The following is a 115343-nucleotide window of genomic DNA, read 5'->3' on the forward strand; positions in this document are numbered from 1 at the left end:
CCATGGTCATGGTGCCTTTAATAGGGGCACTCATTGCGGGATTTGGGATCAATGACATTCAAACCTTCTTCGAGGAAGGGATTATCAAAGTATTGCCGGTGGCGACCATGTTTATCTTCGCCATTTTATTTTTTGGCATTTTGCAAGATACAGGGTTCTTTGAACCTGTAATTAAAACTTTAATCAAGCTGACAAAAGGAAATGTTGTCACAGTTGCAATGGGAACTGCTTTGATTGGGGTGATCGCACACTTAGACGGAGCAGGGGCTACGACCTTTTTATTAACTGTACCTGCACTGCTTCCGCTTTATAAAAAATTACATATGAGTCCTTATTTACTGCTGTTATTAATCGGGACGAGTGCTGGATTAACCAATATGATTCCATGGGCTGGACCGACTGGACGGGCAGCAAGTGTCCTGAATATGGACCCCTCTGAGCTCTGGGTTCCGCTCATTCCAATTCAGCTCATTGGCGTTGTGCTCGTGTTAGGGATGGCATTCATGTTAGGAAAGAGGGAAGAAAAGCGAATTCGGGTGAAAATTGCTGCAAATGAAATAGCTGCGGTTCAACTAGAAGGTGCAGATTGGGATCGTGCCATTCAGTCTATTAGTGAAACGGGAGACGCCTCTTTAAAGCGTTATCATCTCATTTGGGTGAACCTTGTTCTGTTTTTGTGTGTTGTGGTGCTTCTCGTGTTGAACGTGATTCCTGCTAGTTTTATGTTTATGATTGGTCTGTCTCTCGCACTATTAATTAACTTTCCGAATGTGAATCTGCAAATGGAAAGGATCAAGGCACACGCACCTAGTGCGCTGATGATGGCGGCTGTGATTTTTTCCGCAGGGTCATTTTTAGGAATTCTTGAAGGCACAGGGATGCTGAAAGCCATTGCTGTTGACAGTATTCACATTTTACCAGCCTTCTTGCTGCCATTTTTACATATCATTGTTGGGATGCTTGGAGTGCCACTCGATATGCTGACAAGTACAGATGCCTATTATTACGCCCTTCTGCCAATTGTTGAATCCATTACATCTGAAGTTGGCGTACCAGGTACTTCTGCGGCATATGCCATGATGATTGGGAACATCATTGGAACCTTTGTCAGCCCGCTTGCTCCCGCTGTTTGGCTCGCTGTAGGTCTTGCAGGGGTTGATATGGGGAAACACATCCGCTACTCCTTCTTTTGGATGTGGGGATTCAGTATTATCCTTCTGTTCGTGGCGATGCTGATTGGCATCATTTAAAAAGAAAGACATGCGCGGATATGCGCATGTCTTTTCTTTCATTATGAAGGATATTCACTTGTGTGAATGTCTGTATTCGGCTTTCTAATAAGAGACATTAATCCAATGATAAACAATAGAACCATTGGAGCGAATGCAAGGCCAACTGTTCCAATTAAAAGAGTCACAGCAGAAACCAAGAAAAGAATACCTGAAAGCACGGCACGACGGTCAGTTTTCAAGAAAATCACACCTACAATCGACAGCACAGCCGCAATTGCGGAAACGACCATAAACTGAGTACCAAATGCATTGACAGAAGCTTGAAGTGTTTCAATCGGCAATGTTTCCCCTTCCTCTTTCAACACTTCATTGATTTCATCATAAAAAGATGGACCCACAGAAAGGATTAATGCCCCAAACCCGACACCAATGGCATTGAGGACAATACTAATAATCCCCATAATTTTTTCACCTTTACGTTTAATCATGTGTAAACCTCCTAAAAAATTAAATTAACCTGTTTTCACTTCTCGCTTTTGGAAGACGATTAAGGCAATAGCTAAGAAAATAGCCCAATAGATGACTAGGACGATTAGTGAGAATCCTAGGGACATACCTTCGATAACTGTAACCTGTTCCATAAAGTATTGGGATGGATCGTTTGCAAATAACAGATATTTTGACCAATCAAAAAAGAGCATTAAAATACCTGTGACTGATCCACCCACAATATACGCTAACACACTAATGGCAATGGAGATAGCTTCACTTCTAAACACTGTAGAAATGGCGAACGAAAGGGTTCCCAAAACGACAAACATTGCACAATGAGCGAGATAATAATAGACCATATTGGCAAACTGTGAACGTTCAATCACTTCACCATTTTGATACACCAAATTCACATAATCAGTGTTAAGTCCAAAGAAAATAGCACCCAATATGAATGACAAAATAAATAGCACCCCAACAAGTAAAAGAGCATACAGCTGCACCGTAATATATTTAGATATTAGGATCTTTAGCCTTGATGGTGGGCGAATCAATAATAATTTAATTGTACCATGCTTGTATTCAGCCGACACAATGGTGGAAGCAATAATGATCACAAACACACCGACTAGCTGAAGTAAATTGGCGTTTGTTTTCACATAATCCCATACACTGTGGCTAAACTGATCAGCTGGCGGCAAATTATGCTTGATTCGATAATCATTAATAGCGATCTCTTTTTCAAGCTCTCTTTTAAAGAAACCATTCTCTGTCTCTTTAAGCTCCTTCTTGTTTTCCTTATTCATCATTTCTAGCTGAGTTTTCCAATCACCTGAAGCTTGATCTTTGTCATTTGTTTTCACTACAAAGATCAGCGTGGCAACCATACCTAACACAAGAAGCCCAACCATAATCCAAGTACCAACACGATAACTGATTTTCATCCACTCGTTTTGAATGAGGCGAATCATACGTCTGCCTCCTTTTTACCTGTTAAGCTTAAGAACTTATCTTCTAAGGTTTGTTTTTCGATTTTGATTTCGTACAAATGAATAGACGCGCTGCTCAAATGACGGATCAATTCCGGCATTTTTTGTTCTGGCATAGAGAAAAATAAGTACTGCTCCTCTTCTCTTACAGTGACGCCTTCCTCAAATGCACCAATGAGCTTCTGTGCTTCTTCAAGCTCCCCTGCTGCCACCTTCATTCGATAATTAACCAAATCATCCTGCTTCGTCTCAGCACGCTGATCCTCAATCGCAATCAGCTTTCCTGTTTGGATAATTGCAAAGCGATCACACATCAATTCCATCTCTGACATGAGGTGACTTGAAACAATTACAGCCAGCCCTTCTTCCTTCGCAAGCCTTCTCAAGTAATCTCGTATCATTCGAATTCCCTCAGGATCAAGTCCATTGGTCGGCTCATCTAAGATTAGCAGTTTCGGTCTATGTATGAGTGCCTGCGCAATGCCCAATCGCTGTTTCATCCCTAATGAAAATGTACGCACACGTTTATGTTTCACATGCTGTAAGCTGACTAGCTCTAACAGCTCATCAATTCGCGCTTCATCCACTTTCCCATTCATTCTGGCAAAGTGAACAAGATTTTGTCTTGCCGTTAAATGATTATACATTTCTGGATTTTCAATAATCGCACCGACATGTTGGATAGCATGCTGATAGGAGGTTTGAATACTATGACCATTAATCAGAATATCACCAGATGTAATGGGAGAAAGACCGACCATCATACGAATGGTTGTGGTTTTCCCTGCACCATTTGGTCCTAAGAAGCCAAAGACTTCGCCCGCTTGGACAGAAAAGCTCAAGTCTTGAACAATCTTTTTCCCGTGAATATGCCTAGATACATTATGCAGTTCTAAAACGTTCGTCACGTTACCTCTCCTTCTTTGTCTAAGTATCATCTATCATTCTATTTCCTGATAAACACCATGATCCGTCAAAAATAGAAGAACACTTCCATATGGTACAGCAATGCCCAAAAGTTGTGAAGGGGATTAGCCAAAATTTAGCGAATCATCTGCTTTTTTAAGGTAGAGTTAAGGTAATGATTTAAAATCCTCTAATTCTATATTACTTAAAGACTGTGGGATTCAACATGCGATCCGTCTTACTCTCGTAACATAAATATATAATAGAGGCATGCAATAAGATGTAAAGATAAGTCCCCCTGTTTTTTTTTCAATACTCACTGTTGCAGGAGGTATTATTTTATCGTATGTAATTTCAGCTATCGTCTGCTCTGAGCTTTCTAATCTTATACGATTATTGGCAAAACCCTTCTTTAGATAATATGTAGTATCATCTATTACTAATTTCATCATTGGATTTATTTTGATTTTAGTTCTATCTTCTAATATTAACTTTCCTTTATCTTTACATTCTATCACCCAGTTTGAACGAAACATGGATTGGAGGGATTTATTTTCAATAGCTGTTACAACCATATTAGAATTCGAATCCATTACCTCAACATTCACATAAAACTCATCAAATATGTAATCAATCAACTTTTCCACTTTATTTGTATAAAATCTTTTTATAAATCCAATGTTAACACCATCTTTATTAATAATTGGTATACATTTGGTCGTTTTTTTGATTACAGGCTTCTTAAAATACCCAAACTCCATTTTTATCTCCCATTTATTTTTTGGACTCAATTAATTTATGAAATGTTAAGCTTAAATTATTCCAATAATGTATACGGATATTCCTTTGAATAGTTCCTCATCATTTTAAAAACTGTATAAAAATATAAAACACCTAATTTATTAAGGGATATGTTTCCTTTAACAATTTAGGTGTTTTTTGTACAACTATAACATTCTTATACTTATTTCTTGCTCAGATTTAGCCTTCATCGGCAAGTTCTAATAGTATAGCTTTTTTTGTTTATATCTTTTTCACAAACTCTGATTTTAATTTCATTGCGCCGAAGCTAGGAATTTTACAATCAATGTTATGATCGCCTTCAACTAAACGAATGCCTTTGACCTTCGTTCCTATTTTCAAAACGGATGATGAACCTTTTACTTTTAGATCTTTAATGACAGAGACCGTGTCCCCATCACTTAACAGGTTCCCATTCGCATCTTTGACAACAAGCTGTTCCTCTGCCGCTTGTTCTTGTTCAAGTGACCATTCATGCGCACATTCAGGACAAATCAGCAAACTGCCGTCCTCGTATGTATAAGGTGAGCTGCACGAAGGACAATTCGGTAGATTAGACATTTTTGTTTCCTCCAACTTTCTACATCATTTATATCGATTTTACCACATTTCTTATAGAAGGAATGTGATAGAAAAGGAAACATTTTTCATCGTTTACTTCTTTCTTCCAATTTTTAACGCAGCCGCGATATTCCGAGCCGTTCTCTCTACATGAAGATTCGCATCTTGTATCGCCTCAGAAAGAGAGGTAATACCTGGAACGATACTAAACAGTGCATCAATTCCATGATCGTGTACGACTGCACTGTCATTTGCAAGAGAGCCTGCGATGCCAATCACAGGCAGATGATACTGCTTCGCTGCTTTTGCTACACCGATTGGCGTTTTTCCATAAATGGTCTGCCGGTCAATTCGGCCTTCTCCCGTAATGACAAGGTCTGCCTCCTTGATGACGTCATTAAAATGAACAGCCTTCAGCACAATATCGATTCCTCTTTGCAAATCGGCTTGTAAAAAGCCTAATAAACTCGCACCAAGCCCTCCTGCCGCTCCTGCCCCTGCTGCATCTCCAAAAGAGACATTGAACTGCTTTTCAGCTACTTGTGCAAAATGAGCCAGATTCTTGTCTAACACTTGAACCATTTCTTCATCTGCTCCTTTTTGAGGACCGAAAACAGCAGACGCTCCTCTCTCACCCGTTAAAGGATTATCCACATCACAAGCCGCCTCCAGACGGACGGATTGCAGTCTTGGATCGAGTCCAGATAAATCAATTGAAGCTAATTGATGAAGTGCCCCGCCGCCTGACGTCAGGGGATGTCCTGTTTTATCAAGGAAAGCTGCACCTAATCCTTGCATCATCCCAACACCGCCATCATTTGTTGCACTTCCGCCAAGCCCAATGATCACATGCTTCGCTCCTATATCCAGCGCTGCAAGTATTAATTCACCCGTTCCTCTCGATGTCGTCCATAACGGATTACGTTTTTCTCGCGGGACAAGGTGTAAACCAGAGGCTGCAGCCATCTCTATGACAGCAGTCTGACCGTCTCCTAACATGCCAAAAAAGGCATTCACTGGCTCACCAAGCGGGCCCGTGACCACTTGATGAACAATGTGTCCGCCCGTCGCATCAACCAACGATTGAACGGTCCCCTCTCCTCCATCTGCCATTGGCAGTTTGATATACTCTGCGTTTGGCAAAACAGAACGAAATCCTCGTTCAATGGCACATGCTGTCTCATAAGCAGACAAACTTTCTTTAAATGAATCTGGTGCGATCACAATTTTCATCCTAAAGCCCCTCTTTTCTTGTCATGTCCTCAGCCAAACAGCTGGAAAACGCCAAAAATAATGGTTGATACAACGGTTAACGTCAAACCGATTAACGATTCAAAAGGCATGAGCTTCAAACGCTCTTTGATATCCATTTGAACACTTCCTGCTGTTGCATGGAAAAAGCTCCCGTGCGGCATATGGTCAAGCACTGTTGCGCCAGCATGAATCATGGCTGCCCCTGAAAGAGCAGATACACCAAGCCCAATCAGCGTTCCGCTAAACACACCACTCGCGACCGCCGTTCCTGCTGTTGTCGAAGCGGTCGCGGCTGACATAAATATTCCTGAAGTTGGCGCAAGTAAATATGGAGGTAAACCCGAGGCATCCAGTGCCTGAATAAACACATCTTTTAAGGACGAATTCGATACGATTCCTGCTAGTGTACCTGTCCCTAATAACATGATCGCGACACCTGACATTTTATGGAGCCCCGACATCGCATAATCATTGAGAAATTTCCCTTTTTTCATGAAAAGAGCACCTACAATCCCTCCAATCGGTAAGGCGATCATTGGGTCTATATTGATTTGAAAAAGCGGTCTTAAAGCCAACAATAAAATGGTAACCAGCGGACCAGCCAGTGCTTGAAAAAAGGCAGGTATTTGAACTTTATTTTGCCCAGTTTCCTCTTCAAGAACGGGTGTCCCTTTGTTTGCAAGCTTTTTAGCTAATACATATGTAATCGCCAACCCGAACACAGCCGGAATGATTCCTGCAGCCATCATTGAAGTCAGAGATACACCAAAAGCGTCTGAAGCGGCAATAGCATTCGGATTCGGGGACATGATATTTCCTGCCTTCCCTCCTCCAATCATAGCAAGGAGAATTCCCGTTTTTGAGAGCTTTGCGCGTTTGGCAATAGCAAGTGCGATTGGCGCTACCGTAATAACCGCAACATCTACAAAAACGCCTACTGTTGTTAAAATCATTGTTGCAAGAGCGAGTGCTAATAGTGCCCTCGCCTCACCAAGCCTTCTCACAATGGCCTCAGCGATAGATAACGCTGCACCTGATTCAATGAGAACACCAGCCAGTACACCTGCGGCCATAATTCTAAGGACAGCCGGAATCATGTCCTTAGCACCTTCCATCATAACGTTGACGGTCTGAACAATGTCTACACCGCCAACCAATCCGCCTATAAATGCACCTGCCAGCATGCCATAAGCAGGTGATACTTTTTTTAGAATGAGAACAATCGCGATCACAAGCGCCGCCATGGCTCCCAGAGTACTTACCGTCACATCTCCACCCATTCTCAATCCCCCTAAAAATATCTTTCTCCAATTGTAAGCGTTTACCCAAAGGGATTGTGTTGTGAATCTGGATGAACTTTTTTAACTGACCACTCTACCGAATTGTGCATTTGCACAATCAAGATAGTTGAGTCATTAGCTGCGCCATATAAAGCTCGATTAACTGTTTTACATGACGAGGGTCTTTTCCGGTCAATCCTTGAATTTTGTCTAAACGATAACGCAATGTATTTCGATGAATAAATAAACGATCAACAATTCTTTGCAAATCACCGCCCTCTTCAATGTAAACCCTTAATGTATGGGCGAGCTCTGCTTCTTGTGTCAAAGGCTTGTAAAAGTCAGTCCATCGACTGTTCTTTTCAGCAATTCCCGCCATCATGAAGAAGCTTTCCAGTTGATAAGACTCAAAGAAATACATACTTTCCTCCGGATCAAGAGCCTTCCCTAACCTCAGGGCTTCTCTCGCATGCTGAAAAGAAATGGGCAGCTGGCTGATGTCTTCAGCGACAGTCCCTATCCCCACTAACACTTGGCTTCCTACTGCTCTTTGCATTGTTTTTTGCAGATGACCTGCCGCCTGCTTTACTCGATGGTCAGGTATGGGCTGACTTAAAAGAATCAATTCATGACAAAAGGTCATGCCAAGTAAATCATCTGCCTTCTTATCATATTGAATCGCATGCATCAATTTATGAACAGCATCCTCTGAGGAGGGAACTGGCTGAAAAACAATAGCCATTCGGCGCTTGTCTAAATCCATTCCCAGCCAAGCCGCTCGATTTTTCAGCTGATGATCCCCAGCATCAGAATATGAAATCAGCTGATTGACAATTTCACTTTCTATTCGATGACGCCATTGAACCCGTTCAAGAAGGAAAGATTGCTCTAACACCAGTTCTGCTGCCATCTTCACCAGCTCGGCATGATGCCGAATGTCCTCTGGTTCACCAGTAATTCCAATCACACCAACTACTTTTTCATGGAAGCAGATAGGCAAGTTAATCCCAGGTTTCACCCCTTCTAAGCGCAAAGAGGTCTCCTGGTCAATTTCCACACTGTTCCCGCTTGTCAGCACAAGCCGTGCACCGTCATGTTTCTGGCCAATCCTGTTTCGTTCACCAGAACCAATAATGACACCATCTGCATTCATCACATTGATGTTTTTATGTAAAATATGCATCGTACGTTCAACCATTTCTTGAGCCAATTCACTGGTCAAAAATTGCATTTGCCATCTCCCCTGAAGGTTTTTTCATTCAATGTATCATAGTGTCTTTGAACAATAAACGCAAAGTGTTTAAAAACCAGCCATTGACAAAGTCACCCTGAAAAGTGTTTAATCAAATCAAGAACCGACCGACAGTCTAGTTAAAAGAAAGGATGGCTTTATGAGAACCGTTAAACATCCTGAGGAACGTAAAAATGACATATTAAACGCAGCCGAAGCGCTTTTTTCAACCAAAGGCTATCAGAAAACAACGATTATTGACATATTAAAAGCCGTTGGCATTGCAAAAGGCACCTTTTACTACTACTTTGCATCCAAAGAAGAAGTAATGGATGCCATTATTGACAGAATCATCAAAGAAGATATCATCGTGGCAAAGCGTATTGCGGCTGAGCCAGACCTTCCAGTCGTTGACAAACTATTTCGTATCATCATGGCGCAATCACCTCAGCAAGGAAGCCATAAACAGGGTATGATCGATCAGTTCCATCAGCCTTCTAATGCAGAAATGCATCAAAAAAGCTTAATCAAAGCCATTAAAGAACTATCACCCGTGTTGGCAGATGTTATTCAGCAAGGTGTAGAGGAAGGGACATTCAAAACGAAGTATGCGCAAGAGACGGTTGAATTCCTTCTTGCTTCTGCACAGGTCATATTTGATGAAGGCCTTTTTCAATGGTCAGCCGAAGAAAGTATACAACGCGCTTTAGCTTTTATCGATATACTCGAATCCTCATTGCATGCAAAAAAGGGGAGCTTTTCATTCCTGCTGAAGCGATTATCTGGAGAGCTGGATGAAAATAATCAGTGATTGGTCACTTCAATACCAATCCTGCATACATCATAGACTGACGGTCGGTCTAAAAGGAGAGTGATATTTATGTCTTTGTTATCCAAAAGAGGCTCATCCCACTTTATCTACCTCGTTCTCGGACAGATTATTTCCGTTTTCGGATCTTCTCTCATTCGGTTTGTTCTATCTTTACACGTACTGGATATGACGCACCGAGTTAATTTATATGCCTTACTTTTCGCTTTATCCAATATCCCGCTCCTTCTCTCCCCGTTAGCTGGTGCAATCGCTGACCGGTTTAACAGAAGGAACTTAATGATTTTATTTGATGTCCTCACCGGCATGATGATTCTTGCCTTTTATTTTTGGTTATTTTCGGGAAATGATTCACTCTATATGATCGGAGCTGTCATGATACTGCTTGGCGTGATGAGTACGTTCTATGCTCCCGCTGTCATGTCCAGCATTCCACAGCTAGTGAAACAAGAGCAATTAGAACAAGCAAACGGCATCGTCAATGGCGTTCAGGCACTTTCAGGTGTTCTCGCACCTATTATCGGAGGAGTTCTATACGGAATGATTGGAAGCCAATCCATCATCGGTGCAAGTGCCATCGTATTTTTCCTATCAGCCTGCATGCTTTTAAGGTTAAACATTTCCTTCTTCCCTAGCCCGCTGACAGAGTCTATGGGCAAAGTGCTCATAAAAGATATGAAACAAGGATTTTCTTATATTGGCAGCCAGCCATTTTTAAAAAGAGCCATGCTGCTTGCTGCAATGTTAAATTTCATCCTTACACCATTTTTTATTGTTGGGGGACCAATCATTTTAAGGGTCACAATGAAGAGCAGTGACATCATGTATGGAATAGGCATGGGCTTGATTGAATTCGCTGTCATCGCAGGGGCTCTGCTAGTGGGACTTGTAGCGAAGCATTGGCGCATTCCTACTTTATATCGCTGGCTTCTTGTCATCGCAGTCATCTTGCTGCCTGTGGCGTTCTCAACATCCAAAACAGCTCTTCAATTTGGCACTTATCCAGCTTATTTTCTCTTTTTAGCAGGATGCCTTCCAATTGCTATGCTGCTGACTATGATCTCAATCGTTGTGATTTCACATGTTCAAAAGAAAACACCAAATCATCAGTTGGGAAAAGTGATGGCCAATCTGACAATGGTTTCTCAATGTGCTGCTCCGCTTGGCCAAATGATGTATGGATTCTTGTTCAATACGTTTTCAGCCACCGTGTATGTGACGGTGCTCATCGTCAGTACTTTCATGTTTGCACTAGCCTGCTTAACAAAAAATATGCTTCAGCATGAAGGAGAATCAGCCTCATGAGATTAGCGTTTATAAAGAAAGACTTAACCCGTCACCGCCTTATTGCAATCGGCTTAACCATTTGCATCATGATGACTTCATTTCTCGCAGCAAGTGCAGCTCAAATGATCGTACAGCTGAATGGTTCCATTTCTAACCTGCTCCATTCTGCCAAAGCGCCAGACTTTGTCCAAATGCATGACGGCGACCTAAATGAAAAAGACATTGAAGCATTTTCAAGCAAGCAGTCCATGGTAAAAGCCCATCAAATCGTCCCAATGATACCAATTGAACATGCAAACATCAGGTTCGGACATGAGCCTGCCAAAGCAGGTGTGATGGATCATTTATTTGTGAAGCAAAATCGCAACTTTGATTTTCTTTTAAATGAACAAAACGAAAAGCTCACTGTCAATAAAGGAGAAGTGGCTGTCCCAATTTATTTTCAACAAAAGTATCAGCTCAACATAGGTGAAACGTTACTGATTGAGAAAGGAGCTAATCAATTCACCTTTCGCATCAAAGCGTTCTTGCGAGATGCACAAATGAACCCCAGTCTTGTCAGTTCAAAAAGATTTCTTCTTCATAACGAGGATTGGTATGCAATAAATCAAGTGTTTCATCACAAAGAGTACTTAATCGAATTTTTACTACATGATGCCGCTCAGACAGATACCTTTCAAGCCATCTATCAATCATCACAACTGCCACAACAAGGTCCATCTGTCACATTACCTTTACTGCGTATGCTGAATGCATTGACAGATGGAATGGTCATTGCCATTCTCCTGCTTGTTTGCCTGCTGCTCATCAGTATAGCCCTTCTCTCACTCCATCTTGCTATGACGGCTTCAATAGAAGAGGATGAACGTGAAATTAGCATACTGAAGGTGCTTGGGATCCCTTTAACAAAAATCAAGCAATTATACGTTGGTAAGTATGCCGCGCTTGCTTGTGCAGGGTGTATAGCAGGATATGTGTTAACGCTTATATTTGGTGATATGTTTACAACCAATATCCACCGTTACATGGGGAATCAGCCTTCTTTTGCTCATTGGTTAATCCCGCTTTTTGTTTCTATTGCGACGGCAATGATCGTCATCTCTTTCAGCTATGCTGTCTTAAGAAAGTTTGGTCAAATATCAGCTGCTCAAGCACTTCAAGGCGTTATCAACCCACTGGGTCAAAAGAAAAGAATACCTATGCACCTCAAGAAAAGCAGGTTCATACCGATCAATATTTGGCTTGGTTTAAAAGATCTGATATCACGAAAGAAGCTGTACACAACGATTTCTTGTATTATTGCACTCTGTACATTTTTAATGCTCATGCCTATTCAGCTATGGCATACCTTACAATCACCGGATTTCATCACATACCTTGGCTCTGGTAAAAGTGACCTTCGAATGGATATACGCCAAGGAAATCATCTAGCGAAAAATACAAACGAAATAGAATCAATGATTCGTGAAGATCAGAGCATACAAACAGCAGCCATCTATAAAACTACTTCTCTTCAGGTGAAATCAAAGGAGAACACATTAGAAACGCTCTACTTAGAAACAGGTGAGCTCTCAGCATTTCCCCTCAACTATTTACAAGGACGGCAGCCTTTAAAGAATGAAGAAATTGCCTTATCCGTATTAAATGCAGATTCACTTCAGAAAAAGATAGGAGAAAGAATCACTCTCGTAACTAATGGGCATAAAATCCAAAGAACGGTAACAGGTATTTATCAGGACGTGACAAATGGAGGCAAAACAGCAAAAGCAATATCACAGCCATTTCCTCAAACAGCTCTTTGGCAAACCGTTCAAATCCAACTAAAACCAGGAGTAAATATCGCAGAGAAAAAGACAGTATTTGAAAAGAAGATATCTCCTGCAAAAGTGACAGATATGAAAGAATACGTTCATCAAACGATCGGCAGCACAGCAGCTATTGTAAAAGTCATTGCATTTTTTGCTGCATTAGCTGCCTTTGGAACCGCCAGCTTAATGCTATTCATGTTTCTGCACATGTTAAAGGCGAAAGATTCAAGCCGAAACCACATGCTAAGAACAATTGGACTTTCTATAACAGATATAACAGTACAATATATAACGAGTTTTATCGCTGTTCTCTCTTTTGGCGCCTTTATTGGAACAATCGCGGTCAATACCATTGGTCCTGCTTTGATGAGTATAGGAGGAGCAACATTAGGGGCGTCGAGCCTCCAGTGGCTGTCACCACAATGGGTGTCAGTTGTGTACCCGTTTACACTATTTATTGTCAATTTAGCTTTGACCACCTGGTTATTGAAGACGTTTTTTTCTAGTCAAACGACAAGGCAAACACTTTTATAAGGAGATGTTTCACATGGAACACTTGATTGAAACGAAGCGATTGTCTTTGCATATCAATTCATTAAAAGGACAAAAACAAACCATTCTTAAGGATATTCATTTATCGATAAAGCATGGGGAATTCGTGACCATTATGGGACCTTCTGGATGCGGGAAAACATCATTACTTTATCAGCTTAGCGGCATAGAAACAGCTTCAACAGGAGAGATCGAATATAAAGGCCGATCACTATCAGAAATGACAGACAAACAGTTAACTGCTCTGCGCTTAACAGAGATGGGGTTTGTCTTTCAGCACAGCCACTTATTAAAAAATCTTAATTTATTTGACAACATCATAGCTGCAGCTTATTTAGCAAAGAAAAAGCCAAGACAAGAATTGAATGAACGAGCTCAATATTTAATGAAAAAACTCGATATTGATCATTTGGCAAATAGATATTTGACAGAAGTATCGGGAGGACAGCTTCAAAGAGCCGCTATCTGCCGAGCGCTCATGAATGAACCAGACATACTTTTCGCTGATGAACCAACAGGTGCTCTTAATTCCAGTACAACGAAGGAAGTGATGAATATTTTTTCAAGTATCCACGCTGAAGGAGCAACACTGCTGCTTGTCACACATGACCCCAAGGTGGCTCTTCGTTCTGAAAGAATCATGTTTATGAATGACGGGGAAATTGTAGCCAGTTTACAACTAGGAAGATATGATCACTCAACTGCCGAGAATCGAGAAATGAGATTAAATCAATGGCTGCAAGATTTAGGTTTTTAATTTGAGAACAAACAGGCAGGAAACTGCCTGTTCTATTTTTTTTGGCACTCAAACGAGTAATCCATAGACAAACTATTTGTTTCTAAGATGATTTTGCCGCCAGCTTGTTGACAAGATTCTGTCAGTAGCTCAATTTCTTTGCTATAAAAGTATCTCTTTGACATATAGACAGTCACTAAAACAAGTAACAGAGTCGCGATAATGACTGTGATTTGTCTATTTAAACTTGGAAATCTTTTTTTCATTTCAACATCCTTTCTAAAGGTCTAAGTTTGTGTTTAATACTTACTTTTGGCTGCATCTATCAGTTTCTTATCTCATGATCTAGCAACATCCTACATGATTTTCTTTCCTAGATCGACCTTCCATTTTCCCTCTGAAATAGCTAAAACTTCTTTATTCCAAATATACGAGTGATATTTTCGTTCATTATCATAAAATCCATTGTATATATTCCTTTTTTAGACTTCCAAAAAGAGATTTTATTCATTTGTGCTAACAAGCAATTACCCTTACAATATCGTACATCACATGACCTTAGGTCCCTTTTATTACCTCTTGTCAATCACTTCACAGAAACGATTATATTTTTCCAAAAATTGTGATATCGTTTTTTATGAAACAGGTGAAAGGATCTTAAAGAGGTGAAATTTCCATGGCTATCATTTCTGCTGAACAGGTGGGGAATCGTTTAAATGATTGGAGAATTGCAATTCGCAAGCATGATGTACACAGTGCAAAAGCAATGTATACAGAATTAAAAGAATTACTTCAAAAAATGGAAGAGAATCAGGAGGTCTTGACCTATTACTCATTGCTAGAAGGCAAGTATAAGCTCATGTTATATGAACGAAGAGGTACAAAACTGAAGGAACAGACAGAACCAGATTGCCCCTCTAAAACAAACGACTTAATTGAATACTATTTTTACCTATACAAAGCCCTTTACGCGTCATATAAAAGAGACTATGCATCTGCCATTGGACTGTTTAAAATTGCCGAGAAAAAACTACAACACATTCCTGATGAAATAGAAGTAGCAGAATTCCATACGAAAATCGCCAACTTATATATGCTGCTTCGTCAAAGCCTGATTTCTCTACACTACATTCAGAATGCTATTGATATTTTCAAAAGTCATGAAGGATATGAGAGAAGACTAGCTGCAGCCTTTGTCATCGCCGCTGCTAATTATATGGACATTGGTGACTTTATAAGAGCAGAAGACTACTACAAAAAAGCATTACACATCGCAGACAGTCTCAACGATCATTTTCTAACATCACAGCTTTATCATAATATCAGCATTTTGTACGCCGAAGCTGGCGAATCAAAAAAATGTATCGATGCCCTAGAAAAGGCTCTTAGTGATGAAGACTATCTCTCTTCGTGTTACTTTCATCACTCCATGTACATGTTAATGAAAGAGCTGCTTTCTATCGATGAAAGGACACAAGCTCTCTATTACTTCGAATTGGTGAACCAAAAACATGAATCAGAGAAATGCCCCATCTATACAGCAAAAATGAATTTGCTTTACCATCTATATTTCACTGAAGATATGGCTCAAAAAGCTCAAGCCTGTTTCGATGAAATCAGCATTCTTAAAAAATTAAAGGATGCTGAAGGAGCCTGTGAATTAAGTGCATTAGCTGCAAAATACTTTGAAGAGCTGGGAGCAATTCATCAAGCCTATCTTTTCTTAAAGGAAGCTGATCGCATGAAACATCCTATCATTGACTGGGGGAATTCTAATGAAAAAAATGAGTTTATTGATTATCGCTTTAACCATCGTTGTTTTAGGACAAACAGGGGCTTTCAATTCATTAAATGATGAAAATCCTGGTACAACAGAACGACCTATCGGAACTTAATATAAACATTGGTCATACAAAGAACCACTCGCCTCATCAAGGCAAGTGGTTCCACATTTATTTTAGTTGCTGATAAGATATGAGGCGGTGTATATGTACCGCAAGATAAGTAAGCTCATCATTAGGAATGACGATACTATGCACCTGTTTAATATAGTCTTTGATCTTAAAAGCAACATCCATCGCTTGAGGATATAAGTGTGCAATTTGTTCAAACAACTCATTTTCTTGATCTGATAATAATTTATCAGCATAAAATCTTTCTACAAAGAATTTCACATGTGTAATGAACCGGCTGTAATGAATATTCTCTTGATCCATTTTCATATTCAATGTATAGCGCACAAGATTGACAATACTCCCGATCATCTTGGCATATTTCATACCATCTTTCGAATCGGATTTTTCACCTAATGCATTAATTAAGTGAAAGGCGATATTAGCAGCTTCTTCTTTTGGTAATTGTATGCCCAATGTGTCATTGACTAACTCAAGTGCGTAATTCCCTACTTCAAATTCTTCCGTATAGTAGTTTTTGATTTCCCAATACACGCGATTCGTAATATTAATATTCTTTTTATGACGTTCCACTGCAAAATTCAAATGATCCATTAAGGTAAAATAAACACCTGAATTTAAAGTTGAGTTTAAACGTTTTTCTGCATATTGGACGATGTGCTGAGTTAAATCGATAAACTCCTGAGGCATTGAATCTAACAGTTGAAGAAATTCTTTTGCTCTCATGTTATCAACTGACATAAAGACTTGGTCCGCTTTTTTCTCTTCTATCATTTGACCTGGTTTCTGTCCATAGCCAATTCCTCGGCCGAACAATACCATCTCCTGTTGGTTCTGATCTTCAGCCAGGACCACACTCGAGTTTAAAACTTTTTTGATTTTAAACATCGTCATCACCTGTTTTCATGATTGTGGTGTTCAATCAAGCGATTCACCATTTGTCTCAATGACTTTTTGGTACCAATAAAATGAATCTTTTCGAGATCGTTTTAATGTCCCGTTCCCGTCATCATCTTGATCGACGTGAATGAAGCCATAGCGTTTTGACATTTGTGATGTACCTGCACTAATAATATCAATCGAGCCCCAGCTCGTATATCCAAAGAGATCGACGCCTTCTTCAATCGCTTCTCTCATTTGACGGAAATGCTCTTTAAAATAGTTAATACGATAGTCGTCATGGATAGAGCCATCACTTTCAACTACATCCTTTGCACCCATGCCGTTCTCGACAATGATAAGAGGTTTTTGATAACGATCATACAATTCGATCAAAGAAATTTTCAGACCAACCGGATCAATTTGCCAGCCCCAGTCAGTTGAAGGAAGATAAGGGTTTTTAACCCCGCGAATTGTGTTCCCTTCTGTCTCTTCTAATCCTTCTTGGGCTGACTCCGTTAAAGACATATAGTAGCTGAATGAGATAAAATCTACTGTGTTTTCTTTTAAAATGGTAAGGTCATCTGCTTCCATTTGAATATGAATATCTTTTCTCTCAAGCATGCGCTTGATCAGTGGCGGATACTCGCCAAACACTTGAACATCTGCATAGAAATAGTTTTCTAAGTTTTGTTTCAAAGCTTGTTCCACATCATTCGGGTGGCACGTATGCGGATACGTTGTCAATTTTGTCAGCATACATCCTACCTGGCTGCCTGGGATGATGCGATGGCAATCTGCTGTTACGAGAGCAGATGCGACAAATTGATGATGAAGTGCTTGGTACACCGTTTCTTCCACTTTTCCTTCTGGGCAGCGATCAGGAATAATTCCTGCTGTAATGAAAGAGTGGCGGTGAATACTATCAATTTCATTAAAGGTGAGCCAATATTTCACATCATGTTTATATCGTTCAAAACATACATTGGCGAACTTCACAAAGAGATCAACGACTTTTCTTTCAACCCAGCCATTATATTTCACACTAAGCGCTAAAGGCATTTCATAATGAGAGAGAGTCACGATCGGTTCTATGTTGTGTTTTTTCATTTCTGCAAAGACACGATCATAAAATTGAAGCCCTTTTTCATTCGGTTCCGCTTCTTCTCCAGTAGGGAAGATACGACTCCATGCAATAGAAATCCGAAGTGTTTGAAATCCCATTTCTGCAAAGAGAGCCAAATCCTCTTTATAGTGATGATAGAAATCGACACCTCTGCGTTTTGGATATTTTTTATCGTCTGGATCTTTCATTGCACGATCTATATTTTCAGTGGTAACAGCAAGATGACCTTCATAATCTTCTACACTCAAGTTGGAACGGTACATTGCAATATCTGCAACAGACGGTCCCTTTCCATCTATATTCCAGGCGCCTTCTGCCTGGTTAGCCGCAATGGCGCCGCCCCATAAAAATCCTTTTGGAAAACCTTTGATTTTTGTCATATGATTAGCCTCCTAATTGTGTAACAACCATCAATGTATCTTGACGATTGACCTCTTGTAATGGCTGTACCTTAATATCATATTGATCTGTATTTGTGATTACAGCAAGTGTTATTGGATCATATCCTGCTTCCATGATTTTTTCTAAATCAAATTCAATCAATAAATCTCCTGCTTGAACACGATCTCCTGCCTGCACTTTTGGATGGAAATACTGTCCTTCCAACTGAACAGTGTCAATGCCGATGTGGAATAATACTTCAACCCCTTGGTCCGTTTTCATACCAAGCGCATGGTTTGTTTCGAACAGCAAGGTCACCTCACCATCTACTGGTGCATAAAGTGCTCCTTTTGAAGGTACAATGGCAATTCCGTCCCCCATGACCTTTGAAGAAAAAATATCATCTTTTACTTCAGATAGAGAGATCATTTGACCAATCACAGGGCTTTTGAAAGTTTCTCCTGCTCCAATTTGTTCAGCAAATGCAGCTTGGTCCTTTGTCTTTTCTTCTACTGTTCGATCTTTACCTAATACAAAAGCAGCGATAAATGCGACAATAAATGAAATGACTGCTCCAATGATAGCAAACATCAGATTTCGCGGAAGTTCATCTGATATAAACATCGACATGCTTGCTAATCCAGGGCCAACAAGCACAAAGGCTTGTATACCAACTAAACCAATGAAAATTCCGCCAACAAACGAACCAATCATAACACTTCCAAGGACTCGCTTATTTTGAAGTGTTACACCGTATAACGCCGGCTCTGTGATACCAAAAAAGGCTGAAATCCCTGCCGAAATGGCTGTTGATCTGAGTACCTTGTCTTTTGTTCGAAGTGCCACAGCAAAACACGCTCCACTTTCCGCAATATTATGCGCAAGTGATGCCGGTAAATAAAGTGCTTCTTTCCCAAGGGTTCCCATCGTTGTGACTGCATAAGGGACCATTGCTTTGTGCATGCCTGAAGCAACCATGAATGGGAGGACCGCTGCTAAAATTGCGACAGCTACCCAGCCTACTGTATTAAACATTGCAAGAATAATTGATGAAAAACCTTGTCCTGCTGTAAAACCAATCGGTCCTAATAGAAGCAACGTAACTGGTACAGTAATGACCAATGACATCATTGGAACGAAGAAAATTCGAATTGGTTTTGGTGAAAACCGCGTAAAGAATTTTTCCATTTGAGCGTAAAGCAATACAGAAAGGATTGCCGGAAACACTTGATACGCATAAGCTATATTTTTTACATCGAATGACAGTAATTGTGCACCTTCTGTAAGCATTGCTGTCATGTTCGGCAGAAGGAGCGCACCGACTGCTGATAATGCGACCAGTGGGTTTACTTTTAGTTTATTCGCCGTCGTTACAGCAACTAATAAAGGCAGAAAGTAAAGTGGTGCATCACCTACCATGTTCAGTATTTGATAGGTTTGTCCCTTTGCATCCATCCAGCCTAATAAAGAGAAAAGGAGAAGAAATGATTTTAAAATTCCTCCGCCTGCGATAGCTGGTACAAGAGGCTGGAAGACACCGACAATGAAATCTAACAGGACTGTGCCTGCTTTTCTCTTTTCTTTTGGCTGATTGGATGGCACGTCTTGGCTTGATGAGCTGCTGCCTATTAAACTTGTTACCTTTTGATACACTTCAATGACGTCATTCCCAATCACCACTTGGCATTGTCCTGACATTCTGACAGCTATGACACCTGGTGTTTTTTCTAGTGCTGGTACATCTGCTTTTTTCTGATCAATTAGCGTGAAGCGAAGTCTTGTTGAACAGTGCTCAAGGTGCGCAATGTTTTCTTTGCCGCCTATATGCTGTAAAACGTCTTTGGCAACTTGTGTGTAATCCATTTTTTCTCCCCCTTTTCTCATACATGAGACCTATATTTTGGCAATAAAAAAAGGACCTAAAACGACAAATAAAAGAAATTCATCGTTTTTAGATCCTGCCTGCATGACCAGTCACATGTCTAATTTATTCATATTGGATTTGTTTTTAGTATATATTGATTATATGAAAGCGTCAACATTTATTTTTCTAAAAATTATTAAGGTCTATATACCCAAATTCATTTTCCTTAATTAGTTGAAGCGTTTACCTTCCTCCTTTTTCCACAAATAACTATTTTCATTATAAAAAACCAGATAAATTTATTCATTCATCTGGTTATCAACATCTATTTTTTCTTTTCTTCTGCCTGCTTTTTAAATGCTTCAGATTGTTTTTGATATTCCTGCTTCGAGACTGGTTTAAATTCTACGATGCCGCCTGCTATTTTCAGAGGAAGTTTTATTGATTTTGCACCTCGATTCGTTGAGCCTACGATAATACCAGTTTTGTGCTCTTCGATTTGAGGATAGGTACTGATATCAAACATGATTCCATCAGAAACACCACCCGCTTTATGTTTCGTCTCTTTATAAGGTTCACCACCATCCCCTGGAACTGTTCTCATTAGAAAGGCCCCTGACCATTCAGACTCAATATGCATGTGCTTTACTTGTAGAAATAGTTGGTATGAACCATCCTCCGCAGTATACAGATAACCATAAGCACCTGTTACTTTCTTGATGTAGTCTCTTAAATAATCATAAAATCTAGTTTCTGAGTCATCAATTAACTCATCATATCGATCTTGAATGGCTTTTTGATACGCATTTAATTTTTTTTGATCAACTGCTTTGTATGTGATGCTTTTGTTTTCACCTTGTTTTTTCACAGAAAGATCTTTTCCAGCAACATGTACTTCATACATCACCGGATCTTTTCCTCGCTTCACTTCAAATTCATAACCGTTTTCTATTGCTTTTCCAGTTAATTGATATTTATGTTTAAATAAATTCGGATCAAAATGCATTTCCGGACTTTCTTCTAAAATGGTTTCATTCAAGTGACCGGTTACTTTCCCTTTTCTCTCCGTTACCTTAAACCAATTCACGCCCTCTTTTGTTTTCTGCGCAAAGGCGTAGGATTGATTTAATGCACTCTTTTTTCCGATTGCTTGATAGGCTGACCAGCTGACTGCACCAAGGACTAATACCGTCAGGACAGCCACAAACCAGATTTTCGATTTACTCATACGTACCCCTCCAATATATAATCTGATGAATGATCATCCATATATATGAGTGATTCACCTCTCTGATTAACAAAATCAGGTAAATATCCACTCCCTTTATCGAATTTATTTTCAACAACCCCTTGTATCTGCCACTTCACATTATTTATTATATATCTAAAAGATATATCTTTTAGATAGGTGTGCTGATATGAAAAAATACAATGATACGACGTATGCGATTTTAGGTATTTTAACGACTGATTGTAAGTCGGGGTACGAAGTGAAGCAATTAATTGATAGAAGCCTGCATCATTTTTGGAAAATCAGTTATGGACAAATTTATCCAGCTTTAAAGTTAATAGTCGAGGAAGGCCTTGCGGAAGTTTCACCTGCTGCTGCTTCTAGCCGCTCAGACAAGCGGGAATATCATTTGACTGAAAAAGGACTGGATACGTTAAGAGAGTGGCTGGCGCAGCCGCTCGACCAGTTACCAACAGAGCGTAATGAGGTGTTATTAAAGTTATTCTTCGGTCAATATCTTTCGTTTGAGAAAAAATTGGTGCTTTTACAGGATTATGAGAGGCAGCTCCGTATTCGTTATGAGACATATGTTGCGATTGAACAAAACATTCAAGAGCTTTATCCAGATGAAGCGGATGCGAAGTATTGGCTGTTTACTTTAGATTATGGAAAAAGAGTGGCTCAAGCAGGAATTGATTGGTGCGTGGACACATTCCATTCGATGAAGAAGGAAGGGTAAATGAATGAAAAAAGACATACGTGCGGGCAGATTTACAACGGACAATTCTGATTCGATTGTTGTGTTCATCATCGGAATGAGGATCAACAAACGCTGGGCCATTCATCAATGGCTGCCTGTGTTCATAGCGATGCCTGGCATGATCAAGGAACTGTATACCCATCAAGATGAGCTTGGCTTTCTTGGGACAGAGAATTACTTTGGATTACGCACGACAGCGATGATTCAATATTGGAAATCAACAGATGACCTCCTTGCCTATGCCAAGATGGAGAAGCATTTGGCTGCTTGGAAAGAATTTAACCAAAGAACACGAAATAATGATGCCGTCGGAATTTATCATGAAACGTACCAAATTCAAGCCGGCTCGTATGAATCCATCTACGTGAACATGCCTTCCTACGGACTGAGCCAAGCAAAATCCCCTATTTCAATAAGTAAAGGTCAACAAACAGCGAAGGACCGTCTGAATACAACAAATTCCTAGAGAGCGACTCTCTAGGAATTTCTTTTTGTAACGGTCACAAAATGCTTTAATATGCGGGCTGTTAATCCCCATATGGTGTAGTTTTCGTAATCATAAAACCATTCCTCAATCGAACGGCTTCCCCAGCTGTATTTTTCACCATTCATGATTTTTTCATAAGGGAAGTCCTCTCCTGGTGTTGGCTGAACGGATACATGATGTAAGTACGGCTCATATTGGCTGAGCCATGATAGAGGCACGGTAAAAGTCTCCTCTACTTCTTCTTGATTAAAGGAGTGTTTCACTTTTTGCTCATCAATGATACCGACATATGGGTATACCACAAAAGATGGAGAAGCGATATAAGGACTGAGCTGTCCAAGGATCTCGACCGATTCTGGCGGAATGCCCAGCTCTTCATGTGTTTCTCGCAGTGCAGCTTCCTGTGCAGTTTCGCTGCCGTCAAGCTTGCCCCCAGGAAAGCTAATATCCCCCGGCTGTTTTCTCATGGTCAACGATCGGACCTCAAATAATATATGCCAATCTCCATTTACTTGCACCAAAGGGATAAGGACTGCTGCTTTGAACGCTGTCTCTTCTCCAATGAACAACGGTTGTGATTGATGTAAGTCATTTTTTAATTGATCAATGAACACGGACATCACCTGTTTTCTGTTTCTCTTTTCTTTAGCGTATCATGGTTCACCTTTTCAATAAAGATGATCTTTCTGACAATTATTTTTATCATTTTGACAACTTTACTTGTCAAAATGAATATAATGCTTTACAATTAAGGAAAGATTTCAACCAAAATTGAGGTGACAGAATGAAAAATCGGTTAAAAGAGCTTCGTGCGCGAGATGGTTTAAACCAAACTGAGCTTGCAAAGCGTGCAAAGGTCTCTCGTCAAACCATTAGCTTAATGGAACGAGATGAGTTAATGCCGTCTCTATTGCTCGCTGTTAAACTTTCACGAATTTTTCAGGAACCCATTGAACGTATTTTTCTATTCGAGGAGGATGAACTCTCATGAAAACTGTATACAAAATGCTCTTAGGTGCTCTTCTTGGCTTTCTCGGCGCTTACTGTCTGCTGGCAGCCGAATTTGAAATGACACTTCTTGATGTTGCATTTGAAGCCACTCTTGTCATCAGTGGATTGACGATTTTATTGATTATTTATTGTTTTTCAGGGATTTCACGTATGAAAAAAAGAGTATCTCTTTCGGTTTCTGGAGATGAAGAGGATGAACTGGAGGCAAAACAATATCGGACCTTTACTGATTTGACTTTAGCCAATACGGTAAGTACCATTTTTTCCATTGTTGCCATCGGTATCGCGATCGTCACCGAGCAGCCACTCTGGTTGATTCTCGTCAATGCTGCTTTATTTATCGTCTCCATTATCAGTTCATATATAGCGATATCTGTTCTAAAGCTTGTCTACCCTAATCGCAACCTGCCAAGTCCATCTGACAAAGATTATAGTAAAAAGCTGCTCGCTATTTCAGACGAAGGCGAAAAGCATGTGATGCTTGGCGGACTGTTTCACACGTATCAAATGATGAATGTTCTATTGACCGGCGCCATGTTTATTTTGATTGTGTATTCCCTTGGAGCCAATCACTCTCAGCTGTTCTCAATCATGGTCATTGGGGTTGTTTTGATCATTTTGAATGCAAATTATGTGCTAAAGATTAGAAATCGTTAAATGAACAAAAGCACAGCCTCATGCAAAGGCTGTGCTTTTTCCGTTCATTATGACGCGCGGCGTTTCTTTCGTGCATAAATCAATAGTAAGAAACCAAACCAGACCGGCGTTAATAAGAGCGCGGGGCGTGTTGCATCTGCAAACAGCATGATCACTAGAATCGCAGCGAAGAGAACTAAAACACATATATTCACAAAAGGTGTGAAAGGTGCTTTAAAGGTAGATGCTTCATGCAATTCAGGCCGTGTTTTTTTATATTTCAAATGGCTAATTAAAATAATACTCCATACCCAAATGAAACAAATGGCACTGATCGTTGTCACAATACCAAAGGCTTGTTCGGGAATCAGCTTGCTTAAAAGAGCTCCAACCGATACCACAATCGTCGAAACAAACAGGGCATTGCTTGGGACAGCATGCTTGTTCAGACGTCCGAAGGAAGCTGGACCCTGCTTTTGATGACTGAGATTATACAGAATACGGCTCGTCGAGAACATGCCGCTATTACAAGCTGATGCCGCAGACGTCAACACAACAAAATTAATGAGCCCTGCTGCTACTGGTATCCCAATGAGTCCAAAGGTTTTCACAAAAGGACTTTCTGATGCGCTGAGTTCAGTCCATGGGTTGATACATAGTAAGACAAAAATCGCTCCCACATAGAAAAATAGAATTCTTAATGGAATCTTATTAATCGCAGAAGGGATGTTTTTTTGCGGATTGGCTGTTTCTGCTGCGGACACACCGACCAGTTCAACTCCCACATACGCAAAAATCACCATCTGGAATGACAATAAGAAACCTGTGACACCATTCGGGAATAACCCGCCATGAGACCATAAATTCGTTACTGTCACCGGTCCGGCATCTGTTTGAAAACCAATGATTAAAAGAACCATTCCAACCCCGATCAATAATAGAATCGTAATTACTTTAATGAGTGCAAACCAAAATTCCATTTCTCCGAAAAGCTTCACCGTTAATAGATTCAATCCTAGTAAAATCAATAAACAAATGATGGCAGGAATCCACTGCGGGATTTTAAACCAATACTGCACGTACACACCGACCGCAATGACATCCGCCATCGCTGTCATAATCCAGCAAAACCAATAGGTCCACCCTGTCACAAAGGAAGCCCACGGGCCGAGATAGTCCTCTGCAATATCGGTTAATGACTGATAGCCTGCCTTCGATAAAAGCAATTCTCCGAGTGCCCTCATGACAAAAAAGATGGCCATCCCGACAATTAAATAAGCAAAAATGATTGAAGGACCTGCCAATTGAATAGCTTTTCCGGATCCTAAAAACAGCCCGGTTCCAATGGTTCCGCCAATGGCAATCAATTGTACATGACGGTTTGATAAATCACGTTTTAATTCTTGTTGTGCCAATGCTAACACCCTCCTACGACACGATCTTATCCTGAAATAATGAACCCTTTAAAAAAGTCCATAAAAAAAGAGATTGGATGCGCTCCAATCTCACGGTCATAAAAGAATAGCAAAATAGAGAAAAGTCATACACGGCATCATCCATGCACCACAAATACAATATTTCGTACTCTTCTGTCCTTTTGCCTGAGATTGTGAACCCTTCGGCGCCGCACATACATGCGGTCTCTCCAGAAGCTGCTCCTGCTATAGTGTGACCCACAGCATTCATAGCCTTTGTTATTTAATTAAAATGTTGCTATTTCTGAATAATTTCATATTTTACGCCTCAATCTGAAAGCTGTCAATGGTAATCTTTTATGATTTACGGCGTTACTCATATGTCTTCACTTCATCAACCCCCCCTGATTCATGTATAATAAATCAAAAGATGTTCGGCTCGTCTGATAGAGAAATCCCTCTTGATGATGAACAAAGTTAGGCAATCCATTGAAGTTGGTGAAGATAAATGAAAAAAATGAACAAGCAGCGTGTTACATTACAGGAAGTCGCCAAGCATGCCGGTGTCTCGACTTCAACGGCATCACTCGTTGTTCGAAATAATCCTAGAATCTCTGAAGCCACTCGAAACAAAGTACTGCAATCCATGGAGGAATTAGGATACGTATACGACCGCGTTGCTGCCAACATGCGGTCAAAAAGCTCAAATATCGTGGGTGTGATTGTGACGGATATTTCTAACACCTTTATTTCGGAGTTTTTAATTGGCGTGCAAACCACGCTTGAGTCACTGGGCTATACTGTTTTACTTGGTACGACCTTTGACAGTGTCGATAAACAGGAGCGGCTCATTTCCACCATGGTAGAGCACCGAGTGGGCGGGATTATTTTAAACCCAGCTTCGAAAAGCTCTGCTCGAACGGTCAAACAATTAAATCAAATTCGCACCCCAAAAGTACTGGCAAATCGTGAATTATCAGATGTGCAATGTGACTATGTCGGTGTTGATTATGAACAAGGTACTTGGATGGCGGTTCATCATCTTCTTCAAAAAGGGCATCGCCGCATCGCTTTTTTAGGCGGCATCAAGACTTCTTCGACTTGGATTGAGCGGATGAAAGGTTTCAAAAGAGCTCATGACGAAGAAAATGTGACGATTGATGATTCTCTTATTATTGATATAGAACCTACTCGTGAAGGCGGGAAAGAAGCACTTGCCCAAGTGATGGATCAGCCTGAGCCCCCTACTGCTATTTTTTGTTTTAGTGACTTATTCGCTTTTGGGGTCATTCAAGCACTGTCAGCACGGGGCATCAAGCCTGGTGAAGATATCGATGTCGTTGGATTTGATAATGTTCCTGAAGCAGAAATGTATCATCCGCCGCTCACCACTGTTTCCTCCTTCCCACGATCCATCGGGGTAAAAGCAGCGAACCTTTTATATCATAAAATGAACGAACAGGATGAAGAGCTGCAGCGATTGATTTTAAAGCCTCAACTTCATATTAGAGAAACCTCTCCATCATGATGAAAAAGAGAATTGTGTGCAGCAATTCTCTTTTTTTATTGATCAAGTCAACTATTTCTTTGTTTCATTTTTCTTTTTTTAAATCACAAAGTCATAAACTTGACACATTTAAAATGCAGGAGTATATTTATCTCGTTGCTTCTTTTAGTATATCGTTATACCTATTTCGTCATATCATCATTTCTATCAAAAAACAGTTAAAAGTGGTTTTTTATGATTCTGATCAAATCATGAAGTTTCACTTCCTTATCAAGGCTGTTATTATTTTTTACATTTTAGTAGAACGATGTACTTGATTGAAGAACAGATGAATATTCATTATTTTTTCATCAATCACATAAGGGGTGTTGTGATGGGCTTCATATTATTCATTTTGAAGGAAACAATAACAAAGGGTATACAAAGAATTTGACCTTAAATGGGGTTTCAATATAGGAGTGGGAACATGAAAAATCCTTATATAAAATCGTCACTTGGCATGTATTTAAACTACTTCATGCTTGGCATGATCAATATTATTGTAGCTTCCAACATGGACAGCTTATCTGAACGCTACCATGTGGATATTCCGAAAATCAGCTTGCTTGTATCGGCGATCGGAATTGGTAAACTCATTGCGCTCTTTTTCTCAGGCCGGTTAGCCGACAGCTGGGGACGTAAGCCTGTCATTATTACAGGAAATTTTCTTTACTTATTATTCTTAATCGGTATTCCAACGACAACAAGTTATACACTGGCATTTATCTTTGCGATATCAGCAGGTATTGCCAACTCACTGCTTGATTCAGGAACCTATCCTGCTTTGTCAGAGTCATTTCCGAAAAAAGCAAGTTCGGCTTCTGTTTTAGTAAAAGCGTCTGTATCCATTGGGGCGACTGTTCTTCCATTTATCTTGGCGTTCCTAGTGGCACATGACATCTTCTGGGGCTGGGCGTTCTTTGGACTAGGGCTTCTTTATTTACTTGTAGGGATTTACTTACTCTTTATGCCATTCCCGAACCATAAGCAAGTTTCTTCACAAGACGCTCTTCCAGTACAGGACCAGCTGAAAGAAGAACCAAAAATGCTTGGCGAAGGTTTAGCTGTTGTACTGATGGGATTCACATCGACTGCATTGTTTGTCGTATGGCAGACATGGCTTCCGCAGCTCGGGTTAAAATTAATCGGACTTGGCACAGAACAAGCTACACAGCTTCTATCTTATTTTAGTATTGGTGCACTGGTATCTGTTCTATTGCTTTCGATCGTCTTAGATAAATTCATTTCACCGATTATGGTCGCGATCATTTATCCAATTGGGGCGTTCCTTGCGATGCTTGCACTATTCCAAGTTGAAACTTACAGCATTGTCATTGTCAGCACCTTCTTCTTAGGACTATTTACAGCGGGAATCTTCCAGCTGGCGATGAGTATTATGATGAAATTGTTCCCGACAAACAAAGCAACGGCTTCATCCTATGTCAACATTGCGGCAAGCTCAGCATTTATACTCGTGCCGCTCATTACAAGTGGATTGGTCAGCACGTACGATATTAAAATGACGTTATTTTTCGATATGATCATCGCAGTTATTAGCATATTACTAGCGGTCTTTGTTCTTGGACGCATGAAAAAATTATTTAGATAATTAAAGGAGATGTCAATCATGACAAACATACATGAACGTAATATTGATGGGAAAACAAAATTAGTTGGTCTTCTTGCTACACCAATCGGGCACAGCCTTTCACCACGTATGCATAACCTTGGCTATACACTAACAGGTCTCAACTATGCTTACCTTGCATTTGAAGTAGGGAATGATGAACTAGAAGCAGCCGTAAATGGTATGAAAGCAATGGGTGCAGCTGGATTTAACGTCTCTATGCCGAACAAAATGAAAGTATTGGATTACTTAGACGTACTAGATGATTCTGCAAGATATACACGTGCAAGTAACACTGTAGTGAACAAGGATGGTAAGCTCATCGGCTACAACACAGATGGTCTTGGATATGTAAGAAATTTGATTGAACATGGTGTTGAATTAGCTGGTAAGAAGGTCACTCTCGTTGGCTCTGGCGGTGCTGCGACTCCGATTGCGATTCAGCTTGCACAGTCCGGCATTCGTGAAATTAGTATTTTTGCTCGTAATGATCAATACTTTGTTCAAGCAGAAGAAAATGTAAATTATATCAACAACGAAATGAAATCATTCGGTGTCAAAGCAAACATTTTCCCACTTGAAGACAAAGACGCGTTCCGCCGTGAAGTAGCAGAAAGTGCAATTCTGGCAAATGGGACAAGCCTTGGCATGAAACCACTGGATCAACTCAGCATTATCGATGATACACTTGATGTACTTCGTGAAGATTTGATCGTGACAGATGTCGTATACAACCCGCAAAAAACAAAGCTTCTTGCGCAAGCACAGGAAGCTGGCGCCAAAACCATTAACGGTCTTGGAATGATGCTGTGGCAAGGTGCACTTGCTTACAAACTCTTTACTGGTGAAGATATGCCAGTTGATCAAGTAAAACAAATTCTTTTTGAAAATGACCGTTTCTAAAATAAAAAAGACAAAGGGCTAAAATGATGATCATTTTAGCCCTTTGTTTTCAGCTCTACACGCTGAGACGACTTCCTGCGGAGGTCGTCTTTTTTTTAATCATGTATCATGATTTGACGGTATCGATACAGGATATACAGTGCGCCGATAATGGCCGCAACAGCCACCACTGCATCGAACATAAAGATTTGTAAAATGGACGCGTGACTCTGAATTAAACCTGTTACGACCGGGATGACGATAGCCGACACGCCGCCCGCTGTAGAGATAATCCCTGTCATCGTCCCTTTGTTTTTCCAGAAGAATTCAGCCATCACAGTTAACGTCAGCTGAAAAACTCCTGCCGTTGAAAATCCCAATACAAAAGCATTGACGGTTCCTATAACTGGGGATTTCACGACCAAGAGCACACAAATGGAAACAAGTGTAATGATTGGGTAGATCAGCAGTACAGTTACCGGACGGACAAAGCGGCGCAAAAGAAACGCGAGCATCACGACAGACAGCAGCCCGCCCATGCTATAGTAACTGAGCAGTTTTACAGCACTGCCCGATGCCATCCCCAAGATGGCCTCACCGTACGTAGGAAGCCAAATTTGCGGCAGCGCATACAGTCCATTTGACGTAAAGCTGATCAAAATGAGTGCGATCCCTTCCCTCCAAAATGTAGGCTCTGTCGAGAAGCGCGGAAGTCCGTCATACTCCGTTACCTGGACTTGCTCCACCTTACGATGATTCGGAAATGGCAAGGTCCACAGCATCAAGACATTCACAAGATAGATCAGAGCAGGGACAAAAAATGAAATTCCATAAAACAAATCATGCTCTGCTAAAAAGAAAATCGCCAGTGGCAAAATGGTTGCCCCAATGGAGATAAAGGCCTTCACCATCACATTCGCAGATCCCGAGTTTTGCGGAAAAGCCTCCATTAACGCAGGATATGTTCCTGCATCCATTGCCGAATTCGCGACGCCTGCCAAAATCGCAAATGCAAACGCGATTTGATAATTCGGAGACAATGGGATTCCGATGAGGAACACCGCCATCAGCACACCAGAAACCAAAATGACCAGCTTACGCCCAAAACGATCTGACAGTACACCTGATAAACCATACGTGAGCACCCTGCCAATGCCAAGCGCCGAAATCATATAACTAATTCCCGCACTATTGGTATCTAATTGTTTGATTAAAAATGGCATATTTGAAGCCAAAATAATATTGACCATACCTAATAAAAAATAATTAATATACAGACTAGAAGCCGTTCTCACATACGGATTCCTCATCCTGACACACCCCTCAACACCATCGCAATGAAGTGACAAATAATGGTTACGCTTACAAGATCTCATATGTGAGGAAGAACAGCTTTGCAGCCTTCACGTTCATACATCTCATCATGTCATGCAGCTCACAGCTTACACGCCCTTCATGTATCAAGCATTTCTTCAATTTTTCACTGCTCTTATTTTATACGAATGCGAAAGGTAAAGATAGTGAATTGCTTAAATTTGAAGGGAATTCATCGATCAAGCGTATGACACCATCGATAGAAAAAAGGAGTGGTTCATTCCACTCCTTAAATGATGTCTCAATTCTGTTCATCGCAGCCCCCAAATACTTAGCTCATAAAAATATTCCGTTCTCTCGATGCATAATCCAAAACGGAAATATTCTGCCAAAAATAAAATCCCCACACCCACTTAAAAATTTTGTTTGTTCAAGAAGACGATTTAAAAGAATAAAAGCTTTTTTCACATTCAATTAAAGTGCTGCAATTTCATGCTCTCGATAGTGTTCTCTATGTATTTGGATTTTATGTTCTCTCGATTGAAGGAAAGCAAGCACCTTCTGACAAAACAATTGATTTTTCTTCAATATCTAAAAAGGGGTGTTCTGGAAGTGTCATATAGCTTAATTTGTTCATTAAATGCTGTCTTCTGCTTTTTCTTTTTAAGGTTTCGATTTTTGAATTTCTGTTGTTATTTATATTACCCAGTTCAACATCCACTTTCCATTTTGTACTTTATCATTACGATAAATACCTCATTAGGTCTTCATTCATAGATGCGAACAACTAAATACAGACTTAACGAGAACCTTCCATGAATTAAGAATTGTACACATGTGAAATTGTACCCTTATGGGGGACATCATCGCTTTCATCCACAAGTTAGAAGACGGTAAAGACCTGAATATCAAGATAAACATGAGAAATTAAAACCAGAAGGTTTCTTTCATCTCTACCACCTGACAAACACTACTCAGCGATTTTATAAAATCCATATACCACTATTCGAATTCTATAGAAATGAAACAACCAGTCATCGAAAGAGTTTCGACAACTGGCTGTTTCATACAGTGTTTTGATCCCAGTCTCTCAAAAACGGGGGATCAGTCCCGAATATAGTGATTGTTTAAAATATACGGGATCATTTTGAAGATACTATGAATGACTTTGTATTCGCTCCCGTATTTTCTGGGTATGATCTTGATTTAAAATCATTGCCAATTCGGCCTCATTTAGAACAGATCCCCATCTAAAGATAATTTCACTATTCAAACCATACTTCAAAAAAAGCGCTTGATAATCTACTTCATGACTATTCTTATCCAATCCTGAGTAAAACAAATCTTTTATAGATTCCTCTGAGAGCATAGAATCCCTTCTACTGGCAATCATGAAACTAGATTGATACTGATCCATTATTCGCAATGCTTTATCTAAATCATGTTGAGGAACCTTGGCCACACTGACATAAAAATGTTTTTCATGTTCATCTAAAAGTAATTCTGGCCCCTTTTCAAAACCTGAAGTATTTATGTCTGAATCAATAGATTTCCATACTTTTCGGAATCTCTCTATTCGCGAATGTGCATCACTTACTTTCTTACTCAGAAAGATATAAAAATGGTAATTAGTCAATTGATCGCTAAAAATTTCGATTAGTTCATTTTGACAGTAACTTTGAAAAGTCTTAATTCCACCATTATCTAAAAAGTAATATCCATTAATACTATATACACTTAACTGTTTAAGTTCATTTATTTTTTGATCTAACCACTTATAGTAGTTTGTCACTTCTTGTTCGAATTCAAGTTCTATTTTCATTAGGCATCTTTTAATCAGTAATTAAAATCGCTCTAATTGAACAACTGCTTTTTCTTTTTGTAAAAACTCCTCAAAAAGAGATACTAATCTGTTTATATTCTCTTCTTTTGAATACAGTAATGGATTATAACCATCTGAAGGAGGCATATAATGAATAAACGGTTCCATATCCTCAGGATAGCCAAAATCTGCGTATACTTCAGAAAGCTCATCCAACAACTCTTCAGGTGAATTCTTATTTTTTTCTTTTAAGTGAGACGTTATACCATATCTCCATTTCCTTTTTTCAACGTCCCATTGACTGGATTCTTCTTCTACCAAATCATTATATAATTCTACCAAAACCATTTGAAGTTTTCTATAATCCTCATCTGGGTCGCCATCTCCCCAAGCTAATTCTAGGATTAAAGAATTTTCACATTCAGTATGATTAGATAAATATTCCACAGCATACTTGCTTATTTCTTTGTATGAAATCAAATCTAGCCTAATTCCTACATATATAGTTTTCCAATCATAGTGAATATTATATGTTTTTAAGACCTCTATAGAACATTTCATTTTTCTTCATTCCTATCTCTTAGGATTTTGATTAGGTAATCCTGTAATTTCACCTTCTGGAATAAACCTTCTATGAGTAACGCCCTTATTTGGATCGACAATCCACTCAAAAATACCATTTTGATCTTTAACTGAAAACACTCTTTCAATTATTCGCAAATCTTTATTATAGACATCCTTGTAACTATAGTATTTCATTCCACCTTCTATTTGGTATAACTTAACCTTTGTTTTATCACCACCAACCAAATCAAACTCTTTAGCTAATGGTGTGTAATTGTCAATTATATCATTGAAACCATGTTGGCCATCTGGCTTTTTCAACGCACTTCCGACTCTTTTATTATCTAATACCGGATGTTCAATTTTTTTCCCTTTAATCCCCATCTTCCCATGAAACCCTTTTGCCCCGAACGGCAAAAGCATCCCCAGAGCCGCATTCATACTCGCTTCCTGCTGTTCATTTGAGACCTTGTTTCCAAACATGTCTCGACCTGTGATCGCTTCGCTGAAGCCGTTTGTGGCGGTGAGGCCATATAAACCTTTTTGGGATGTCTTTAGGGCGTCAAAGGATTTTTGTGATGTCTTGTAAATGTCGACTGCCCTGACTGCAGCTGATGTGACTTGGGTCGTTTTATAGACAGCCTTTCCGCCTTTGAAAATACGGCCTGCCCAGCCGACGATTGGGATGTAGCCTGCGGCTGCCATGCCGCCTGCCGCGACTCGCTGGCCTGCGGTGAGTTCCTCGCCTGTGATTGGATCAACGCCTGTTGCGGCACGTTTTGCATCGTTCACGCCAGTCAGTTCATTCACGATGTTTCCACCATAATCGAGGGCTTTTTCATACCAAGGGCGGTTGGCGAGGGCTTCTTGTTCCTTTGCGATCTTGCGGGCTTCTTCTTGTTCTTTTTTGATTTTCAGATATTCAGAAGTTTGCTTTTCAATATCGCTTTTTACCTTGTAGATTTCGCTATTTTGATCAAGCTGCAATGCTTTTCGATTGCTTTATTGTCTCTTTCGAAACAGAACACTGTTAGCTGAATAAACACCACCTTACGCTATTCGCTTAAATAGATTTTGAAATGATGACTACACTCCGAGAGGATGCCAATTACAGTCAATCATCAATTGAAATGAAAAACTGTCCTCGATACGGTTGCCGCAGACCAGTTGCTATTCAGGCTCAGAATGTCCCTCTCGTATAGCCATATTCCTCAACACTTTTGTTCCGTATCCAGATACACCATTGATAAGGGAGAGGCGCGTCTCCCAATAAAAAAAGGGGACACCAACCAAGGCACTTAGAGTGCTCAATACGTTCGTTTTGCTTGTCTCTATCATACGATGATCCACTCAGGAAAAAGATTCCTATTTTATCGGTTTTTTCTCGGTATGAAAGCCAATAAACACAAAAACCTTGAAAGGCATATAGCCAGTCAAGGTATGATAACAATAACATTATATTTAGAAGTATCAACTACTTCACCTACTGATTTATCTGAGAGAATATCATAATTGTTTTATATTTCTTTCTAATACAATAAGGCTATTTTAAAGTAACTCCACTCCAACTTGTTTATAAAATTTAACTTTTAGCCTCTCTTCTTCGCCCACGTTCATTACCATAGCATTGTCATCTTTTTTTATACTTGTTACATTATTAAAATCACCTGTAAATACTATAGAATCTTTAAATGTAATACTTAGACTACTCGTTTGCTTATATACGTCTAAAGTTAAAATCACCTTGAAATTTTGGTCATCTTTGTAAGTATAAATTAATTCTCCATCATCTATATTGCCTGTTATACTCACCGGCTCACTTTGAAAAAGTTCTAATAGATCATATTCATCATACTTGATAAACATTCGTATTCATCCTTTTATTAATTATTTCGGTATAACTGTGATAACATCGCCTGCTTCATTTATAATCACTTTGACATCCCGTGTTTCATGAACAAACGTTCCGCTTCTATTACCAGGTATCTTTTTCGTATTCATTATAGCGTCTTCAATAACTGAAGGTGGAATATTTCTTGGATCAACATATTTTTTGATGAAATCACTAAATTCTTTTGTTTGTGGTTTAAATCCTAATTCTTCAGCTTTTTTGATTGCTCTACTTGTTAAAGTAGCTTTTACTTCAGGAATATCAGGTGCCATTCTTTCCAAAGCATGCTGAGAATACTTTCTTCCATTTATTTCTCCTCCGCCTTTTGACATATTCCAACCAATTTCACCCGTACCCTTAATCCCCATTTTACCATGAAACCCTTTCGCTCCAAATGGCAAAAGCATCCCAAGCGCCGCATTCATACTGGCTTCCTGCTGTCCTTTCGAGACCTTATTTCCAAACATGTCTCGGCCTGTGATCGCTTCGCTGAAGCCGTTGGTGGCAGTGAGGCCATATAAGCCTTTTTGCGATGTTTTCAGGGCGTCAAAGGATTTTTGTGATGTCTTGTAAATGTCGACTGCCCTGACCGCGGCTAATGTGGTTTGGGTCGTTTTATAGACAGCTTTTCCGCCTTTGAAAATGCGGCCTGCCCAGCCAACGATAGGAATGTAGCCTGCTGCTGCCATGCCGCCTGCCGCGACTCGCTGGCCTGTGGTGAGTTCCTCGCCTGTGATTGGATCAACGCCTGTTGCGGCACGTTTTGCATCGTTCACGCCGGTCAGTTCATTCACGATGTTTCCACCATAATCGAGGGCTTTTTCATACCAAGGGCGGTTGGCGAGGGCTTCTTGTTCCTTCGCAATCTTTCGGGCTTCTTCTTGTTCTTTTTTGATTTTCAGATATTCAGAAGTTTGCTTCTCAATATCGCTTTTTGCCTTGTAGATGTCGCTATTTTGATACGCTTTCTTGTCAAAATTCATAGGCGAAATCGCTTTTCCGTCATTTGTCGCATTCATCATTTCAGCATACAATGCCATTGTAGCTTGCTGCTCCGTCTCTGACAAAGCATATTCATCTTTTAAATTTTGATCAAGCTCTATTAGATCTTTGACCGTCTTTTTTCGTTCATCTTCCGCATCTTCTATTTTTTCATCAAAGGTTTGGCTATCAAATACCTCTAGGGAAATGAGATCATCAATGTCTTGAAAAATCGTTTTGAGTGCCTTTTTTTGATCCTTCACAATGCTTTTAGCATTCTTGATGCCCATATGTACTGCGTTGTCTAAAAAGTGTTCTTCTACAAAGGTATCGCCGCCAAAGCTCGTATCATCCAGTGTCCCAGAAACACCTTCATGAAAGGCTTTTTGCTTATCAATGAAGCTGATAAACATGTCTACATTTCCAGACAGCTCTTTATAGAAACTTTTAATGTTATCGGCACCTTTCCCAGTGAAGTCATCTCCGAGGTTGGCAACACCTTGTAATGCCTTTTTTAAATCTACCATTTGTTCGCGGAGTTCCTGGTAGTGTTTTGCCCTTGTGTCCATGGCACTTGTTAGTGCTTTTGCATCAAGTATCTTGCCCAGAAGAAGTCACTCCCTCCATTATTGATCATAAAGTCTATTTTACCGTGCCCCTCAAAACGGAAAAATAGGCTAAATGACACAAAAAATGGAATAGACTCTCTATTTAAAGGTCAAATAAAATAAGCTAGACAATGCACTTTGCTTTGTCCAGCCATACATTCATTTTATTTATAATCATTGATCGGTCCTTTATCCATCAAAACATCAATTTCATTAGATGATTTCATTTTTAATTTAGGTCTGCGCTCGGAATTGGGTTTGCTGTAAAGCTCTAGTGGACGGATGATCACCCCATCATTTGTATTTTGAAGCATCCCCGGCACACAAGAATAAATTCTATCATTATCATTCGCATGTTTGGCATGAATTGTCACAGACGTTCCTTGGTGATTATCGATACTCATAGATACCTTATATCTATAAAAGGAACCTGTTCCGTTTGATTGAGCAGAATAAACAACCGGAACAATAGCAAGGATATCGCCATTTAACCGTAATTTAATGACTTCTGTTTTCAGCGAATCACGGTCTCTACCGACATCTCCCATATGCTCTACAGCTCCGTTACCGTAACTTTTGAGAGCTGGAACACCTTTTGCGCCAAACATGGCCACATCTATTTGTTTTCCTGCCTTCGTATAGACCAATGCATAAATATCATAATCCGTTCCAGACTCCCAGGATACTGTAGCTGTAATCTCAGGCGTTTTTTCAATGATGATCGGTTTATGACCTTTCTCTAGACTAATTTTACCTTGAACTTTCTCTAAACTAATAGGTGCAGCCACTTTCTCTTTAGCAGCTGTCTTCATTGGAGCAGGCTCACCAATTTGTTTTTCAGAAGCCATTTGAGGAGGTGAAGAAACATCTTGTTCATCAGGTTCAACCTCCACCCCATAAAGCTTGCATAGCCCTTCCAATCCAGAATTGAAGCCACGCCAGATGGATCGTGCTTTCGTTTCACTATTTCTGATATACAGCTCTACTACGACAATCCCTTTTTCATTTGTAAAGTTTACTGGTGTTAGGTATAGCACCTCATCACCTGTTCGAATTTCTGCTTGCAGATTCTTCACTTGAGAAAAGCCAATTCCTTGATCCTCTGTTAGTGTAATAGCCATCTTTGTGATTCCAACAGGCACTTTACTCATATCAAAATTCAATTGATGCCTTTTCAACTGATCTGATATCTCTGCTGGTAAAAGTGTCGCGACACCCGTAGCACTCTCCGGCTGATTGTAAAAAATAATGCCATTATCTCCTTGAACTAGATCTGAATCTGTTAAAAGAAACGCAGTTAAAGAAATATCAATTGCAGATGACACTTCATAACTGATGGATACTTGCCCCTTTGGAGAATTTAGTACGGTATTGGCACCCATTTGCAGAGTTTGATTCATTTCAACAACTCCTATTCCTCATCTACCATTTATCGTTTTTATAGATCAATTATACCAAATTGTGTAATAGAACCTATGAATATCTTTATCTCTTTTCAATTTCTGCAATGATATGAGAAAATGCCAACTAAAACAAACTACTCTCGAAAGGAGAATTAATATGTATAAAAAAATCATTCCTGCTGTTATTCGGCTTTTGGATTCTTCTTCAAATATACTTGAACATCAAGATCTTTCACAATCCAATGAACTATTTTGTCCCTATTACCCTCTTCTTCCTTTGTGTTCAGGCTCTATTAAAACATAAACGATGAAAAACCCGAACAAGCATATACCACGCTCATCCGGGCTTCTATTTTCCTTTATTACACTTCTTCACCGTTCGTTGCGATGACGTTTTGATACCAAGTAAACGAATCTTTTTTAAGGCGCTTCATCGAGCCGTTACCTTCGTTGTCGCGGTCAACGTAGATCATGCCGTAGCGTTTTTTCATTTCACCTGTTGTGAATGACACGATATCAATGATGCCCCAAGGTGTGTAGCCAATAAGGTCCACACCGTCGTATTCAATCGCTTTTTTCAGTGCTTCGATATGAGAAGCGAGATATTGAATTCTTTCTGGATCGTGAATAGAACCGTCTTCTTCCACTTGATCTATTGCACCAAATCCATTCTCTACGATGAACAGCGGGATTTGATAGCGATCGTAAAAACGATTCAATGTATATCTTAAGCCTGTCGGGTCAATGGACCAGCCCCAGTCACTTGATTTGATATAAGGGTTATCTACACCATGCGGCAGGGCTCCGTTGACAATGTCTCCGTTGTGATCAGACACAGTATCACTTTTAACCGTTGTCGACATGTAGTAGCTAAAGCCTAGATAATCCACTTTCCCTTTTCTTAAGCTTTCTTCATCGCCTTCTTCAAATGGAATATGATACCCTTCGCGTTCGAATTCTTTTAATGCATAGCTCGGATAGTAGCCGCGAACCTGTACATCTGGGAAGAAATAGCGCTGTCTCATATACTCCTCTGCAAGCATGACATCCTCTGGATTTGAGGAATACGGATAGATTGGCACGTGAGACACCATCGCTCCAATTTGGAAAGCAGGATTGATCTCTTTTCCTTTGGCTACTGCCCATGCACTTGCAAGTAATTCATGGTGTCCTGCTTGATACATGACTTCTTTGGCATTTTCGCCTTCTTTGACTGATACCCCTGAATTTGTCCAAAGGAATAGTGGGTTGTTGACATCCATTTTGTTATTGATTTCATTAAATGTCATCCAGTATGTGACCTTGTCCTTGTATCGATTGAAGCATACTTCTGCGAATTTCGCGAAATACTCAGCGACTTTTCGGCTGCGAAACCCGCCGTACTCTCTTGCCAAATGAAGCGGCATCTCAAAGTGAGACAGCGTAATCACAGGCTCGATGCCATGCTTGAGCAGTTCATCAAATACATCATCATAGAATTGTAAGCCTGCTTCATTCGGTTCCGCTTCATCTCCCTTAGGGAAAATCCGGCTCCAGCCGATCGATGTACGTAAGCATTTCAAACCCATTTCGGCAAACAACGCGATATCTTCCTTATAACGATGATAGAAATCGATCGCTTCATGATTCGGATAAAATTTATCTTCTTCTACCGTTTCAGTTATTTGTCTCGGTACTCCGTGAGCACCTGCTGTCATCACATCTACAACACTTGGTCCTTTTCCTGCTTCATTCCATCCACCTTCAAATTGATGTGCAGCTAATGCTCCGCCCCATAGAAATTCTTTTGGTAATGTCATTATTCATTCCTCCTATTTCACAATTGTGATCATGACGTCTGTTGACTGGCATGTCGATTGTTCTTCTATAATCACATCTTCGTACGCTTGTGTATTGGTGATGATGACAGGTGTGATTGTGTTTAATCCCTTGCTTTCAATGGCTTCTTGATCAAATGTCATCAACAAGTCACCCTTCTTCACCTTGCTGCCTTCTTTGATATGAAGAGTAAATGCTGAGCCATCTAGCGAAACCGTATCAATTCCTACATGAACAAGTAACTCCACACCAAATTCTGAACGCAGTCCAATTGCATGCTTTGTCGGCGCAAGCATGACGACACTGCCATCAAACGGTGCATACAGCTTGTTGTCTGTCGGTTCAATCGCAAATCCTTTGCCCATTGCCCCAGAGCTAAATACGGCATCCGGCACTTCAGATAACGGGAGTACTTTCCCTGCAAGCGGTGCAGGAATGGTTTCTTCATTGTTCATCGAAGCATTCATTTTTTCTCCAACTTGATCTTTATCAGACGTTGCACCGGCTGTCTGTTCCACTGTATCTTCCCCATAACCAAACATTTGAATGAGCACAACTGGTAAGATCAGCGCAATTGCGACACCAATCAATATGCCGATGATCGATGTTGGAAAGTCTGAACTAATTCCATTTACAATCGTCAGTGGACCAGGCAACCCTGCATACGCAAAGTAATAAGGCGTAAAGAAGCTGGCAGCAATGGCCCCGACCGCTCCAGATATACATCCGAAAATAAATGGTTTCTTGAAACGCAAGGTGACCCCATAAATCGCAGGCTCGGTAATTCCAAAGAGACCCGTGATTCCCGCTGACACCCCGACTTTTCGTGTTTCGCGGTTTCTTGCTTTTAAAATAACCCCTAACACTGCGCCGACCTGAGCGATAACAGCGATGGTTTGATATGCCTGGAAGGAGTCACGTCCATATTGTTCAAAGTTGGCGAGCACCATTGGTGTGATGCCCCAGTGAACACCGAAAATGACAAGCACTTGCCAGAAACCTCCGATAATGGCGCCTGCTAAAGCTGGGGCATTTTCTGCTAAGACATTGTATCCGTTTGCAATTCCATTTGCGCCTGCTGTCGAAAGTGGACCAATTAATAGAATGGTTAACGGAACCATGACAACCATACAGATAAATGGGACAAATAACGGTTTGACCACCTCGTGAATGCGTTTGTTTAAAAATCTCTCTACATATGAAAGGATCCATACCAAGAATAACGGCGGCAAAACAGATGACGTATAAACCGTTTCAGATAACGCTATGCCTAAAAAGGTAACGCCTTCCCCTGATGCCACGCGTCCAGCAATCTCCGTCCAAGCCGGACTGACAAGCGCTGCTGTACACGCTACTGCGATATACATATTCGTTTTAAAATGCTTGGCAGCTGTAATGGCAATAAAGATAGGCAAGAACGTAAACGGCGCCCAAGAAATAAAGCTAAAGACTTCATACGTTCCCGTTTTCGAGAAGCTTGGAAATAATAAATTAATGAGGATAAGTGCACCTTGTAAAATACCAGCTGCCGCCAAAATATACACAAATGGCGCAAACACAGCAGACATGGTCGCGATGACACGATTCAGCACCGTTCCCTTGTTTTCATTTACCTGGTCATCTTCAGACGGCTGCAGCTGAACAAGGCTGGAAAAATGCTCATAGACCTCACCAACATGCTGACCGATGACGACCTGAAATTGACCGCCGTTTTCCACCACGGTAATGACGCCAGGCATCGCATTGACTGCTTCCTTTGCCTTTGGATTCGAACGTTTCAAGACCAAACGCAGCCGCGTGGCGCATCTTGCGGCACTCACCACATTTTCTTCTCCGCCAACTGCCTCTAAGATGTCTTCTGCAAGCTTTTGATAATCCCTCACTTTTGACATATAAAACCCCCCTTTATCACTACTAGTATATGTACATTATAATTATACCGGTACAATATATCAATACATATATAATTTCAATTGGCATATCAAAGGAAATTTGGTATGTGCTATAATACAAGAACAATAAATCGTGAAAACAAAGAGGAATGGCCATGTTAAAGTATCAACAAATTGCGAGCGATATTGAAAAATATATTGTCACCCATGAGCTGCAGCAAGGGGATAAGCTCCCTGTACTCGAAACACTCATGAGCCAATTTGCTGTGAGCAAAAGTACCATTATCAAATCATTAGACTTACTCGAAAGAAAAGGAATTATCTATCAAGTGAGGGGCAGCGGCATCTTTGTTCGAAGACACCGCCGTAAGGGCTACATCAGCCTTTTATCCAACCAAGGGTTTAAAAAAGATTTAGAGGAATTTCAACTGACATCAGAAGTTTTAATGCTAGACACCATCAAGCCGTCCGAAGAAGCTGCACTTAATTTGAACATTGAACAAGATGAAGATGTCTTTTATCTAAAACGCATTCGTTACATCAATGGGCAAACGTTATGTTTAGAAGAATCCTATTACCGAAAAACGATCATTCCCTATCTCAACACAGAAATTGCTGCCGACTCTGTTTTTAAATTCATCAGTGAAGGGCTTGGACTCAAAGTCGGCTTCTCCGATATGTACTTACAAGTAGGCAAACTTAATGAAACCGAAGCAAAGCACCTCGGACTTAAGCAAGACGATCCCGCTCTCCGCGTCGAGACGGTCTTTCATCTCACAAACGGCCAGCCCTTCGACTTCTCGAAAATCACGTATAACTACATGCAATCCCAATTTTTTATTCAAGCGAATAATTATTATGGGTGATGGATGGAAAAAGCCCCCTGGTGTCAGGAGGCTTTCTTACTTTTATCTTTTAACCTTTAAACATTCCATCCTTCTTTCTTGAGAAGATAGGCCATCAATCCCAACATCACCATAATAAATGTCTATGTGATTTCCTTTGCCAATTAGTGCAACTGGAAAAGCATGCTGGTCTTGCAGACACTTTTCAAACTCATCTGGATGAATTTCGACTTCAATTTCATGTCCAATGAACGCATATTCAAACGTCATCGTATGATAAAGATCCACAAGACAGCGTATGATCTTCTGCTGAAGATGAATGACATCATGAGAAACAACCTCTGTCCAATTTAAACTGAGAACGAATCCTACGAAACCCGTTTCTTTTTGTATGTTGATTGTCCTTCCTTTTCGATCTGAACTTATGCCTGACAATTCAAACTCTGTATAATAACCAGAAAAATCATCGTCTTTGATGATGTTCTCTTTAACACTGTGTTCAATCCATGTTTCTCCGTCAGGGTCCAGACTAAACTTTACTTTCTTAATAGACATGTCTTTTTGAAGAAGATAATCAATCAATTGGCGAAAAGTATTTGGTATATGAATGTCTTCATAAAAAACGAGTCCGATATTGATATACCCACCTGTAGTTATGTCATATCCCTCGCTTCATTTTTTCTTTCATTATACTTTACTTAAACTATTATTCTATGAAAACTCCCTCTCTTACATGAACACTTGCGATTTAAACCATCAAAAAGATTCATTTTACGAATGCATCAAACAAACTTATGATTAACGTAACAAGAGTGTATAGGAGGGTTCGTCACATGGGAGACATTAGAGTGTATCATGTCGATGCGTTTACAACTGAGAAATTTGGAGGAAATGCCGCTGGGGTGGTGTTGGATGGTGAGTTTTTAACAGAAGATGATATGCAGAGCATCGCCAAGGAGTTGAATTTACCGGAATCCGTCTTCTTGCTTCCTGCCCATGATAAGAAAGCCGATTATCGCGTCAAATACTTCACACCGACGGAAGAGGTCAATTTTTGCGGGCATGCGACTGTTGGATTGACTTGGCTTCTAGCAACGGAGCTAGGGCTGGCTAAAGAGAGATCAGGGATCGTGTTAGAAACAAAGATCGGCAATGTGCCTGTTGAATGGCACGAAGAAAAAGGCAAGGTCGTTGATGTGGAAATGACGCAGGTGCCACCGAGGACGCGAGATTTTGTCATCGATTTAGAAGAGCTTAGTGACATGCTTGGTGTGAGCAGTGACCGCATCGATCCATCCTATCCTATCAAATTAGCAAACACCGGAAACTGGCATCTTCTTGTGCCGATGAAGCACCAACAGGACATTGATCAAGCGGCACCGAACTTAGCGGCTTTAGCTAAAATGAATAAAGAGCATGGCATCTCGACAACCCACCTTTATACGTTCCACACCTCAAAAGAATGCGATCTTTATACGAGGGATTTTGCACCTGGGATTGGTATACCAGAAGATCCTGTGACGGGGGCAGCAAACGGGGCGTTGGCTGGATATCTTTATTTGGAGGGTATCATTTCTCAGCAAGAAATCACTCACCTGAACATTGCCCAAGGGGATGCCATCGGCAGACCTGGCATGCTTCGTATCACAGTCATTCCGAATGAATCAAAGCCGGTGATTAAAGTGGCAGGCGCAGCTGTCATCACGATCCGCGGCGTGTTAACTTTATAAAACATCAGCTTGAATGGGGACTTCCTGTTCAAGCTGATTCTATTTAAAATGATTTTTGACCGTTTCGATCCATCTTTTGGCCGATGGGGAAGCTGCTTTGAATGATTTGAGCGCCAGGTTGACCTCACGAAAGACGCTCGTCTCCAGTGGAATGACTTTCGTATGAGGTATGTGCGGCGGCAAAACCAATTTTGGAATGATCGTGACCCCAAGTCCTTCTTGAACCATAGAAATAAGCGTATTGTTGTCTTCAATTTCAAACAAAACATGAGGCTTCACGCCGCCTCTTTCTTTTAACAGCTTCTTGACGAGTATGTCACAGCCCGCTTTCGGCATGATAAAGGCTTCATCATGTAACGAGTCAACTTCAATCACTTTCTTCGTATGAAAGCGATGATTCTCTTGTATGAGCACCACCAATTCATCCTGAAAAAGTGGAACGGTCTCAAATTCCCTCGATGACTGCGTTAAAAAACCAACATCAACCGTGCCAGAAGTGATCCATTCCTCAATCTCCTCATAACCGCCTTCATATAACTCCAGCTTGATATGCGGATAGATTTGCGTAAAACGATGAATAAGGCGTGGAAGGACATTTGAAGAAAAACTAGGGAATGTCCCTATCTTGATACTCCCCACTTCCATCCCTTGAATGAGCGCCGCCTCCTGCTCAAGCAATGCCGCATGATGCATGATTTGCCGGATATGCGGCATCACCCGCTCACCTGCGTCCGTTAACGAAAGCCCGTTTCGATTCCGCCGAAGCAGCACAATCCCGAGTTCCGACTCAAGCTTCGCAATATTATGACTCACCCCAGATTGCGTCAGCCCTAGCTTCTCCCCTGCTTTTGTAAAACTGCCGCATTCGACGACTGTTAGAAATACTTTGTATTGGAATGTGATCAGTGTGCTCACCTCACTTATTAATTCGTCGTTGCCGACGACGAAGACCTAGACGCTGCTTCATCAGCCTTCACACAATCAATCGCAACAACCAATGCAATCATCACAGGCTCCATCTCTTCTTTCAAAATATCAACCTTATAGCTGTCACCCCAAGTAAACCATTCCTTCTTCACCTGGCCGATCACATCACCATTCTGGAGCACCTGGAAATTCATATCCCACCAGTTACCTTGCACTTCTATACCCGCGGCATCAATTGAATATTTTGCTTTAAAGAACGTAAACTCTTTTTTGATCGTCAATACCTCTTGACCACCAACTTCTACTAAAAACTTCGGTAAAAAGCTAAACATTTTCTTCGTAATCACAGCGATTTCTTCTCGTTCTGTATTCAGAATGGTAAACGTCTTCGGTACCTTCAAAAAACTGCCTTCGACCAAATACACATCGTTCTCCTGCTGATCCTTTACTGTAAACCTGCCGCTCAGACTAAATACTTTCTGCTTCATGTAAAGCTGTTTCATATGGACCTCCGATTCAGTTCAAAAATTTATCCGTTCTTACATTACCTCTGATTATACCAAAAAATAGAATGTACAAAAAACCACCTGCTATCAGGTGGTTTTCGATTACTGATTCATTTTCAGAGATTCTTTTTCATATGTTTGAAAAGCATTTTCCATTCCCATGATGACCTCTTTAATTTTGACATAACCACTTGTGTAAGGAATAGAATCTCTAATCTCTTCCCACATAAAATGATAGAATTTCAGGTCATCCGTTTCACACATCACAAAATCTGTGTAATCTTTATCTGGAAGAGCTTCTGCATCAAAAAAACGCACCGTCACATGTTCTTTATATTTCTGCATCAACTCTTGCAGCGAAGCCGCATGGGTTCTTATTTTGGTTTTGAAAGTGTCGTATGGGTCAGTTATTTTGTCCATCTGTTTTTTACCTCCTAATAAGGAAAACTCAAGCCTACTTGGGGATTGTTTTTATGATCAATGCTAAAAATAAGTCTGTCACAATACGTGATGCAAAAAAAGTCTCGTTTGAGGGAAATCACCCAAATGAGACTTTTTTTAGTGTTTATTTAATACCCATTTACAAAGTAAGCAATGGTTTCTAATTCATCTTCTTTCAGTTCTCTGTTCACGTACTTTTGATACTCATTCGTGATTTTCTGTTTATCTCCACCACATTGATCAGTGAATTTCGCTATCATCCGAAGTTTGTCTGTTTCCTGACGAAACTCCTCTTTTGTCCATGGTCTTTGGTGTGAAGGAATATACGTTTCGGCATCAAAAGCATCTAACTCATCTAAAAGACGCAATATTTCTTTCACCGTGTAATGTACTTTTTCGGCATACATTTTCGGATAAAGACAATCACCAAGAAACAGGATTTTCTCTTCTTTCACATACACGATCACGGAATCAGCCGCATGATCGCCTCCAACATGCTGCACGATGCAAGTGACCCCGCCAAGATCAATCTCTATCCGACGGTCAAACGTGACATCCGGTAAAACCACCTGAATATCTCGATGACCCTGATATTCTTCCTTAATGGCCTTCGCGCAGAACTCAATCTCCGTTCCTTCCCTCACCCGCTCATCAATCGCCTCATCTGACCACGAAAACGGAACAAGCTCCTCCATTTCCTTTCTTGTCTGTGCAGAAGCAATTGAAACCGTATCAGGCAGCGCAGGCAGACCAAAAATATGATCCCAATGCCAATGCGTGAGGACAACCATATCAGGCTTGGCGTTCTCGTGCTTTAAAGTTCTTTGGATGAAATAGTTCGCATGATCTTCTGAGTTACCGGCATCGATCATTAATGTTTTGTTATTGCCTGCGACCATACCTAGGATGGGGCGGTCGGTGAGTGATATTGGTGTGATGTACCAAAATCTCTGACCTATTTTTTTAATTGAGTGCATTGGTGCTTCCTACTTTCTTTCATTATATTTAAATTGAAACACATTTTTCCCCATCGTTCTACTGTTTAAGTATATCGAATTTCATTACTCGAAGTAGCACGCGAAGCCAATATTGTTACAATGATCGCGATTGCAACGCCTAAAGCACCTGCCCAAGTAACGGAAGATAGAGAAACCCTCTCTACAAAGATACCTCCAATAGCTGCACCTGCGGCCATCGCCAATTGCATCATTGACTGATTGAGACCTAATAGTATACCTGATGACTCTGGCTCCATTGTAGCTAAGTGGTATTGTTGAGTCGGGCCAGAAGACCATGCAGCAAATGACCATAATATTAAAATGAGCAATACTCCAACATAAGAATGCGTAACTAGTGAGAGCAATATGAGCATGATGACATGTAATGTCATTCCACTAATCAGCGTAAAATTCACACCCCAGCGATCGGTACTAAATCCACCAAACTTTGACCCAACTAGACTAGCAATCCCGAATACGAGGAGAACTCCACTCAGCAATTTGCTGCTTACACCCGATATATTTAAAAGGTAAGGGGATAAATAGGTATAGGCAATTGAATAACCACCAAGCCAGAAAAAGGTGATGGCTAATCCCAACACTACTTTTGGTTTTTTAAAAAGAGCGAGTTGTTGAATTAAAGGTACAGGTTTATCCCCTTGGATTTTTGGAATCGTAAGAGAAATGATCACCATGGCTAATAATCCGAGTAAGGCTATTCCTCCAAATACAGCTTTCCAACCAAAGAAATCACTAGTCATTCTCCCCAGTGGGACTCCAATGATCAATGATGCTGTAAATCCCATTACTACTGTAGCAATAGCGGTACCTTGCTTACCTTTTGGTGCAATTTTTTCAGCAATTGTTAATGCAGTAACTACGACCATCCCCGCTCCAAGAGCCATAATAATTCTTGACACAATAAATAATTGATACCCAGGGAGGACGAATGCAAGAATATTACCTAGAATAAAAGCGCTAAGTGAATATAACATTAACTTGCGTTTATTCATTCCCGATGTTAAAGCCATTAATACTGGGGTGAAGATGGCATACACAAGAGAAAAAATCGTAATTAACTGGCCAGCTGCAGCTATCGTAATCCCTAATGATTCAGAAATATTATCCAAAATACCAGAGATGATATACTCTGATGTACCAACTAAAAAACTTACAATAGCTAAAATGTAAATCTTTACAGTGTTTGACAATGTAGATCACTCCTTATATATAATACATTTACATATCTAGAATTGTTAATATGTATGGACAAAAAAACATATTACGATAAGTCGATTTGTATTTAATAAATGAAACTGAATTCTGATGTATGAATTCAGTTCATTTATTAAATATTTTTTTCTAGAATCTCAGCAATTTTTTTTATGGCATTTTCATCTCTTTTATAATACGTGTATTTACCTATACGCTCTGTCGTAATTAATCCAGCTCGAAGTAAAATTGAAAGGTATTGAGATGCTGTTGATTGCGTCATTTTCAATTTATCTGTTATTTGACTAACACATACCCCTGTAGTATTCATATCAATCCCTTCATGGGGTGTAAAATGACGATCAGGTTCCTTTAGCCATTGTAAAATTTGCAATCTTGATTCATTGGATAAGGCTTTGAAAACTTCTATTGGCTCCATACAAACCATTATATCGATAAATAACGATATGTCAACGTGTGTTGTTTGAGATTCCTTAAAAGTTTCTATTTTCCTTCTTCCTCTGGTACGGTTCCGCCGTGATGTCTTTAAATGAGGTTATTAAAAAACCTTGGTGGAGTCCAACCTCTACCAAGGTTCTTAAAATATTATTTTATGTTAGAAGATCTCTAGAACTACATTTAAATTAGAAATTGCTTATCACTCTTCACAAAAACTAATGATTTCCTTCGGTACAGGTTCAAATATTAATACTTCTGGCTTTGGATAAGGCCTTTTCCTCAAATAATCTTTGAGTGGGATCATACTTTTCCAGTACTGCTCAATCCAATATGCAATCGTTTCTCCAGTGTCAAAATTTAAAGCTTCCTCATCAAACTCTTTCATATCTTCATAGAACGCTTGATCATAAATAGAAAGCGAAATATCATTATCAAATACAAATATCTTGTCCGTAAATATAGGAAAACAAAAAAATACTTCTGATGAAGCGAGGCATTCACGGGCTTTATATTTATGCAGATGAAAAATTGAGAAGGAAATTACAAGAGATAAAAGAGGGAGGTAATTATGACTGAGATCAAAGATGTAATACATTCAATTAACCAATTTAGAGATGATCGAAACTGGAGATAATATCATAACCCAAAAGACTTGGCCATCTCAATTTCGATAGAAGCAGCTGAACTGCTTAAAGACTTCCAATGGAAAAGTAATGAAGAAGCTCTTGAGGCGAACGAAGAAAACATCCGAGAGGAAATAGCCGATATCTTAATATATTTACTAATGCTTTGCTCAGACCTTCATTTAAATGTGAAAGAAATAATTGAAGAAAAATTAATAAAAAATGGAAAGAAGTACCCCATTGAAAAGTAAGGAAACATGATTCGTTCTACTTATTAATGAAGAAGAGTAAAGTACTACCACTCTTCTTCATTTCATTATACTTTAAGAGTCTAATTTGTCGTTGCCGATAACGAAGACCTAGACGCTGCTTCATCAGCTTTCACACAATCAATCGCAACAACGAGCGCAATTATCACAGGCTCCATCTCTTCTTTCAAAATATTAACCTTATAGCTGTCACCCCAAGTAAACTACTCCTTCTTCACCTGACGATCACTTCGCCATTCTGCAGCACTTATATGTTTTAATTTTAATGTGTTGAATCAATTGTTAATTATATTGCTCTTTAATATTTATTCATAATCAGATGGAATTTCAGAGGATATTTACTGTCTCTTGAAGTGATTATCCATAAACTGAAATTAGTTCATTTAATTTTTTATTATCATGAATATTTACTGCAGCTCCAAACCACTCTTTTTTTTCAAAATATAGAGTTTTTTTATTATTTAATATATACAATTCAGCTACAAAGGTACCTTCATTATCCATAACATAAGACTTCCACTCATTTTTAATAATACCCTTTCCTACTATATCCCATTGGTCGGACTCGTTAATAAGGCGAATACAAGTGTTTATTGCACCTATTATTCTATCTTTAAAAATTTCTTCCGTCATTATATCTCCTCCTAATATAATAATACCCCTCTCAATTTGTATTCAAATCGAGAATAATAAAGAAATATGCACTACACTAATAAATTATTAGTGTAGTGCATATTTTTTAGAGTATAATAATTTTAAAAAATGCTGTGAATATTATCTTTATGCGTTGAATAAACTTCCATTTTTAAGTACCTCAAAAATTGAAACATTGTTCAGATATAGTGTATAGGCAATTATTATAGAAGAAGGTTGACCAAAATTAAAAAAATTGATAATTGTCACAGTCCATTTTAACAAAAGGTAAGTTCAATGATCTTAATTGGACGTTTCCTGTAATTGATGTTCTTTTGTCCTTCTTTATAAAAACAAAACCTCTTTTTTATATCTGTAAAAAATTAAAATTCAATATAAGAATCACAACTAGTGTGTATTGAGAAAGATCGATTTCCCCCTAAGAATAACACTCAAAAGCCCCTATCTACCTTCTTCTACCGTTTAATTTTTTTAAAAACCAGTACATAAGAGAGTTGCTATAATCACATTTCCTCCATGTTGGAACAGCAATATGAGTATCTGTTACGTCTAGATATACTGTTTACTTAAGAAGACTTTTAATCACTTCAGATTTCAATATATTTTTAATATTTTCAAACTATTTATAAAATCATTCGTATCAATCTTTGCTTAAAAAGGAGCGATATATACTTAGTTGGCAAAAGTAAGACACATTCAAATAATTCTTTACACATTAGATTATATTCTTTAATTAAAGATGCTAATATTAAAAACTTGTTCTACACACAAAATCTAATATCTAACAATAAAAATTCACTCATGATAAGGCTAATCAAGCATATTTATATATATCAACAAGCTTAGTGCTTAAAATTAAATGATTTTTCTTAAATAATAAGGCTTACTGTTATCCTCTTAGAACTCTTCCTCTACTGTTCTTATGATGTTAGTATACTTTTTAATAATCGATTTATTGTTAGGATAATTTTCACACTAAGTCCAATCTACTTAAATAAGCAGAGTTAATTACTCATATTAAATATCTCTTGTATGTTTTGTTTTGTAATTTAAATGTAATTTCTAATAAAGAAAAATATAAAAGATCGAATCAACTAAAAATCTTTTAGTTGATTCGATCTTTTAATTTGAGTATAAAGCTTGTTTTACATTAATATTTCCAACACCTAATCCGTACTTAAGAAACTTATAACGAAGATAGAGCGAAATATCATCTTCATGAGTCGAAACAATTATTTGCCTGTCCTTAAAATCATTTCTGAGCAGCTCGACAAAAGAAGCCATGTTCATTTCATCCATCGTTTGCACTGGATCGTCTATCAAGAGTGTCATAATTCCGGAATTTCCGTATACCTTATTCAGAGCTAGCGTAAAGGCAATTACTGTCGAAGAGAGTTGCCCTGAACTGAAGGAATGAACAATGTCATGGTCTGTTTGAACAGGTGGTACAAAATTCAATGATTTTAATTGGACTTCGCCTGTAGCTTCTATCTCTTTTTCTTCCTTGATAAAAACGCCAATGCCCCTTTGATGGTTTTGTATTATTTTTCCACTATATATATAAAATGGTATTTCAATATCATTAATCATCTTTGCTCGGTGTCTGTTGATCTTATCGTTGTAAACCCCAATGAGTCTATTAATGGAGGAGAGTGCATCATCGATTTTCCTAAGTTTTCCTTTTAAAACATTTGCCTTTTGGAAGGTTAAACTTGATTGGAGAAAATACTGATACTCTATGTAATCCCTTTTCTCCTTGATGGTCTCAAGCGTAATCTGATTCAACAAATCATACTCTTCATTTAGGCGGTCTTTGAAAACTAGTTTTAACACATCCATATTGCCCCTGCAAAATTCATTTACAACTAACTTTTTGCTTTGTATCTCCTCTTGCAAGGATTGAACCCTTTGCCCAATATCATCGACAAACTTCATTTCATTATTGGCATGTTGGACAATGTCAATTTCCAATTCTCTAAACCATGCTTTTACTTTTTCCATATCAGGAACAGAATCCTTGAACTCAATCAATTGAGTAATAAAGGCCTTATCCAGTGTATTGTCATGCATCCATTTTTCTATCCGTTCTATGATTGCATTGATATGGTTGGTATAAAGGGTTTCCATTTCATCATCTAGGTACTTAGCACTTGCATCCAGAGAAGACTTTAAACTAGCCGTTTTTTCATTCATCTGTGAAATGAGGACTGCTAGGCTTTCTTTAGAGTCCCCACATAGAGGACATTCATTGGTCGATTCAGGGTTAATTTCAACATATGTTTTAAAGTCCCTTTCTAATCTCCCCCGCGTTTGGATCATCTGGGTAACAACTGTGGAAATGGTATTAGAATTATCATTATATGATTTCATCAGATTGACTCTTTGTACCACAACTTCCTTTTCAAAAGGAATGTTTACATTCTCAAAAATAAAACTCCAATCAATGCTTCTTTGTATAATTTCCTTATTCTTTAATTTAGACAGTATGAGCTTGAACTTTTCCTGATTTTGATATTGCTTTTCCAGTTTTTCAAGAGATACATAAAAATAACCAAGGATAATAATTGTCTTTAATTTATTCTCAGCCCTGATTACATTATCCAGCTTTTCATTACTCAATCCGATTTTAAAATCTTCTTTGTTTAAGATAAGATTTTTTATTAAATCAAGTTCTTCAAGGTACTCCTGCTTTAGTTTTTGGTCAAGCGGCTGAATATGTTCCTTATCCCAAGGAACATTTATAATTTTCCCCTTACTAATCAGAGGTTTGTAAGGAAAGTCCGTTATAGCTGCATTACTATCCTTAAGAAGTTCCACTTCAAATTTATCTAAATTCTTTGCTAGGAGGTGTTTATGATTGATGAGTTTGTTTCTTATTCTCTCTAGAAAATGTTTTTGATTCGATTCTTCTTCAATATTAAACAGTTTCGAAATTACAGCCATCCTGTCTTTGTCGGTCTTCTTAAAAAGATGGGTGCTTTCCTCTTGCTCAATGTAGTGGTACAAATTAAACCTGTCACTCATATCCTTCATACCAAAAATATCATTGAGTTGGCTATTAGTTAAGACCTCCTTGTTTTCCTCATCCTCAAAACTATTAAGCTTATACAGCTTATATTTGGAAAAATCCTGAGGCTTCTTCTGACTAACCGTTAAAATGGAAGGAGGCATAAGTATACGTTGCAAAACTAGTTTGTTTTCCGGAGAAATTTTATCTGTAAATTCGATAGTAATTGAGGTTGGGAGGTTTTGATCCTTACTAAACAAATGATCTTGGAACCCTTTGTTACCTGCAACAATCTTGTTAGATTCTATACGCCTTACGGAACCGGTCAGCAACAATTGGATGGCATCATAGATGGTAGTCTTTCCAAAACCGTTCGGACCGTCAAGAACATTCAAATTAACGCCTTCAAGTTCGACTTTTGCTTCGTCAATGGATTTAAAGTTTTTTAAAAAAATCCTTGAGATTATATAATTATTCACCAATTTCAACCCCCACTGCTTTAAATATTTCTTCAATAGAAGGGTCACTTCCGTTATATTCTCTCAATTCCATCAGTGCATCCCAGGTAACTCTGTCATCTTCGCCAAAACCCCCAAGGATGTCATTTAAAAGCAAATCCATCTCCTTATGTTGGTTTTTGAGGCTAAGATATGGAAGTTTGATAAACATTTTTGAAACCAGGTCATACACCAATGCGTTTTCATTTGTTTTTCGACTCTTAAAGGACGAAAATTTCTCTGTATTATAAAGGATCTTATATAAAAATGATGTAAAATCTTGTTCTGATTCTTTGAATAGAGAAATGAGCAAGGATTCCTGTTCATCCGTATATGTAAGAATATATTTCTTGAAAGTATATGGATCCTCTTCAATATCAAAGATTAAGGATTGGATGGCAGAAGAATGATTTAATGAATCCACTTTTAGCATAATAAGTAAGGAAAGATTCTTGTCCATCCCAACAATTGCACCTTTATCCTCAGACACTGCTGAATGGAATCGTTCTATATTCTCTGCTAATGTATCCTCTGATATTTGGTCTTGGTTCATAAAAGAAACTGTTAGAAAATCAAACCCGTTTCCATCTAGGCGATCAGCTTGGAAAGCTCTCTCATCCTTTAAGCAGTTTTCATCAATACTAAACCCATTCTCAAGTAAAATTCTTTTCATGAGTGTCATCATGATTTAAAAACCTCCAATGCAGTTTCTACCTTCATAAAATGCATCCTTTTATATTTTGTAATGGTGTCCTGTACCTCAAATCCAGGAATGACTTTTTCATAATCATGTCCTGCATCAACAATCTTACCTTCAAAGGGCCCTTCTAACTCATTTGTAATTACTTTGTGCACATCAAAGAGCATATACGTCAGTTGATTATCATTTTTTAATGCCTCAAATATCTTCTTTCCTTGATTTGCAGCCTCATTCTTCCCCCAAGTTTCTGCAATGGTAGTGATTAGGTGATGAATTCCCTCTTTATTCAAGACAAATATTTCTTTTATTCCTTCAATGTTAAGTGCGAAATGTCCCGCACTCATTACCAAAGGAAAAAGAGTTTTATGTGCCCCTGCTTTTACAACCAGTTCCCTCAAAATAAGCGCTTCCAATTTCTTTGTGTCCGCATTAACTGTGGGAGTTAATTTTTTGCATAACAACAAGAAGTCATGATTATTCAACCTACATATCCACTCCCAATTTTCTTTCCATTCCACACAGTCATCGGGTTCCAAGTCAAGTTTTTCGCAAAATTCAATAAAATAAGTGGTAAGAATGTTTTTCAACATACTCGCAGCGGTTTTTTCTGTAAAAGCAAACACATACTCATTGGTGAGAATATCTACAAATGTTGAAAAGGAGATGCTAATATCTTTTTCTTTATCTGCATGCCCTTTTGCAACCAGCTGGTTGATTTCATGAATGAAATTGAAATAAATAAAGTTAATATTTTCATCCGATTCAACAAGTTCGTATTTACATAATTCATTATTATTTTCTAAAAATATTCTAATTTGTCTTTTTATTTCAACCTCAATTTCCAGCCTACCTATGACACATCTATTTTCATTGCCTTCTGCTTGGTTCAATAATAATTTTTCTATTGTTTCGTCATACTTCCCCTCTTTAAATAGAAGGTTATTATAATCTACCAGTTGCTGCTTATTCGTCTCGGATTTTATACCTTCAAGATCAGTTTTAAATACCTCCTTTTCTGGGATTTCGATTTGATGGCACGTGTGGAGATAGCACAACTTAATAGCTGGGTACTTCGCACACTTCCCCAATAAATCAAAGATTGCTCTTTTATATTTTCCAAATGTCGCTTTTTCCTGATAAGCCTTTACTTGATGGTTTGTTAAAGGGTATCTTTTAAAATTAATACTGAAATCCTCCAATGATTCTATTTGCAAATCGTAATCTTTTAATTGAATACTAGATAAATTCATCTGATTCAATTGTTTCATCACCCAATAAATCGAAACCTGACCTTGATATTCAAATCCACTCCAAGTAGGGACTGCACTATGGGTATCTAATTTTTCAATTGTTATATCATCTACTGTGATATCCATCTTTTCACTCCATTCGGATTTAGAAGCATATTATAAGATTGTATAAATTGATAATACCAAAGAATTGGCATAATATCCCTAAATAATTACAATTGTTGTTTTTTATGGTTAATATAACAACTTTTTATTTAATTTAAACAGCGCATTCCACATTTAATAGAAACCTCACTCACTTATGATAAGGCTCCCCCCGCACAATCCGAAACGCCCGATAAATCTGCTCCACCAACACCAGCCTCATCAACTGATGCGGGAACGTCATTTTCGAAAACGACAGTTTCTCATTCGCACGCTGCATCACAGCGTCGCTTAAGCCAAGGGATCCACCTATGACGAAACATACTTTGCTTTTTCCGTATGTTGCCAGCTTATCTATTGTATCGGCTAATTCTTCGGAACTTTTCATTTTTCCTTCGATGGCGAGGGCGATGACGTGGGCGTCTGGGTTGATTTTGCTTAGGATGCGTTCGCCTTCTTTGTCTTTGATGATTTTCATGTCTTGATCGCTGAGATTCTCGGGTGCTTTTTCGTCCGCGAGCTCAATGATCTCGATTTTTGCGTAAGCCTGTAATCGTTTTGTGTATTCGGCTATGCCTTGCTTTAAATATTTCTCTTTTAATTTTCCTACTGTGATAATTGATATATTCACAGGTCATCCCCACCTTAAGAACAAGTTATTCATATAAGTTATCAACAATTGTGGATAAAATTTGTGTATTTTGTGTCCGATCATTCGTTCCCCACTATATATATTGCAGGTTCATCGCACAATTCACAGGTTGTGGATAAACTGTGTGTATGTTCGATTTTTCTGAATTCCGGCGGCGTTTCGTGATCATCTATGTACATGTCTAGTACGGTTTCTATATGTTCTGCACAAGCATAAAATGTTTTGTTCATAAGTTTATTCTTCCTCCAATAGGTTCTCTAGTTATTCACAAGTGTTTCGCTCATTGTCCAATATAACCGATTTATTCACATGTTAATAGTCTTTTACCATTTCCCACACCTTTTATCCACAAACCAAACAAAAAAAGCCTCCACTCCTGTGAAGGCTTCTTTCTATAAAAACGGATTATAAAATCTCGTTCCTCTAACAAATGTAATCACCAGCGACACGATCAGCACCACACCAACAAACAATAACGCCACATAATCTGCTTTCTGAAAGTCTTTCGCTGTAAACCATGTCCGCTTTTTATGCTTTCCAAACCCCCGCAGCTCCATCGCATTGCTGATCGTTTCAATCCTCTCCAAGCTGGAGAAAATCAGCGGCATGACAATCGACAGCGCATTTTTAATCCGTTTTCCCAGCTTTTCATTCTTCGATAAATCAATGCCTCTCGCTTGCTGAGAAATCGCAATCGTGCGAAAATCCCGCTGAATATCTGGAATATAGCGCAAGGCAATCGCTACAGCATACGAAATCCGGTAGCTGACCCCAATTCGGCTGAGGGATGAGGCGAATTCACTTGGATTTGTTGTCACAATAAATAAAAGCGCTGCTGGCATCACGGTCACATATTTTAGCGTAATGTTCAATTGATAGAAAAGCTGTTCAAGTGTGACATTATACCAGCCGGCAATATGAAATAGCTCGTGCTTCGCTCCGTAGATGGCGACACCTTGCTGGGGTGCAAAGATGTAAATGGCGATGTTATTGATCACTAGGAAAATCGCCAGGACGATTACCACGAAGGAAATATCACGAAATCGTACGTTCGACATCTGAAAGAATACGATACTGGCGGCTAACATAAAGACTAAAACGCCTGTATCATACGTGAGCATCGCTGCGGATGACCAGAGAATAAAGCAAATGAGTTTGGTTGCTCCTGTCAGCCGGTGAATCGGCGACGGGCGATCGATATAGGACAGCATGTCTACAGCCATGTCATTCGTTCCTTTCTGTCAACCTCAATGAAGCGATCTACGAGTTCATTTGGATTCGGCCAATCTGCTTTCAGCGCCAGTTCATACAGCGACGTTTCTTTTAAGCTCGCCTTTTGGACAAGCAGTTGATCTGTCAGCACTTTGGCTGGTGTATCATCTGCAATTTTTTCTCCATCTGAAATGACAATGGTTCTTGTTGTGTATTCGAGCATGAGATGCATATCATGGGTGATCATCAAAATCGTGACGCCCTGCTGATTTAATTGCTCTAAAAACGTCATCATCTCTGTGTAATGTTTAAAGTCCTGTCCTGCGGTTGGTTCGTCTAGAATGAGGATTTCTGGCTCTAGTACAAGTATAGATGCAATGGTGACGCGTTTTTTCTGTCCAAAGCTGAGGGCTGAGACCGGCCAGTTCCGAAATGGATACAGTCCGCATACTTTCAGGACCCGCTCCACCCGTTCCTTGATCTCGTCTTCCTTTACGCCTCTTAAAACGAGACCGAGTGCCACCTCATCAAAGATCATTTGTTTTGAAATCATTTGATTTGGGTTTTGCATGACCACGCCAATTCGTTCGGAGCGCTGTTTGATCGTGTCTCCTGTGATGTCATCGCCATTTAAAAGAATGGACCCTTTCGTTGGCTTTTCAAATGCACAGAGCACCTTGGACAATGTCGTCTTGCCTGCGCCATTGGCTCCAGCGATGCTGATCATTTCTCCTTTTTTGACGGTAAAAGAGATGTTGCTCAGCGTATTTGGTCTTGTTGGATAGTCAAAGCTCAGCTCGCGCACTTCTAGTAAATCCTGTGCTGCAATCTGCTCTACTGACGGCTCAGATGCTTCCATCCACTGCTCGATTTTCTCTTTTGCCTCATCGTCTAAGGTGAGACGCTGTAAATCAGCGATCTGATCTCCCGGTGCAACCGGAATGCCTGCATATTTCATAGCCTTTACATATAAAGGCTCACGTAAATACGCCGCTTCTAATACATTTGAGGCGAGCAATTCATCTGGGGTCATATCCGCTGCAATCGTGCCTTCATTGACAACGATGATGCGGTCCACATGACGGAAGAGGACGTCCTCTAATCGGTGCTCAACCATCACAATGGTTTTTTTCGTTTGTTTTTGCAGCCGGTCAATGAGGTCGATCACTTCTTTACCTGTTGCGGGGTCAAGACTTACAAGTGGTTCATCAAACAGTAAAATGTCGACATCGTTGACAAGTACGCCCGCAATGGCGACACGTTGTTTTTGTCCGCCTGACAGCTCATGCACGGACGATGCCAGCTTGCCGTCTACCTCTGTTAATCTTGCCGCTTTCTCCACACGTGTTTTCATTTCTTCGCGTATGACTTGATCATTTTCAAGCGTGAACGCGATATCCTCTCCAACGGTCAGCCCAATGAATTGTCCATCAGGGTCCTGAAGCACCGTTCCAACAAGCTGTGAGAGCGAGAAAATGTTTTCTTTCTCTGCATTTTTCCCGCCGATGTGAAGACTTCCTTCCATAGAACCTTTATAAGACGCAGGAACTAGCCCATTGATACAATGGGCTAGTGTGCTTTTTCCCGATCCAGACGGGCCTGCGATGAGAACTTTTTCTCCTTCATAGATCGTCAGGTTGATATCCTTTAATGTTGGTTCTGCCTGACTGCGATACTTGAATCCGAAATGTTCGAATTGAATCATCGGTTTCTTCATTTATGTGTTCCACCTTGCTTCATGATGTTTCTTTCGATAGGCTGCCGCTTTTGCTTCTCGTTTTCGCATAAGCTGCAATGATGATGGTCCCTAGGACACCAACTGTGATGATGTTTGAAATCCCTGCCACGATGCCTTGGACAAACACTTTGTTCGCAGGTTCTGCATAGATCACAATGTCGAGTACAGGAGCAATGATAAACCAGCCTAATGCCTGTGCGCCTGCTTGTACGGCGTTGAAGAGCGTGATTTTCTTCCAGCCGAAGTCTCCCTCTTCTACTTTTAAACGGTTAGAAATAAAGCCGATCAATAAACCAACGACACCCGATACAATAATCCAGCTCCACCAAGGGCCAAATGTGGTCGCATCTTTAATGAGATGGCCAATAAAACCAATCAGTGCGCCTGCAACAGGACCAAATAGCACGGCCATTAATGCAAGGAATGCGTATGAGGTTTCAATTTGTGTATTCGGAATTCCAGTTGGAATGGAGACGAAGCGTCCTAAAATCACAAAGACGGCTGCGCCAATTCCAATGGCAACGACAGTTTTCGTTGAAAGTTGTTTTCCTGCCATGATGTATCCTCCTCTTATTCGTATATAATGCGCGGAGCTTTGCGAATCGAAAGGCGCCATCCTGTGCCTGTACCGATGTTATAAGCCTTTGCAAATGACCCTTGATTGATCGCCACGCCTAAATGATCGAGTGAATTGACATATACGAGTGGTTCGCCTACCTTTAAGTCGGCAAAAGATCGTCCATAGGTCATGATATTTTTATACACATTTTTCGGCCCGTTGGCAATGGTAACTTCTATTGCATCCCCATAATTAATTGAAAGCTGTTCAAATAGCGTGTGATGAATGTTTGTCCATAGGTTTCCGAATCTCACATCTAAAATATCAATCGTCCCTGTGATCACATCTTCTTCCGCATAAGCCTGTACGACTGGAAGATGGATAATATCATCAATATTCGCCTTTGGCCCAACCTCTTCAAAAGAAATCACACCTGATGCAATTCTCGCCCCTGTATAAGCGTAAATGTCTCTCCCATGGAATGTATGTGATTTTCCCGACTTTGGCAGCCGGTTAATGGTTTCATCTAAGTAACGGGCTTCCACAATGCCAATATCCTGCGCGACGTGCGTGAGTGTCCCGTTATCTGGGGTAATGATATAGTGTGAACTTGTCGTTTTGACGACAAGACTTTTTCTCTCGGATCCAACGCCCGGGTCAACGACAGAAACGAATACCGTCTCTTCCGGCCAGTATGTGACGGTTTGAAGCAGGCGATAAGAGGCCTCCCAAATGTCATACTGCGGAATATTGTGTGTTAAATCAAAAATGCGGATGCTGCTGCTGACCGTATTTGCCACTCCGTACATTGCACTGACAGCTCCATCATCAATGCCGAAATCTGATTGTAAAACCAATGCATGTTCACTCATGTCAATCTCCCTTTCATTTGAAAAAATGGATGTGGTGTTTCACGTGGAACATTTGAACAATTGTATGAAAAAAAGTGGACAATAAAAAATACCCCATCCTTATCTTTGAATCATAAGGACGAGGTATTTGTCTCGTGGTACCACCTTTATTTACTGTTTGCTCGCGCTAAACAGCCTCTACAAGTACAAAGCTCCAATCTGGCTCATATACTGTGGTTTTGATAACGAGTACCAACTCTCGTCGTCACCTACTAATATCATAGATATGTTCAGCACGAGGCTCAGAGACCATTTTTCGAATCATTATTTTTGCTTCTTTTCAGCTGCCGAAGCTCTCTGTGGAAAAATTGATGATTGTACTTTCTCTCGTCATTGCCTGTATAGTTATCTTGAATTAAAGCTATCATACATGATGTTTTTTGATAAATCAAGATATTTTTCTGAACATTTTTAAAAATGAGTCAACTGGTGCTGGAAGAGTCTTCTTTTTATGAAATTTAAACAAATGTTAAAGAGCAAGATATGGTGTCTTTCTTTTCTAGGGGTATAATAAAGGTGAAGGGAGGTACAGCGTGTGTGGACCATCTGTATGAATGAGTTTAAGCAGCTCTTCAAAAGCACAAAATCTATTTTAACAATTGTTATTATTTTCATTTTATCTACTTTTGTTTCAAGTCTTCCGTTTATCGCTGCTCATCAGGAAAAATGGGAACTGGCAAAGGATCCTTATTCTATTGGGAATGAACTGGTGATGTCTTTATTTGGTTTCTTCCTTATTTTTTTGTTGTCTCATGATATTTTAAGCCGCGAAATTCATTTGAAAACCATTCGTTTTCTCGTCAGTAAAACAACCCGTTTGAACATTATCATCGGGAAATATCTTGGACTGATGCTGTTTTGGCTTAGCTGTATTATGACGACATATGTGCTGAATATGGTGATTTCACACCGTTTTCTGTTCTCAGATGCCTTAAAAATCTTAACCTTTATCAGTGTCGGTATCTCATGTGCTTTATTTTTGTCCATGCTCTTTCCAACACCGCAGAAATCAATGTTTGTCGGCATGTTATTTTCCTTTCTTTTCCCAATCGTCAGTTTGATTTCTGTTCTTTCTTCAGAACGAATGATTCATTGGTTCCAATATATGACGCCTTATTATTATGCGCGCTGGAGTGAACCGCTGACCTACGTCCTAATGAACACGGCATTGACCGTTATCTTACTCATTGGAACTGCACTGCTGTTTCAAAGGAGGGATGTGTAGATGCTTCATACAAAGGGGCTCACAAAAAAATACCGTACAAAAGTCGCAATAGATCATATTAATCTTGATGTCAATCAGGGCGATATCTTCGGCCTCATTGGACCAAAGGGATCTGGTAAGACGACGTTTTTCAATATTATTACCGGGATCTCCCGCCCTACCTCTGGTACGTTTACAGTGATGAATATGCCTTCGCTAAAAAAAGTGAGACAGCATATCGGTGTTCTGCCAGAATATACGGATTTATATGAAGGTCTTACGGCTCTTGAGCATATTGCCTATTTATCAAAAATCACCGGAACACGCCAGAGAACGAGTGATTATGAAGAACTGCTCGAATTTGTCGGTTTACATCATGATCATCAGGAGAAAGTCGGTGCCTTCACACCTGGTATGAAGAAACGGCTCGGAATGGCGCAGGCCATCGCCCATCAGCCGGAATTTATTTTACTCGACGAGCCTTTTGCCGATATTGATGCAGATTCGATCTTGCACATCCAGCGGGTCATTGAAACATTAAAGGATGAAGGAAAAACCGTCTTTTTAACAGCTGACCGTCCAAGGTTCACCAATAGTATTTGTACCAAAACGGCGTTCATTTCTGAAGGAAAATTAGTGTCCCCACATACTCATCCTCAAGAAAAAACCATCACATCCTCAAACATACGTGCAACCTTCAAGCATGCATGGATTGATGATGAGGTGAAACCTGTTCTCACGCAGTACCTGCAAACTGTCGGAACAGATCTTGTGATCAGTGATGACGAGACCTCATTGTTAATTCGTTCAGAAGCTCAAGTTCCAGCGATCATTCGTGCTTTCGTGAAGTGCAAAGTCGATTTATACAGAGTCACGGCTCAGGATGCCATGATGTCCTCATAAAAAAGTACCGTACGCTTTCTGCACGGTACTTCTTCTTTTTTTATAAAGGTTTACTCATATAGATACCGGTTTCTTCAAATCCCGTTTTCTCGTAAAGCGAACGAGCGATTTGATTGTGAGCAAAGACATGAAGAGAGAGTTTTTGCACACCTAATAACTTTGCCTGCTCCTCTAATGCAGCAATTGCCTGCTTTGCAAAGCCTTTTCCTCGATAAGCTTCAAACAAAATAAAGTTATAAATAAACCCTTCGTGCTGTGGGTGATTCGGGTCATAGCAAAGCCAAACCCAGCCTATCGCTTCATCTCCGTTTAAGAAATTCCACAGCTCATGATGCTCTGTCTGAAGACCTTCTGGAAGCAGCCTGTCAAATTGTTCTTCTGCGTTCGCAAGTGATTCTTCCTTTTCCCATGTCCCTGCGAGTACCTTTTCTTCCGCGTACCGCTGAATGGCTTTCTCCATCAATACATCGTAATCAGTTTGTGACATCCGTTGTAGTGTAACCAATCGTACCGCCCCCTTTCCTTCATCATATGTCAGTCATGCCAAAAAAACCAGTTCCTAGTTGGAACTGGTTAGCCGCCATATCGGTCGGTTTGAGAAAGTTTGATCTCTGCTGATTTTTTCTTTCCGCTTCGATAAAACTGCACCTTTACCTTGTCGCCGACCTTCTTTTGATATAAATACTTACGAAGATCTACGATATTCTGTACACTCTTGCCATCAAAGGAGGTCACGACATCCAGCTCTTTTAGTCCCGCTTTTCCTGCGGGAGACAACGGCTCAACACTCATGACAACGACCCCAGATGTAACCTTAGATGGCAGTTTCAACGTTTCCTGCCAGTGATAGCTCGCAATATCCGCTAATGATTTCATGCCGACGCCAAGATACGGACGCTTTACCTCTCCGTAGCGCTCTAAATCCTCTATGACAGGAATGACCAGATTCGCTGGAATAGACAGCCCGATTCCTTCTACCTCTGATTCAGCAATCTTCATTGAGTTGATGCCGATCACTTTTCCGTCCATATTGATCAAGGCACCACCGCTGTTTCCAGGATTGATGGCGGCGTCTGTTTGCAGTACTTCTGCATTCCAATCCGTCTGTCCGTCCCCATTTGAATCCACAGGGATCGCACGCTCCGTGCCTGAAATGACTCCTTGTGTGACAGAACCTGCGAATTCAAGCCCTAATGGATTTCCAATGGCGATGACTGGCTCACCCGGCTTCACATGATCTGAGTTACCGAAGGCTGCCGTTTTCTTGATTTTATCACTTTTGACAGTGAGAACTGCTAAATCCATGAGCTGATCGCTGCCGACAAGATTGGCACCAATTCTTGTCCCGTCATGGAGGCTCACTTCAAGCTGGTTGGCGCCTTTGATGACGTGATGGTTTGTGACAATATAAAACGTGTCACCCTTTTTTTTATAGATCACACCTGACCCGCTGCCTGCTTCTCCGCCTTCCTCCCAAAAGCTCGACTTTTGGATATTAATGACGCCGACCACCGTATCTGACATATTAGACACCACTTTCGTGACAGCATCATTGACGTTTACATTCACAGTTTTTAAAGGGCCCTGAGATGCTTGTCCATCACCGTTCTGCTGCCATCCAAAGGGACTGCCGCTCTGTCCAGATACATAGGGGAAAAAGAATCCCATTAAAAAAGCTCCTACCAATACACCGATCAAACCAGAAAGAAAATATCCTTTTCTGCTTCGTCTCGGCTTCCACTCTACATCGCGATAATCCACTATGTTTCCTTCCTTTCAGTGAATAGATGATGTATATAGTGTTGGTAAGAAGCTCTTATCTTAATCATACGATTGTAAAAATCATACGGCGCAAAGCGGGGTTGCTTTTTTCGGGTCCGTATCAAATAAATCAAAGCCGTCCCCCACAACAAAGCCCTTCATTTCAAGCGTCTGCTGGACCGCCATACGGGCTAAATCCTTCATGTTGTTATCTTGACTCAAGTGAGCCAAATAAATGCGTGAGGTGGCATCTCCAATGACATCTGTCATCGCGAGAGCAGCATCTTCATTTGATACATGTCCGACATCACTCAGAATTCTGCGCTTAATGCTCCATGGGTAGCGGCCCATTTGCAGCATCCCGACATCATGATTGCTCTCAAACACAAACGTATTGGCTGACTTAATAATGCCTTTCATGCGGTCACTCACATAGCCTGTATCCGTCATGAGGGCAAGTTTGCGCCCTCCATAATGGAACACGTAAAACATAGGCTCTGCGGCATCGTGTGAGACGCCAAATGACTCGACATCAAGGCCGCCAAAGGATTGAACGGTCTCCATATCAAAATGGAATTTCTGCTCTGTGTCAATCTTTCCGATATGAGACTCCATTGCCTTCCATGTTTTCGCATTTGCATAGACAGGAAGCTTGTACTTTCTTGCCATGACACCAAGCCCTTTAATATGATCGGAGTGCTCGTGTGTCACAAAAATGCCGTCCAAGTCCTCAGGCTTGCGGTCGATTTGGCTAAGCAGCTCGACCATCTGTTTGCCGCTTAAACCAGCATCCACCAAAAAGGCATGCTCGTCTGTTTCTAAATAAAAAGCGTTCCCCGTACTTCCGCTCGCTAGTACACTGAACTGCAAGCTCATGTTCTCTCACTCCATTGAAGATTTGTCATCTTTCTCTATATGATCAAGTGTTGAGCCATCAATGGCATTGATCAAATATTCTTCTTCTGTCTTTTTCTTTGAACCTGCTGATACGCCTTCAAGCTCCACCCGCCATACAGGTACCATGACTTGCGTGCTTGCCCCCGGGTATTGCGTATAGTAGCCAAGCTCTACCTTTTTCACGGTCGTGTTTTGGCTCAGCATATTTTGCGTATATAAGTCCTTCACTGTTTCAAGTGCCGGGACAAGGGTTTCTTTTCTCACTTCATTAATCGATGTCACCATTGATTGCTCATATGAGACGATTTCGTTTTGATCGTTGAGATTTAAGGTGATTTGCCCGATGGTTTCGGTGTCATCAAGGCCTTCTTGGAAGATGTATTTCCCTTTATACGTTTGGAAAAAGACGATTTTCCCTGTCTCTTCATCTATACTCCACAGCTTATAATTCTTCCCATCCAGCAAACGCTGGTTCACAAGGTTCGTCGCCGCTGTTTTGATATCCTTTTTCGGCAAGGCAACGGGTTTGTTGAAGGTCATTTCAAGCAGCGTGACAGGATCATCTTTTTCTGTTTTCGGGAATGTGCTTTTCGCCTTTTGATCAGCTAATCCGTCGACATCCTTTTTTGTATATTGCTTCTTTTCAGCTGTAATGCGGTATCCAATTTTCGCTTCATCTGATAGATTGCCATATTTGATCCCGTCTGCCTTCATTTCTTCCAGCGTATCCGTTTTTTCGATAATCGCAAAATGATCGGTTGACCGTTTTTCAAAGTATTGAAAACCTAGAAAGATATCGAGAACGAGAAAGGCTAGGATAAAGATCGTTTTGGTCTTATTCCACTCCATGATTCTCGCTCCCCTCTGTCAAAAGATCATTCGATAGAATCACGGTTTTGCCGTTATACTTCATACACCATACAGGCTCCAGCCAGACAAACATCGCTTGATCTTGATCTGATAGGGTTGAAGCAGCTTGATATGCAGGGAAAATCTGTTCAATTTTCTCCAGATCATCATATTTCGTCTGCTTGATGATCAAGTCCTTCAGCTCTGTCCCGTTCATCAGCTTGACCTGTTCACTTTGACTCGCTTTATTGCCAAGAATATAGTTTGGGCGCTTGTAATTCAAAATGTCATCATTCGCCCATTGTACTTCAAGGGAGGTCATCCCAAATGGATGCTTTGTACTGTTCACGATCGGCAGACCGTCCATAAACATATTAAAGGACAGCTGCTGGTTGCTGTTGATGCCAAAATATTGATAGTCATCAGTAAAGCTTCCCGTATCATTGAAATATTTCACACTTCGCTTAATCAAATCCCCCGTTTGGAAAACAGTGCTGGAATTGATATTGCGATGCTGATATTGAATGCGGTGGTCTTTTTGATTGGCTTCAAGGCGGCTTGTGCCATCTGTGTACACCGTCCGGTTTAAATTAGATTCCTCACCGACAAGGCTCGGGTCCGTAAACAAAGCATCTTTGAACTTGTTTGTCTTAATCGTTTCGATAAAGAACATCTTCGCTTCAAGCTGCTTTTGCTTTCTCGGAAGAAGGAAATCTCGTTTAGAATTCGTTGAGAATGTATAAAGATCATAGCGCGGCATCTCGTTTTGAGCGGCTGCGATACTGTTCATTAGATTACGGTAGTTGGCGGACTCAATTGTCAGCTCAAGCACCGTCTCCTTGCTGTATGAGACCAAATACACTTTTTTATTCGCCTTATCCTGCTGGGCGAACGGCACGATCATCCGATCAAACGAGTTGTATTCAATGGACTTGTTCGGCCATTTAAAGAGCGCTTGGAAAATATCAATCGGAATCGGATCATTGAAGACAAGATCCAATGTCTTCCCTTGTCCTTCGCGTCCATAGAAGAAATTCTTAAATTTCTGCTCGGAATATTGATCTGACACATCGTTAATCTCTTTGACATCCCAAAGGCTCACATCATTCCAAAAGTTTTGAAAGAGTTCCTTTTGATCCACTTTAAAATGCTCCCCATTTGAATGGATGAACATCTCGCGCGGCTTCACGACATCAATGAGACTTCTAGGCTCGTCGCTTGAAATCTTCTTCGTTTCCACGACCTGTGTGCCGGTATCTGCCTGATCCTGCATGACGGGCTGGAACATCCAGATATTCCACGTAAATACAAGACTGATCGCAATTAGGATTGTCAATATTATGGTTTTAAAGGTCTCACGCTTCATCCCAATCATCCTCTTGTTCTTCATTGTACGGAAGGGTAAAGGTCACCGTTGTCCCTTTTCCTTCAATGCTGTCAGCCCAAATATCTCCGCCATGAGCCTGAACCATTTCTTTTGCAATCGCAAGGCCGAGGCCGGTTCCGCCAAGCTTTCTTGTTCTTGCTTTATCTACCCGATAAAAACGTTCAAAGATTTTATCCATATCCTTCTTCGGAATACCGATTCCTTCATCTTTCACGCTGAATAACACAAGGCCTTTCTCCTCATCCAGATCGACGGTAAACGTGATGTGTCCACCCTCTGGTGAGTATTTCATGGCATTGGAAATGATATTATCGAGCACCTGAGTAATTTTATCTTGGTCGATTTCCACATATACTTCACGCTGCGGCAGGTTGCGGATAAAATCGACATGCTGCTCCTTCGTCATTTCAAAACGATCAATGACGAGCGAGATAAACCTGATAAAGTTCGTCCACTCACGGTTGAATTGATAATCCTTGCTGTCGAACTTAGACAGCTGCAGCAGGTCATTGACAAGCCGGATCATGCGCTCAGTTTCATTTTGCGTGACACTGAGAAATCTTGGTGCAAGCTCTTTATCACCAATTGCACCTTCAGCAAGCGCCTCAAGGTAGCTCCGCATCGTCGTCAGCGGTGTGCGCAGCTCATGCGATACGTTCGCGACGAATTCACGGCGTTCAGCATCAATTTTCTCCTGCTCTGTGACATCATAAATGACCGCAATTAAGCCATCAATTTTCCCATGCTCTTTCTGAATGACGGAGAAATTCACACGCAATACAGACAGCTGATCTTCGCGCTCAATTTCGATCAGCATGGAATCTTGATTTTCGACTAAATCTTCAAATGTATGAGTTTCCTCTAAACCAAGCAAAGACGTGATCGGCATCTCTAGTGCTGTTTCACGTGAAACATTTAACAGCTCTAATGCAGGGCTGTTTAATAGAATAATTGCACCGTTTTGATTCGTTGCGATGACACCGTCCGTCATATAGGCAATAACAGAAGAAAGCTTTTTCCGCTCCCCCTCCGTCATCAGCTGAGCTTCCTCCAGCTCTCTCGTCAGATGGTTAAAGGTTGTCGCAAGCTGGCCAATCTCGTCATGTCCATACTTCCGGACCTTTCTGGAGAAGTTCCCTTTGGCAAGCTCGATCGCCTGCTTTCTCATATCTGAAATAGGATGAGTGATCGTTCTGAAGATGAAGATACCAAGTAGAGCAGTCGTCCCAAGTGCAATCAGTGTCCCAGTTGCTAAAATGGTGTTAATGGTTCGCATTTGGTTAAAAACACTTTCCATTGAAGACACAACATAAATCACACCAACGGTCTCTTGGTTCTCATTTTTTACGGCTGTCGCAGAAATACGCACCCTTTTATTTGACTCAGGGTCATAGAATTTTTTCTCATAGTCTTTGCCGACCGCGAAAATACGGCTAATGATTTGATCAGTGATTTTCTTGCCGGCAATCTCTTGGCTGCCGTTATTTACAGAAGCAATGACCTCTCTGCTTTCGTCAATATAGCTGACTTCAGAGATTTCATTAGACTCATCTTTGTTGTTAAAATCGTTTAATATCTTTTGAGCATCCTCTTTTAATTCTGCTTTGCTTTTCGATGAATCTTGTTCTAGGTAATACGATAACGAGTAGATTCGCTGATTCAAGGAATTATCATATGAATTAATTAAGGACTGCTCTAGCTGCTTCACAAAGTACACGCCAATGATCTGCATGGCGACGATGATCAGCAGCACGTAAATCAAGGTCAATTTGAAGTGAATCGAGCGAAAAAAACCTACTTTACTCATAAGAATCTTAGTCCTGTTCTGGGTTTCTTAAATAGTAGCCGACGCCTCGTCTTGTCACGATCCAGCTCGGGTGGCTAGGGTTGTCTTCAATCTTTTCACGAAGACGGCGGACTGTGACGTCTACTGTACGGACATCTCCGAAGTAATCATAGCCCCACACGGTTTGCAGCAAGTGCTCACGTGTCATGACTTGTCCGATATGTTTCGCTAAATAATGAAGCAGTTCGAACTCACGGTGCGTCAATTCAATCGTTTCCTCGCGCTTAGACACCACATACGCATCTGGATAAATAACAAGTGATCCAACCTCAATATCATTTGATTCAGATTCTTCCTCCGTCTGCGGAGCAGCGGTTTGTCTTCTCAAATTCGCTTTCACGCGGGCAAGCAGCTCACGTGTGCTGAAAGGCTTTGTCACATAATCATCTGCGCCAAGCTCAAGGCCGATGACTTTATCAATTTCAGAGTCTTTTGCTGTCAGCATGATAATCGGCATGTCATATTTCTTTCTCACTTCACGGCATACTTCCACACCATCTTTATTCGGCAGCATAATGTCGAGCAGAATAATGTCCGGCTTGATTTCTTCTACCATTTCAAGGGCTTCGTTTCCATCATATGCACAATGAACCTCATAGCCCTCTTTCCTTAAATTAAATTCCAATATATCAGCAATCGGTTTTTCATCATCTACGACAAGAATCTTTTTTTCCATTGTGATTTCCTCCTGCATTTTTAGCATCTATGTCATTCCATTTTGCATGTCACATTACGCCTTTTCCGTTTGCGGAAAAAAGGCTCACTGTCTATTATAACGTTTTACGAGGCAAAGATAAAAATAATAACGGCTTTCTTTTCTAGTAAACGTTGGATAGGAAGGCGCCGCTCAAAAAAATTGATGACTTTTTCCTTTTTTATTGAAACTTTTCCAATCTCCAGCCGTCTATATAGATGTAACGTCTTCTTCTTATGGAGCCGGGCCCTACCTAGGTCCGGCTTCTCCCTTTTTATGCCTTCTTTTCATAATAAAAACGCACCTGCGATTGCAGATGCGTTTGGAAGTGGCTCGGGACGGAATCGAACCGCCGACACACGGATTTTCAGTCCGTTGCTCTACCAACTGAGCTACCGAGCCATCATCAAAAAGATGAATATGTATAAATGGCGGTCCGGACGGGACTCGAACCCGCGACCTCCTGCGTGACAGGCAGGCATTCTAACCAACTGAACTACCGGACCTCAGTAACTTGCCCGAAAAAGCAATCGTGGTGCTCCTTCAAGCAAGTGAGGAAAAAATTAGCTTAACGCTAAAGTAAATCAATGACCCGTACGGGATTCGAACCCGTGTTACCGCCGTGAAAGGGCGGTGTCTTAACCGCTTGACCAACGGGCCAATACATGGTGAGCCATGAAGGACTCGAACCTTCGACCCTCTGATTAAAAGTCAGATGCTCTACCAACTGAGCTAATGGCTCTCGGTTTGTGAAAAGTGAATCTGAAGAAGCTAATATTGCGCCAAACCAATCGCTTTAAAAAAGCTGGAACATCGCATCCTAACAAGTTTCAGAGACCTTTGCAACAACGAGATTTATAATATCATAGAATAATTACATATGGCAATACGTTTTTCGACATTTTTTTAAAAAAAGTGTCGGATTTGAAATCTCCTGCCAAAGCCCCCATTTTTGCAACCGCCTTCAATTTTGATGCACCTTTTCGGGTGACCACTGCCTACTTAAACACATAGACACGTTTCAGGCCGCTCAAAAATGGCTATACATGAAACAAGTGACATTGTCATTGAAAAAGGAGGAAGCAGTATGAGTTCATTTAAATTAGGAGATAAAATGCCCAATTTTTCACTTCCAACAATACAGGGCGAACACATTGATTTCGACAAACATTTAGAGGAGCATCAAAGCTGGCACCTGATCGTTTTCTTTAGAGGATCTTGGTGCCCGGTATGTGTAGAAGAATTAAAAGAGCTTGAACAGCAGCAGTCATACTTTCAGGACAAGGATATTCACTTGATGGCGATTTCAACGGATAACCCTGATGACTTGAAGGCATTTGCTGATAAAGAGGGACTATCCTTCCCGATCATGTATGACCATGATCTCACGTCATTAAAAGCATATGAAGTCCACTATCACGGGGAAGATGCCCCATATGAAGATCACGGGGTGCACGGTGAACCTGCTTATTTCTTATTAAATGAAAAAGGTCAAGTGCTCTATCAGCAAAGACAAACAAGTCCGTTTGGCAGACCGCACGCCAACGAACTACGCAAAATCATCCAGTACATCCGTAAAAATTTAAAAGGCCAATATAAAAGCCTGAAGTAAGGAAAAAGCCCTCGCGATGAGGGCTTTTTTATGAACATTTTTTGTTAAATAGCCAGTCAGCGGAGAAAAAGACAAGGAGTCCCGCCATTAAAATGACAAAAGTAACCGGTGGTCTGTCACCTTGGAAAAACGCGTACAGCGCATGCCCTCCTAATGCCAGAAGATAAAAGACAAATGCCGGCACAGCAGCTTTATGTGTATTCGCTTGTTCTCTTTTCGTCATTTTTTTAAAAAACATAATGCTGTCCCCTTTATGCTGCTTTTTTCATCGTCACCCGGCGAAGTGCCCGTGAACGGATATATTCCATTGGCCCGATTCCCCAGACGTTTAAGCAGCATGCTGAAATCGCAATTTGCAGAAGTGAAGTCAACAGCCATGCCAACACAATCAGGGGCGCATTGATTTGACCGCCAAGACCAAATCCCCAGCTATAAAAAAGAATGGAACAGATGACATTTTGCAGGATGTAGCAGCTAAGCGCCATTTTCCCTACATATTCAAACCAAGTCCACATGAACCAAGACTCCTTGCGCGCGAGGAGCTTCGCAATGACAGCTATATAGAAAATAGAGAGGAATGGTGAAAAGACGTAGCGAACCACAAATTCCACTAAATCGTTCGATACGAAAACTAGTGCATTCAGCGGCAGACCAATCCACAGTCCGATTCGGAACAATATTTTCCGGAGAGATTGTCCGCGTTCATTTCCATAAAATACACCGGCTCTCATCATCCGCACACCCAATAAAAACAGAAATGTGTTCATTGGAATGATAAAGACCGCTTCTTCTCGGTACATGAAGAAGTATTGTAACCGTTCTTGAATCTGCGAGATCCATGTCTCTGGCAGCTGCTCTTCCAGCGCCGGTTCACCGCTTTGATCATCAGTCGCTGACTCCATTTCAGAGAGGGAGTACAGCATCAGACATGACATCACGAGCAGATGAATCACACCTGAGAAAACCATGCCCTTTTTGATGCGCCTGCTTCCTCCCCGTACAATGTAAGCCACAAGCAGCCCCGTAACGGCATAGCTCATGAGCACATCATATTCCATTACAAGCGCAAAATGGACAAAGCCTTCGATAAATAAAAATAAAAGAATCCACAAATAAGTACCCGGCCAAGGCGTGTCCTTCCTTTTTGTCTGCTGGTATTTCAGCTCCAATCCAACACCAAACATGATCGTGAGCAGCGAGAGCATTTTTCCATAAACGAACATGGAGACAAGACTTTCTAGAAAACTGCCATTTTCATATTCATCCGCAATCTGATCTGTCGCAAAGGTATCCCCTGCATACGCAAAAAACCAGACGTTCGTTCCCAAGGTGCCTAGTATGGCAAAACCTCGTAAAATATCTAATAATCGTATTCTTTCTTTCACTAGAACGCTCCTTCCCTCCTATACAGTTATCATATTTTGGTAATGACCGGAAGTCCGTTCTAGTGAAATTAACGAATATTTAAACAAAAAAGCACCAGTAAAATGCGAGATTTTACTGGCGCTTCATCAATCTATTCTTATGGACGGTACACGCTGCGGACAACGTTCGTTTGTGAACGATCTGGTCCGACTGAGAAAATGGAAAGTGGAATACCTGTTAATTGTGAAATGCGTTCTAAATAATGGCGGGCATTTGCAGGCAGCTCACTTAAGTTCTTCACGCCTGTAATATCCTCTGTCCATCCTGGCATTTCTTCGTAGACAGGCTCACATTTCGCTAATTCATTTAGGCTTGCTGGGAATTCCTCAGTGATTTCTCCATTCAATTTATAAGCGACACAGATTTTCAATTTTTCAATCCCTGTTAGTACATCAATTGAGTTAAGAGATAAATCTGTAATTCCGCTCACACGGCGTGCATGGCGGACAACAACGCTGTCAAACCAGCCGACACGGCGCGGGCGTCCAGTTGTCGTACCGTATTCACGGCCAACCTCACGAATTTGATCACCAATTTCATCATGGAGTTCTGTTGGGAATGGTCCATCTCCAACACGTGTTGTGTACGCTTTTGACACGCCGACTACATGTTGAATTTTTGTTGGTCCTACGCCAGAACCAATTGTCACGCCTCCAGCTACCGGGTTAGATGACGTCACAAATGGGTATGTCCCTTGATCGATATCAAGCATGACCCCTTGTGCTCCTTCAAATAGCACGCGGCGGCCTTCATCTAGTGCATCATTCAAAACAACAGATGTGTCTACAACATATTTTTTCACTTGCTGGCCATATTCATAATACTCGTCTAAAATATCTTCAATCTTGAAGCCTTCTGTGTCATACATTTTCTCTAAGAGACGATTTTTCTCTTCTAGATTACGTGCAAGCTTCTCTTCAAATACTTCACGATCTAATAGATCTGCGACGCGGATACCGATGCGGGCTGCTTTGTCCATATAAGCTGGCCCGATTCCTTTTTTAGTCGTGCCGATCTTGTTAGCCCCTTTCCGCTCCTCTTCTACCTCGTCCAATTTTAAATGGTAAGGCAGAATAACATGGGCTCTATTGCTGATTCTGAGGTTATCTGTACTCACATTCCGTTCGTGAAGATACGCAAGCTCAGTGACCAACGCTTTAGGATCAACCACCATTCCATTACCGATGACACAAGTTTTCTCTTTATAAAAAATACCGGATGGAATGAGGTGTAGCTTATAAGTCACTCCATCAAATTTGATCGTGTGACCTGCATTGTTTCCCCCTTGATAACGGGCAATCACCTCTGCATTTTCTGAAAGGAAATCGGTAATTTTCCCTTTCCCTTCGTCACCCCACTGCGTACCTACTACGACTACTGAAGACATATCGTGCACCTCCGTTAACCTTTCAAAACGTTATCTCTTTCAAACACATTTATTTTATCAATGCACAACGAAAAAGTCAACGCGAAATCCGAACATTAATATCTCGAAATCAAATTTTGTTCGTTTTAAATATAAAGAAAAGCGCTTTAATCACTTTTCCAGTGCTTAAAAATGGAGATTTTGAGCAAAAACAACTTTTTACCGTTTCCAGCTGTTCATCAACATAAAAAAGACCCCCAACAATGGGCGTCTTTTTTAAACAGGTGTAATACCATCTGTGTTCATCAGCACAACTCGATACCCATCTGGGTCTTCAATGGTTGCTCCTCCTCGGTCCCAGTATGGATTCGTTGAGGTGACAAGCCGTCCGCCAAATGAGAGCAATCTCTCTTTCATTTGCTGAAATTCTTCTGCATCTGGAATATAGAAAACAAGCAGCTGTTCTGGATGCGGGACGGGCAGGCTTTCTTCTTCTTCATGTTTGGTGATTTCTAAATGAACATGCTGGTGAGGCAGCCCGAGCATCACACCATCGTACCCTTCATGCTGATCAAATGAGCCTATTCGTTTGAGCCCTAAGCCTTCTTCATAAAAGGAAACAACCTCTTTCATGTTGACGGTTGGGCGTGCGATACGTAATTGAGCGGCTTCAAACTGTTGAAATTTCATCAGTCTTCACTCCTTTTCTCCTTTTAGTATACGCTCTCTCTTTTTCTCTCTCCTCCTCATTTTGATTGTTTTTTCAATCATTCTTTCGATGTAGATCAATCAAAAAAGCCCAGCTTCTTGAGCTGGGCTTTAAGCACCGGGCGGAACACCCGCATCATCAAATCTTCTTTCCAGATTGACGAATTTGTTATATTCTTTGACGAACGCCAGTGATACTGTACCAACTGGACCGTTACGCTGTTTGGCAATAATGATTTCGATAATGTTCTTATTCTCTGATTCTTTGTCATAGTAATCATCACGATAAAGGAATGCCACGATATCGGCATCCTGCTCGATACTTCCTGATTCACGAATATCAGACATCATCGGACGTTTGTCCTGACGCTGCTCTACCCCACGGGAAAGCTGAGACAAGGCAATAACCGGAACTTCAAGCTCCCTTGCCAGCGATTTTAATGCCCTAGAGATTTCAGAAACCTCCTGCTGACGGTTATCGCTTGATCGCCCGCTCCCTTGAATGAGCTGCAAGTAGTCAATCAGGATCATGCCAAGACCATTTTCTTGCTTTAATCGGCGGCATTTCGAACGAATTTCACTTACTCTGATTCCAGGTGTATCGTCAATGAAAATTCCGCTGTTTGACAGCGAGCCCATCGCCATTGTCAGCTTGCCCCAGTCTTCTTCTGTCAGATTACCGGTTCTTAGGTTCTGTGCATTGATATTCCCCTCTGCACAAAGCATACGCATAACGAGCTGCTCAGCACCCATCTCTAAACTAAAGATAGCAACACTTTCGTCCGTTTTGGTCGCGACATTTTGGGCAATGTTCAATGCGAAGGCGGTTTTCCCTACTGATGGACGAGCCGCTACAATGATTAAATCATTTCGCTGGAATCCAGCTGTCATCCGGTCAAGCTCAGAGAAACCCGTTGGAATCCCTGTGATATCGCCTTTGCGATTATGAAGCTGTTCAATATTATCGTATGTTTGAACAAGAACGTCCTTAATGTTTTGAAAGGCTCCTGAGTTTTTACGCTGCGCCACTTCCATAATGGTCTTTTCCGCATCGCTCAACAGGTCCTCTACTTCATCCTCACGCGTGTATCCATCTTGTGCAATGGTTGTCGCCGTACGGATCAGACGTCTTAAAATGGATTTTTCTTCTACAATTTTTGCATAGTATTCAATGTTTGCGGCAGTTGGGACAGAGTTCGCAATGTCGGTTAAATACGAAATCCCGCCTACCTCTTCTAGTAAATCTGTATTGGCAAGCTCAGATGTCACCGTGACAAGATCGACCGGTTCTCCTCTATCGCCAAGTACAAGCATCGCATTGTAAATCTTTTGATGCGACATTCTATAGAAATCCTCTGGAATTAATACCTCAGAAGCGAGCGTTAGCGCAGATGGTTCTAAAAAAACAGCACCTAATACGGCCTGCTCGGCTTCTATATTTTGCGGCGGCAGCCGGTCATCGAGAAGTTCCGTCATGCCAAGCACCGTCCTTTCATAAAAAAATACGCTACTCATCATTTTAACATTTTCATCAATAAAAAAGTGAAAAACATCGACTATAGTCAAAATTACCATGTTGATATTTTGTGCAAACCAGCGCATTTCAATAGAAAAGACTCTGTAACATCAATTGTTATAGAGTCTTTCGTTATCGCTAATGATTTTGTATCTGTCATCGTTCAAGTTTTGTTAATCTATCGCTTTCTTAACCCCATAATTCACTTTTTGCCCAATGTCTTGTAAAGAATCGTTTTGATAACCAATAGATAACACCAAATCTGGAATGGAATCAAACCCGTTTTTGGCTAGATCAAATAGCTGTGCACCATAATGTGAAGCGGCAATGCGCGCATTTTCTGCTGTATATGGATTTTTAAGAAGTTCTTCTTTGTATAGATCAAAAATATTCGTTCCGTTATCCGTTACAAATTGACCATTTACAATGCTTAAATCCTTTAAATTGTAGCCTGTCACCGTTTTGATTTGATTAACAAGATGGAACTTTGCCAGAGAATCCGGTGTGAATTGAGTAGAATCATCATTTCTGCTTTTCATGATATGGAAAAATAATTCTCTTGTATTGTTGGTTGTATTTAATAAGTCTTCTATTTGTTTCATCAGCGATTCGTCTTTTGAACCACTTACCACTAATTTAAAATTGTTCGGGTCAATGGTAAAAGTGAGATTTGTGTTTTTAGGAATGGTTATCCCGTTTTTAGAGAATAAATCTTGTAATTGTTCGTTAACCTTTTGACGATTGAATATTTTTTTCTCTACGCTTTCTTGGGTTGGATCGTACCGTTTTTCATTACGGAAGATGGCATCATTAAAGTCATATTGTCCACCTTTATTATTCCTTGCCCAACTCATTTCCATAATGTAAGCAGCTTCTCTTTCCGGTTTTGTTAGATCACTTCTGAAATAAGAAGAGTAAGGGTTTCTATACTTATTATATATATGGTCTTGAGGATCATTGAAACGTTTATTTTGTTCATTTATTTTTTCGTATTTTTCATCTAATATTTTCATCCGTCTATCAGATTCGGTCATCACCTCATTTGTACTTTTAATAGCTGGATGGCTATTGAAGTCCGGAAGGTTCTGCTTATTTAGAACAGCTGTCGTATTCGATGTATTTATCTTCACTTTAATACTCCGTAATTCACCTTTTGTCCAATGTCATATAAGGAACCGTTTTGATAACCAATAGATAAAACTAAATCGGGAATAGAGTCAAACCCGTTTTTCGCTAGGTCAAATAGCTGTGCTCCGTAATGTGAAGCGGCAATGCGCGCATTTTCTGCTGTATATGGATTTTTAAGAAGTTCTTCTTTGTATAGATCAAAAATATTCGTTCCGTTATCCGTTACAAATTGACCATTTACAATGCTTAAATCCTTTAAATTGTAGCCTGTGACCGTTTTGATTTGATTAACAAGATGGAACTTGGCCAGAGAATCCGGTGTGAATTGAGTAGAATCATCATTTCTGCTTTTCATGATATGGAAAAATAATTCTCTAGTATTGTTGGTTGTATTTAATAAGTCTTCTATTTGTTTCATCAGCGTTTCGTCTTTTGAACCACTTACCACCAATTTAAAATTGTTCGGGTCAATGGTAAAAGTGAGATTTGTGTTTTTAGGAAGGGATATCCCGTTTTTAGAGAATAAATCTTGTATTTGTTCGTTCACTTTTTGGCGATTGAGTATTTTCTTTTCTACACTTTCTTGGGTAGGGTCATACCGTTTTTCATTACGAAAGGCGGCATCATTAGAATTAAAATGTCCTCCTGTTCCACTATTAGCCCATCCAATTTCAATAGAGTAAGCCGCCTCTCTTTCCGGTTTAGTTAAATCATTTCTGAAATAAGGGGAGTTTGGATTTCGATACTTATCAAATATATGACCATGAGGATCTTTGAATCGTTTATTTTGTTCATTTATTTTTTGGTATTTTTCATCTAAAATTTTCATTCTTCTATCAGCTTCGGTCATCACCTCGTTTGTACTTTTAATAGCTGATTGATCTTTAGAGTCTATTCGGTTCTGATTGTTTGAAGCAACTGCCGTGTATGACGAGTTAATATTCATTTTGATTCTCCTTTTTTAAAAAAATAGTGATTATTAAATATATCGGCAATTCAGTTAAAATTTGTTAGTTTCGATCCGATATAGTAATTATTACAAGGAGGGTTAAAATATGACAAATACTATCTTCAAACGTTTTTTGTTACCTGCATTGGTATTAGTGCTTGTTACTAGTTTTTTTGCACCTAATTCAGCAGAAGCAGCGATTACGGGGAATAACAGCCCTAACACAGCAAGCTCAATGGGATATTGGAAAAATAGTCGCCCAGATACAACAATCTTACCTGAAGGTGAAAATGAAGCGTATTATCAGTTTACGATCAATAAAGGTGAAAGAGTTTATGTCAGAAGTTCGTATAATAAGCAATATACAGGGATGAAAATCGAGGTGTATAATTCGAAAAGTTCAGATGAAAGAAGTAGGGTGATTAACCCTGATTCAATTACGCCGTTTATTTTTGCCAATACTGATGAAGTTACTTCAACTTCAGAAACTTATTTTGTGAAAGTAACTCGTGGCACATATACAGGAAATATGTATTTTACTGTATCCATTCAAGATCGAATTAAATCTGGAAATAGTACATTCAACTTTACGGGGACCGCTACCAACCTGGGGAATACTTCTTTGAATTTTTTAGGAGTTGATTCTTCTATCATTACAATGGATTTAACGAACAATTCTTCTATCCCTAAAAATGCAATCGTTAAATCGATTTCAACAACTAGTACCCAATCGCCTAACCAAGGAAATGTCACACACAAACTGATGGCTGATGAAAACAAGATTTGGAACGAATCCGTTTTTTCATCTGCAACAAGTGGTTCTTACCGTATTTCTCTGGAAGATCAATTAAGAGTGGCTCAAAAATGGAGCTTTAAGTACAACGCAAAGGCTACTGCGAGATCTACTATGAGCAATGTCAAAGCCGATATTCGTTACGAATATGATGTCACAGATGGATTCTAATTGAATGGTGTTTACAGACATGTACACCAATTGATCAAAAAGTAAGGGGACATCCCTTACTTTTTTCATTTCCGCATTTTTGATGCTATATGATATTTGGCCAACTTTAAAACAGCACCGTCCTTTCATAAGAAATACGCTGCTCATAAAAAGTGAAGGTGTTAATGGTGGTTTTGCTTGAGGGCGTGTTGAAAGAGGAGGATGGTGATCATATCGGTGGCCCGCTGGTATAAATCCCATTGTTCATAGGCCGCAAATGTCATCCGTATTTCATGTAATGATTGCTTCATTTCATGATATTCTTCCACTGTAAACGAATTTTTCAATTTGAACTGATGTTCAAGCAGTTTTAGCCTTAGCTTTCCTAATGGAGTTTTCATTCTGCCTACATTCCCTTCGATCTTGTCTTCCTTAGAAAATTGTATATGAATTTACGCATGAGATTGAATAAGTTGTGAGATATGCTCACCAGCTTTTCGAAAAATTCTCCTCTTTTTTCCTAAAAATACAAGAAGGTCTATAGACTTATTTTTCCTCAAAATGATTTCAAGAAGAAAAACCTATATATATTCCTGAATCAAACAGAAGAAAATGGTAAATATCCCGTGACGGTCAAGGTCTTTTGGCATTTCTCCTCTTTTTAAATGACTCAGTCCGGCATTCCCTATTTCCATTCATTTGGTAGTTATTTAGTCCTTTATTTTCCGAAAATTTAGATTAAATTATCAATTACACCACTTAATGAACATTTGACTTCATAATTGATAACCATTATCATTTGATTTGCTTGCGTGATAATTGAGAATCATTTTCATTTGAAGGGACCATTCTTCAATCTCTACACTCATCCTATATCCGCAAGCCTGCTTTTATCAGCATATGAGAGTCAATTTGAGGAAGGGGATTTTTTACACATGTCCAAACGCCCTGAAGGAATGGGTACTGAGGATTCTCTTTTCGGAGAAAGCCGTCCTTTTTTTATACCCGGGACGGAGCAACTGGATATCACAGCACACCCATACAGACTTTTTATATTTAAACCGAATACTACTCCTCCAGCGGCTGGTTTTCCAGTCATGTACGTGCTTGATGGGAATTCACTTTTTGGCACAATGGTCGAAGCCATTCGTTTACAGTCAAGAAGACCCGAAAAAACAGGTGTTGTACCTGCCATCATTGTTGGAATTGGCTATCAGACAGAAGCGCCCTATCATCCGCTCAGGCATTATGATCTCACTCTAACCGGCCCTGACGCTTCCATTGGTGACAAAAGAAAGGATTTCTCCACCCATACATATGGCGGCGCCTCTGCGTTCTTTTCTTTTTTAGAAAAGATTGTAAAGCCTTATATCGAGCAGCGCTTTCCGATCAACCAGAGTCGTCAAACACTATTTGGGCACTCTCTTGGCGGTCTTTTTGTATTACACACACTATTTGAGCACCCTGATGCTTATCAAACATATATTGCAGGCAGTCCTTCTATCCACTGGAACAAAAAATTATTTCTAGAAAAAGAACACCAATTCACCAGCCATATACGTCAGATGCCTATGGATGTCAGGCTGCTTGTAGGTGTAGGTGAGTTAGAAAAACATCATCCGTGTCAAATGAATGATCATGCAAATTCACTAGCAAATCGTATGCTGCCTTTATCCTCATATGGCTTGCATACAGCCTATCACGAATTCCCTAAAGAAGGACATACGTCCGTTTTACCGGTGCTGATGAATGACGCTTTTCGATTTGCACTCTATCATGATGATCCTTTCACAACCACAGACATGAAGGAAAGGCAGTGAACACATGAAACACAGTGGTCTATCTCAAAAAGTTGTCCTTATCACAGGCGCAGGACAGGGTATTGGACAAGCAGTCGCAAAAAGACTAGCCGAAGAAGGTGCGATTCTTGCAGCAGTTGACGTAAAAGAAGATCAGCTGCAAAGCACCGTCCAGCAAATGAAGGATGAAGGCATACGTGCCTTTGCCTATCCAGGTGACATTACCGATCAAGCATCTGTTCAGCACATGGTCGATCAAATTGAAAAGCAGCTTGGCCCCATTTATTTACTGGTCAATGTAGCAGGCATTCTTCGAATGGGTTCTATTGACCAGCTTAGTGCAGATGACTGGCAACAAACTTTCGCAGTCAACACACATGGTGTCTTTTACGTATCTCAAGCTGTCTCCAAATACATGATGAAAAGATCAGAAGGGGTCATTGTGACCGTCAGCTCTAACGCAGGTGCCATTCCTAGAATGAATATGGCTGCCTATGCCGCTTCAAAAGCAGCAGCCACTTCATTTACAAAAACGCTTGGATTGGAACTGGCTGCCTATGGAATCAGGTGCAACGTCGTCTCTCCTGGGTCTACCGCAACGCCTATGCAATGGGCTTTATGGCCTGATAAACAAGGAGAAAATCAGGTGATTAAAGGTTCACTAGAGACGTATAAAACCGGTATTCCTTTACAAAAAATCGCTGATCCTCAAAATATCGCTGATGCAGTCATTTTCTTTGCATCTGAGCAATCCAGTCATATTACGATGCAGAATCTCACGATCGATGGCGGCGCAACACTCGGAATCTAGCATTTCATTTAAAAGGAGGCCTTTTCATGAAACATTCATTATTGTCGTCCGAAGAAAAAGTACAATTGCTTCAAGACTATCAGCCAGGCGCTTTTTTTCTTGCTTCACCTAAACGCACGATACTTGCCGAAGGGATTTTCCAGCATATTGAAACCAATCAGCTAAATGAACTATCCACAAGGGTAGCGCACGTATTTGAAGATGCCAAACAAGCTGGAATTCAAACACCGATTGTGGCTGGTGCTGTCCCATTTGATCCGGCGCAGCCCGTTCGTTTAAATGTACCAGTCCATGTACAGTTTAGTGATCCACTCGAATTTCAACAAGGTGATGAGGAGTCAGAAGCGGCATCGCCATCCTATGAGGTGACACCTGACCCTTCTCCTGAAGTCTACATGAATGGTGTGAACGAAGGGTTAGCTAAAATTGAAAAAGGAGAGCTTAGCAAAATCGTCATTTCTCGATCTCTCCATCTCAAATCAAATCAAGACATTCCTACGAAAACAATACTCGAACGACTGGCTCGTCATAATACGACTGGCTATACGTTTGCTGCAAATGTAGCTGATCCGAAGTCTTCCCAAAAGCGCACACTTCTTGGGGCAAGCCCTGAGCTGCTCCTTTCTAAAACCGGTTCATCTGTGATTTCCAATCCACTTGCTGGTTCCCGGCCGCGCAGTTCAGATCCAGTAGAAGACCAGCGCCGCCGCGATGAACTCCTTACCTCAGCGAAGGATTTACACGAGCACGCAGTGGTTGTTGAAGCTGTCACTAAAGCGCTTACTCCATACTGTCATACACTAGATGTGCCTGCATCACCATCCGTCATACAAACAGAAACGATGTGGCATTTATCTACTGTGGTCAAAGGTGACTTAATAGATTCCGGTGTGTCCTCAATTGATTTGGCGCTTAGCCTTCATCCAACACCCGCAGTATGCGGAACACCTACAGCAGATGCACGTGAAGCCATTGAAGCGATTGAACCCTTCGATCGAGGATTTTTCACAGGAATGATCGGTTGGGCAGATGCAAATGGTGATGGTGATTGGATTGTCACCATTCGTTGTGCAGAAGCTGAGGGTCACTCCCTGCGTCTCTTTGCTGGTGCAGGAGTGGTCAAAGGATCAAAGGCAGAAGAAGAGCTAGCTGAAACATCTGCAAAATTCAACACGATGCTTCACGCGATGGGCATCCATCAGTGATAAAAATAAATAGGAGATGACAAAAACATGTTTGTTCAACCACCTACATGGCCAGAAGAATTTGCAAAACGCTACCGTGAAAACGGCTGTTGGCGTGGGGAAACCTTTGGCGGTATGCTTCGTGAACGCGCCGCATCGTTAGGAAATAAAACAGCCATTACATACGCTGATACGCACATAAGCTACCAAGAACTTGATCAGCGCGTCAGCAGTCTTGCTGCCGGTTTTCATCAGCTTGGAATTCAAAAAGGAAGTCGAGTTGTCGTGCAGCTTCCTAACATTCCTGCTTTTTTTGAAGTCATTTTCGCTTTATTTCGAATCGGTGCTTTACCCGTGTTCTCTCTGCCATCTCATAGAAGCAGTGAAATCACTTATTTTATTGAGTTTGCCGAAGCAGATGCATATGTCATACCAGATATTGATGGCAGCTTTGATTATCGATCACTCGCACGTCAAGTGAAAGAAAAGCTTCCCTCATTACCTCATGTCATTGTTGCAGGGGAAGCTGAGGAATTCCTTTGCTTGGATGATCTGCGAAAGGACCCAGCTCTTGATCCTCAAATTCATGTAGAGGCAAGCGATATTGCGTTTCTTCAGTTATCTGGAGGCAGCACAGGCCTTTCAAAGCTCATTCCTCGTACACATGATGACTATATTTATAGTCTTTGGAAAAGCAATGAGGTGTGCGAGCTCACACAAGAAAGTGTGTATCTAGCTGCACTTCCAGTTGCGCACAACTATCCATTAAGCTCGCCTGGCGTCCTTGGAACGTTATACGCAGGCGGAAGAGTTGTTCTTGCACCTGGATCAAGCCCTGATGTCGTCTTTCCACTCATTGAAAAAGAACGGGCGACCATTACCGCTGTCGTTCCACCAATTGCATTGATTTGGCTAGAGGCCGCTCCTCATCGGTCAGATGACTTATCGAGTCTTGAAGTCTTACAAGTCGGTGGTGCTAAATTCAGTGCTGAGGCAGCAAAACGAGTGATGCCTACACTTGGATGTAAGTTACAGCAAGTTTTTGGCATGGCAGAAGGTCTGGTCAACTATACCAGATTAGATGATCCTGAACATGTCATTATTCATACACAAGGACGCCCGATGTCTGAATATGATGAGGTACTAGTGGTAGATGATGAGGACAAGCCCGTCCCGCATGAAGTGGCTGGACATCTTTTAACAAGAGGACCTTATACGATTCGCGGCTACTATAAAGCCGATGAACAAAACAAAAAAGCATTTACACCCGATGGCTTTTACAGAACAGGTGACATCGTGCGAATAACCAAAGAAGGAAATGTTGTTGTAGAAGGCAGAGACAAGGATCAAATCAATCGTGGCGGCGAAAAAGTTGCCGCTGAAGAAGTTGAAAATCATTTACTTGCGCATCCTGACATTCATGATGCCGCCATGGTGTCTATGCCCGATCCATTTCTTGGCGAACGCTCATGTGCCTTTGTTATCGCGAAAGGAAACAACAAACCAGCACCGCACGTCTTAAAATCATTTCTAAGAGAACGCGGGCTCGCAGCCTTTAAAATTCCCGACCGCATTGAATGGATCGATGCATTCCCGCAAACAGGTGTAGGCAAAGTCAGTAAAAAAGCATTAAGAGAATTAGCTGCAACCCATACTGCCAACGTATAAAAAAGAGGAGTGAAAACCATGGCAATCCCTACTATTCCTGCATATCCAATGCCAAGCACACAAGATTTACCCGAAAATAAAGTGAACTGGATACCAGATCCGAAACGTGCTGTTCTGCTAATACATGACATGCAGCAATATTTTTTAAATGCATTTCAACAAGATACATCACCGATCACAGAGTTAGTGCAGCATATTCAACAATTACGTGATACATGCAATGAACTTGGAATCCCCGTCGTCTATACAGCGCAACCTGGTGACCAAGACCCGAAGGATCGTGCCTTATTAACAGATTTTTGGGGACCTGGACTTGGTGATGATGAAGCATTGACAAAAATCATTGATCAGCTTGCTCCATCTGAGGCAGATACAATGCTGACAAAATGGCGTTATAGCGCATTCAAGAAATCTAATTTTTTGGATATCCTTCAAGAAGGCGGGCGTGATCAACTAATCATTACTGGCGTATATGCACATATTGGCTGTATGCTGACAGCCGCAGAAGCATTCATGCTCGATATTGAAACCTTTTTTGTCGCCGATGCCGTCGCTGACTTTTCACTGAAACATCACAAAATGGCCATGACCTATGCAGCTGAACGCTGTGCAGTCACCACAACGACAAACCAAATCATCAGTCGTTTAACAGGACAAGAAACAAACAGTGATGATTTATCCTTTGAGACCATCGTTCACCAAGTAGCTGAGTATCTCCAAATCGAGCCAAATGAAATACCACTTGATGAGAATCTCGTCTACCTTGGGCTTGATTCTATTAGAATGATGAGCCTAGCGGAAAAGTGGAGGCAGCAAGGATCGACAGTCAATTTCGTTGAGCTTGCAGCAAATCCAACGCTCGCTCATTGGCGGACTCTTCTTTTCCCAGAAAAACAGCCATCTATCCCAAATATCGATTACTTGTAAAGGAGGAATAGACCCTTGTCGATCCAGTCAGTCGATTCATTCCCGCTAACCGGTGCCCAATCAGGCATTTGGTACGCGCAGCAGCTTGATCCAGCTAATCCTATTTTCAATACAGCTGAGTATATAGAGATTAAAGGTCCTATTGATCCCATACATTTTGAAGCCGCCATTAGAAAGACTGTCTTAGAAACAGATTCCTTGTATATGCGCTTCATTGAAGATACTGACGGTCCAAAGCAATGGATGACATCTAAGAAAGAGATTCCATTTCAATATGTTAATTTACAAAATGAAAAACAGCCTCTTGATGCGGCTAAAGCATGGATGAAGGAAGATCTTTCAACGCCAGTCTCTTTAGAGAAAGATGTATTATTCCGTGAAGTACTTTTTCAGCTTGCTGACGACCGATTTATCTGGTATCAGCGCATTCATCACATTGCCATTGATGGATTCGCCTTTTCGCTCATTGCGCGTCGTGTTGCTGAGGTCTATTCAGCCCTATCGAATGGGACACCTATGCCCCCTCAAACATTTGGATCCTTACATGACGTAGTTCAAGAGGAGTCCACTTATCGACAGTCCAATCGATATGAAGCTGATCGAGCGTTTTGGAAAAATCGCTTTGCTGATCAACCTGAAGTTGTCAGCCTTGCTGAGCTTGCACCAAGAACGTCGGATCATTTTATTCGAAAAACGGCTGGCTTCGTTGCCGAAAAGGTAAGCAAAATGAAAAGAAATGCTCAAGCCTTCGGTGGTACGTGGCATGAAATGATCCTTGCTGCATCCGCTTTATATATGCATCGTATGACTGGTGCACATGATATTGTTTTAGGATTACCTGTGATGATGCGCCTTGGATCGTGCGCCTTACAAACACCCGGAATGGTCATGAACCTGGTACCGCTTCGTTTAACATGCAAACCAGAAATGACGCTATCAGCACTTGTTCGCCAAGTATCTGAGGAACTAAAAGCCATTCGCCCTCATCAAAGATATCGTCACGAGGACATGCGGAGAGACTTTAAACTCATCGGAAGAAATCAGCGATTATTTGGCCCGCAGATCAATATCATGCCATTTGATTATGATCTCATGTTCGATCAGAGCATTGGTCAAGCACATAACCTTTCAGCAGGACCCGTGGATGATATATCGATTAACATATACGACCGCGCGGATGGGAACGGATTTCAAATCGACTTTGATGCAAACCCTGCCGTTTACAAAGAGCAAACAGTTGACGCTCATCAGCAGCGTTTTCTTCAATTGCTGGAGGAAATAACCGGACTAGAGCAAGATCAAACGATCAGTCAATTCAACCTTCTTTTGTCTGAAGAGAAAGAGAACATCCTCAAGCACTGGAATGATACAAAACGAGAATTACCAAAGGAATCTTTACGGGAACTATTTGAAAAACAGGTGAGCAAAACACCACAAGCAGAAGCATTACAGTTTGAAGGAATTACTTTGACCTATGAGGAGTTGAATCAGCGGGCTAATCAATTAGCTCATTATTTGAAAAAACATGACATTGGACCAGAACAATTTGTCGCAATTGCTCTGCCTCGGTCCATCAATATGGTCGTAAGTCTATTAGCCGTCGTCAAAACGGGAGCCGCATATCTGCCACTAGACCCTGATTATCCTAACGATCGTGTCGCCTATATGCTAGAAGATGCCAAACCAGCGTGCTTGCTCACAGTCAAAGAGACAGCAGACGGTTTGGACCATCCGCACATCGTTCAGCTGGATGATTCAACTGTTCATCAGGACATAGCAGACAGTCCGCACATCAATCCGGCTTGGAGCGAGGGCTCTCCACATCACCCAGCTTACATCCTCTACACGTCAGGATCGACAGGCAAACCAAAGGGTGTTGTTGTAACAAAACGAAATGTGATCAACTTTATATTGTCCATGCAAGATTCATTTTTATTAGATCAAAAAGACCAGCTTTTAGCGGTAACGACCATTGCCTTTGATATTTCTGGGCTGGAAATGTTCCTACCGCTTTTACATGGGGCTGCTATTTTATTGGCAAAAAAAGAAACCATACAAGAACCAGCAAAGCTTTCAGACATGATTCGTTCTCATCATGTCACAATCATGCAGGCAACACCAACGTTGTGGCATGCGTTGGCAGATGAATACCCTGATGTGGTCACAGGTATGCGTGTTCTTGTTGGAGGTGAAGCACTCCCTGCCTCCCTTTTGCACACATTGCAATCTCTTCAATGTGACATTACTAATTTGTACGGACCTACAGAAACGACGATCTGGTCTACGATGGAAAATGTCACAGCACATCGAGAAAATAGTGGACCGGCAATTGGTAAACCCATTTGGAATACGAGCATTTACATTTTAGATGAAGGACTAAACCCAGTCCCAGCAGGATCAATCGGTGAGCTTTATATTGCAGGTGAAGGAGTATCCAGAGGATATCTTGGACGATATGATTTAACGGCTGAACGCTTTGTCGCTGATCCATTCGGCACAAAAGGCACGAGAATGTATCGCACTGGTGATTTAGCCAGATGGCGTGAAGATGGTTCAATTGATTATATCAGTCGTGCCGATCATCAAATTAAAATCCGCGGCTTCCGTATTGAACTAGGTGAAATTGAAACAGTGATGATGCAGCATCAAGCTATAAAGCATACATCTGTTATCGTTCGTGAGGATCAACCTGGGCAGCAGCTGCTTTGTGCGTATGTTGTGCTGACAGACCGGTCTTCTCTGCACCCTTCAGAGCTCAGGCAGTTTGTGGCTGCATTACTTCCTGACTACATGGTGCCCTCTGCTGTTGTCGTTTTGCCAGAACTTCCACTTACACCAAACGGCAAAATCGACCGCAAAGCATTACCAGCACCAAATATGTCTTTAGTTAGTTCTGAGCGTACACCTAGAACACCACAAGAAGACATGTTATGTAGTTTATTTGCAGAAACCCTTGGCCTATCTCAAATTGGCATAGATGATAGTTTCTTTGACTTAGGAGGACATTCCTTACTCGCCGCTCGCCTGCTTAGACGTATACGCGATACACTTGGTGCAGACCTAAGTATGAGTACCATTTTTGAATCACCTCGAGTTGCTGAGCTTGCGCAGCACATTGACAAAGCGAAGGACATTCGGCCGCCGCTTCAGGTTGAAGACAAACCAGATGAAATTCCATTATCCTTTGCCCAAAAACGGCTCTGGTTCCTTCATTGCCTTGAAGGGCCAAGTCCAACTTACAATATTCCACTTGTCATTCAACTGACAGGTAGACTAGATCAAACAGCTCTCATTGGTGCTTTGGCAGATATCACTGAAAAACACGAAACCCTTAGAACCATTTTTCCAAATAAGAACGGCATGCCAAGACAGGTCATTTTACACCCGAAAAGTGTTCAGCCTGAACTCCATGTCACAGCTTCAAGCGATCAACAAATTGAGAATCAGTTAAACGAAGCCATTCGCTATAGCTTTCAGATTGAAGAAGAACCTGCACTTCGAGCTGAATTATTCACGCTTGATGCAAACCGATCCGTACTGCTTCTATTGCTGCATCACATCGCTGGTGACGGCTGGTCACTTGCACCATTGACGCGAGACTTAGCTGCTGCTTACGAAGCCCGTATACAAGGAAAATCCATCTCCTTGCCAGCAGAACCTGTTCAATATGCTGACTATGCTATTTGGCAGCAGAAGCTGTTGGGCAATGAAGAAAAGGCGGATAGTCTATTTGCCAAGCAGCTCAGCTATTGGAAAGGTGCCTTACATGACCTGCCTGAAGAACTTGAACTGCCTTATGACTTCCCGCGTCCACAGGAAGGAAGCTTCAACGGTGCGACGATAGACTTTACGATTGAACCCGCTTTACATCAGAACCTCCTTGAGCTTGCAAAGCAGCATCAAGTGAGTTTGTTCATGGTGCTTCAAGCATCACTTGCAGCATTACTGACACGCCTTGGGGCCGGTACAGATATCCCAATCGGCAGTCCAATTGCTGGACGGAATGACGATGCTCTTGACGATATTGTGGGATTATTTGTGAACACACTAGTATTACGTACAAATACAGCTGGTAATCCAACCTTTAGTGAGCTATTGAAGCGAGTGCGAGACGTTGACCTAGCAGCCTATGAGCATCAGGATCTGCCATTTGAACGGCTAGTCGAAATCCTAAACCCAACCCGGTCCAGATCAAGAAATCCATTGTTCCAGGTCATGCTAGCCTTCCAAAATACACCGAAGGCGGAAATGAAGCTGACACAGCTTGATTCAGACCTCTACGTGAAACCAGTAGGGTCAGCTAAATTCGATCTGACCATCGAATTAACAGAACAAAGAACGGAAACTGGGTCAGCAGCAGGTTTAACAGGATTGTTTGAATTCAGCACAGATGTATTTAAACAAAGCACCATTCGAGCAATCGCTGACAGAATGAAGCGCTTTTTAACAGAGGTAGCTGAGCGTCCGCATCTGCCGATTGGTCAAGTGAACATTTTATCAGATAAAGAGCGGCAAACATTTCTCCCTGACAAAAAGACAATTGCTCAGTTAGACCAAGCACATAGTCTCCCGGCCTTATTTGAAAAAACGGCGCAGCAATCCCCTGATCGAGTGGCTGTAACGTATGGCAATAGGCAGCTGACCTATGGTGAGTTAAACAACAAAGCCAATCGTCTTGCTCATTTATTAATAGAAAAAGGCGTTGGACCAGAACAGTTCGTTGCACTTGCCCTGCCTAGATCAATTGATATGCTCGTAAGCTTATTAGCCGTTCATAAAGCAGGTGCAGCCTATGTTCCGCTTGATCCTGATTATCCAGCAGACAGGCTGGCATACATGATACAAGATGCCAAACCCGTTTGCAGCATCACAACAAAAGCAGATGCAGTGCATCTTCCAGCTGATTGCGATTTGATTTTGTTAGACGAAAAAGAAACGAGCGATCAATTGCTGACAATGCCAAATCACAATCCGGCTGATATAGACAGATTTGAACCGCTATCTTCTCTGCATCCGGCCTATATTATTTATACATCCGGTTCTACAGGGAAACCAAAAGGAGTGGTCATCCCACACCAAAATGTCATCCGTCTTCTGACATCTACTGAACATTGGTTCCAATTTGATGAAGAAGATGTTTGGACAATGTTCCATTCATATGCCTTTGATTTTTCAGTATGGGAAATATGGGGACCACTTTTATATGGCGGCCGGCTTGTCATTGTACCTCATACCATCTCTCGCTCCCCAGAAGAGATGCTGCAGCTTCTAGTTGAGGAAGGCGTGACTGTACTTAATCAAACACCTTCTGCCTTCTATCAGCTCATGCAGATAGACAAGGAACAACAAACACTAGGCCAAGCATTATCACTCCGCTATGTCATCTTTGGCGGTGAAGCATTAGAGCTTAGCAGATTAGAAGATTGGTACAGCCGTCACTCAGACTGTAAGCCAAAGCTCATTAACATGTACGGCATCACAGAAACCACCGTACACGTTACGTACAATGAACTCAATCGAGATATGATCACAAAGAACTCCAGCAGTTTAATAGGCGAACCGATTCCTGATTTACACGTGTACGTACTAGATGAATACCTGCAGCCTGTTCCCCCTGGGACGACAGGTGAAATGTATGTAGCTGGAGCTGGCCTTGCAAGAGGTTATCTAGGCAGACCTGACCTGACATCAGATCGATTCCCTGCCGATCCTTATGGCGCACCTGGCACAAGGATGTATCGTACAGGCGACCTTGCGCGCTGGACAGAAGAAGGGGCTCTTGATTACATTGGCAGAGCTGATCATCAAATTAAAATACGCGGCTTCCGCATTGAACTTGGAGAAATCGAAGCCGTTCTGGCACGCCACGATGCAGTTGCACAAGTTGCCGTCATGATGCGAGAGGATCAGCCTGGCGACAAACGCCTAGTCGCCTATTTCGTCCCAACTGAAGAAAACCGTTTCGATACAGAGACCCTTCGTCATTTTGCAGCAGCCAGTCTTCCTGATTACATGGTGCCCGCGGCATATGTACAGATTGACGCCATACCGCTTACAGCAAACGGGAAGCTTGATCAAAAATCACTGCCAGCACCTCAATTGCAAATGCAGCAAGCAGATGGCCGCGGCCCTAGAAATCCGAAAGAGGAAATCCTATGTCATCTATTTGAAGAGGTGCTTGATTTACCTAAAATCAGCATAGACGATCGCTTTTTTGACATTGGCGGACACTCACTGCTTGCAGTTCGTTTAATCAGCCGCATTCGTGATGCACTTGGTGTCAAACTAAGCATTGGAACATTGTTTGAAGCACCAAATGTGGCAAGTTTGGCAGAGAAACTAGAAACAGGAAGCGATGAAAACGCACTAGACATCTTGCTGCCGCTGCGAACAAATGGAGAAAGATATCCACTCTTCTGTGTTCATCCAGCAGGTGGTCTTAGCTGGTGCTATGCAGGTCTCTTGAATACATTAGAAAAAGACATCCCTATTTATGGATTACAGGCTCGAGGAATCGCAAGAAAAGATGACTACCCGCACACACTAGATGATATGGCTGCGGATTACATCAAGCACATCCAAACGATTCAGCCAAAAGGCCCTTATCATCTTCTTGGCTGGTCATTAGGCGGAAACGTTGTTCAGGCTATGGCTACACAGCTCCAGCAGCAAGGTGAAGAAATCACACTCGTTGCGATGCTGGATGCCTATCCGAACCATTTCTTACCGATTAAAGCAGCACCTGATGAAGAAGAAGCACTAATCGCTCTTCTTGCGCTCGGCGGTTATGATCCAGATACCTTAACAGGTGAACCGCTCACAATGAAAAGTGCCATCGACATCTTGAAAAAAGATGGCAGTGCACTAGCTAGCTTAAATGAAAATGCCATTAGAAATCTAAAAGAAACCTATGTGAATTCAGTTCGATTGCTCGGAGAATATCAGCCAAAAACTTATCAGGGGGACATATTATTCTTTAGATCTACCATTATCCCAGATTGGTTTACACCAATTGATCCCGAAGCATGGGCACCTTATATCAACGGAACAATCGAACAGCACGACATTCATTGCCGGCACAAAGACATGTGCCAGCCTAAACCCCTAGCAGAAATTGGTGTCATCTTAGACAACGCACTGCATCGGGTCAAACAAAAGCACTAAGAATAAAGGAGAGATGACAAATGACAAATCCCTTTGATCGTGAAGACGGTGTATTTCTTGTGCTGGTCAATGAACAAGGACAGCATTCACTTTGGCCATCATTTGCACCAGTGCCAGATGGATGGGAAAAGGTCTTTGGGGAAGACACTAGAAATGCCTGCATCGATTATATCCAGACACACTGGCAGGACTTGCGGCCATTAAGCTTAACAAAAGAACCTGCGCTAGCACATGGAAAAACGGAATAAATCACCGCACCCTGATCTCCATCAGGGTGCTTTTTTGACAGAATAAACATCACCATCTTTCAGCTCTTTCTGCTACAATTTAATTGAGAATGTTTATCAATCAATAAGAGATCAGGTGGTTTTATGGGAAACAACAATCAATTACGTACATTGGCAAATGCCGAACAATTCATCTACCGATTAACATATACTGAAAAAATAAATAATGCAGAGCTTCCACATACAGAGCAGCAGCTATCAGATACATTCTGCCTCCTCTTCAGCATAAGCGGCAGCGGTTTACTCACATTGAACGATCAAAAATGGCGATTGAAACATCTGACACTCTATACAATCATGCCTGGGGAAACATTTATGTTAAAAACAGAGCCTTATCAAAAACACGAGCTCTATCTGTTTCGCTTTCAGCTCTACACGCTGCAAAATCAAAACATAGGAGAAGTATCAACGGAACATGCCCGTTCTTTACTGAATAAATGGCAATTTATCGATATTAGCTCGATTGAACATATTCATTCTTTATTGTCCGATATGACAGAGGAATGGCAAAGACCTGAATCCATTAGCTTTTTTAGAAGCCAAACTCTTTTTCAGCAGCTCATTATGCAGCTTTTCACACTGCATAAAGAAGATATTTGTGACACGGCACATGCCCTTTTCAAAACAAAACAATATATCGATCAACATTCCGAAGAACCCCTCAGCCTGACAAGTCTATCTCATATGGCTGGCATCAGCGCCAATCATTACAGCGAGCTATTTAAAAAGCATTTTGATGTGAGTGTCACTGATTATATCACCAAGAAAAGGATGGCTAGAGCCAAACAATTAATGGCAAAAGGCAACGTAAAGCTCAAAGACATTGCACTGGAAATCGGCTATCAAGATCCGTATTACTTCAGCCGCATCTTTAAGAAAAAAACGGGCATGACCCCTTCTACTTATATGAAAAGCCGTCAGCGGAAAATTGCAGCCTATGGCCATTCCATACTCGGCCAGCTCACACCCATTCATATCATCCCATATGCTGCCCCTCTTCACCCTAAGTGGACAGCACATGATTTTGAGCATCATGCAGAAGAAATTCCGATTCACCTGAGTGCACATCGGATCAACGAGCACGCTGAAGCCAATTTACAGCTATTAAAAGAAACAAAACCTGAGCTGATCATTGCCAATGATCATGTGACAGAGGAAGAAAAACAAGTGTTAAAAACCATCTGTCCTGTTCACTTTGTTCCATTCACACAATTAGATTGGCGCACTCAATTCAAACAAACAGCTACGTTCCTAAATGAAGCGAACGAAGCAGAAGAATGGCTGATTCATTACGAGGAACTCGTCAATCAAGCGAAAAAGGCATGCCTTTTTGATCATCCACCAAAAACCGTCCTGCCTCTTCGTATCTTTCAAGATCAGCTTTATTTGTCTGTGAATCGCACCATGTCAGAAGTAATTTTTCAAGATATTGGCCTTCTGCCAGCTTTTCAGAATGACGGCCAGCTAATAGAAAAGAAAATCAGCATTCGCTCTATACAACAGCTAGATCCAGACGCCATCTTCCTCTTCCTGCATAAGGAGCCAAAAACCATTGCTTTTTATCAAAAGTTAAAGCAGCAGGAGTCTTGGCACAATCTCAAGGCTGTGACGCAGCAAGCCGTCTATCCGCTCACTTCTGACCCTTGGCGTGAATACACAGCAGCCAGTCATCAACGAGTCATTCAGGACCTTTTATCTTTTTTTCCGTAAAAAGTCCATCATTTGACAGATCATTGTCTATGGATAAAAGGACAAAAGACTACTACAATCTTTAATTGAGAACAATTATCAGTTAAAGGAGAAAACAAATGAAAAAATGGTTCGCATTGCTTATCCTTTGTATCATGACGATCACCGCAGCAGCCTGTGGTGCTGCAGAAAATAAACCTGCTTCAAACACGACCAAAAGCAAGTCAGCTGAAACAGCAGAAACAAATATCAACTACTTAGATCAAACGTACAAACTCAAAACACCAGTGAAACGAATTGTCATTGCTGGAAGCCTTGAATCAATGGAAGATGCAAAATTACTTGGTATCGAGCCTATTGGTGCTTCTACTGTAGGCGGCACATTCCCTGAATTATTTAAAGACATTACAGCGAAAACAGAAGGTATCGGTGAAAAAACAGAACCGAACCTGGAAAAAATCCTAAAACTAAAACCAGATGTGATACTCGGATCAACCAAGTTCCCGCCTGCAACAATAAAAAAATTGGATAAAGTCCAAACGACGATCCCAGTATCCCATGTCTCTTCTGACTGGGAAAGCAATCTATTATTACTCGGTGAACTGACTGGAAAAAGTAAAGAAGCGAAAAACATCATTTCTGATTATCAGAAAGATCTCAAACAAGCGAAAGAAACCCTGAAAGACAAAAGCAGCAACAAAACAGCTGTCATTTTGCGCATTAGACAGGGCGACCTGTACGTTTACCCTGAAGACGTATACTTCAACTCTACCTTATATGGGGACTTAGGATTTACAGCACCAAGTGATATCAAAAAAGCCAAAGCACAAGCATTGATTTCATTGGAGCGCCTAGGCGAACTCAATCCTGACTATATTTTTGTTCAGTTCTCTAAAGAGGAAAACTCATCGAATCCAAATGCATTGAAGGACTTAGAGAAAAATAAAATTTGGACAAGCCTAAAAGCTGTGAAAAATGGGCACATCAATGAAAATGCCGTTGATCCTATGCTTCAAGGAGGAACAGCACTAAGCAAAACAACCTTCCTTGATAAGGCTGTCAAATGGTTAGATCAAAACAACTAAACAGATGCGTAATCAGATTTTTGACAAAGGGCTAAATTGTTTAGCCCTTTGTCTTCTTTTCAACGCAGTTGAAAACCTTTAGGAGAGGATACACATGAACGGAACGTTTCTATATGATGAGTTTAATGGGCGTCAGCTTGATATTTACCTTCCACAGGACACCTCTATTGATGTTCCAGCTGTCTTTGTACAAGATGGCTCTTCTTTGTTTAGAACACACCTGCTAGAGATCGAAAGAATGATCGAAACCAAAACCATCTCGCCAATCATCATTGTCGGCATACACCCATTCAATCGACTTGACGAATATACACCATGGAAGGCGTCATCACTGCGATCTGGGTTTCCTGACTTTAAAGGTGAGGCACAGACGTATGTGTCATTTTTAGCGAATGACTTACTCCCATATATCAAAAGAGAATATCCAGTTCAAGAGACCTGTCATGAACATAGCCACGTAGGTGCTTCATTAGGCGGGCTGTTTGCTATTTATACTTTATTCATGCACCCTGATCTTTTTAAAAACATCGCATCGATCTCCGGGTCATTTTGGTATCAAGATTTTCTACCGTTTGCTAAACAACAAAGCATTCAGTGTGTGGATCACTTTATTTATTTGTCTGTAGGCAGTGAAGAAGGGAAAGGCAAAACATCTGCTCAACAGCACATGCCTTTATTCAACAAACAACTGCATGACCTTTTATTACAGAAAGGGATGCAAGAAAGGCAGCTGCAATATCACATCGAACAAGGGGAGGGCCATCATCTGAAACAATTTCAAAATAATTTCTTATCGGCCCTAAAGTGGTTTTATCAAAGAGAACGCTAATTTTTTATCAGCATGGCACAAAGCCGATATGATATATTGGAACGTATAGATTGAAAGAGGAGGGATTTGCGCATGAGACCTTTACAAATCTCAGCCGATACCGCACAAAAGCTTGCTGCATCACTCAATGTACCGTTAGAACAAATCATGCATATGCCGCAGCATATCTTATTAGCTAAATTAGCGGAGCTTGAACAGAAGAAAGAACGTTCTTCTTAAAGAAATAAAGGAGTTTACATTCATGGAACAACAACTAGAAAAATCAACATTACATCCTCGCAGTACAGGACAAACCATCCTGCTGATTGCTGGGATTTTGCTTATTGCATTTAATCTTCGGCCTGCCATTACATCCGTTGGCCCTGTTATCGGCGCGATTCGTTCCGATTTACAGCTTTCAAATGGACTGGCGGGTTTTCTTACGACATTACCACTGCTCTCATTCGCATTGCTTTCTCCAATTGCACCTAAAATCGGAAAACGACTTGGCAATGAACGAACCCTCTGGCTTGGACTTGCCGTCCTTCTCTTTGGGATTGTGATTCGCTCGTTTGGCTCCATCACCTTCTTAATGATTGGAACAGCGCTGGTCGGCGTTGGAATTGCGATTTGTAATGTGCTCTTACCGGGGCTTGTGAAGCATAAATTTCCTGCACATGCAGGCTTGATGACAAGTGTATATACAACTTCAATGTCCGTCTTCGCTGCACTTGCATCAGGTGTCAGTGTTCCGCTCAGTCATACGATGCCTGGCGGCTGGAATACATCATTCCTTGTATGGGCTGGACTTGCCCTTCTCGCCATGATGGTTTGGGCGCCGCAGCTTCTTCATCAGAATACAGCGGCCGTCAAAAGTATTTCTCTTACAGAGCAGCCAATATGGCGTTCACGTGTTGCATGGCAGGTGACCTTTTTTATGGGGTTGCAGTCATTCCTTTTCTATAGCAGCATCGCATGGTTTCCTGATATCTTAACATCCCATGGAATGAACCTGTCTACAGCTGGCTGGATGCTGTCCATTATGCAGTTTGTTGGGCTGCCATCCACCTTCTTAACGCCCGTTTTTGCAGAAAAATTAAAAACGCAAAGACCGCTTGTCGCTGGCCTTGTCCTTGTGTATTTACTCGGCATGATTGGACTTCTCCTCGGAGGATCGACGCCTATCCTTGTCATCTCTGTTCTATTGATCGGCATTGGACAAGGGGCCAGTATCAGTCTTGCCCTCACATTTATCGGTTTACGTACAACCAATATGGAACAAGCAGCTGCCCTCTCTGGAATGGCGCAGTCTCTCGGTTATTTATTAGCTGCTGTTGGGCCGTTCATGATTGGTATCCTTTTTGATTCCACACATACATGGACACCAGCGATTATCATCTTTATCATCATCCTATTTTTCATGTTTTTATCCGGTATGCGTGCTGGACGCAGTGTCTATATTTCAGATCCTTCATAAAAAAAGAACCCGCCTCCTCGTGAGACGGGTTCTTTTCTACTTATGCCTGCTCTGTCACATGTACCTTTAACGTTGCTTGTACCTCTGGATGAAGCTTCACCGGTACATTTGTGTAACCTAATGCACGGATGGCGTCATTCAGCTCGATTTTACGCTTATCGAGTTTAATTTGATGATCTTTTTGCAATTTATCAGCGATTTGTTTGCTTGTAATCGAGCCAAACAAACGGCCGCCTTCACCTGATTTTGCAGTGAGTTCCACTGTTAACGCCTCAAGTGTTTCTTTTAATTGTTTTGCTTGTTCAAGCTCTTGGATGGCATTCTTTTTCTCTTTGTTTTTCTGCCCTTCCAATGCGCTTAGGTTCGTTGGAGTTGCTTCAACAGCTAACCCTTGTTTGATGAGAAAGTTGTGCGCGTATCCGTCAGCTACATTCTTGACTTCGCCTTTTTTTCCTTTGCCTTTTACGTCTTTTAGAAAGATGACTTTCATCTTTGAACCCCTCCTTCGAAATATTCGTCAATGGCAGCCTTTAATTTCCCTACCGCTTCTTCAATGGTTATACCATAAATCTGGGTAGCAGCGTTAGTCAAATGACCGCCGCCGTCTAATGCTTCCATAATAATTTGAACGTTGATATCCCCTAATGATCTAGCACTAATACATACTGTGTCGTCATCTCGTCTAGCGACAGCAAATGACGCTTCTACCTCACTCATTGACAACAGGGAATCCGCTGTCTGGGCAATCGTAATTTGATCATAATACTCCGACCTGTCAGATGGCAATGAAGCAATGGCCACCTGATTTTGATACAGTTCTGTATGCTGAATGAGTTTTGCTCGTTTGATGTAATGATCGACGGTTTCTTTTAAGAACTTTTGCACAAGGACAGGATCTGCTCCCTTTGCACGAAGGTAGGATGCTGCATCGAACGTTCTTGACCCCGTTCTCAGGGAGAAACTCTTCGTATCAACGATGATCCCAGCCAGAAGCGCAGTCGCCTCAATCATGTTAATCCGTAATTTCTTCGGCTGATATTCTAAAAGCTCTGTCACAAGCTCTGCTGTAGATGAAGCATACGGCTCCATATAAACAAGTAAAGGATCACGGATAAATTCCTCGCCGCGTCTATGATGGTCAATGACCACGACATTTTCAATCTTATTCAGCAGCCGTTCTTCCATAACGAGAGACGGTTTATGTGTATCCACGACGACAAGCAATGTGTCATCCTTTGCAAGCTCCATTGCTTCCTCTGGGGTGATAAAACGTGACCAAAGCTCTTCATAATTTTTAATTTCACTAATTAAGCGTTGAACACTGTCGCCAATCTGATTGGCATCAATGACAATATAGCCTTCTTTTCCATTGGCCTGGGCGACCTTTAAAATCCCAATGGATGCACCGATCGAGTCCATGTCTGGGAACTTATGCCCCATGATCATGACATTACCGCTTTCAGATACAATTTCTTTTAAAGCATGAGAAATGACCCGTGCGCGTACGCGTGTCCGTTTCTCCATTGGATTCGTTTTTCCACCGTAGAATTTCACTTTTCCATTCGGCTGTTTAATGGCGACCTGATCCCCGCCTCGTCCGAGGGCAAGGTCAAGACTCGACTGGGCAAGTGCTCCAAGCTCTTTCAAGGAAGGAACGGACGCACCGATCCCGATACTCAGAGTAAGCGTCGCACTATGTGCCCCTGTTTTCTCACGGACCTCGTCTAAAATGGAGAATTTTGACGCTTCAAGCTCAGCTAAAATGCTCTCATTTAGAACCGCCATAAATCGTTCAGACGAAATTCTCTTCAGGAAAATACCGTATTCTTGTGCCCAATTGTTGAGCAAAGACGTCACTTCACTATTAATCGCGCTGCGCACTTGATCATCAAGGCCCTGCGTGACATCGTCGTAGTTGTCTAAAAAGATATAAGATAACACCGTTCGTTCATTTTCGTACTGTCGTTCAATCTGCACTTGTTCCGTGACATCAAAGAAATATAAAAGGCGCTCTGACCGTTTAATAATGACTTTGAATTTCCGGTCATTCAGCGTCACATTTTCGGTCTCGACTTCTTGTTTAATAAGAGGCACAATAGACTCGAATGTATCGTACAAGGATCTGCCGACAAGTGTGCTTTCATGAAAGCATGAAGCGAGAAACGGATTGGTCCATTCGATATAATACTGGTCATTAAACAGCATAATACCAATTGGCATCTCCATTAATGCTTCTTCTCCAACCTTTTTGACTCGATAGGATAATGTTGAAATATATGAATCAATCTCTTTCTGCACTTGCGTATCAGCCCACTTTAAAAAGTAGAGCACACCTGCAAGGACGATAAGACCAACTGCTCCTATGATCCAATTGAAATAAAGGTTGAGGAGGACTGTGACCACCGCAAGAACAATTAACGCGAAGATCGGATACTTGATGACAGGTTTTCTATAGAAGCTTGGCACTGATATCAACTCCTCAACATTCAGAGTGAATTATTTGTTTTTTACTTTTTCTCTTAAATCAAAGCCTATGTCAGCAATCCCTATAATTCGCACAATCACACCGATTGGCGGAAAGAAAACCGTTAACACGACAGCGAAAATGGGTACCGCTTTTGAGATGTTTTTTTCGTGGCAATAATAGAAGAGAAAAGAAAATCCCTGAATAAGCACCAGTATAAATAAAATTTGAAACGCACTCGTTTGAACGAGCCATAAAAAGCTGCCTTTTTCCGTCTGAATCAGCATCAAAAGCAATGTGAGTAAATAATACCATACCATGCTTTTTGGCAGCCGCATATCCTTAAATTTCTTCAAGGACGGCATGTCTGAAACAAACCGTTTGAGCAAAGGCCGCACGAACCAGTGATTCACAAAAGCCATCAGCGTCACCAAAATCAATAACGCTACAGGTAAAGCACTTAATGCCGTATCCTGCATCTCTTTAAACTGTTTGAGCTGTTTAGCTATGTCCTTTTCAGAAGCCCCGGATTGCTTTAAAACACTCTCTACCATCGGCATCATTTGCTCAATCGACTCTTTCGCAATATTCATAATATCGATTTGAAAGAGCTGGACACTGACAACAAAGGAGATGAGAATACTGAATAAATAAAGCAGCGCACCTGTAATGATGGCATTCCCAGGCTGCCTTCTGCTGTAGAAAACACCCATGCCCAATCCGACGGCAATTAAGATAGGTGCACTCATGAGTCCAGCCATAGACCCAATTAAAAAGCTGATCACTATGCCAATAGCGCCAGCAGCAATTCCTTTTTTCAAGCCGTGCCTGATTGTATAGAGGATGATCGGAATCGGAGCAGCTAGAAAGAAAATAATAGATAAAAGCGGCACATACAAATAAAACAGCATCATGACCGCAAAAATACTCATCATGATTGCGCCCTCTACTAACGCTTTTGTTTGTTTCACACCTTCACCTCTATCCAATCCTTTTGTCTATATCTTGCTCAATGTGTACTTCTATGTATACGTATGATGTCAGCTCCATCATGTCTTGCCCCAACCTTTATTTTACCATAGCGGTAAATCTCAAGTAAAATGCAGGCTGTCCTGGGAGCGTTTCACGTGGAACACCGATATGGAACCGCACATGCAAGTTTTCAAACAGCATGTTACAATTTTTTAGATTATTCTTAGCTATAAACCCTGAATTCAAGGTCAAAAGCTGTTAGAATAGAAACATCATCAATAAATGTAAGAAGGAGAATTCACATGGGAAAAACACTCGTATTCGGACACAAAAATCCTGACACAGACACGATTTGTTCTGCTATTGCTTACGCTGATCTGAAAAACAAAATCGGCGTTCAGGCAGAAGCCGTCAGACTTGGAGAAATCAATGGAGAAACACAATACGCATTAGATTTCTTTAAACAAGAAGCACCTCGTTTCATTGAAACGGCTGCAAATGAAACAAAGCAAGTCATTCTTGTCGATCATAACGAATTCCAGCAAAGTGTAAGCGATATTGATCAAGTACAAGTAACTGAGGTCATTGACCACCACCGTATTGCCAACTTTGAAACAAGTGAACCTCTTTACTATCGTGCTGAGCCTGTAGGCTGTACAGCAACGATCTTAAACAAAATGTATAAAGAAAACCAAGTGACGATTGAAAAAGAAATCGCTGGTTTGCTTTTATCTGCGATCATTTCTGATTCCTTATTATTCAAATCCCCAACATGCACACAGCAAGATATTGATGCTGCACATGAGCTTGCAAAAATCGCAGGGGTAGATCCAGAAGTTTACGGCCTAGATATGCTCAAAGCAGGCGCTGATCTAAGCCAAAAAACGGTTCAAGAATTAATTACACTTGATGCAAAAGAATTCGCATTAGGCAAAAGCAAAGTCGAAATTGCACAAGTCAATACAGTAGATATCGCTGAAGTGACAGCAAGACAGGCTGACATTGAAGCGAAAATCAATGAAGTCATTGCAGCAAAAGGTCTTGATCTATTTGTTTTAGTCATCACAGACATTTTAGAAAATGACTCCCTTGCTCTTGCACTCGGTGCTGAAGCAGCAAAAGTAGAAAAAGCATTTAACGTCACGCTTGAAAACAACACAGCTTTACTAAAAGGTGTTGTATCAAGAAAGAAACAAGTCGTACCAGCACTGACAGACGCACTTTCTTAATCAACACGACAAGACTGCTGAATCATTCAGCAGTCTTTTTTTCTATATTCTTTTTAATGAATATACATATCACTAACGAGAACATCCTTTAGCACGCTTGTTGGAATCGTGAATTCAACAACACCCATGTAGCCAGGCGCCACATCATATTCATTAAAGGAAATCACAAGCTTCCCTTTTGAATTGATATAGAAGTTTTGATCTGGCTTAATTTTCTTAAATGGTTCCGCCATATCTTGCTTGCCAATCCAATACATTTTGTTTGAATCCTCTTTCATCTGTTTCTTCATTTGTTCTTTAATGTTTTCACTAATCACATCAATATAACGATTATTTTTAAACAGGCTTGGTAATGTAATGAGGACATGGTTTTTCTTATCAACCGTATCATATGTCATTTCCTCTGCCGCAGAAGCCTGAGTCGTCACCTTGTATCGGCCTAGTGAAAGGATTTGATCATTGTTCGTTCTCACTTCATAACCGCTCTCAACACTTAAATGACCATTTTTATACCCCTTTGTTTCCTTTTCAAAATCTTGATACAGCTTTTTGTTTTCAGCTAAATATTTTTGATTCAGGCTGTCTTGTAATGTTCCGTCCCCAAGTCCTGAAACGTGTGGTGTTTTAAGATCAATATTCTTTCCTTGATCGCTCTTTTTAAATTCTGTAAACGTTACGACTTTCACCAGCTCGCCAATGACAGGCACCTCTGAAATCGCTCTTGCTGCCTGTGGACTGACATTAACCGTTGTGACAAAAAGAGCTGCCGCCGCAACAAGTCCTATTGTCCATTGCTGAAAATGAGGTTTTTTATTTTTTCTTTTTAACGTTCGTTCAACCATCGCATCATATTCCGGTGGAATAGGGATTTCTAAATATTCATCTTTTAAATGTTCCAAATACTTATCCATTTATATTTCCTCCTGTGATAATTCTACTTTTAAAAGCCGCAGCGCCTTATATAGTCTTGTTTTAATGGTGTTTTCATTTTCATCGAGAATCTGGGCGATGTCCTCTAATTTTAAATCTTCAAAGAATCTCAAAATAATGATGACCCGATACATCTCAGGCAAATCCTCTATAGCCCGTTTGACGTCTTGATCCTCGTATACATCTGATTCGCCCTGAGATAAGAATTCAAGCGTATCATCATCTGTCACCTGCACCCGTTTCTTCTTTCGTAAAAAGTCTAGGGCAGCGTTCACCACGATTTTATAAAACCAGCTATGCATTTTGCTCGCATCCTCTAATCGGTGAACAGATTTGAGTGCTTTATGAATGGCCTCCTGAACAACATCCATAGCATCTTCTGGGTTTTTGACATAACTATAGGACAACCGATAAAAACTGTGTTTATGTTCCATGACGTAATCCGCAAATTGATCGTCTATTTTTCGTTTCTTCATTTTACAAAGAGCTCCTTTATCTTAAATGCGCATCTGTTATTTCTTACATTGGATAGACGCGCACCTTTTGAAAATAGTTTGCGCTCGGTTATTTTTTTAACATGTCATCGCATTTACGTTCCTATACAAAAAGAGCGAACCTGAGGGGTTCACTCTTTCCAAGCGGATATTGTTTGATGAACAAACTGTTTTAGTGAAGAAAGCGGATGAATGATAGGAACGCCTGTCTCCTGCTCCATCTCCTGTGCCGCATGAACCATCGAAAGCTGCATCACACAAATGTCTTTCCCTTTTTGCTTCATACATCTTCTCAGCTGCTCCTTGATTTGTTCATCATAGGCTTGCATATCACCGTTTAGACAGAGATGAAAGGCATCCTCCATCACAACCAATTCCACTTCAACCTGTTTGCCCCGCTCTGTGGCATATGATTCAAGCCGCTGCATTGTCCCTTCCACTGTATCTGGGTTGGAAAACACCAGTTGAAGAGGCCCTTGTTTCTCACAAATCATCTCAAATAACGGTTCATCGATCGGAACAATCGGTTGTTTGAAATGGTGCTGCTGATCACCTAGAGCAGCAATGTATTGTGTACACGTGAGCAGAATGAGATCGGCTTCACTTTCTTGCTTTAATCTGTTGATAGCATACGTTTGCTGCTTGTATTGATCAAATGCAGGATCTTGAGTGGCGCGTTCTATAAATGATGAATCGACTGTGTGATGCAAATCAACATCTGTATCACCAAAAACATCTTCTATATATGACTGATTGGATGGATGGGCGTGAAGGCAGTGTAATCGAATCATCTGGTTTGCTCCCCGTGAAAGTTTTCAATCATTATATCAATCCTTGTATGAAATAGGGAGCAACATGACCATATTGTTAGGGAGATATTGAAGGAGGGATTCGAATTGAAAGAAGATCAACAGCCTAAACCATCTTCAGAGTCAGAAGAAACGTTAACGAATCGGCAAGGTCATCCCGTAACAGACAATCAAAATATGAGAACTGTTGGGAATAGAGGACCCACTACGCTTGAAAACTACGATTTCCTAGAGAAAATCAGCCATTTTGATCGTGAACGCATCCCTGAACGTGTCGTTCATGCACGCGGTGCTGGAGCTCACGGTTATTTTGAAGCCTACGGCACATTTGGTGATGAACCCATCTCCACCTATACGAGAGCGAAATTATTTCAGGAAAAAGGGAAAAAGACGCCTGTTTTCGTTCGTTTTTCTTCTGTGATTCACGGCGGTCATTCGCCAGAAACATTACGTGATCCGAGAGGGTTTGCGATTAAATTTTATACAGAGGAAGGCAACTGGGATCTCGTAGGGAACAACCTGAAAATTTTCTTTATCCGAGATGCTTTAAAGTTCCCTGATTTGGTTCATGCCTTTAAGCCAGATCCTGTCACCAATCGTCAGGACGGCGAGCGTATTTTTGATTTTGTCTCACAATCACCTGAAGCGACGCATATGGTGACATTTCTCTTTTCACCATGGGGCATCCCAGCTACATACCGGCACATGCAAGGCTCAGGTGTCCATGCGTACAAATGGGTCAACCATGAAGGAAAAGCCGTGCTGGTTAAATATCATTTTGAACCGAAACAAGGCATTCGCAACCTGACCCAAGAACAGGCGCAAGCGATCCAAGGAGAAAATTTCAACCATGCCACACAGGATTTATATGAAGCGATTGAGCAAGGAGATTATCCTGAATGGGAGGTATATGCACAGATCATGGAAGATGATGCCCACCCTCACCTCGACTTTGACCCGCTAGACCCGACAAAGCTTTGGTACAAGGATGACTATCCATGGAAACCAATTGGACGGATGGTATTAAACAAAAATCCAGAAAACTATTTCGCAGAAGTCGAACAGGTTGCCTTTGGGACTGGCGTACTCGTAGACGGTTTGGATTTCTCAGATGATAAATTGCTTCAAGGCCGTACCTTCTCCTACTCTGACACGCAGCGATATCGTGTAGGGCCAAACTATTTACAGCTACCGATCAATGCACCGAAAAAGCATGTCGCCACCAATCAGAGAGACGGGCAAATGGAATACCATGTCGATCAAGGCAAAGGGCAAAATCCCCATGTGAATTATGAACCGTCGATCCTCGGGGGATTAAAAGAAGCCAAACAGGATGGAAAGGATCATACGCCTTTTGTAGAGGGTGAAGTCAAACGAGAAGCCATTGACCGCCCAAACAACTTTGGACAAGCAGGAGAAACGTATCGCCGTTTTAATGATTGGGAGCGTGAGGAACTGATTAAGAACTTAGTCAACACCCTTGCCACATGTCAAAAGGACATTCAAGACCAAATGATCGAAAACTTTACAAAAGCAGACCCTGATTACGGAAAGCGTGTCGCTGACGGCTTAAAAGCCTTTAAACAAGAGCAGCCAAGCGGACCTATCGGCTCTACAGGCGCTGCCGAAGCCGTGGACGATGCCATCAACAACAGCACACCATCAGATCCTTATTAATGAAAAAAAGAATGCAGCGGCGAGGCTGCATTCTTTTTGTTTACATCTATTAAGCGTTTTGACCTTTTTTGATCCATTCTGCTACATTGACTGTACGTTTTGCCTGATGTTTCACAGCTGCTTCTGCATCCTCTTGGATTTTTCCATTTTGGTCAACAGTGACACTTACGCCATAAGGGTTGCCCCCTGCACCGTATAAGGAATCATCTGTGTATCCAGGAGCGGCAATAATGGCTCCCCAGTGGAACATCGTCGTATATAGGCTGAGAACCGTCTGCTCCTGTCCGCCATTTGCGTTTTGAGCTGAAGTCATCGCGCTGACTGCTTTGTTTGCCAATCTACCTTGGAACCACAAGCCGCCTGTTGTATCTAAGAACTGCTTCATTTGAGCTGGCAGGTTACCGAAACGTGTCGGCATGCTAAAGATGATGGCATCTGCCCACTCTAAATCACTTAATTGAACCTCTGGCACATCCTTTGTTTCGTCTAAATGTGCTTTCCATGCTGGATTTGAAGCGACAACTGCTTCTGGTGCCAATTCAGCAACCTTTAATACTTTGACCTCTGCGCCAGCTTCTTTTGCTCCAGCTTCAGCCCATTTCGCCATCTGATAGTTTGTACCTGTTGAACTATAATAAATAATCGCTAATTTTACGTTTTCCATTTGTTCCATCTCCTTTTGTTTATTTTGCCCAAAAAGCTTCTGTAAAAATCCCACCTGTATTCCCCACCTTATTTAAAATTGACGACGATACCATAAAGCCGCAGCATCGACTTCTTCTCTCGTTAGCTGATGTCCGCGATTTTCCCAATGAAGTGTAACCGATGCACCTGCACCCTGCAGCAATTGCTCCAGCTCCTGTGATTCCTCTGGACGGCACATTGGGTCATTTTCACCTGCTGCTATAAAGACTTGTTTCCCTGCTAATGAAGGCAATGAAACTCCGCGTCTTGGAACCATTGGATGATGCAGGATGGCGCCTTTTAGGGCATCCCCATAATGGAATAACAAGCTTCCAGCAATGTTTGCCCCATTGGAATATCCGATAGCTACCACATTGTGACGATCAAATCCATATTCATCAGCTGCTTCACCGATAAATGTATATAGTTCCTCAGTACGCTCAATCAAATCCTGTTCATCAAATACACCCTCTGCCAAACGTCTGAAAAAACGCGGCATGCCGTTTTCTAATACATTCCCTCTCACACTAAGAACAGATGCATCAGGATCTACGATCTCTGCAAGTGGCAATAAATCTTCTTCCGTCCCGCCAGTTCCATGCAGTAATAACAGGACAGGTCTTTGTTCATTCTTTCCTTTTCGAAAAAGATGCTTCATCATGAATCTCCTTTCCCTTTAACTTCTCTCACTTCAATTGGAAACACAATTTGTTCAATCTGGCTGCGCTGCGCCTCATATTGCGGTGGCAGTTTCAATGCTTCACCCATTGTTTCCACTGATTCATCGTGTGCAAACCCTGGAGGATCAGTAGCGATCTCAAATAATATGCCGCCAAGCTCTCTAAAATAAATAGCATTAAAATAATTTCGATCTTGCACAGGTGTCACTTGATACCCGCTTTGTGCAATATGTCTTTGCCAATCTAATTGATCATGATCATCTGTTGCTCTCCATGCAATATGGTGCACAACTCCAACACCCATACGTCCTCGTGGAACAGGTGTGATGTTCACATCAATGACATTGCCTATTTCACCAAACGAACGGAATCTCACATAGTCTCCTTCTGCTCCGACTCGTTCAAGTCCCATCGTTTGCTCTAGCAGCTGCATCGTTTGCTCCGGCTGCGAAGTTAATAAAACAGCTCCGCCAAATCCTTTAATGGCTACATCTGGTGTGACACCATTAAAGGTCCACTCGTTTTGCTTTCCTTCCGCACGCTCTACCAGCTCAATCAATAAGCCGTGTGGATCTTCAAATGAGAGAAAAGCTTCACCAAAACGTTCAACCGTTTCATAAGAGACATTAAACTGCTCAAGACGATCTTTCCAGAAAGAGAAAGCGCCTGTCGGTACAACATATGTCGTCACGCCCACTTGTCCTGCACCAATTTGACCTTTTTGTGCCCCCGGCCAAGGGAAAAACGTAATAATTGTCCCTGGAGAGCCGCCTTCATTTCCAAAATATAAATGGTATGTGCCCGGATCATCAAAATTCACGGTCTTCTTCACGAGACGAAGTCCTAAAACACCTGCATAAAAATCAACGTTCTCCTGAGGATGACCTACAATAGCTGTAATATGGTGAATTCCTTCTGTTTTTTTCACTTCTCATGCCCTCCTAATTGAAGTAAGAAACCTCTATTCATTATGTCTTTACTGACGTCTTTATATTATCTCGAATTCGAGATATTAGATCAAAAAAATATATTTATCTCGAATTAAGGATATGATGTTTTTAAATAAATGTCAATGTTTTTTGTTTTTCTTTTAAAAAAGCAGAGCTGCTTTGCATGAAACAGCCCTGCTTTCCCTTGATTATTGCAGCAATTTTTTCTTTTTTAAATAGGCCTTCGCTACCTGAAATGCATCCTTCTCCTTCACATTGACTTCATAATTCATTTCTCTCATCTCATCGTCTGTGATTTGACCCGCAAGCTTATTGAGAGAGGTCTCAATCTCAGGGAATTCAGTTAATGTCTCCTGCCTGAGCAGCGGTGCTCCTTGATATGGCGGGAAAACATGCTGATCATCATCAAGCACCTTTAATTTGTATTGTCTCAATTCACTGTCTGTCGAATACGCATCGACCAAATTGATATCTCCTTTTTGAATCGCTCGATAACGAAGCTTCGGCTCCATCGTCACAACATCGTCAAAGGAAAATTGATAAGCTTTTTGAATGCCTCGATACCCATCCTGACGATCAGAAAACTCTAAGGTAAATCCAGCTTTTATACGGTTTTTGATCTTACCTAGATCTGAAATGTGGGACACCTCATATTGATCAGCCAGTGACTGCGGCACGGCTAAAGCATACGTATTGTTGTATGCCATGGGCTCAAGAAGACGGAGCTGAAAGGACGATTCCAATCCACGCCGCGCTTGCTCATACACTTTTCTTTTATCTGTGCTTTTTGCTGTTTCTTTGAGGAATTCGGAAATCGCTGTACCCGTAAACTCGGGATAAATGTCAATATCACCAGAGCGTAAAGCCTGGAAAACAAAGGACGTTTTACCAAGACCGGGCTTCAGGTTCACTTGAATATCTGTATCCTGTTCAATTAAAAGCTTATACATCGAGATCAAAATCTCAGGCTCTGATCCTAACTTTCCGCCAATGGTGATTTCTTTCTTTTCTTGCTGAAACAGCGAGGGGGCAGCGACAACTGCTCCTGCAATCAGAGCAAAAACAGCTACAGAGATCACAGTCGTTTTAAAGGGAATTTTCTCAAAGGTTCGCAGCACCACATCAAATAAAAGTGCGAGTAAGGCTGCTGGTATCGCACCAATGACAATGAGCGACATATCATTTCGATCAATTCCCAGCAGAATTAAGCTTCCTAATCCCCCAGCTCCGATCAGTGCTGCCAGAGTGGCGGTCCCCACAATGAGTACCATCCCGGTTCGGATACCCGCCATAATGACTGGCATGGCAAGTGGAAGCTCTACCTTTAATAACCGTTTGCGATGATTCATCCCCATGGCAAGCGCTGCTTCTCTCAGGGAAGGATCGACCTCCTGAATGCCTGTATATGTATTTCTTAAAATAGGGAGTAAGGCATAGACCACAAGCGCAATAATCGCAGGCACTTGCCCAATCCCCACGAGAGGAATCAGCAAGCCAAGCAGTGCAAGCGACGGAATCGTTTGCAAGACAGCCGTCACCCCAATGACCCATTCCGCTAGCTTTGGAACCCTCGTTAAATAGATACCTAATGGAATGGCAATCAAAATCGCTAAAAATAAAGCAATAAAAGAAATTTGAATATGCTCTAGTAAAGCGTGCCCCAATTGTTCTTTTCGTTCCCATAACACACGGGTCCAATCATTCATGTGACTCGCCCCTCTCTTTAGAAGAATCAGCTAAAAACTGAATCACTGCTTGACGATTCACTAGTCCAATCCGCTCTCCATTCTTTTCAACAGCCAACTCCTCGTGCTTTGCCAATAGAGACAAGGCTTCATCCAGTGTGGCATCTGCTGAGACCACCTCATAGAGGAAAAGAGCTTCGTGAGCCATCGGTTGGGCCAATGTTTCCAGCTCAAAAGCTTGATGTCCCACATGGCGGGCAGCCCCTGAAACAAACTCCTTTACAAAGGCATTGGCTGGATGTTGAACCAATTCCTCAGGACGTCCGATCTGCACTACTTTTCCTTCATTCATCACACAAATCCGATCACCCAGCTTCATAGCTTCCTGCATATCATGCGTCACAAAAACAATGGTTTTTTGTATGCGGCGCTGCAAATCAAGCAGATCATCCTGCAATTTCTCCCTCGTTAGTGGATCTAACGCACTAAAAGGTTCATCCATCAGGACAATCTCAGGATCAGCTGCAAGTGCACGTGCCACACCGACACGCTGCTGCTGTCCACCAGAGAGCTCTGCTGGCTTTCGATGCCGATACATAGCAGGATCAAGCCCGACCATCAACATGAGTTCATGGACACGCTGATTGGTCTCATTCCGGCTCCATTGTTTAAGCTCTGGCACCACAGCAATATTTTCTTCTATGGTCATATGAGGAAAAAGCGCAATTTGCTGCAAAACATAACCGATATCCCAGCGCAGCTCATACATATCATAATCACTTATTTTTTGGCCCTTTATGTAAATCTCACCTTCTGTAGAAGAAATGAGACGATTGATCATTTTCAATGTCGTCGTTTTCCCGCTGCCACTAGGTCCAATCAATACAAAAAACTCACCTTGCTGAATCTCCAAATCAACAGATTGAACGGCATAGCGCTCATCAGAAAATTGCATCGATACCTTATTAAATTCAATCATCTTCCCACGCCCTGACTGCAATTATTTTCTAGACTACCAATATGACAGATCAACCTCATATTTGTATAGAATAAACTGTCACTTTTACATACTTCCCCTAGGTTGACTGTCAAAAACAACTCTAGCAAAAATAGATGAGATTCACAGTGAGGAAAATAAAAAAAGCGAAGAGCTCGGGGCTCTCCGCTTTTTAAGTCAACGACTTACTCACCAGTAACGTATGGAAGTAATGCCATTTGACGTGATCTTTTGATCGCTAAAGTCAATTTACGTTGATACTTAGCGCTAGTTCCTGTTACACGACGAGGTAAAATTTTACCACGTTCAGAAACAAACTTTCTAAGAAGATCAACATCTTTGTAATCGATGTGCGTGATACCGTTAGAAGTAAAGAAACATACTTTACGACGTTTCGCACGACCGCCTCTGCGTCCACCTGCCATTTGTTTTCACACCTTTCCTTTAGTCATTTTTTCAGATCAATTAGAATGGCAAATCATCATCGGAGATGTCAATCGGTTTACCATCGTTCGCAAATGGGTCATCATTAAAGCTATTTCCCTGATTACGATTTTGGTTGTTTTGATTGCCATATGGATTTTGACTTGGTTCATTTCCAAATGGATTCTGATCGTTTTGGCTACCGCCATAATACTGGCCTCCGCTATTGCCACCGCCGCTGTATCCACCTGAACCAGCACCGCCGCTCTTAGGCTCAAGAAATTGAACACTTTCAGCTTGAACCTCTGTCACGAAGACACGCTGTCCTTGCTGATTTTCATAGTTTCTTGTCTGCAAACGACCGTCTACACCGGCAAGACTTCCTTTTTTCAAGAAATTAGCCACGTTCTCGGCTTGTCTTCTCCAAGTAACACAGTTAATGAAATCGGCTTCACGCTCTCCAGATTGATTCGTAAACGTACGATTCACAGCTAGAGTAAACGTGGCTACAGCCGCACCATTAGGCGTGTAGCGAAGCTCAGGGTCTTTTGTTAGTCTTCCGACCAATACAACACGGTTTAGCATATTGAAAGACCACCTTTAAATATATATTTCAATGATTTATACTTCTTCTTTAACAACAATGTGTCGAATGATATCGTCACTGATCTTAGCTAAGCGGTCAAATTCTTGAACTGCTGCAGCGTCAGATTGAACGTTTACGATTTGGTAGAAACCGTCACGGAAATCATTGATTTCGTATGCAAGACGACGTTTACCCCAATCCTTTGTTCCAGTGATCTCCGCACCGTTAGAAGTTAACACGTTATTGAAACGCTCGATAACTGCTTTTTTAGCCTCATCGTCAACTGTTGGGCGGATGATGTACATAACTTCGTACTTTCTCATCTGATTGCACCTCCTTTTGGTCTAAGCGGCCCTAAACGGGCAAGGAGCAATAAATTATATTACTCACAATTGTATATTATAACAAATCACTTGGCCTATGACAAGAACCTATACATTAAAACGGAAATGAATGACGTCTCCATCTTTCACTACATATTCTTTGCCTTCTAGACGAACTTTTCCTGCTTCTTTAGCAGCAGACATGCTTCCGCCAGCTAGTAAATCCTCATACGCAACCGTTTCAGCACGAATAAATCCACGCTCAAAGTCTGTGTGGATGATTCCAGCACATTCTGGCGCTTTCATTCCTTTTTTAAATGTCCAAGCACGTACCTCTTGCTCACCTGCTGTGAAATACGTAGCTAATCCTAGAAGTGAATAAGATGCTCTAATTAGCTGATCAAGCCCTGACTCATTAATACCAAGCTCTTCAAGGAACATTTGCTTCTCTTCTCCTTCAAGCTCTGCAATTTCAGACTCGATCTTTGCACAAACGACGATGACTTCAGCGTTTTCACCAGAAGCAAACTCACGGATTTGCTGCACATATTCGTTGCCCTCATGATCCGCTACTTCATCCTCACTCACATTTGCTACATAAAGAACTGGTTTAGATGTGAGTAAATGAAGCTGTTTCACAAGCTTTTGCTGTTCATCTGTAAATTCTACAGATCTTGCTGATTTCCCAGCTTCAAATGCGTTCATTAGCTTCGACAAAATCTCAAATTCAGCTACTGCTTCCTTGTCCTTTTGTTTTGCAAGCTTACTCACACGAGCTAAACGCTTTTCAACTGTTTCTAAATCAGCCAAAATCAATTCGAGATTAATCGTTTCAATATCTGCTACAGGATCAACCTTACCAGCTACGTGTGTAATGTTATCGTCTGCAAAAGCTCTGACCACGTGACAAATCGCATCTACTTGACGAATATGAGAAAGGAATTTATTCCCTAAACCTTCACCTTTAGATGCACCTTTGACAATACCCGCAATATCAGTGAATTCGAAAG

General features: G+C 41.0%; 103 protein-coding genes, 4 tRNA genes, 3 pseudogenes, 1 riboswitch and 1 other annotated feature (2 of these 112 only partly in view). Of the genes and pseudogenes, 34 read left to right on the forward strand and 76 right to left on the reverse strand.

Annotated elements, in window-relative coordinates; genetic code table 11:
- A protein-coding gene (locus MHB66_RS18440; RefSeq protein ID WP_046312681.1) for a citrate:proton symporter crosses the window boundary here: on the forward strand, positions 1 to 1250 show its 3' portion. 79 nt of this gene lie to the left of the window's left edge; only the last 1250 of its 1329 coding nucleotides appear in the window; its start codon lies beyond the left edge, outside the window; it ends in the stop codon at positions 1248 to 1250.
- 41 nt (positions 1251 to 1291) lie between these two features.
- On the opposite strand, the gene MHB66_RS18445 is transcribed toward MHB66_RS18440, so the two are convergent.
- The 8 genes from MHB66_RS18445 to MHB66_RS18480 form a co-directional block, all read right to left on the reverse strand.
- Positions 1292 to 1720 (reverse strand): DUF4064 domain-containing protein, encoded by a 429-nt coding sequence (locus MHB66_RS18445; protein ID WP_046312679.1) that lies wholly within the window; start codon positions 1718 to 1720, stop codon positions 1292 to 1294.
- Between the two features lie 24 nt (positions 1721 to 1744).
- Positions 1745 to 2695 (reverse strand): ABC transporter permease subunit, encoded by a 951-nt coding sequence (locus MHB66_RS18450; RefSeq protein ID WP_041118325.1) that lies wholly within the window; start codon positions 2693 to 2695, stop codon positions 1745 to 1747.
- Positions 2692 to 3621, reverse strand: a complete 930-nt coding sequence (locus tag MHB66_RS18455; protein ID WP_034281408.1) for an ABC transporter ATP-binding protein — start codon at positions 3619 to 3621, stop codon at positions 2692 to 2694. The genes MHB66_RS18450 and MHB66_RS18455 overlap by 4 nt, the downstream gene beginning before the upstream one ends.
- A 219-nt stretch (positions 3622 to 3840) precedes the next feature.
- A complete protein-coding gene (locus tag MHB66_RS18460) occupies positions 3841 to 4380 on the reverse strand; it encodes a hypothetical protein (protein WP_046312673.1) in 540 nt (179 codons plus the stop codon).
- Between the two features lie 262 nt (positions 4381 to 4642).
- Positions 4643 to 4981 carry a zinc ribbon domain-containing protein YjdM gene (locus tag MHB66_RS18465; protein ID WP_034281410.1) on the reverse strand — a complete coding sequence of 113 codons (339 nt, stop codon included), beginning with the start codon at positions 4979 to 4981 and terminating at the stop codon, positions 4643 to 4645.
- 93 nt (positions 4982 to 5074) lie between these two features.
- Positions 5075 to 6214: a glycerate kinase gene (locus tag MHB66_RS18470; RefSeq protein ID WP_046312671.1), complete on the reverse strand. Its 1140-nt coding sequence runs from the start codon at positions 6212 to 6214 to the stop codon at positions 5075 to 5077.
- Positions 6215 to 6243: 29 nt separating this feature from the next.
- On the reverse strand, positions 6244 to 7515 hold the full coding sequence (locus MHB66_RS18475) for a GntP family permease (protein WP_046312669.1): 1272 nt from the start codon (positions 7513 to 7515) through the stop codon (positions 6244 to 6246).
- Between the two features lie 118 nt (positions 7516 to 7633).
- Positions 7634 to 8746 (reverse strand): sugar diacid recognition domain-containing protein, encoded by a 1113-nt coding sequence (locus tag MHB66_RS18480; protein ID WP_046312667.1) that lies wholly within the window; start codon positions 8744 to 8746, stop codon positions 7634 to 7636.
- A gap of 160 nt (positions 8747 to 8906) precedes the next feature.
- Between MHB66_RS18480 and MHB66_RS18485 the strand changes: the two genes are divergently transcribed.
- The 5 genes from MHB66_RS18485 to MHB66_RS18505 all read left to right on the forward strand — a co-directional run bounded on the left by MHB66_RS18485 (position 8907) and on the right by MHB66_RS18505 (position 15813).
- Positions 8907 to 9557: a TetR/AcrR family transcriptional regulator gene (locus tag MHB66_RS18485; RefSeq protein WP_046312666.1), complete on the forward strand. Its 651-nt coding sequence runs from the start codon at positions 8907 to 8909 to the stop codon at positions 9555 to 9557.
- Between the two features lie 69 nt (positions 9558 to 9626).
- Positions 9627 to 10880 (forward strand): MFS transporter, encoded by a 1254-nt coding sequence (locus MHB66_RS18490; protein WP_046312664.1) that lies wholly within the window; start codon positions 9627 to 9629, stop codon positions 10878 to 10880.
- Positions 10877 to 13204: an ABC transporter permease gene (locus tag MHB66_RS18495; RefSeq protein WP_046312662.1), complete on the forward strand. Its 2328-nt coding sequence runs from the start codon at positions 10877 to 10879 to the stop codon at positions 13202 to 13204. The genes MHB66_RS18490 and MHB66_RS18495 overlap by 4 nt, the downstream gene beginning before the upstream one ends.
- Before the next feature lie 13 nt (positions 13205 to 13217).
- Positions 13218 to 13979, forward strand: coding sequence for an ABC transporter ATP-binding protein (locus MHB66_RS18500; RefSeq protein ID WP_046312660.1), 762 nt, complete (start codon positions 13218 to 13220; stop codon positions 13977 to 13979).
- Between the two features lie 655 nt (positions 13980 to 14634).
- Complete coding sequence (locus tag MHB66_RS18505) at positions 14635 to 15813, forward strand: Rap family tetratricopeptide repeat protein (RefSeq protein WP_046312658.1); 1179 nt, start codon at positions 14635 to 14637, stop codon at positions 15811 to 15813.
- A 97-nt stretch (positions 15814 to 15910) separates the two neighbouring features.
- On the opposite strand, the gene MHB66_RS18510 is transcribed toward MHB66_RS18505, so the two are convergent.
- The 4 genes from MHB66_RS18510 to MHB66_RS18525 all read right to left on the reverse strand — a co-directional run bounded on the left by MHB66_RS18510 (position 15911) and on the right by MHB66_RS18525 (position 21349).
- Complete coding sequence (locus MHB66_RS18510; protein ID WP_034281420.1) at positions 15911 to 16759, reverse strand: PRD domain-containing protein; 849 nt, start codon at positions 16757 to 16759, stop codon at positions 15911 to 15913.
- A gap of 30 nt (positions 16760 to 16789) precedes the next feature.
- Entirely contained in the window at positions 16790 to 18256 is a 1467-nt protein-coding gene (locus tag MHB66_RS18515; protein ID WP_046312656.1) for a glycoside hydrolase family 1 protein, read from the reverse strand.
- Positions 18257 to 18260: 4 nt separating this feature from the next.
- Complete coding sequence (locus MHB66_RS18520) at positions 18261 to 20120, reverse strand: beta-glucoside-specific PTS transporter subunit IIABC (RefSeq protein ID WP_046312654.1); 1860 nt, start codon at positions 20118 to 20120, stop codon at positions 18261 to 18263.
- Between the two features lie 326 nt (positions 20121 to 20446).
- Positions 20447 to 21349: a hypothetical protein gene (locus MHB66_RS18525; RefSeq protein ID WP_046312652.1), complete on the reverse strand. Its 903-nt coding sequence runs from the start codon at positions 21347 to 21349 to the stop codon at positions 20447 to 20449.
- 190 nt (positions 21350 to 21539) lie between these two features.
- Between MHB66_RS18525 and MHB66_RS18530 the strand changes: the two genes are divergently transcribed.
- Together MHB66_RS18530 and MHB66_RS18535 are read left to right on the forward strand one after the other, a co-directional pair.
- Positions 21540 to 22091, forward strand: coding sequence for a PadR family transcriptional regulator (locus MHB66_RS18530; protein WP_046312650.1), 552 nt, complete (start codon positions 21540 to 21542; stop codon positions 22089 to 22091).
- 4 nt (positions 22092 to 22095) lie between these two features.
- Positions 22096 to 22578, forward strand: a complete 483-nt coding sequence (locus tag MHB66_RS18535; RefSeq protein WP_046312648.1) for a DUF4188 domain-containing protein — start codon at positions 22096 to 22098, stop codon at positions 22576 to 22578.
- An 11-nt stretch (positions 22579 to 22589) separates the two neighbouring features.
- Here the strand turns inward: MHB66_RS18535 and MHB66_RS18540 are convergent, their stop codons facing one another.
- A complete protein-coding gene (locus MHB66_RS18540; protein WP_046312645.1) occupies positions 22590 to 23213 on the reverse strand; it encodes a CoA pyrophosphatase in 624 nt (207 codons plus the stop codon).
- 170 nt (positions 23214 to 23383) lie between these two features.
- On the opposite strand from MHB66_RS18540, the gene MHB66_RS18545 reads away from it, so the two are divergent.
- Positions 23384 to 23590 (forward strand): helix-turn-helix transcriptional regulator, encoded by a 207-nt coding sequence (locus tag MHB66_RS18545; RefSeq protein ID WP_003215336.1) that lies wholly within the window; start codon positions 23384 to 23386, stop codon positions 23588 to 23590.
- Complete coding sequence (locus MHB66_RS18550; RefSeq protein ID WP_046312643.1) at positions 23587 to 24267, forward strand: DUF3169 family protein; 681 nt, start codon at positions 23587 to 23589, stop codon at positions 24265 to 24267. The genes MHB66_RS18545 and MHB66_RS18550 overlap by 4 nt, the downstream gene beginning before the upstream one ends.
- A gap of 47 nt (positions 24268 to 24314) precedes the next feature.
- Here MHB66_RS18550 and MHB66_RS18555 read toward each other — a convergent pair whose 3' ends face one another.
- On the reverse strand, positions 24315 to 25661 hold the full coding sequence (locus MHB66_RS18555) for an amino acid permease (RefSeq protein WP_034281427.1): 1347 nt from the start codon (positions 25659 to 25661) through the stop codon (positions 24315 to 24317).
- A gap of 164 nt (positions 25662 to 25825) precedes the next feature.
- Positions 25826 to 25905: riboswitch (glycine riboswitch) on the reverse strand.
- A gap of 264 nt (positions 25906 to 26169) precedes the next feature.
- Here MHB66_RS18555 and MHB66_RS18560 point away from each other — a divergent pair.
- From MHB66_RS18560 to MHB66_RS18570, 3 genes are all read left to right on the forward strand, one after another.
- Positions 26170 to 27189 (forward strand): LacI family DNA-binding transcriptional regulator, encoded by a 1020-nt coding sequence (locus MHB66_RS18560; protein WP_034281429.1) that lies wholly within the window; start codon positions 26170 to 26172, stop codon positions 27187 to 27189.
- 445 nt (positions 27190 to 27634) lie between these two features.
- Positions 27635 to 28816, forward strand: a complete 1182-nt coding sequence (locus MHB66_RS18565; protein WP_034281431.1) for an MFS transporter — start codon at positions 27635 to 27637, stop codon at positions 28814 to 28816.
- A gap of 18 nt (positions 28817 to 28834) precedes the next feature.
- Positions 28835 to 29737, forward strand: a complete 903-nt coding sequence (locus MHB66_RS18570; RefSeq protein ID WP_046312639.1) for a shikimate dehydrogenase — start codon at positions 28835 to 28837, stop codon at positions 29735 to 29737.
- Positions 29738 to 29832: 95 nt separating this feature from the next.
- Here MHB66_RS18570 and MHB66_RS18575 read toward each other — a convergent pair whose 3' ends face one another.
- The 9 genes and pseudogenes from MHB66_RS18575 to MHB66_RS18615 form a co-directional block, all read right to left on the reverse strand.
- Positions 29833 to 31026 (reverse strand): MFS transporter, encoded by a 1194-nt coding sequence (locus MHB66_RS18575; RefSeq protein WP_046312638.1) that lies wholly within the window; start codon positions 31024 to 31026, stop codon positions 29833 to 29835.
- 1160 nt (positions 31027 to 32186) lie between these two features.
- Complete coding sequence (locus MHB66_RS18580) at positions 32187 to 32852, reverse strand: hypothetical protein (protein ID WP_046312636.1); 666 nt, start codon at positions 32850 to 32852, stop codon at positions 32187 to 32189.
- 21 nt (positions 32853 to 32873) lie between these two features.
- Entirely contained in the window at positions 32874 to 33413 is a 540-nt protein-coding gene (locus tag MHB66_RS18585; RefSeq protein WP_046312634.1) for a DUF2247 family protein, read from the reverse strand.
- A 12-nt stretch (positions 33414 to 33425) separates the two neighbouring features.
- Positions 33426 to 34391, reverse strand: a pseudogene (locus MHB66_RS18590) (pre-toxin TG domain-containing protein); the annotation flags it as partial.
- Between the two features lie 573 nt (positions 34392 to 34964).
- A complete protein-coding gene (locus tag MHB66_RS18595; protein WP_041118379.1) occupies positions 34965 to 35282 on the reverse strand; it encodes a hypothetical protein in 318 nt (105 codons plus the stop codon).
- A 21-nt stretch (positions 35283 to 35303) separates the two neighbouring features.
- Entirely contained in the window at positions 35304 to 36896 is a 1593-nt protein-coding gene (locus tag MHB66_RS18600) for a T7SS effector LXG polymorphic toxin (RefSeq protein ID WP_268748725.1), read from the reverse strand.
- 164 nt (positions 36897 to 37060) lie between these two features.
- Positions 37061 to 38296, reverse strand: coding sequence for a TerD family protein (locus tag MHB66_RS18605; protein ID WP_046312632.1), 1236 nt, complete (start codon positions 38294 to 38296; stop codon positions 37061 to 37063).
- Between the two features lie 365 nt (positions 38297 to 38661).
- A complete protein-coding gene (gene bglA / locus MHB66_RS18610; protein ID WP_024427599.1) occupies positions 38662 to 40101 on the reverse strand; it encodes a 6-phospho-beta-glucosidase BglA in 1440 nt (479 codons plus the stop codon).
- Positions 40102 to 40110: 9 nt separating this feature from the next.
- On the reverse strand, positions 40111 to 42009 hold the full coding sequence (locus MHB66_RS18615) for a beta-glucoside-specific PTS transporter subunit IIABC (RefSeq protein ID WP_046312629.1): 1899 nt from the start codon (positions 42007 to 42009) through the stop codon (positions 40111 to 40113).
- A gap of 155 nt (positions 42010 to 42164) precedes the next feature.
- Here MHB66_RS18615 and MHB66_RS18620 point away from each other — a divergent pair, with 155 nt between their 5' ends.
- Positions 42165 to 42875, forward strand: a complete 711-nt coding sequence (locus MHB66_RS18620) for a GntR family transcriptional regulator (RefSeq protein WP_034283554.1) — start codon at positions 42165 to 42167, stop codon at positions 42873 to 42875.
- 42 nt (positions 42876 to 42917) lie between these two features.
- On the opposite strand, the gene MHB66_RS18625 is transcribed toward MHB66_RS18620, so the two are convergent.
- Positions 42918 to 43511 (reverse strand): Imm64 family immunity protein, encoded by a 594-nt coding sequence (locus MHB66_RS18625; protein ID WP_111927713.1) that lies wholly within the window; start codon positions 43509 to 43511, stop codon positions 42918 to 42920.
- 176 nt (positions 43512 to 43687) lie between these two features.
- Between MHB66_RS18625 and MHB66_RS18630 the strand changes: the two genes are divergently transcribed.
- Entirely contained in the window at positions 43688 to 44584 is an 897-nt protein-coding gene (locus MHB66_RS18630) for a PhzF family phenazine biosynthesis protein (RefSeq protein ID WP_034283556.1), read from the forward strand.
- A 39-nt stretch (positions 44585 to 44623) separates the two neighbouring features.
- Here MHB66_RS18630 and MHB66_RS18635 read toward each other — a convergent pair whose 3' ends face one another.
- The 7 genes from MHB66_RS18635 to MHB66_RS18665 form a co-directional block, all read right to left on the reverse strand.
- Positions 44624 to 45499, reverse strand: coding sequence for a LysR family transcriptional regulator (locus MHB66_RS18635; RefSeq protein ID WP_227001689.1), 876 nt, complete (start codon positions 45497 to 45499; stop codon positions 44624 to 44626).
- 8 nt (positions 45500 to 45507) lie between these two features.
- Positions 45508 to 46014, reverse strand: coding sequence for an LURP-one-related family protein (locus tag MHB66_RS18640; protein ID WP_041118400.1), 507 nt, complete (start codon positions 46012 to 46014; stop codon positions 45508 to 45510).
- Positions 46015 to 46119: 105 nt separating this feature from the next.
- Positions 46120 to 46437: a darcynin family protein gene (locus tag MHB66_RS18645; protein WP_041118402.1), complete on the reverse strand. Its 318-nt coding sequence runs from the start codon at positions 46435 to 46437 to the stop codon at positions 46120 to 46122.
- 149 nt (positions 46438 to 46586) lie between these two features.
- Positions 46587 to 47435, reverse strand: a complete 849-nt coding sequence (locus MHB66_RS18650; RefSeq protein ID WP_046312625.1) for an MBL fold metallo-hydrolase — start codon at positions 47433 to 47435, stop codon at positions 46587 to 46589.
- Between the two features lie 65 nt (positions 47436 to 47500).
- Positions 47501 to 48667: an MFS transporter gene (locus MHB66_RS18655; protein ID WP_046312624.1), complete on the reverse strand. Its 1167-nt coding sequence runs from the start codon at positions 48665 to 48667 to the stop codon at positions 47501 to 47503.
- Positions 48668 to 48804: 137 nt separating this feature from the next.
- Positions 48805 to 49107: a metalloregulator ArsR/SmtB family transcription factor gene (locus MHB66_RS18660; RefSeq protein WP_025093701.1), complete on the reverse strand. Its 303-nt coding sequence runs from the start codon at positions 49105 to 49107 to the stop codon at positions 48805 to 48807.
- A gap of 219 nt (positions 49108 to 49326) precedes the next feature.
- On the reverse strand, positions 49327 to 49722 hold the full coding sequence (locus MHB66_RS18665) for a hypothetical protein (protein WP_235362351.1): 396 nt from the start codon (positions 49720 to 49722) through the stop codon (positions 49327 to 49329).
- On the opposite strand from MHB66_RS18665, the pseudogene MHB66_RS18670 reads away from it, so the two are divergent.
- Positions 49696 to 50001: pseudogene (locus MHB66_RS18670) on the forward strand (nucleotide pyrophosphohydrolase). The gene MHB66_RS18665 and the pseudogene MHB66_RS18670 sit on opposite strands and share 27 nt — an antisense overlap.
- An 80-nt stretch (positions 50002 to 50081) precedes the next feature.
- On the opposite strand, the pseudogene MHB66_RS18675 reads toward MHB66_RS18670, so the two are convergent.
- The 11 genes and pseudogenes from MHB66_RS18675 to MHB66_RS18725 form a co-directional block, all read right to left on the reverse strand.
- Positions 50082 to 50266: pseudogene (locus tag MHB66_RS18675) on the reverse strand (hypothetical protein); the annotation flags it as partial.
- 110 nt (positions 50267 to 50376) lie between these two features.
- The gene (locus MHB66_RS18680; protein WP_046312622.1) at positions 50377 to 50652 is read right to left on the reverse strand and encodes a hypothetical protein; all 276 of its coding nucleotides are present in this window, start codon (positions 50650 to 50652) and stop codon (positions 50377 to 50379) included.
- Between the two features lie 1143 nt (positions 50653 to 51795).
- Positions 51796 to 54159, reverse strand: a complete 2364-nt coding sequence (locus tag MHB66_RS18685; protein WP_160295326.1) for an AAA family ATPase — start codon at positions 54157 to 54159, stop codon at positions 51796 to 51798.
- Complete coding sequence (locus tag MHB66_RS18690; protein ID WP_046312618.1) at positions 54152 to 54862, reverse strand: ABC-three component system middle component 1; 711 nt, start codon at positions 54860 to 54862, stop codon at positions 54152 to 54154. The genes MHB66_RS18685 and MHB66_RS18690 overlap by 8 nt, the downstream gene beginning before the upstream one ends.
- Positions 54859 to 56253 carry an ABC-three component system protein gene (locus MHB66_RS18695; protein WP_342490567.1) on the reverse strand — a complete coding sequence of 465 codons (1395 nt, stop codon included), beginning with the start codon at positions 56251 to 56253 and terminating at the stop codon, positions 54859 to 54861. The genes MHB66_RS18690 and MHB66_RS18695 overlap by 4 nt, the downstream gene beginning before the upstream one ends.
- A 169-nt stretch (positions 56254 to 56422) precedes the next feature.
- A complete protein-coding gene (rlmH, locus tag MHB66_RS18700) occupies positions 56423 to 56902 on the reverse strand; it encodes a 23S rRNA (pseudouridine(1915)-N(3))-methyltransferase RlmH (RefSeq protein WP_046312614.1) in 480 nt (159 codons plus the stop codon).
- Between the two features lie 80 nt (positions 56903 to 56982).
- A complete protein-coding gene (locus MHB66_RS18705) occupies positions 56983 to 57153 on the reverse strand; it encodes a CxxH/CxxC protein (protein WP_065215011.1) in 171 nt (56 codons plus the stop codon).
- A gap of 162 nt (positions 57154 to 57315) precedes the next feature.
- On the reverse strand, positions 57316 to 58146 hold the full coding sequence (locus tag MHB66_RS18710) for an energy-coupling factor transporter transmembrane component T (RefSeq protein WP_046312612.1): 831 nt from the start codon (positions 58144 to 58146) through the stop codon (positions 57316 to 57318).
- Positions 58137 to 59852, reverse strand: coding sequence for an ABC transporter ATP-binding protein (locus tag MHB66_RS18715; protein ID WP_046312610.1), 1716 nt, complete (start codon positions 59850 to 59852; stop codon positions 58137 to 58139). The genes MHB66_RS18710 and MHB66_RS18715 overlap by 10 nt, the downstream gene beginning before the upstream one ends.
- Before the next feature lie 19 nt (positions 59853 to 59871).
- On the reverse strand, positions 59872 to 60429 hold the full coding sequence (locus MHB66_RS18720) for an ECF-type riboflavin transporter substrate-binding protein (RefSeq protein ID WP_024424020.1): 558 nt from the start codon (positions 60427 to 60429) through the stop codon (positions 59872 to 59874).
- A 14-nt stretch (positions 60430 to 60443) separates the two neighbouring features.
- Positions 60444 to 61304: an S-adenosyl-l-methionine hydroxide adenosyltransferase family protein gene (locus tag MHB66_RS18725; protein ID WP_024427616.1), complete on the reverse strand. Its 861-nt coding sequence runs from the start codon at positions 61302 to 61304 to the stop codon at positions 60444 to 60446.
- Positions 61305 to 61415: 111 nt separating this feature from the next.
- Positions 61416 to 61686: a binding site (T-box leader), on the reverse strand.
- 192 nt (positions 61687 to 61878) lie between these two features.
- Here MHB66_RS18725 and MHB66_RS18730 point away from each other — a divergent pair.
- Together MHB66_RS18730 and MHB66_RS18735 are read left to right on the forward strand one after the other, a co-directional pair.
- A complete protein-coding gene (locus tag MHB66_RS18730; protein WP_034283580.1) occupies positions 61879 to 62568 on the forward strand; it encodes an ABC transporter permease subunit in 690 nt (229 codons plus the stop codon).
- Positions 62569 to 63450 carry an ABC transporter ATP-binding protein gene (locus MHB66_RS18735; RefSeq protein ID WP_024427618.1) on the forward strand — a complete coding sequence of 294 codons (882 nt, stop codon included), beginning with the start codon at positions 62569 to 62571 and terminating at the stop codon, positions 63448 to 63450. It abuts the gene before it with no gap.
- 40 nt (positions 63451 to 63490) lie between these two features.
- Here the strand turns inward: MHB66_RS18735 and MHB66_RS18740 are convergent, their stop codons facing one another.
- The 11 genes from MHB66_RS18740 to MHB66_RS18790 all read right to left on the reverse strand — a co-directional run bounded on the left by MHB66_RS18740 (position 63491) and on the right by MHB66_RS18790 (position 71626).
- A complete protein-coding gene (locus MHB66_RS18740) occupies positions 63491 to 63955 on the reverse strand; it encodes a GNAT family N-acetyltransferase (protein ID WP_046312608.1) in 465 nt (154 codons plus the stop codon).
- A 68-nt stretch (positions 63956 to 64023) separates the two neighbouring features.
- Positions 64024 to 65211: a S1C family serine protease gene (locus MHB66_RS18745; RefSeq protein ID WP_046312605.1), complete on the reverse strand. Its 1188-nt coding sequence runs from the start codon at positions 65209 to 65211 to the stop codon at positions 64024 to 64026.
- Positions 65212 to 65292: 81 nt separating this feature from the next.
- Positions 65293 to 66087, reverse strand: a complete 795-nt coding sequence (locus MHB66_RS18750; protein WP_034283589.1) for an MBL fold metallo-hydrolase — start codon at positions 66085 to 66087, stop codon at positions 65293 to 65295.
- Between the two features lie 6 nt (positions 66088 to 66093).
- Positions 66094 to 66957: a two-component system regulatory protein YycI gene (gene yycI, locus MHB66_RS18755; RefSeq protein WP_046312602.1), complete on the reverse strand. Its 864-nt coding sequence runs from the start codon at positions 66955 to 66957 to the stop codon at positions 66094 to 66096.
- On the reverse strand, positions 66944 to 68323 hold the full coding sequence (gene yycH, locus MHB66_RS18760; protein ID WP_046312600.1) for a two-component system activity regulator YycH: 1380 nt from the start codon (positions 68321 to 68323) through the stop codon (positions 66944 to 66946). The genes yycI and yycH overlap by 14 nt, the downstream gene beginning before the upstream one ends.
- A complete protein-coding gene (walK, locus tag MHB66_RS18765; protein WP_024424029.1) occupies positions 68313 to 70151 on the reverse strand; it encodes a cell wall metabolism sensor histidine kinase WalK in 1839 nt (612 codons plus the stop codon). The genes yycH and walK overlap by 11 nt, the downstream gene beginning before the upstream one ends.
- 7 nt (positions 70152 to 70158) lie before the next feature.
- Positions 70159 to 70866 carry a response regulator YycF gene (gene yycF, locus MHB66_RS18770; protein ID WP_024424030.1) on the reverse strand — a complete coding sequence of 236 codons (708 nt, stop codon included), beginning with the start codon at positions 70864 to 70866 and terminating at the stop codon, positions 70159 to 70161.
- Between the two features lie 347 nt (positions 70867 to 71213).
- Positions 71214 to 71286, reverse strand: a tRNA-Phe gene (locus MHB66_RS18775).
- 27 nt (positions 71287 to 71313) lie between these two features.
- Positions 71314 to 71390: transfer RNA gene (locus tag MHB66_RS18780), tRNA-Asp, on the reverse strand.
- Between the two features lie 82 nt (positions 71391 to 71472).
- Positions 71473 to 71544: transfer RNA gene (locus MHB66_RS18785), tRNA-Glu, on the reverse strand.
- A 6-nt stretch (positions 71545 to 71550) separates the two neighbouring features.
- Positions 71551 to 71626 (reverse strand) — tRNA-Lys (locus tag MHB66_RS18790).
- A 345-nt stretch (positions 71627 to 71971) separates the two neighbouring features.
- Between MHB66_RS18790 and MHB66_RS18795 the strand changes: the two genes are divergently transcribed.
- Complete coding sequence (locus tag MHB66_RS18795) at positions 71972 to 72496, forward strand: peroxiredoxin family protein (protein ID WP_034283595.1); 525 nt, start codon at positions 71972 to 71974, stop codon at positions 72494 to 72496.
- Positions 72497 to 72524: 28 nt separating this feature from the next.
- On the opposite strand, the gene MHB66_RS18800 is transcribed toward MHB66_RS18795, so the two are convergent.
- From MHB66_RS18800 to MHB66_RS18830, 7 genes are all read right to left on the reverse strand, one after another.
- Entirely contained in the window at positions 72525 to 72734 is a 210-nt protein-coding gene (locus MHB66_RS18800) for a hypothetical protein (protein WP_046312597.1), read from the reverse strand.
- 13 nt (positions 72735 to 72747) lie between these two features.
- Positions 72748 to 73881 carry a DUF418 domain-containing protein gene (locus MHB66_RS18805; RefSeq protein WP_046312596.1) on the reverse strand — a complete coding sequence of 378 codons (1134 nt, stop codon included), beginning with the start codon at positions 73879 to 73881 and terminating at the stop codon, positions 72748 to 72750.
- A 137-nt stretch (positions 73882 to 74018) separates the two neighbouring features.
- Positions 74019 to 75308: an adenylosuccinate synthase gene (locus MHB66_RS18810; RefSeq protein ID WP_034283601.1), complete on the reverse strand. Its 1290-nt coding sequence runs from the start codon at positions 75306 to 75308 to the stop codon at positions 74019 to 74021.
- 255 nt (positions 75309 to 75563) lie between these two features.
- The gene (locus MHB66_RS18815; protein WP_046312594.1) at positions 75564 to 75977 is read right to left on the reverse strand and encodes a VOC family protein; all 414 of its coding nucleotides are present in this window, start codon (positions 75975 to 75977) and stop codon (positions 75564 to 75566) included.
- Positions 75978 to 76106: 129 nt separating this feature from the next.
- On the reverse strand, positions 76107 to 77471 hold the full coding sequence (gene dnaB, locus MHB66_RS18820) for a replicative DNA helicase (RefSeq protein WP_003214779.1): 1365 nt from the start codon (positions 77469 to 77471) through the stop codon (positions 76107 to 76109).
- Between the two features lie 213 nt (positions 77472 to 77684).
- On the reverse strand, positions 77685 to 78641 hold the full coding sequence (locus tag MHB66_RS18825) for a DUF4885 family protein (protein ID WP_046312592.1): 957 nt from the start codon (positions 78639 to 78641) through the stop codon (positions 77685 to 77687).
- Positions 78638 to 79585: a DUF4885 family protein gene (locus tag MHB66_RS18830; protein ID WP_052712404.1), complete on the reverse strand. Its 948-nt coding sequence runs from the start codon at positions 79583 to 79585 to the stop codon at positions 78638 to 78640. Before MHB66_RS18830 ends, MHB66_RS18825 begins: the two co-directional genes overlap by 4 nt.
- A gap of 109 nt (positions 79586 to 79694) precedes the next feature.
- Between MHB66_RS18830 and MHB66_RS18835 the strand changes: the two genes are divergently transcribed.
- Positions 79695 to 80552: a hypothetical protein gene (locus MHB66_RS18835; RefSeq protein ID WP_034283603.1), complete on the forward strand. Its 858-nt coding sequence runs from the start codon at positions 79695 to 79697 to the stop codon at positions 80550 to 80552.
- Between the two features lie 161 nt (positions 80553 to 80713).
- Here the strand turns inward: MHB66_RS18835 and MHB66_RS18840 are convergent, their stop codons facing one another.
- Complete coding sequence (locus tag MHB66_RS18840; protein WP_041118429.1) at positions 80714 to 80932, reverse strand: hypothetical protein; 219 nt, start codon at positions 80930 to 80932, stop codon at positions 80714 to 80716.
- A 534-nt stretch (positions 80933 to 81466) separates the two neighbouring features.
- Between MHB66_RS18840 and MHB66_RS18845 the strand changes: the two genes are divergently transcribed.
- From MHB66_RS18845 to MHB66_RS18900, 12 genes are all read left to right on the forward strand, one after another.
- Positions 81467 to 82351 carry an alpha/beta hydrolase-fold protein gene (locus MHB66_RS18845; RefSeq protein WP_046312589.1) on the forward strand — a complete coding sequence of 295 codons (885 nt, stop codon included), beginning with the start codon at positions 81467 to 81469 and terminating at the stop codon, positions 82349 to 82351.
- A 4-nt stretch (positions 82352 to 82355) separates the two neighbouring features.
- Complete coding sequence (locus tag MHB66_RS18850) at positions 82356 to 83141, forward strand: 2,3-dihydro-2,3-dihydroxybenzoate dehydrogenase (protein WP_046312587.1); 786 nt, start codon at positions 82356 to 82358, stop codon at positions 83139 to 83141.
- A 26-nt stretch (positions 83142 to 83167) separates the two neighbouring features.
- A complete protein-coding gene (gene dhbC / locus MHB66_RS18855) occupies positions 83168 to 84346 on the forward strand; it encodes an isochorismate synthase DhbC (protein ID WP_046312584.1) in 1179 nt (392 codons plus the stop codon).
- A gap of 27 nt (positions 84347 to 84373) precedes the next feature.
- A complete protein-coding gene (locus MHB66_RS18860; RefSeq protein WP_046312582.1) occupies positions 84374 to 85993 on the forward strand; it encodes a (2,3-dihydroxybenzoyl)adenylate synthase in 1620 nt (539 codons plus the stop codon).
- 18 nt (positions 85994 to 86011) lie between these two features.
- On the forward strand, positions 86012 to 86920 hold the full coding sequence (locus tag MHB66_RS18865) for an isochorismatase family protein (protein ID WP_046312580.1): 909 nt from the start codon (positions 86012 to 86014) through the stop codon (positions 86918 to 86920).
- 15 nt (positions 86921 to 86935) lie between these two features.
- Entirely contained in the window at positions 86936 to 94084 is a 7149-nt protein-coding gene (locus MHB66_RS18870; protein WP_046312578.1) for a non-ribosomal peptide synthetase, read from the forward strand.
- Between the two features lie 20 nt (positions 94085 to 94104).
- Positions 94105 to 94332, forward strand: coding sequence for an MbtH family protein (locus MHB66_RS18875; protein ID WP_025093680.1), 228 nt, complete (start codon positions 94105 to 94107; stop codon positions 94330 to 94332).
- Positions 94333 to 94455: 123 nt separating this feature from the next.
- Positions 94456 to 96081 (forward strand): helix-turn-helix domain-containing protein, encoded by a 1626-nt coding sequence (locus MHB66_RS18880; protein ID WP_046312575.1) that lies wholly within the window; start codon positions 94456 to 94458, stop codon positions 96079 to 96081.
- Between the two features lie 98 nt (positions 96082 to 96179).
- Positions 96180 to 97145: an iron-hydroxamate ABC transporter substrate-binding protein gene (locus MHB66_RS18885; RefSeq protein WP_034283615.1), complete on the forward strand. Its 966-nt coding sequence runs from the start codon at positions 96180 to 96182 to the stop codon at positions 97143 to 97145.
- A 94-nt stretch (positions 97146 to 97239) separates the two neighbouring features.
- A complete protein-coding gene (locus tag MHB66_RS18890) occupies positions 97240 to 97974 on the forward strand; it encodes an alpha/beta hydrolase-fold protein (protein WP_046312573.1) in 735 nt (244 codons plus the stop codon).
- Between the two features lie 72 nt (positions 97975 to 98046).
- The gene (locus tag MHB66_RS18895; protein WP_080943469.1) at positions 98047 to 98193 is read left to right on the forward strand and encodes a YycC family protein; all 147 of its coding nucleotides are present in this window, start codon (positions 98047 to 98049) and stop codon (positions 98191 to 98193) included.
- A gap of 22 nt (positions 98194 to 98215) precedes the next feature.
- On the forward strand, positions 98216 to 99430 hold the full coding sequence (locus tag MHB66_RS18900) for an MFS transporter (RefSeq protein WP_034283619.1): 1215 nt from the start codon (positions 98216 to 98218) through the stop codon (positions 99428 to 99430).
- Between the two features lie 40 nt (positions 99431 to 99470).
- Here the strand turns inward: MHB66_RS18900 and rplI are convergent, their stop codons facing one another.
- The 3 genes from rplI to MHB66_RS18915 are packed head-to-tail and all read right to left on the reverse strand — an operon-like array spanning position 99471 to position 102865.
- Positions 99471 to 99920, reverse strand: a complete 450-nt coding sequence (rplI, locus tag MHB66_RS18905; RefSeq protein ID WP_008359128.1) for a 50S ribosomal protein L9 — start codon at positions 99918 to 99920, stop codon at positions 99471 to 99473.
- Complete coding sequence (locus MHB66_RS18910; RefSeq protein ID WP_046312571.1) at positions 99917 to 101896, reverse strand: DHH family phosphoesterase; 1980 nt, start codon at positions 101894 to 101896, stop codon at positions 99917 to 99919. The genes rplI and MHB66_RS18910 overlap by 4 nt, the downstream gene beginning before the upstream one ends.
- A gap of 30 nt (positions 101897 to 101926) precedes the next feature.
- The gene (locus MHB66_RS18915; RefSeq protein WP_034283621.1) at positions 101927 to 102865 is read right to left on the reverse strand and encodes a YybS family protein; all 939 of its coding nucleotides are present in this window, start codon (positions 102863 to 102865) and stop codon (positions 101927 to 101929) included.
- Between the two features lie 303 nt (positions 102866 to 103168).
- Between MHB66_RS18915 and MHB66_RS18920 the strand changes: the two genes are divergently transcribed.
- Positions 103169 to 104095 carry a manganese-dependent inorganic pyrophosphatase gene (locus MHB66_RS18920; protein ID WP_024424048.1) on the forward strand — a complete coding sequence of 309 codons (927 nt, stop codon included), beginning with the start codon at positions 103169 to 103171 and terminating at the stop codon, positions 104093 to 104095.
- 53 nt (positions 104096 to 104148) lie between these two features.
- On the opposite strand, the gene MHB66_RS18925 is transcribed toward MHB66_RS18920, so the two are convergent.
- The 3 genes from MHB66_RS18925 to MHB66_RS18935 all read right to left on the reverse strand — a co-directional run bounded on the left by MHB66_RS18925 (position 104149) and on the right by MHB66_RS18935 (position 106310).
- Positions 104149 to 105006, reverse strand: a complete 858-nt coding sequence (locus MHB66_RS18925; RefSeq protein ID WP_046312567.1) for a DUF3298 and DUF4163 domain-containing protein — start codon at positions 105004 to 105006, stop codon at positions 104149 to 104151.
- A complete protein-coding gene (locus MHB66_RS18930) occupies positions 105007 to 105501 on the reverse strand; it encodes an RNA polymerase sigma factor (protein ID WP_034283625.1) in 495 nt (164 codons plus the stop codon).
- Positions 105502 to 105650: 149 nt separating this feature from the next.
- A complete protein-coding gene (locus MHB66_RS18935; protein WP_046312564.1) occupies positions 105651 to 106310 on the reverse strand; it encodes an aspartate/glutamate racemase family protein in 660 nt (219 codons plus the stop codon).
- A gap of 105 nt (positions 106311 to 106415) precedes the next feature.
- On the opposite strand from MHB66_RS18935, the gene katX reads away from it, so the two are divergent.
- Positions 106416 to 108005 carry a catalase KatX gene (gene katX / locus MHB66_RS18940; RefSeq protein WP_046312561.1) on the forward strand — a complete coding sequence of 530 codons (1590 nt, stop codon included), beginning with the start codon at positions 106416 to 106418 and terminating at the stop codon, positions 108003 to 108005.
- 49 nt (positions 108006 to 108054) lie between these two features.
- Here katX and wrbA read toward each other — a convergent pair whose 3' ends face one another.
- The 9 genes from wrbA to ychF all read right to left on the reverse strand — a co-directional run.
- Positions 108055 to 108669, reverse strand: coding sequence for an NAD(P)H:quinone oxidoreductase (gene wrbA / locus MHB66_RS18945; protein WP_046313447.1), 615 nt, complete (start codon positions 108667 to 108669; stop codon positions 108055 to 108057).
- A 72-nt stretch (positions 108670 to 108741) separates the two neighbouring features.
- On the reverse strand, positions 108742 to 109350 hold the full coding sequence (locus MHB66_RS18950) for an alpha/beta hydrolase (protein ID WP_034283629.1): 609 nt from the start codon (positions 109348 to 109350) through the stop codon (positions 108742 to 108744).
- A complete protein-coding gene (locus tag MHB66_RS18955; RefSeq protein ID WP_046312559.1) occupies positions 109347 to 110297 on the reverse strand; it encodes a ring-cleaving dioxygenase in 951 nt (316 codons plus the stop codon). The genes MHB66_RS18950 and MHB66_RS18955 overlap by 4 nt, the downstream gene beginning before the upstream one ends.
- Before the next feature lie 210 nt (positions 110298 to 110507).
- Positions 110508 to 112025 carry an ABC transporter permease/substrate-binding protein gene (locus MHB66_RS18960; protein ID WP_046312557.1) on the reverse strand — a complete coding sequence of 506 codons (1518 nt, stop codon included), beginning with the start codon at positions 112023 to 112025 and terminating at the stop codon, positions 110508 to 110510.
- Positions 112018 to 112983, reverse strand: a complete 966-nt coding sequence (locus MHB66_RS18965; protein WP_046312555.1) for an ABC transporter ATP-binding protein — start codon at positions 112981 to 112983, stop codon at positions 112018 to 112020. Before MHB66_RS18965 ends, MHB66_RS18960 begins: the two co-directional genes overlap by 8 nt.
- Positions 112984 to 113186: 203 nt before the next feature.
- On the reverse strand, positions 113187 to 113426 hold the full coding sequence (rpsR, locus tag MHB66_RS18970; RefSeq protein ID WP_008359105.1) for a 30S ribosomal protein S18: 240 nt from the start codon (positions 113424 to 113426) through the stop codon (positions 113187 to 113189).
- A gap of 40 nt (positions 113427 to 113466) precedes the next feature.
- Positions 113467 to 114009: a single-stranded DNA-binding protein SsbA gene (gene ssbA / locus MHB66_RS18975; protein WP_007497456.1), complete on the reverse strand. Its 543-nt coding sequence runs from the start codon at positions 114007 to 114009 to the stop codon at positions 113467 to 113469.
- A 36-nt stretch (positions 114010 to 114045) separates the two neighbouring features.
- The gene (rpsF, locus tag MHB66_RS18980; protein ID WP_024424058.1) at positions 114046 to 114333 is read right to left on the reverse strand and encodes a 30S ribosomal protein S6; all 288 of its coding nucleotides are present in this window, start codon (positions 114331 to 114333) and stop codon (positions 114046 to 114048) included.
- A 108-nt stretch (positions 114334 to 114441) separates the two neighbouring features.
- On the reverse strand, positions 114442 to 115343 hold the 3' portion of the coding sequence (gene ychF / locus MHB66_RS18985) for a redox-regulated ATPase YchF (protein ID WP_024424059.1). It continues 199 nt past the right edge of the window; only the last 902 of its 1101 coding nucleotides appear in the window; its start codon lies beyond the right edge, outside the window — the gene reads right to left on this strand; the stop codon is at positions 114442 to 114444.

Source organism: Bacillus sp. FSL L8-0167 (genome assembly GCF_038630295.1).
In the GTDB taxonomy this organism is placed as follows: Bacteria; Bacillota; Bacilli; order Bacillales; family Bacillaceae; genus Bacillus; species Bacillus safensis.

What these genes read in the sequence shown, in the direction of transcription:
- MHB66_RS18445 (WP_046312679.1), bottom strand. Translation starts at nt 1,720, where the DNA reads ATGATTAAACGTAAAGGTGAAAAAATTATGGGGATTATTAGTATTGTC.
- MHB66_RS18450 (WP_041118325.1), bottom strand. Translation starts at nt 2,695, where the DNA reads ATGATTCGCCTCATTCAAAACGAGTGGATGAAAATCAGTTATCGTGTT.
- MHB66_RS18460 (WP_046312673.1), bottom strand. Translation starts at nt 4,380, where the DNA reads ATGGAGTTTGGGTATTTTAAGAAGCCTGTAATCAAAAAAACGACCAAA.
- MHB66_RS18465 (WP_034281410.1), bottom strand. Translation starts at nt 4,981, where the DNA reads ATGTCTAATCTACCGAATTGTCCTTCGTGCAGCTCACCTTATACATAC.
- MHB66_RS18470 (WP_046312671.1), bottom strand. Translation starts at nt 6,214, where the DNA reads ATGAAAATTGTGATCGCACCAGATTCATTTAAAGAAAGTTTGTCTGCT.
- MHB66_RS18475 (WP_046312669.1), bottom strand. Translation starts at nt 7,515, where the DNA reads ATGGGTGGAGATGTGACGGTAAGTACTCTGGGAGCCATGGCGGCGCTT.
- MHB66_RS18480 (WP_046312667.1), bottom strand. Translation starts at nt 8,746, where the DNA reads ATGCAATTTTTGACCAGTGAATTGGCTCAAGAAATGGTTGAACGTACG.
- MHB66_RS18485 (WP_046312666.1), top strand. Translation starts at nt 8,907, where the DNA reads ATGAGAACCGTTAAACATCCTGAGGAACGTAAAAATGACATATTAAAC.
- MHB66_RS18490 (WP_046312664.1), top strand. Translation starts at nt 9,627, where the DNA reads ATGTCTTTGTTATCCAAAAGAGGCTCATCCCACTTTATCTACCTCGTT.
- MHB66_RS18495 (WP_046312662.1), top strand. Translation starts at nt 10,877, where the DNA reads ATGAGATTAGCGTTTATAAAGAAAGACTTAACCCGTCACCGCCTTATT.
- MHB66_RS18500 (WP_046312660.1), top strand. Translation starts at nt 13,218, where the DNA reads ATGGAACACTTGATTGAAACGAAGCGATTGTCTTTGCATATCAATTCA.
- MHB66_RS18505 (WP_046312658.1), top strand. Translation starts at nt 14,635, where the DNA reads ATGGCTATCATTTCTGCTGAACAGGTGGGGAATCGTTTAAATGATTGG.
- MHB66_RS18510 (WP_034281420.1), bottom strand. Translation starts at nt 16,759, where the DNA reads ATGTTTAAAATCAAAAAAGTTTTAAACTCGAGTGTGGTCCTGGCTGAA.
- MHB66_RS18515 (WP_046312656.1), bottom strand. Translation starts at nt 18,256, where the DNA reads ATGACAAAAATCAAAGGTTTTCCAAAAGGATTTTTATGGGGCGGCGCC.
- MHB66_RS18520 (WP_046312654.1), bottom strand. Translation starts at nt 20,120, where the DNA reads ATGGATTACACACAAGTTGCCAAAGACGTTTTACAGCATATAGGCGGC.
- MHB66_RS18525 (WP_046312652.1), bottom strand. Translation starts at nt 21,349, where the DNA reads ATGAGTAAATCGAAAATCTGGTTTGTGGCTGTCCTGACGGTATTAGTC.
- MHB66_RS18530 (WP_046312650.1), top strand. Translation starts at nt 21,540, where the DNA reads ATGAAAAAATACAATGATACGACGTATGCGATTTTAGGTATTTTAACG.
- MHB66_RS18535 (WP_046312648.1), top strand. Translation starts at nt 22,096, where the DNA reads ATGAAAAAAGACATACGTGCGGGCAGATTTACAACGGACAATTCTGAT.
- MHB66_RS18545 (WP_003215336.1), top strand. Translation starts at nt 23,384, where the DNA reads ATGAAAAATCGGTTAAAAGAGCTTCGTGCGCGAGATGGTTTAAACCAA.
- MHB66_RS18550 (WP_046312643.1), top strand. Translation starts at nt 23,587, where the DNA reads ATGAAAACTGTATACAAAATGCTCTTAGGTGCTCTTCTTGGCTTTCTC.
- MHB66_RS18560 (WP_034281429.1), top strand. Translation starts at nt 26,170, where the DNA reads ATGAAAAAAATGAACAAGCAGCGTGTTACATTACAGGAAGTCGCCAAG.
- MHB66_RS18565 (WP_034281431.1), top strand. Translation starts at nt 27,635, where the DNA reads ATGAAAAATCCTTATATAAAATCGTCACTTGGCATGTATTTAAACTAC.
- MHB66_RS18570 (WP_046312639.1), top strand. Translation starts at nt 28,835, where the DNA reads ATGACAAACATACATGAACGTAATATTGATGGGAAAACAAAATTAGTT.
- MHB66_RS18575 (WP_046312638.1), bottom strand. Translation starts at nt 31,026, where the DNA reads ATGAGGAATCCGTATGTGAGAACGGCTTCTAGTCTGTATATTAATTAT.
- MHB66_RS18580 (WP_046312636.1), bottom strand. Translation starts at nt 32,852, where the DNA reads ATGAAAATAGAACTTGAATTCGAACAAGAAGTGACAAACTACTATAAG.
- MHB66_RS18585 (WP_046312634.1), bottom strand. Translation starts at nt 33,413, where the DNA reads ATGAAATGTTCTATAGAGGTCTTAAAAACATATAATATTCACTATGAT.
- MHB66_RS18595 (WP_041118379.1), bottom strand. Translation starts at nt 35,282, where the DNA reads ATGTTTATCAAGTATGATGAATATGATCTATTAGAACTTTTTCAAAGT.
- MHB66_RS18605 (WP_046312632.1), bottom strand. Translation starts at nt 38,296, where the DNA reads ATGAATCAAACTCTGCAAATGGGTGCCAATACCGTACTAAATTCTCCA.
- MHB66_RS18615 (WP_046312629.1), bottom strand. Translation starts at nt 42,009, where the DNA reads ATGTCAAAAGTGAGGGATTATCAAAAGCTTGCAGAAGACATCTTAGAG.
- MHB66_RS18620 (WP_034283554.1), top strand. Translation starts at nt 42,165, where the DNA reads ATGTTAAAGTATCAACAAATTGCGAGCGATATTGAAAAATATATTGTC.
- MHB66_RS18630 (WP_034283556.1), top strand. Translation starts at nt 43,688, where the DNA reads ATGGGAGACATTAGAGTGTATCATGTCGATGCGTTTACAACTGAGAAA.
- MHB66_RS18640 (WP_041118400.1), bottom strand. Translation starts at nt 46,014, where the DNA reads ATGAAACAGCTTTACATGAAGCAGAAAGTATTTAGTCTGAGCGGCAGG.
- MHB66_RS18645 (WP_041118402.1), bottom strand. Translation starts at nt 46,437, where the DNA reads ATGGACAAAATAACTGACCCATACGACACTTTCAAAACCAAAATAAGA.
- MHB66_RS18650 (WP_046312625.1), bottom strand. Translation starts at nt 47,435, where the DNA reads ATGCACTCAATTAAAAAAATAGGTCAGAGATTTTGGTACATCACACCA.
- MHB66_RS18660 (WP_025093701.1), bottom strand. Translation starts at nt 49,107, where the DNA reads ATGGAGCCAATAGAAGTTTTCAAAGCCTTATCCAATGAATCAAGATTG.
- MHB66_RS18665 (WP_235362351.1), bottom strand. Translation starts at nt 49,722, where the DNA reads ATGTATTACATCTTTGATCTCAGTCATAATTACCTCCCTCTTTTATCT.
- MHB66_RS18680 (WP_046312622.1), bottom strand. Translation starts at nt 50,652, where the DNA reads ATGACGGAAGAAATTTTTAAAGATAGAATAATAGGTGCAATAAACACT.
- MHB66_RS18690 (WP_046312618.1), bottom strand. Translation starts at nt 54,862, where the DNA reads ATGATGACACTCATGAAAAGAATTTTACTTGAGAATGGGTTTAGTATT.
- MHB66_RS18695 (WP_342490567.1), bottom strand. Translation starts at nt 56,253, where the DNA reads ATGGATATCACAGTAGATGATATAACAATTGAAAAATTAGATACCCAT.
- MHB66_RS18705 (WP_065215011.1), bottom strand. Translation starts at nt 57,153, where the DNA reads ATGAACAAAACATTTTATGCTTGTGCAGAACATATAGAAACCGTACTA.
- MHB66_RS18710 (WP_046312612.1), bottom strand. Translation starts at nt 58,146, where the DNA reads ATGGCTGTAGACATGCTGTCCTATATCGATCGCCCGTCGCCGATTCAC.
- MHB66_RS18715 (WP_046312610.1), bottom strand. Translation starts at nt 59,852, where the DNA reads ATGAAGAAACCGATGATTCAATTCGAACATTTCGGATTCAAGTATCGC.
- MHB66_RS18720 (WP_024424020.1), bottom strand. Translation starts at nt 60,429, where the DNA reads ATGGCAGGAAAACAACTTTCAACGAAAACTGTCGTTGCCATTGGAATT.
- MHB66_RS18725 (WP_024427616.1), bottom strand. Translation starts at nt 61,304, where the DNA reads ATGAGTGAACATGCATTGGTTTTACAATCAGATTTCGGCATTGATGAT.
- MHB66_RS18735 (WP_024427618.1), top strand. Translation starts at nt 62,569, where the DNA reads ATGCTTCATACAAAGGGGCTCACAAAAAAATACCGTACAAAAGTCGCA.
- MHB66_RS18750 (WP_034283589.1), bottom strand. Translation starts at nt 66,087, where the DNA reads ATGAGCTTGCAGTTCAGTGTACTAGCGAGCGGAAGTACGGGGAACGCT.
- yycI (WP_046312602.1), bottom strand. Translation starts at nt 66,957, where the DNA reads ATGGAGTGGAATAAGACCAAAACGATCTTTATCCTAGCCTTTCTCGTT.
- yycH (WP_046312600.1), bottom strand. Translation starts at nt 68,323, where the DNA reads ATGAAGCGTGAGACCTTTAAAACCATAATATTGACAATCCTAATTGCG.
- walK (WP_024424029.1), bottom strand. Translation starts at nt 70,151, where the DNA reads ATGAGTAAAGTAGGTTTTTTTCGCTCGATTCACTTCAAATTGACCTTG.
- yycF (WP_024424030.1), bottom strand. Translation starts at nt 70,866, where the DNA reads ATGGAAAAAAAGATTCTTGTCGTAGATGATGAAAAACCGATTGCTGAT.
- MHB66_RS18795 (WP_034283595.1), top strand. Translation starts at nt 71,972, where the DNA reads ATGAGTTCATTTAAATTAGGAGATAAAATGCCCAATTTTTCACTTCCA.
- MHB66_RS18800 (WP_046312597.1), bottom strand. Translation starts at nt 72,734, where the DNA reads ATGTTTTTTAAAAAAATGACGAAAAGAGAACAAGCGAATACACATAAA.
- MHB66_RS18810 (WP_034283601.1), bottom strand. Translation starts at nt 75,308, where the DNA reads ATGTCTTCAGTAGTCGTAGTAGGTACGCAGTGGGGTGACGAAGGGAAA.
- MHB66_RS18815 (WP_046312594.1), bottom strand. Translation starts at nt 75,977, where the DNA reads ATGAAATTTCAACAGTTTGAAGCCGCTCAATTACGTATCGCACGCCCA.
- dnaB (WP_003214779.1), bottom strand. Translation starts at nt 77,471, where the DNA reads ATGACGGAACTTCTCGATGACCGGCTGCCGCCGCAAAATATAGAAGCC.
- MHB66_RS18830 (WP_052712404.1), bottom strand. Translation starts at nt 79,585, where the DNA reads ATGAATATTAACTCGTCATACACGGCAGTTGCTTCAAACAATCAGAAC.
- MHB66_RS18835 (WP_034283603.1), top strand. Translation starts at nt 79,695, where the DNA reads ATGACAAATACTATCTTCAAACGTTTTTTGTTACCTGCATTGGTATTA.
- MHB66_RS18840 (WP_041118429.1), bottom strand. Translation starts at nt 80,932, where the DNA reads ATGAAAACTCCATTAGGAAAGCTAAGGCTAAAACTGCTTGAACATCAG.
- MHB66_RS18845 (WP_046312589.1), top strand. Translation starts at nt 81,467, where the DNA reads ATGTCCAAACGCCCTGAAGGAATGGGTACTGAGGATTCTCTTTTCGGA.
- MHB66_RS18850 (WP_046312587.1), top strand. Translation starts at nt 82,356, where the DNA reads ATGAAACACAGTGGTCTATCTCAAAAAGTTGTCCTTATCACAGGCGCA.
- dhbC (WP_046312584.1), top strand. Translation starts at nt 83,168, where the DNA reads ATGAAACATTCATTATTGTCGTCCGAAGAAAAAGTACAATTGCTTCAA.
- MHB66_RS18860 (WP_046312582.1), top strand. Translation starts at nt 84,374, where the DNA reads ATGTTTGTTCAACCACCTACATGGCCAGAAGAATTTGCAAAACGCTAC.
- MHB66_RS18865 (WP_046312580.1), top strand. Translation starts at nt 86,012, where the DNA reads ATGGCAATCCCTACTATTCCTGCATATCCAATGCCAAGCACACAAGAT.
- MHB66_RS18875 (WP_025093680.1), top strand. Translation starts at nt 94,105, where the DNA reads ATGACAAATCCCTTTGATCGTGAAGACGGTGTATTTCTTGTGCTGGTC.
- MHB66_RS18880 (WP_046312575.1), top strand. Translation starts at nt 94,456, where the DNA reads ATGGGAAACAACAATCAATTACGTACATTGGCAAATGCCGAACAATTC.
- MHB66_RS18885 (WP_034283615.1), top strand. Translation starts at nt 96,180, where the DNA reads ATGAAAAAATGGTTCGCATTGCTTATCCTTTGTATCATGACGATCACC.
- MHB66_RS18890 (WP_046312573.1), top strand. Translation starts at nt 97,240, where the DNA reads ATGAACGGAACGTTTCTATATGATGAGTTTAATGGGCGTCAGCTTGAT.
- MHB66_RS18895 (WP_080943469.1), top strand. Translation starts at nt 98,047, where the DNA reads ATGAGACCTTTACAAATCTCAGCCGATACCGCACAAAAGCTTGCTGCA.
- MHB66_RS18900 (WP_034283619.1), top strand. Translation starts at nt 98,216, where the DNA reads ATGGAACAACAACTAGAAAAATCAACATTACATCCTCGCAGTACAGGA.
- rplI (WP_008359128.1), bottom strand. Translation starts at nt 99,920, where the DNA reads ATGAAAGTCATCTTTCTAAAAGACGTAAAAGGCAAAGGAAAAAAAGGC.
- MHB66_RS18920 (WP_024424048.1), top strand. Translation starts at nt 103,169, where the DNA reads ATGGGAAAAACACTCGTATTCGGACACAAAAATCCTGACACAGACACG.
- MHB66_RS18925 (WP_046312567.1), bottom strand. Translation starts at nt 105,006, where the DNA reads ATGGATAAGTATTTGGAACATTTAAAAGATGAATATTTAGAAATCCCT.
- MHB66_RS18930 (WP_034283625.1), bottom strand. Translation starts at nt 105,501, where the DNA reads ATGAAGAAACGAAAAATAGACGATCAATTTGCGGATTACGTCATGGAA.
- MHB66_RS18935 (WP_046312564.1), bottom strand. Translation starts at nt 106,310, where the DNA reads ATGATTCGATTACACTGCCTTCACGCCCATCCATCCAATCAGTCATAT.
- wrbA (WP_046313447.1), bottom strand. Translation starts at nt 108,669, where the DNA reads ATGGAAAACGTAAAATTAGCGATTATTTATTATAGTTCAACAGGTACA.
- MHB66_RS18950 (WP_034283629.1), bottom strand. Translation starts at nt 109,350, where the DNA reads ATGATGAAGCATCTTTTTCGAAAAGGAAAGAATGAACAAAGACCTGTC.
- MHB66_RS18960 (WP_046312557.1), bottom strand. Translation starts at nt 112,025, where the DNA reads ATGAATGATTGGACCCGTGTGTTATGGGAACGAAAAGAACAATTGGGG.
- MHB66_RS18965 (WP_046312555.1), bottom strand. Translation starts at nt 112,983, where the DNA reads ATGATTGAATTTAATAAGGTATCGATGCAATTTTCTGATGAGCGCTAT.
- rpsR (WP_008359105.1), bottom strand. Translation starts at nt 113,426, where the DNA reads ATGGCAGGTGGACGCAGAGGCGGTCGTGCGAAACGTCGTAAAGTATGT.
- ssbA (WP_007497456.1), bottom strand. Translation starts at nt 114,009, where the DNA reads ATGCTAAACCGTGTTGTATTGGTCGGAAGACTAACAAAAGACCCTGAG.
- rpsF (WP_024424058.1), bottom strand. Translation starts at nt 114,333, where the DNA reads ATGAGAAAGTACGAAGTTATGTACATCATCCGCCCAACAGTTGACGAT.